The sequence below is a fragment of the Mycolicibacterium sp. XJ1819 genome (assembly GCF_053483675.1).
Genome location: NZ_JBEFST010000013.1, coordinates 1 through 114774, shown reverse-complemented (window position 1 = coordinate 114774; position 114774 = coordinate 1). Strand labels below are relative to the sequence as shown.

Genomic DNA, 114774 nt, shown 5'->3' with positions numbered 1-114774 from the left:
CACGGCACCCGCACCCATCCCGTGTTCCTGCGCCGCTGGCAGGACGACGCCCACTGGTTCAGCCAAATCGGCTTCGGAAGTCGCTGGCGGGAAATGGATCCCGACAGTCATGACGGGGACACACTGTCGATCCTCGTCGCGGGCATCGGATTGAACTACACGGCGCTGTCGGGCTCGATGAACACCCTGATCCTGTTGTCGACGACACCCGTCGACGCGGGTACCAGCGACATGTTCCAGACCGTGTGGCTCGAGAAGCTACCTGGCGACACGCCCGAAGTGCTCAGGTCACGGATGGACGGCGCGACAGCGCAGCTGCCCAACGACATCACGATCTGGAGTCACCAGCGGTTCGAAGATCCGCCCGCACTGGCGACCGTCGAAGGTCAGGCGTTCAGCGACTTCCGCCGCTGGGCGAAGGTCTTCTACCCCGAGGTCGCCGAGGATCAACTGTTGTGAGCAGCCAGACCGTCGATGAGACGGTCGAGCCCGAAACGGAAGGTTGCCGCGGACCGTTCGGTTCGGTGTCGGGACCCGAGCCAGTACATGTCGAGCGCCCCATACGCGCGGGTGGCGTCGCGCCGGTTCAGACCGGCGAGACGCAGTTGCTGCAGCATCCACTGTTGCCGAACGCGCGCGGCCGCACTGCTGTCACCATGGCGTGCGACCACCTGGTCCAGTCCGGGATAGGCGTCGAGCGTACTGGTGAGCGAGAGCACATGAGCTCGAATGCGTTGCCATGGGTCCGGCTCAAAGTCCTCGTCCGGCATCTCGACCCGGTCCATGACCTCGTCGATCATCGATGTCACCAGTTCGGCCTGACCGTCGAAGTGGCGATACAGAGCTCCCGGCGTGACGGTCAGTTCGGTGGCAAGGGAACGCATACTCGGCGGTTCGCCGGCGCTTTTGGTCATGGCCAACGCGACGGCGACGATGCGTCGACGGTTGAGCGGCCGAGCGGGCACGGGGACAGTCACGTGGTCAGTATGAGGTATACACCGTTCACAACGCGTGGTATACAGCGTTTACGTCCCAGCGGGTGAACGCCGTTTACTAAGGAGGAATGCCGATGACGACGGTGGTCGGAACACCGGGCAACGACGCGTTGCTGACTCGTGGCGACGCGGAGTTCGAGTCCTTCTTGATGACGTGGCTGCGCGATGTCCTTGGCGCCGACGCGGTGGCCGTGGAACCGATCGTCGCGGGCACCCGGGCCAGTTGGAGCGTCGATGTCACTCGCGGCGAAGAACTCGTCCCGGTGATCGTGCGCCGAACTCGCGACACGCTCCAGGTCTACGGCGATGCGACCAGAGAGACCCAGATCTACCGGGCACTTGCGCCCACACCGGTGCCTGTTCCGGAGATCTACGCGACCGACACCGAGCGCGGATTGGTCGCAGCACAACGGATTCCCGGCACCGACGACCTGTCTGGCTTGGCCCCCGAGACCAGGGAGTCGGTGAGCGACGAGTTGATGCGGCACGTCGCCGGCTTGCACGCACTCGATCCGGCCACCCTGGATCTGCCCACCATGCCCGTGCCCACCACGGCCCAGGAACACGCCACCCTCGACCTCGACCACTGGTTGACCTTCCATTCAGCGAACGCCCCTGCGGATCCCGTTGTTGCCTATGCGGGGGAGTGGGTGCGGCGCAATGCGCCCACGCAGGTCGACCGCACTGTGCTGGTACAAGGTGACACCGGTCCGGGCAACTTCATCCAGGACGCCGGAAAGATCACCGCCATCGTCGACTGGGAACTGTCTCACTTGGGCGATGCGTATGAGGATCTCGGCTGGGTGGTGGCCCGTTCGCTGTTGTTTCCGTTTGGCGACCTGACCCGCCGCTTCGAGGTGTACGCCGACGCAAGTGGGCGACCGTTCGACCGCTTGCGGATCTGGCATGGCACGGTGAGCGCGATGCTCAAGATCGTCATCGCGAGTGACGTGGTGCGTGCGCGGGGTCACGACGATCCGCAGTATCCGATCCTGGTCAGCGGTCACGCTTTTCACGGCCGGCTCATCATCGAGGCGCTGCTGGGTTTGGCCGGCGTCGAGGCGGACCCGATCTCTCTGACTCCGGCGAGCGCCTCCGGATCCGAGCGGGAAGGCTCTCTGGCGTTCATTCGCACCGCACTGCGCGAGCGCCTACTGCCGTCGTTGTCGGAGCCGTTTCAGATCGCGCAAGCCAAAGCGGTCTTGCGCACCGTCCGCCACCTGCAGCAGGGGGAGCGCTACGACCGCGCCATCGAAGAACAGGAGCGCCGCGAGTTGGCGCAACTCCTCGGCGAGGACGTAGCCGCCGCCGACGAGGCCAGAAACCATTTAGCGCAACGTATTGTCGCGGGCACTGTCGACGATGCGGCGACGCTGGCCTACCTGGCGCGTCATGTGCAGCGCGAAACCGTCCGGATGGCCGAACTGCTCGGTCCCATGGCCACTACCCCACTTCCCACCTTCTAGGAATCGCGTTGACCGCATACACACTGTCCAGCTCCGACGACACCCTGCATCCGCCCCCGGAGGGTGCGGACAGTTGGTGGACGGAGACGTTCTGGTTCACCTTCGCCGTCCCGGAACACAAGCTGTTCGGCAACTTCTATCTCTACTTCCGCCCGTTGCTCAACAGCATCGGCGGGGGTGTGACACTGTTCGACGAAACAGGCACCACGCCATGGGAGACGCCCTATTACTCTCACCAACACCATCTGCCGCTGCCTGGTGACCTCGACATGCGTGACGCCCAACTGCCCGGCGGGTTGTTTCTACGGCAGCGAGAACCCAACAGCGGCTACGACTTCGGGATCGTCAACGACGAGATCGACGCCGACCTGAGCTTCCAGGCCATCGCGCCGCCGCTGATCACCGTGCCCAAGCCGCGGCCACCGTTCACCGATGCCTACCACGTCGACCAACCGGGCCGGGTGACAGGAACCCTGAGGTTGCGTGGAGCGCCGATGACCGTGGACTGCATCCTGATGCGTGACCGGTCCTGGGGCAAGCGGCCCGATCTGCGCGGGGTCAAGGCCGGCTACGACTACGCCTACCGCGACGCCGAGGACGGATTCATGGGTCTGTCGTTGGACCGCGGCGAGGACCGGGTGGTATCGGGATTCATCTGGCGCGACGGTGAACTGAGCAAGGCCGCCGGCGGGTCCCGGCGTGTGCATCGCAAGGGCAACGGCATGCCCGCGGCGATCGACATCGAGGTCGTCGACGAACTCGGCCGGCGGGTCACCGCCCATGGTGAGGTTCTCTCGCAGTTCACCAACCTCGTCTACCCGTCGATGCTGGTGCATCAGAGCCTGGTCGCGTGGGACTATGCAGGCACCACGGTGTTCGCCGAGGACCAGGATGTCTGGGATCCAGTGCAGTGGCGGGCGTTTCGCCGCGAGGGCGTTCTACCCGCAGCCAAGAGGGGAAAATCGTGAAAGTTGGGGTCTACTTCGATCTGCGCAACCCGCCACAGTGGCGGCAGAATCCCTCGCGGCTCTACGGGTTCACGCTGGAAGCGTGCCAGGAGGCCGAACGACTCGGCGCCAGTTCGGCCTGGTTCTCCGAACACCACCTGTTCGAAGACGACTATCTGTCCCAGCCGCTGACGTTCGCGGCGGCGGTGGCGGCACGCACGACGCGCATCCGCCTCGGCACCGCGATCCTGATCGCACCGCTGCATCACCCCGCCGAGATCGCCGAGCAGAGCGCGGTGGTGGACCTGCTGTCCGACGGCCGCCTCGACCTTGGTCTCGGCACGGGGTACCGAGTGCCGGAGTTCGAGCTGTTCGATGCGTCTTTGACCGCCAAGTACCGGCAGACCGACGACACCGCACGCCGGCTTCGCGAGCTGTGGGGGCCAGATGGCGTCAAGCCGGGGACCGTGCAGGAGCGGTTGCCGATCTGGATGGGATACCAGGGTCCGCAGGGGGCCAAGCGCGCCGGCCTGCTCGGCGAGCGGCTGCTGTCGGTGGACGCCACGCTATGGGGCCCGTATTCGGAGGGCCTTGCCGAGGCCGGACACCCGGTCGAAGCCGGGGTGATGTCCGGTGGCATCCAGGGCTGGGTTACCGACGATCCCGAGGGCGACTGGCCGATCGTCTCGAAGCACCTGAGACATCAACTTGATTCGTATCGCCGCCACATGGTCGAAGGCACCGGCCGGCCACCACCGCGGCCCGTGGATCTCGACCGCGTAGTCAACGCGGGTGGTATGGCGCCGTTGAAGTCGTTCACGTACGGCACCCCGGAACACGTCGCAAAGGCGATCAAGGCCGGCACCGCCGGCGCTCCGATCGACACGGTGTTCATGTGGGCGTCTGTCGGCGGTATGAGTGAGGAGCTCACCATGCGCAACATCGAGACCATCTGCACACGGCTGGCGCCACTGTTGGCGCAGGACCAATGACGCGTCGCGAGGCCGCCGACCCGTTCGGCGAGTGGGCAAGCAGCAAAGACGTGTTGATGAGCTACCGCTACCTGGCGTCGGACCCCCGTCCCATCGACCGCACCCACGCCGAGAACGAACTGCGCCTGCGGCGCGATCTGCGCACGCCTGCCGGCGCAATGCTGGCGGCACCGCTGGCGATCGCGATGCTCGACACCGCTGGCGTCAACGTCGACCCGGTGAACATTCTCGCGCTCACCCAGGTCAACATCACCCTGGTCGATGCCGGTATATCTATCGGCGGCGTGCACGTCGCGGGGCGGGTGGCCACGGAGGCGCGTTCCCAGATCTTCACCGAGGCGATGTTTCACGACGAGCGTGACCGAAAGCGGGTGGTGGGCTTCGGTTCTGCCAACTGGTCGGTGATCTGTCCCACGCCGAAGGGCTTCGCCTACCCCGAGTCGGGGGAGGGCGTCGTCGACGCCGCTGATTTTCCGCCGCTGTGGCAGGCGTACACCGGCCGCAGACGTGACGACGGCCTTCTCGAGATTCCCGGATTGCGGCCGGAGATCGGTGCGGAGCGGCTGCACCACGGCCCCATATTGGTCGTCACCGAGGCTGCGGCGCTGCACGTGTGTGCGGCCGAACTGGGCACCGAACAGCTGGCCGTCGAGCAATTGACGACGACGATCATGGCGCCGGGACGCGAAGGCCCGTTCGTCGCTGACCCGCTGTCAGTTGGTGTATTCGGCGACTCAGCGGCTTGCCGGATCGCCCTTCGGGACAGCGGAAAAGATGACCGCCTGGTCGCCACCACTGTGGTGCGCCTGCGGCGACTCGGGGGATGACGGCGACTGCGCCGTCCCGTCACTCGATGAGTTCCGCCACGGCATCGAGCATCGGAAACGCGCACCCGGTCCCTGTATTCCTGAACGGAGACGTCGTTCCGGAAGCCGGTATCCAGAAGCGTGATTCGCAAATCCGATGCGGGCCGCTGAGCGCTCTGCCACGCGACGACAAGCTGTTCTGGCTGTGCCTCGACGTCCTTCAGGGACAGCTGAGTGACGGCAACCAGCACTAACGGAGCACCCGCACCGGCACGTTCTTCCAGCCGACGACGTTCTGCATGCTGACGCGCTCGCAGCGGTCCCAGATCACCTCGTAGCGAGGCATGAAGTCGAGCAACTTGCCCAAGGCGATGGCGCTTTCCATTCGGGCAAGAGCAGCGCCGATGCAGCTGTGGATCCCCAAGCCGAAACCCAGGTTCTGCGCTTCGTTGCGGTCGCGGTCGATGTCGAACACGTCGGGATCAGTGAACGCCTCGGGGTCGCGGTCGGCCGCGCCCACGATGATGAACACGGGTTTGCCCGCAGGAATCGTGCCGCCCGAGAAGTGCATGTCTTTCAACGAGTATCGGACCAGATAGGTCGTTGGCGCCTCGTAGCGCAGCACCTCCTCCACCGCGGCCGCAATCTTCGTGCGATCCGCGAGAAGCTTTTCCCACTGGTCCGGATTGCGGGCGAACAACACCGCGGCGCTACCGATCAGGCGGGTGGTGGTCTCGGATCCGGCGCCACCGAGCACCATCGAAAACCCTGCGATCTCCACATCATCCAGCCGAGACGTCGTACCGTCCTCGCGGTCGATCTCCGCGGCGATGAGCGCGCTGATCATGTCGTCCTGGGGGTTGGCTCGCCGTTCCTGGATGAGGTTGAAATACAACGTTCCCATTTCGGCAAGGGCTGCCCATCCAGCCTCACCCATCGCCATCTCACCAGGTTCGCGGGCGATTATGGTGTCCACGCAATCTCTCACGGTGTGGCACTGTTCCTCGGGGACGCCGAGCATCCGCGCGATGACCTCGATGGGGAAGTGCGCCGAGAAGTCCTGCACCACATCAAACTGGTCAGGGTTGACGGCTGAAAGCCGTCCTTCGATCACCTCTGTGGCCATCTCCTTCAAATTGCCGACCGCTCGCGGTGTGAAGGCCTTGTTGACGAGGCTGCGGAGCCGGCGATGTTCTGGCGGATCCATGGTCAGGATGGACCGCATCTCTGGCGGCAGCCCGTTCTTGATCGTGGCGAGGTCCAAGCCACGAGCAGACGAGAACGACTCGTAATCCTTGATCGCCGCCGACACATCCTCGTGCCGGGTCAGCGCGTAAAAGTCGTACTGCTCGTTGTAGTAGACCGGCGCCTCCTCACGCATCCGTCGGTAGACCCCGTAGGGGTCCTCGAAGAACTCTTTCGAGAACGGATCGAACACCACCTGAGATGCAGTCATGATTGCTCCCTTCGATTCTCACTCGCTTGATCACCCGGCCCAGCCCCGAGTTATGCGCCGCCGATTCAGATCCCCTATACCTTGGTCGCGCCCATGTCCACAGTGAGCTGAGTGCCGGTCACCGTGCGTGACAGATCAGAGGCAAGCCAGACGACGGCATCGGAGATGTCGTTGGGATCGGCCATCGCCCACGGCGGAAGCACGCTGCCGAACGACACCGCATAGTTCGGGTGTTCCGAAAGCATCGTCGCGGTATACGGATCCTCACCCATCGGTGTCGCTACCCCCCACGGATGAATCGAGTTCACCCGGATTCCGTACTCCCCCAATTCAATGGCCGCGCTCTTGGTGAGGCCGACCACACCGTGTTTGGCCGCACTGTAATGCGCCTGACCCGGCAGCGCCTTGATCCCGGCAACCGAACTGATCGCGACGATGGAGCCGCCGTTATCGGCCGAAATCATGTGTGGTACCGCCGTCTTCATGGTGCGCCAGACACCGGATAGGTTGATGTCCACCATCGTCAGCCACTGCTCTTCGGACATCTCCCAGAACCGGCCCCAATTGTTGATGCCGGCGTTGGCGACGACTATGTCGAGGCGATCGCCAAGACCGTGCACTGCATCACCGACGATGTCGTCGAGGGCCGTGAGGTCGCGAACGTCGGCGGTCTTCACGACGAACGGCAATCCGACCTGCTCGAGCAGCCGCGCTGTCTCCTTCAGATCTGCCTCCGTCGCCGGAGCGTAGGTGTTGTGCGCGGCGGCGCTGTCCGCAATGTCGATCGCGATCACCGAGGCGCCTTCACGCGCCAGCCGCACTGCGTGGCTTCGACCTTGGCCGCGCGCTGCGCCGGTGACGAACGCGACCTTCCCGTCAAGCATCCCCATCGGTTCGCCTACCGGTCCGCGACGACGCGGGGACCGCGGGCCGTCCAGGTGGCCATGGAAACCGTCGCCAGATCCATCGTGTCGCTCAACGACATCCTGCCGTCGCCGATGCGGGCGAGGCAGTCTTTGATGACGTCGCTCGGATCACGATCGAGTTCGTAGACGGCGAGGTAGCGATGCGCGGGCGGGGGGAGTTCCGCGTGCAGGCCGTGGTTGTCGGGGACTGTCATCGGGGCGAGCTCGTAGCGCTGCCCGGAGACGATGCCGGGGACGGCAAGCAGATCGGTGACGTGTTGGGAGTCGTACCACTCGTTGTACGCGTCGTCCTGCCCCGCCACCGGGTTGCTGAAGAACAGCATGAGGCGATCAGCCACGGGTGATTCCTTTCTCGTCAGGCCGGTTCAGGCCGGGAAACGGCGGTCGACGCCGACCTTTCGGCGGCGAAGCTGTTCGGTGCGTTCGGACACCTCGATCCGGCGGACGTCGGCGAGTTCATCCGGCAAGTCCTCGAATTTGACGACTTTCGTCTGGGGCGTGGGTGACTCGCGGCTTTCGACCCAGCGATTCGGTATAAACCCGACGGTGTGTCCGGCGGTATCAAGCCAGTTCAGGATGCCGGGGTCGGCGTGGCTGACGACGATCACCACAGAACCGTCTTCTTGATAGTCGGCCTGCTCGCTGTTGATCGACGACAGTCGGTAGCGGTAGTCGACCGAGTTCATCCAGTAGTTGCCCAGCTCGAAGTTCCAGTAGGAGCAGTCCGGTGGCGTCACCCTGATCACCAGGGCCTCATCGGGGGTGATGGTGAAGTAGCAGAAGTGCAGCAGCCGGCCCAAGCTGTTTTCCCCGCCGTCGGTCCAGCCCGGCATGCCGGTGACGAACTGGTTCGGCCGATCGCAGTAGAAGTCGATCCAGTCTGCCCATCTCGTGGAATCCTCGATGAGCCAGTCCATGGTCGCCTTCAGCCCTTTGATCACGGTGTCCGGCGACGGCGGTTGGGGAGCGCCGGTCGCGCCCACCCTCTCGATGCGCAGACGCATGGGTTCTTCGGTGTCCCAGTGCCCGAAGAACTGCCGGATCACCACGGTCTGAGGTCCCGGGGTGGTCTTTATCCAGTTTCCGGTGCGGTGCTCGGGGCTGTACCACACCTCGACGCTGCCGTCCCACTCCACCTGGAGGTCGTCGCCATTGATCGCAGAACCGATCGCCGACTCCGAGCCCGCGGCGAATGACACCCAACGGACGGTCCCCCGGTTTCCGACCACTCGATACGTGTGCGCGCCGTCGATCACAGCGGTCAGATAGTTGCAGTCGGGGTTGTCGCCGAAGCTTTTGTGGATCGGCGTCTGCAGGTGCCACAGCTGTGGGAACATCGGGTCGGCGAATTCCCAATTCTGTTGTATCGCTTTGGTGATGTAGCGCGCGATGTACTGGTAGCCGGCCGCACGGTCCTGCGGCGTGTCCGGCGCGGTCGGCCGGAACACCAGCCGGTCGCCGGCCTGCCGAAGCCGGTCGCAGAAGTCGGCCCACGCAGCCTGGAGTCGTTCGTCGTCGGAAGTGCTCATTCGGTTGCCTTTCACGCCCAAGGGTCGATCAGCACCTTGCACTCGGTGCTCGGACCCCGCAGCGACTCGAATACAGCGGGAAGCTCGTCGAGAGAGACGGTCCTGCTGACCATTGCGCGGGGCTCGGCAGCTCCGCTGTCGAGTGCGGCGATGGTGTGCTGGAACTCACCGGTGGTATAGGTCATCGAAAACTGCAGGCGCACTTGCTTCATCAAGTACAACGCGGGGACGTAGGAATCCGGCACCGTGCACCAACCGAGCACGATCACCGTACCGCGTGGCTGTACCACCTGCATCGCCTGCTCGATGGTGCCTGGCGCGCCCGCCGCCTCGAAAACCAAGCTCGGTGGGCCGTGCAACGCCTCGATCGCTTCGGCGACCGGGTTGTCGCCGGAGACGATGAAGTCGCTGGCGCCGAGTTCCTTGGCATAACGTTCGCGGCGACGTGAAGTCGCCTGCACCACAATCCTGCCCGCACCCATCCGGCGGGCCCAGTACACGGTGCTCAGGGCGATCGGTCCGGCCCCGATCACCAGCACGTCAGTTCCCGGCGGTAGGTGTGCCAGGTGGGTGCCGTGCAAACCCACCGCCAGCGGCTCCACCAGAGCCCCGTCGCTCCACGAAAGGTTCAGTGGGACCTTCACGGCCTGAGGTTCTGCCACGATGGCGTATTCCGAGAAGGCACCCGTGAGTCCGAACAATTTCGGCTCGCCGGTACACCACTGCGGGTCGCCGGCCTGGCAGGTCGCGCACCGCCCGCAGGAGGGTATCGCCAACGCCGTGATGGCGTCTCCGACGGATAGAGTTTCCACCTCGGGGCCGACTTCCACGACTTCTCCGGCGAACTCGTGGCCGAGCATCGCGCCGGGTGGCATCTGCAGAAAGCCCTTCCCATCGGTGAAATGCAGATCCGTCCCGCAGATTCCGCACCGCTTCACCTTGATCAGTACATGTCGGGGGTCCGGTTTGGGGATTGGGCGTTCTTCGACGGCAAGGCCCTTGCCGACACCCTGGAACACCGCTGTCCGCATCGTCACGATGCCTCCTCCCCGAACATCATCGGCCGCATAGCAATATCGACAAGCTCCAGATACCCGCTCTTGGTCTGGTGGATGACGATCGGTGCCGTCGCGTCGGGTTGGTCGGTCCCGACCTTCGCGCACAGCGGCATTCCGCGGCGGCTGAGTTCGGCTGATGCGCTGTTGACGTCGTCGCACCAATATCCGAGGTGGTGCACGTGGCCCGCGCCGGTGACTGTCCACAGAGTGCCCGGCAGCTGGCGGACGAGTTCGAGCCGATGCGGGCCCTCCGAATACGCGAAGCAGAATGAGATGCTGCTCGGGCCGGTCGGGAACCACACGGGCATCTCGACCTCGCCTTCAGCGGACCAGGTGAGGCCTGCCAGTTCGGTGTACTCACGCTTGGCTGCTTCAATGTCTTCGACAACGATGCCGGTGTGAAATAGGTTGTCGAGCTTGATGACCGGTGTGTTCGATGTCTGCGATGTCATAACAGCTCGCGTTCCTTGATGTAGGTGCCGAAATGTTCGTCTATGGTGTCGGGGTCCACACCCAGCGTTTCGGGTTCGTACACATGGGTTCCGTGGCGGTCCTTCGGATGCTCGTCCAGCCAGCGCTGCATTTCGCCGGCTACCTCCACAGGCAGGTCGAGTCCGAAGGCTCGGTAGATCTCGCGCACCACCCCCAGTGGGTCTTTGGTGAAGCGCCGGTAATCCACGTCGTGGAACGACGATTCGCGTCCGCGGCGCGCCTGGTCGGTTCGTCGAATCCCCTCCGCCCATAGCGAGATCTCACGGCGCGCGATCTCGCGTGGATCACGTTCGACACCGATCAGCTTGCTGAGCATGGACAACACGCTCACAACCGAGCCGAGCGCGGCCTGGGGGTCGCGGTGGGTCTGAATGACGCGGGCTCCGGGAAACACGGCGAACAGCTCGTCGATGCACAGTAAATGGCTGGGGTTTTTCAGCAGCCACGTCTTCTCGGGACTTGTCGATCCGAGCAGGCGCAGGAAGTCCGCGTACCGCGCGAGCGATGGCGTCGCATCCTGGGTGAGCATCCACTCGTCATAGGCCGGTATCGACGCCTGCGATCCGAAGTAGTTGCTCACAAAAGATTGGGCCATCGGCACGAGGCACTCATCGGCATCGCCAGGTCCGACGAAGTGCGTGGTTTGCAAGCCCTCGGGCATCGCCTCGGCTTCGGCGACCGCTCGCTGGTAGTCGGGGTCATCACTCCACTGTCGGCGCGGCGGGCGGGGCTTGGGGTAGCTGTGCAACCACTTCTCACCGACCTGAAACCGCGGGTCCACCGATAGCAGCTGGTGTAGAGCGGTCGTTCCCGTGCGCGGTATCCCGACGATGAAGACCGGGGCGCTCAAGCCGATCTGGTCCCAGTGCGCATGCTTTTTCCAGGCTTCCTCGGTACGGAGGCGGGACATCAACGTCCCTGTCACCAGACCACCGGTGAGGGTCTCGAGCTGCTGGTCGTCCAGTCCTGGGATGGCGACGAAAGCCTCGATCAGCCGATTCAGTCCCTCCAGGTAGGAGGTGTCGCCGAAGTCGTCAAGCCCGGTCGCTGCACTCGCTTCGTGATGGAGTTTGTCAATCAGATCGACGCTGTGTCTCACAGTGCCAAGTTGTAGCATTGCGTGTCACTACTTGGCAAGGTGTGCCACTCTCAGCTAGTGTGCGGGCCATGCCAGCAGAACCAGCGCGCGGCGAGGGAGCGCCGGCTTCGATCGGAGTCCGGCGCGCGCGGTTTGCGAAGGAGTTCGTCGCTCGTGAGATCGAGAACACCGCGATCAGCCTCTTTGCTGAGCGAGGCTACGAGAACGTGACGGCGGCCGACATTGCCGAAGCCATGGGGCTCTCGCGCCGCACATTCTTCCGCTATTTCGCGTCAAAGGATCAGGTCTTGCAGGCTCATGCCAAGCGCCTGCACACCCGCGTCATCCGCGCCTTGGAGCGCAGGCCACCCGACGAGAGCGGGACCGAAGCGCTGTGCAACGCGTTTCTCGACACCGCAAACGTCAGTGACGACGAGCGCGAAAGCATGCGGGTTCGCAACCGGGTGCTGCGCGACTACCAGGCGCAGTCCGGGTGGGTGGTGCTTTCACCCGAGGTCGCCGGTCAGCTGACCGAACTCGTCGCGGCGAGAATGGGTCTCGACCCGAACGCGAACGTGCTTCCGCGACTCATCGTCAGCACGATCTGGGCGGCCGTCGACGCCGCTTCCGCTTATTGGGTGGCTTCTGGCGATGACCAACCGCTGACGACCACGCTGCGCTTCGCGTTCGACCAACTGCAGCGCGGACTGCCCTAGGGGCCGGTCAATGCGATATGGAATGCGGGGCAACGGGGGTGCTCCTTGACCACCTTGAGTTCGGCCGCTGCCGGTGTTGTCAAGAAGCCGGTCCGCGCAGTCGGCGGATTTTTCGCGACGGCATTGGACACGTTCGTGTTCATGTTCACGCCGCCGTTCGCATGGTGGGAGTTCGTCACCCAGATCTGGTTCGTTGCCAGGGTGTCGCTGTTACCGGCGCTGTTCTTGTCGATTCCCTACTGCGCGCTTACCGTCTTCATGCTCAACATCCTGCTGACCGATATCGGCGCGGCTGACCTGTCGGGTGTGGGCGCAGCGGTCGCCACTGTCACGCAGATCGGCCCGATCGTCGACGTGCTTGTCGTCGCCGGCGCCGGCGCCACGGCCATGTGTGCCGATCTCGGTGCGCGCACGATTCGCGAGGAACTCGATGCGATGCGTGTGATGGGCATCAACCCGGTGCAGGCATTGATCGTTCCGCGAGTGCTTGCGGGCACTCTCGTCGCGCTGATGCTGTTTGCTTTGGTAACGCTGGTGGGCCTTACCGGCTCATTCTTTTTCGCCGTGTTCGTCCAAAACGTCACGCCCGGTGCGTTTGTCTCCAGTCTGACTCTGCTGGTTGGCATTTCAGATGTGATCGTTGCGATGATCAAGTCGATGCTGTTCGGTTTGGCGGCGAGCCTGATCGCCTGTTATAAGGGCATCACGGCCGGCGGGGGGCCATCCGGTGTCGGCAACGCAGTTAACGAAACCGTCATCTTTGCGTTCATGGCGCTCTTCGCCATCAACGTCGTGGTGACCGCGGTCGGGGTGCAAGTGAGGCCGCGATGAGCCACCCCATGAGCTGGCGCCAAGGTGCGCCGAGCCGGCTGTCGGACCGTGTTCTACGCCCGGGGCGCGCAGTGGCGGCGGGATACACCCGGCTCGGCGAGCAGACGCAGTTCTATGCCAAGACCATCAGATCCATCGGCGACGTCGTCGCGCACTACAAGGTCGAATTGGTCCGCTTGATCGCCCAGATGAGCCTCGGCACAGGGGCGCTGATCATGATCGGCGGAACTGTTGCCGTCGTCGGTTTCTTGACCCTCGCCGCCGGCGCCCTCGTCGGCGAGGAGGGCTACACGACGTTGGAAGGCATTGGCGTTGACGCCCTCTCAGGCTTCGTCGCGGCTTTTGTCAACGTTCGGTTGACCGCGCCGGTGATCGCGGTGGTGGCACTGTCGGCCACACTCGGCGCCGGTGCCACCGCGCAGCTCGGCGCGATGAGGATCAACGAGGAGATCGATGCGCTTGAGGTCATCGGTGTGCGCTCCGTTGCGTACCTGGCATCGAGTCGAGTGGTCGCAGGGGTGATCGTCGTGATCCCGCTCTACTGCGTGGCGCTCGTCATGTCGATGCTGGCGACCCGCGGTGTCGTTGCCGTCTACGGGCAGTCCGCCGGCGTCTACAAACATTATTTCGAGACATTCCTGATTCCGTCGGACATCGCCATATCACTGCTGCTGCTTGTGCTCGCGGCGACCGCGATCATGCTCGTGCACACGTACTACGGCTATACCGCGGCGGGTGGCCCCGCCGGCGTGGGAGAGGCGGTGGGCCGGGCAGTGCGCACCTCGTTGGTGATCAGCGTCATCGTGATTCTTTTCGTCTCTCTCGCCATCTACGGCCCACATGGAAACTTCCATCTCTCGGATTAGAACCGTGGACGCCAAACGAACTGAGAGCCGGCTACATCCGGCGTGGTGGGCGACGATCCTGCTCGTCCTGGTGGTCGGAAGTCTGGCGTTGTGCGTCGCCGCCTTCAACCGTTCGTTCATATCCAGAGTTCCCGTGACACTCACCTCGGATCGGTCCGGCCTGGTGATGGAGCCAGGCGGAAAAGTCAAGATGCGCGGCGTGGAGGTTGGCCGCGTCGGCTCGATCAAGGGCGGTGGGGACGGCGTGAGCCTTCAGCTGGAGATCGATCCCGACCAGATCCGCCACATTCCCGCCAACGTCGACGCGCAGATCAGGGCCACCACCGCGTTCGGCAACAAGTACGTCGACTTGACCTATCCGGAAAAGCCCGACCACAAGCGCTTGTCGCGCGGGCAGGTCCTGCACTCGCGCAATGTGAGTACCGAAGTCAACACCGTTCTGCAGAACCTGCTCAATCTGCTCCACCAGGTCCCACCCGCCAAGCTCAACGCGATCCTGTCGACGTTGGCCGGTGGGCTTCGTGGACAGGGCGAACGGATTGGGGAGGCGATCACTGCCGCCGACGAGGCGCTCAGACAAATCAATCCTCGCAGCGAAACAATTCGCGCTGACTTCCGCGCGTTGGGCGCTTTCAGCGATACCTATGGTCTGGCCGCGCAAGATATCTTGGCCGTTCTGAATTCGATCAGCACGACGAGCATCACCTTGACACACCACGCAGACGAATTGGATTCGTTGTTGCTGAACGTGATTGGCATGGCCAACGCGGGCATCGATCTGATCGGCCCTAATAGGCAGAATCTGAGCGAGGCGGTGAACACGCTGGAACCGACGACCGCCCTGCTGTTGAAATACAGCCCGTCCTACACCTGCCTGCTCCAGGGCGCCAAGTGGATGCTGGACAACGGCGGTTATTACACAGCCGGCGGCCACAACGGATACAGCCTGATCACCGACAGCACTGCGCTGCTGGGGAACGACCCTTATGTGTACCCCGACAACCTGCCGATTGTGGCTGCCAAAGGCGGGCCGGGCGGGAAGCCGGGCTGCGGGTCACTGCCTGACCCGACGAAGAATTGGCCAGTGCGCCAGCTGGTGACCAACACCGGCTGGGGTACCGGCATGGATATCCGAGACAACGTCGGACTGGGCCACCCCTGCTGGGGAAACTGGTTCCCGGTGACCCGCGCCGTACCCGAACCGCCGAGCATTCGTTGCCAGGGGCCGCCCTCACCCGGACTGGTGCTGCCCGCATCTGCGCCCCCGCCGCCTGTGCCACCTCCAGCGCCACCTCCCGCACCCGAGCCTGCGACGGCCCCGCAGCCCGTCGATGCCCCAACCCCGTGATCGCGACGTGACTGAAAGAGCAGCGACGAACCAATGGTGAATCGATGATGAGACGGAACAGAGCCGGCACTTTGTGGCGGGTGGCCGTCTTTCTGGCGGTCTGCTCGCTCGGCATCGTGGCGATCGTCGCGGTGTTCGGACAGGTGAGATTCCAGCCGGAGAAGACGTACAACGCCGTCTTCAGCGACGTGAGCGGGCTGAGGGGCGGCAACTTCGTCCGGATCGCCGGCGTGGAGGTCGGCAAGGTCAAAAAGGTGACGGTGCGTGATGACGCCACCGTGAATGTGGAGTTCACGACCGACGATTCGGTGGTCCTCACCGAGGGCACCAAGGCCACGATCCGGTACCAGAATCTGGTGGGTGATCGGTTCCTCGCGCTCGAGGACGGCGCGGGGGGCGTCAAACCCCTGCAGCCCGGGCAGACTATTCCGCTGGACAGGACCGCACCCGCCCTGGACATCGACGCGCTGATCGGGGGATTCCGGCCGCTGTTTCGTGCCCTTGACCCGGATCAAGTCAACTCCTTGACAGGACAGTTGATCGCTGCCCTTCAGGGACAGGGGCCTGCCATCAACTCAATTCTTACCCAAACTGCTTCGCTGACCAGCACTTTGGCCGATCGCGATCAACTCATCGGAGACGTGATCGACAACCTCAACATTCTCCTCGGATCGCTTGGTGATGAGAGTAGGCAGTTCGACAGCGCATTGGACTCGCTTTCACAGCTGGTCGCGGGGCTGGCCGAGCGCAAGGCGGAGATCAGCGAAGGGGTGGCCAATATCGACGCCGTCTCCGGTTCCGTGGTGAGCCTGCTCTCCCGCGCACGGCCGCCCTTGCAAAACACGGTCCACCAGTTGGATCGCGCGACGAGCATCATCGTCGCCGACCACGAGTATGTCGAGCGGTTGATCGACGAACTGCCCGACAAATACAAGATCCTCAACCGGCAGGGTCTCTACGGCGACTTCTTCAGCTTCTACCTGTGTGACGCGATCCTCAAGCTCAACGGGAAGGGCGGACAACCCGTGTACGTCAAGGTTCTCGGCCAACACACAGGGCGGTGCACGCCCAGATGAAGACGTTCGGCGAACGCAACCCAATTCTCGTCGGTGCAGTTGGCATCGCGGTCACGGCCGCCGTCGTCATGGCGAGCCTGCAGTACAAGAGCCTGTTTGTCGATACGGGCAAGAGCTACAGCGCATACTTCGCCGAGGCAGGGGCGCTGCATCCGGGGGCGAAGGTGCAGGTGTCGGGGGCCGAGGTGGGCGAAGTCTCCGACGTCGAGCTCGAAGGACCGCGAGTCCTCGTCAGGTTCAAGGTATCTGACGACGTACGTCTCGGAGACCGCACCGAAGCGGCGATCAAGACAGACACGCTTTTGGGCACCAAGATCGTAGAAGTATCGCCTCGTGGGGACGGGCAACTGTCCCATCCGATCCCGCTCGAGCGGACACGGTCGCCCTACCAGCTGCCCGATGCCCTCGGCGATCTCGCCTCCACGATCAACGACCTCGACACCGGCCGCCTGTCGGAGTCGCTGGAGATGTTGTCGCAGACATTCCAGGACACGCCGCCGGCTCTCAGGGGTGCCGTCGAGGGCTTGACGCGATTTTCAAAGACCCTGAACAACCGTGACCAACAGCTTCGCACTCTGCTCGTCAACGCCAACAAGGCGACAACGGTGCTGGCCAAACGCACCGATCAGGTGGTCGGCCTGATTCGGGATGCCAACGCCCTGCTCGCACAACTGCTCTCGGAAAGCAGTGCCCTGGACTCGATTTCGGGTCGCCTGTCGGCCCTGAGTAAGCAACTGTCGGGTCTGATCGCCGAGAATCGCCAGCAGCTGCGACCGGCTCTGGACAAGGTGAACGGCGTGCTCACCATTGTGGATGACCGCAAGGAGAAAGTGCAGCAGTCGATCAAGATGCTCAACGACTATCAGTTGTCGCTCGGTGAATCGGTGAGCTCGGGTCCGTTTTTCAACGCCTATGTGGCGAATCTGTTGCCCGGCCAATTCCTCCAGCCTTTCATCGACGCAGCATTCTCCGATCTGGGGCTGGACCCCGCCACGGCACTGCCGTCGGAGTTGACCGATCCGCAAACCGGACAGAAAGCCATACCTGCGCTGCCGCAGCCCTACCCGCGCACCGGGCAGGGCGGGGAGCCGCGCCTGACCATACCCGACGCCATTACGGGAAACCCGGACGATCAGGCGTGCGGGTTGCCCGGCATACCGATGCCCGGGCCCGGCTGTTATCCCTACCGTGAGCCGCCGCCTGCCCCACCGCCAGGAGGACCACCGCCCGGGCCGCCGGCGCCGACGCCCGGAGTCGGATCGACGCCCGAGCCGACACCGCGGCCGATGTACGAACCGGCACCTGGCGAGCCCGGGGCTCCTGTCACACCGCCGCCGGGAAGCCCGGGCGGAGTGGGAGGTATGCCGTGAGTATTAACCGCACCGGCAGGGTTGCCGTCGCCGTGCTGCTCGTCGTCTGTCTGGCGGCCGCTGTGGTCATGGTCGTGCTGAATCACACGCGGACCGGCAGAACAGAGGTGATCGCCTACTTCGACAACAGCAATGGCCTCTACGAGGGCGACGATGTGATGATCCTCGGTGTGCCCGTCGGCTCGGTCGACAAGATCGAACCGCAGCCCCAACGCGCGAAGATCACCTTCCACGTCGACGCCAAGTACAAGGTGCCCGCCGAAGCCAACGCCGTGATCATCAACCCGACACTGGTTTCGGCGCGAGCGATCCAACTCACACCGGCATACACCTCGGGGGCCGTGATGCGCGACGGCACCGTCATTCCGCAGGAGCGCACCGCGGTTCCAGTCGAATTCGACGATCTGCGTGAGCAACTGGAGAAGTTGACGCAGATGCTGCAACCCACACAACCCGGCGGGGTCAGCACGCTGGGCACCTTAGTCAACACCGCCGCGAACAACCTCCGCGGCGAGGGCGCGAACCTCCGCCAGACGCTGATCCAGCTGTCTGGTGCGCTCTCGATCCTAGGCGATCACAGCACCGACGTTTTCGGCGCACTGAAGAACCTGTCGGTACTCGTCTCCGCGCTTCGCACCAGCACCGGTCTGATGCGTCAGCTCAACGTCAATCTCGCCTCGGCCACGGACCTTCTCTCTGACGATTTCAATGAGATCGGGGACGCGGTGAAGGACCTGAACGGCGCCCTCAGCGACGTGCAGACCTTCGTCGCGGAGAATCGGGAGCCCGTCGGCATAGCAGCAGACAAGTTGTCGTCCATCTCCCAAGCACTCGTCGAAAGCCTCGACGACGTCAAGCAGACGCTGCACGTCGCGCCCAACGCCTTCCAGAATTTCCTCAACATCTACGAACCCGCACACGCCTCGTTGACCGGCACCTTCGCGCCCAACAACTTCGCCAACACGGTCCAGTTCATCTGTAGTGCCATACAGGCGGCCTCGCGACTGGGCGCCGAACAGTCCGCGAAGCTATGCGTGCAGTATCTGGCGCCAATCATCAAGAACCGCCAGTACAACTTCCTGCCCATCGGCGAGAACTTCTTCGTTGGCCCGCAAGCGCGACCCAACGAGGTGACCTTCAGTGAGGACTGGCTGCGGCCGCTGACCGAGGCCGGCCGGGTGCGCGATTTCTATGAGGGGCCGCTACCGGCGAACCAGGCCCCGCCACCGCTGCCAAGCGGGGCGACGCCGACCGATCCGGCCGCGGGCCTGACCGGGATGATGGTGCCGCCGGGAGGTGGGTCATGATCGGAATCCCGGTGCGCCGTTGGCGACGCGTTGTCACGGTCGTATTGGTCCTGGCCGCACTGGCCGCCGCGGGTGGGTGCGACTGGCAGGGGCTGAACTCGCTGCCGTTACCCGGAACCGCAGGTCGCGGTCCCGGGTCCTTTACCGTGCATGTTCAGCTGCCCGATGTGTCCAATCTCCAGGAGAACTCGCGGGTTCGGGTCGGGGACGTGACGGTTGGCAACGTCGTCGACATCCAGCGGCAGGGCTGGCATGCGTTGGTCATCGTCCGACTCTCCGGCGATGTGGACCTACCGGAGAACGCCGTCGCCACACTGGGACAGACCAGCCTGTTGGGTTCGATGCACATCGAGCTCGCGGCACCTACGACCGTGGTGCCCAAGGGCAAGCTTCATCAAGGTTCGCTGATCCCGCTGACCTCGACGGGTTCCTATCCCTCGACCGAGGACACGCTCGCGGCCGCGTCGATGCTGCTCAATGGAGGCGGGCTAGGTCAGCTTCAGGACGTCACCAAGGCGTTGAGCACAGCGTTCAGCGGCCGAGAGCAGGACGTCAGGAGCCTGGTCGACCAACTCGAACGGTTTGTGACCTACTTGGACGACCAGAGCGGCGACATCATCTCCGCCACTGAGAAGCTCAACGGTTTGGTGGGACAGTTCAGCGCGGCCGACCCCGTGGTCGATCGGGCGCTGAAGACCCTGCCCGATGCCCTGGCGGTGCTGAAGGACAATCGCGTCAAGCTCGCCGACGCAGTCGACCGATTGGGTGAGTTCAGCGGGCTGACCGCCGACACCGTGGACGGCATCACCGACAGCTTGGTCGCGGAGCTGAATCAGCTTGGGCCGGTGGTGGATTCGCTGGCAAATGCCGGACCCGCACTCACCCGCTCGCTGAGCATGCTGGCAACCTACCCATGGCCCAACGAGACCCTGGAGAACTGGTGCCGCGGAGACTACTGCAATCTGACGTTGGTCATGGATTTGACGCTCAGTCGGCTGGACTCCGGGCTGTTCACCGGTACGCGGTGGGAAGGCGATCTGACCGAGCTGGAGCTGCAGTGGGGGCGCACCATCGGCCAACTGCCAAGTCCCTATACCGCGGGCAACCCGCTGATCATTCCGTACCGCTGGGACCAGGGGCCGTGAGATGTTGACGAGGACGATCAGAATTCAGCTCGCGATCTTCATTGTGGTGGCAGTGGCCGCGATGAGCTATGTCGCGCTGTCGTACATGAAGCTGCCGTCGAACCTGTTCGGGGTCGGCCGCTACACCGTGAGGGTGGAACTGGCTGAGTCTGGGAACCTGTATGCCAACAGCAATGTCACCTATCGCGGCACGACTGTCGGCCGGGTGACCGCTGTGCTGTTGACGGACAAAGGCGTCGAGGCGGACCTTTCGTTGAGGTCGGATATCCCGATTCCCTCGGACGTGGAGGCGGCGGTGCACAGTGCGACGGCTATCGGCGAGCAGTATGTCGCGTTGACACCCAAAGAAGGCGACACCGTTCCGTTGAGGAACGGCGACGTGATCCCGCAGGACCGCACGGAGGTTCCTCCGGACATCAGTACCCTGCTTGACGCCGCCAACCGCGGCGTGGAAGCCATCCCGAACGAGAATCTCAAGACCGTCATCGACGAGGGCTATACCGCACTGGCAGGTCTTAGCCCTGAGTTCTCCCGGCTGGTGCAGGGCGCGACATCAGTGGCGATCGGCGCCGGCGAGAACCGCGCGGCGCTCACCACCCTGATCGATCAGTCCCAACCGGTTCTGGATTCGCAAATCGACACTGCGGACGCAATTCACGCATGGGCGGCGAATCTGGCGACGATCACGGGTCAGCTGCAGACCGAAGACACCGCGTTGGCGGGAGTCCTCGAGAAGGGGCCGCAGGCGGTCGACGAGGTACGGGCGCTCTTCGATCGGGTCAAGCCCACCCTGCCGATCCTGCTGGCCAATCTCGTCAGCGTCGAGAAGGTGGCGATCGTCTACCAACCGGCCATCGAGCAGCTACTGGTGCTGTTGCCGCAAGGCGTGGCCGCCCCGGCTGCGGGTCTGGTGCCGAATCTGCGCACCAAGGGCGACTATCGTGGCTTCTTTCTGGACTTCAACCTGAACATGAACCTGCCCCCGGCGTGCCTGACCGGATTCCTGCCGACACAACAAAAGCGCAGTCCGGTGTTGGAGGACGCGCCGCCCCGCCCGCCGGGTGGCCTGTACTGTCGGACGCCGCAGGATTCGATGTGGAATGTTCGCGGCGCGAAGAACTATCCGTGCCTGGCGGATCCGGGTAAGCGTGCGCCGTTCGTGTGGATGTGTGAGAGCGACCAGCAGTACGTGCCACTCAACGAGGGGAACAACTGGAAGGGTGACCCGAACGCCACGTTGTCTGGACAAGACATTCCACAACTGCCGCCCGGATCCGAGGCTCTCGCTCCGTCGCAGGGAATCCCTCCGCCGGCGCCGGGACAGGGGGCACAGGTGCCGACTGGTGCTGGGGCACCCGCGCTACCCGTCGCCGAGTACGACCCGGCAAGTGGTCGCTATGTCGGACCCGACGGCCGCATCTACACGCAAACCGACCTGGTCCGGGGTGCGGCACAAGGGAATTGGCAGTCCATGCTTGTTCCGCCGACCAATTGAGCGCAGCGGGAGACCTACCCCGAGTTGTCAGGGCGTTCTCGCCCGATCAAACCAGCCCGAGCTGTTCGCGGATCTGTCGCGTGTACTTCAGTCCATCGCCGAACGGGTAAAGGACCCAGTCCTCCAGCTGATTGCGGGCCAGTACGAAGGTGAAGGGTGCACCCTGGGCCTCGGCATGCTGTTTTAGGACAAGTCCATCCGGAGCGAGCACCGATGTGGACCCTTCGTAAACGTAGGTCGGCGGCAGCCCGTCGAGTGAGCCGTACAGTGGGCTCACCATTGGATCGGTGAGGGACAGGTCACCCGCCCACAAGCGACCGACGCGCCTGCCCTCATCGGGGTCAGCCAGCGGGTCGTCGGCAAGCGCGAGGTTCGGATTGCTGAATGTGAGGTCCAGCACTGGGGATGCCAGCACCATGGAAGCCGGTTGGGTGGCGCCTCGACCGGCCAACAGCTGCGCTGCCGCAAGTGCGATCGTTCCCCCGGCCGAATCGCCGAAGACACTGACGTTTTCGGCGCCGTGGTCCTCGACGTGCTGCTCGATCAGGTCGGCGATCGCAGGCACCACGGTGCCTGCCGTGCCGCCGTCCTGCACAAGCGGGTAGATGGGCACGACCACCGTGGCGCCTGTGCTGCGGGCCATCTGTGAGTAGTAGAGCCAGTGCGGGATGCTGGGCTGCAAGCTGAATCCGCCTGCGTGAATCGCCACCACGTACTTGCCCGATGGATCGGACGGTGCGATTTCCCACACCTGCATGCCTTCGAACTCGGATTGCCGGACCCGCTGGCCGAATGTGAAGAAGAACGGCGGGCGGGTGGCGGAGGCAAGCCCGACGACTTCGCGGATCAGCGTTCTGCTGTCGATCCCCACCAACTGCAAGACGTCGTGCACCGCTCGAAGGGCCAAGACTTCGAGGTTGGCGAACAGCGACGGCGGTGCTGCGGTGAACGCGGCATCGTATTCGGCCTGGGTCAGGGGTGTCGCGGTTGACGGACCGGTGGCAGCCGTGGCGGTGACAGCCGCTGTCGCACGGTCGGTTGTGACAACGGAATCGAGACTTTCGGATCCACGGCGGCCTAAAGCCAGCAGTGCCCAGGAGATCGGGCCTCGGGTATCACCCGGCACGTCGGACATCGGAGCAAATGGCGTCAGTATCGAGGTGAGCACGGTGGACACCGTTTTCGCCACCGTGCCCGCAGGCGTGCCGGCCGCTACGGCTAGGCTCGTCGAGCTGGGGGAGGGGGCGGAAGTCTCTGTGACTTTCGGAGTTACCGGGGTGGCGGCGGTGACGGCATCGTCAGTGATCGTGTCTCCCGGGGATCGTCGAGCGACGACTTGGGTGGCGCCGACTCGGGAGGTCGGTTTCGTCGACTTGCCGTGTCCCTCCGCACGTGCCGCGTCATCGGGGTCATGGGTGTCGTCCCCGATACTGAAATGGTCGACCGTGTCTTCGTCTCGGTCCCGTTCTCGGCCAGCGCGTTTCGTGGCATTCCTGCTCGCGTTGGCGCTCGTCGCCTTTTCCGTAGTCGCTGACCCTGTCTCCGAGCTCTTCGCGGAGGACATCGAGTCCGACGACGATGACGAGTCCGCCGATGACGATGACGAAGACGATGACGCGTCCGCGGTGTCCGCCCGCGCTATGCCACCGGCGAATCCGGACAACACGCCGAATCCGACACCCAGGGCCACAGCGAGACCGCCGACCCTTCCGATGAACGACGCCGCGCTTGAGCGGCGCGCGACACCGCTCTGAGTCCCAGAGTTGGGAATCGTGCTCATGATATGGGGCATTATCTGTGTCCTTCCCTGAAGGTGTGGGTTAGTCGATGACGTGCCCGCCGCTCGGTTCCGTGTAACGGGCGTCTTCGACCTGGTGGAAAAGCTCTGCGGCCGAACGTATTGCGCTGGCAAGGGATTCGATGGCCGCGGTTTCCTCCTCCGAGGACGACCAGCGCGTCAGCGGGGTCATCGCGGGGTCCTTCGCTGTTGGCATGCCGTTGGGATCAACAGGTGGTTGGTGGTGCGCCGTTGATATGCGTCGCCTGCGCGCAGCACGTCGGCGTCTGCGAACGGCCGTCCGCTGATGGACATCGAGAGGGGTGTGTTCTCGCTGGAGAGGCCGATCGGCACGGCAAGCGTCGGGTTGCCAAGCGGATTCCAGTAGAACGTGTGCATTGACGCGCTCGTCGGGTTGAGCGCTGTGAGGTTGAGATGGTCCATGATGGTGTCAATCCGGGGTGCACCGAGATGACCGGTCGGCGTCACGACGAGATCGACGTGCGCGAACAGTTCGGCAATCCGCTGCCGCGCAACGCGACGAACACGTTGCGCCTGTACATAATCGGCCCCGGTGACCGCTTCACCCGCCGCCAGCGCGATGCGGGTGCCCCGGCCGTAGTCCTCCCACCGGGACTGCAGCGTCGGGCGGTGGTAGGCATGGGCTTCGGCGAGCATCACGATCATGGTCATGGCGGTCAGCTCGGTGTACAGGGGTAGCTCCACCGGAACGGTCGTGGCGCCTGCGTCCTCGAGTACGCGTACCGCGGCGGCGAATAGTTCGGGCTGTCTGGGGTCGATCCCGCCAGCCGCGTAGCGATCGAGGTTGTCGACACCCACGGTGACACCGGACAGATCGCCCGTGAGCGCTTTGGAGTGGTCAGGCACTGAGGCCGGGGAACTGTAGGGATCGGCTGCGTCGGCGCCGGCGATGATCGTCAGAAGGAGTGCGCAGTCGGCGGCCGATCGGGCCATCGGGCCGACGTGGTCGACGGTGAATCCCAGCGGCACCACGCCCGACTTGGGCACCCGGCCGAACGTCGGCATCAAGCCACTGACGCCGTTGAAGGCGGCGGGAACTCGGATGCTACCGCCGGTGTCGGTGCCGATTGCACCGAGAAACATGCCCGCCGCCACGCCGCTGCCCGAGCCCGAACTCGAACCGCCTGCCCAGCGATCGGTGTCCCACGGGTTGCGGGGAACAGGAAACGGTTTCTCGGGATCCGGGGGGCCGACGGAAAACTCCAATGTGGTGGTCTTTCCGGTCACGATCGCGCCAGCCCTTTCGAGCCGCTGCACCACGGTGCATGTGCCGACCGATCTGGTCCAGGCCTGATCGAGAACCAAGCTCTGCGCCGTGGTGGGGCCGTGGGAGCAGACAAGGATGTCCTTGATGCCCAGCGGAATGCCGTCGAGTGGTTTTAGCGGCAGACCGGCAGCGATCTTCTCGTCGACGTGTGCGGCACGCGCACGCGCGAATTCGATGAAGCGCGAGAGAAATACCCCGATTCGCTCGTCGTCGGCATCGGCTGCCGCGATCGCGTCCTCAATCAGATCGGTGGCTGTCACCGCCCCGCTCCGCAGCGAATGGGCTGCGTCGGTGATCGTCTGACACCGACGAGCTGGGGAGGCTTCGCCGGCGCCGGATTCGAATCGTCGCAGAGACACGAGTGCCAGCATCGCGGGGACGGCGCTGGGTGTCTTGTAGAAATGTTTGCCAGCCGGGCTACGCAGCCGTCGTCGCCGCCGCGCCCATCACCCCTTGCGTGTCTGCTCGTCGGCGGGCCAAGCGATGTCGTCGACCGCAAGCCAGGGCGCCGCCCCCACCGCCGTGGGTGTCACGCCCGCGAACTCCATCACATCTCGGTAGAGGTGGGACTGATCGACGAAACCGCATTCCACCGCGACCATGGCGGGGCTGTGGCCGGCGGCGAGTCGGTGTGCGGCGTAGTCGAAACGGACCAGCCGCGCGGCGCGCTTGGGCGTGAGGCCGATTTGGCTCCGGAACCGGGACCACAGCCGTTCGCGGCTCCACCCGACCTGCGTGGCGAGCGGCCCGACGCGGGCCCGACCCCGGGTCGTCATCACCCGCCGCCAGGCGAAGGCGACTTCTGGATCCACTGCGGGACCGACGTCGCGCCGTCGAGCGAGCGCGGCCGCAGCGATTGCGAAGCGTTCGTCCCATGAGCCGGCAGCCTGCAACTGCTCCTGGGTTCGCGTGGCTTCGCGACCCCAGAGATCTTCGAGTGTGACGACGGTTGCGTTGAATTCTGAGCCGGCGCCCAACACCGAACGCGCGAGCACCGGCGACAGCCGAATCTGCAGACAGCCGACCTGCCTGCCACAAAACTCGGCCCGAACGCCCGCGGACCAGAGCCCGGCGACCACGCTGCCTCGCTGTGCCGCTCCGTCCGGGCCCCCGATCCGCAACTCGTCGTCCAGATCGACGAACACCGTCACCGCGGGGTGCGGGATCATCTGCATCTCGAAGGGAGCGTCGGGCCGGCCGCAGAACCCCGCCATGCTGACCCCGGGCAACCGAATGGCGGGCGAGGCAACCGCGACATGCACCACCCCGGCGGCGACGCGGACCGGCCTGGCGGGCCACGCACCGCGTAATTTGTTCCGTGTCACCCAGCTACCCACCTTATTCCTGTGCCACAGCTCGCATTACAGTGTAAGGTTTAGGGGACACGATAGCGACGGTCTGCCGCCGCTGTGGCAGGCCTACCCGGCCGACGTCGCGACGACGGCCTGCCGCGTCGAGCTTCGTGACGCGGGGAAGGGTGACCGAGTCGTGGCGACCACAGTGCTGAGGGTGCGCCTGTTCAGGTGATCGGTGAGTCGGTGACCGGCGAGGCGTCCACGCTGTCCCAGAATGCGTTCCAGGACGCCGAACGCGGCAGATTCGGCCGGCCCGCGAGTTCCCAGCCCTCGAAACCGACCTGTTGCGGACTTTCCGTAAGATCGGCTGCATACCAATGCTTTTCCTTGCGACGGTGGAATAACCACTCGTCGTCGACCTTGCGGTACTCGTCGTCGTAGCGGATCGCCATCACGACCCAGCGATCGCCGACTTCGTGTTCGGCGCGGCAGTAGACACTGCCCGTCGCGTGGTGCTCGTCGACGATGTCGACGCGGTGGCCGACGATCTGGTGAATCGAGCGGTAGAACTGCCGTAGCAACGGGGTTATCTGCTCGCGCAGCGCATCCCGTCCGACGGCGTCGCCGACCCTGACGTCCGGCACGAACAATCCTACCCAGCCGTCGACGTCACGATCGTCGACGGCCAGTGCGTATCTGATGGGCAGTTGCCCGATGGCCAGCATGTCTTCGACATACCGCAGACGCGCCTCGAGCGACTTATCCTGTTGGGCGGCCATCAGAACAGGTCTCCGCCCGTCGCGGACGCGGTGGTGCCGGTCTTCTCGAACGCCCGCACTACGCCGCGGCCGACCGTCCAGCGATGCACCTCGTCGGGGCCGTCGATGATCCTGTTCATCCGCGCTTCGGACAGCCAGGCAGCAAGCGGCAGGTCATGGGTCAAGCCCAGGGAGCCGTGGATCTGTATGGCCATGTCGATGACATCGATCAGCATGTGGGCGATGTAAGTCTTGGCGATCGAGTTCTCGATGCGCAGATCGAGTCCCTTCTCCATCTTGTACGCGAGGTGCAGCACCATCAGCCGCGAAAGGTAGAGCCTCTCGGCGCAGTCGGCCAGCATCCACTGGATGCCCTGTCGGTCGGCGACGCGCTCTCCGAACGTGACTCGTTCGCATGCCCGCGCAGTTGCCATGTCCACCGCGGCCTGCGCCTTGGCGATGCTCCACATGCCGTGCCGCAATCGGCCGTATCCGAGCCGGTGCTGACCCATCGCGAAGCCCCGACCAAGGCCACCCACGATGTTCTCGTCGGGCACCACGAGGTCGCGGATCCGAACCTCGGCATGCCCCATCGTGACTTCGTCGCCGTACGACGGGCCGTCGTGCTCACCCATCACCGGGATGTTGCGCACGATCTCGAAGCCGTCGTTGGGCAGTTCCACCAGGAAGGTGGAGTACTGCTCGTGTCGGGGCGCGTCCGGGTCGGTCTTCGCCATCACCAGCGCCAGTTGGGAAATCGACGCGCCTGAGGTGAACCACTTCTCACCGTTGAGCACCCACGACGATCCGTCTCGCACAGCGGTCGTCTGCATCCCGGTGGCATCGGCACCGGCGGCGCGCTCGGTCATGGCGAAGCACACTCGAATGTCGCCGTTGACCAACGGCACCAGGTAGCGCTTCTTCTGTTCCTCGGTGCCATGGTCGATGAGGGTCAACATGGTGGCGTCCTGCGGCCCCATGCAGTTCATCGCCCACGCAGCCAGATGCGTGAACGACCGGCCGACCTCGACCTGAACCACCGCGTTCGCCAAGTGCCCCAACCCCATCCCGCCGTACTCGACAGGTACGAACGGGCACCACAGGCCCCGGTCGCGAGCCACCTTCTGCAATTCACCGACGAGGTCGAAGAACGGCCGGGTGCCGATTTCGCGCTCGGCGGGCAGCACCACCTCGTCGATGAATGCGGCGACGCGCAAGCGTACCTCACGCACGTCCTCGGGCAGCTCGAAGTCGATCATGGTGACGTACGCTGTCACTATTGACAGTCACTGTCAACCACGGTTAGCGTCCGGGCATGCACATCGACGTCGAACGGCTCGACGCCTGGATCGGCGATCGACTGCCCGGTGCGGGAAATCCGTTGACTGCCGAACGCATCGGCGCGGCAACCGGAATCGCCAACGCGCTGTACAAGGTGAGCCGTGGGGAGCACGCGTGGGTGCTACGGCGGCCGCCCGCCGTGAAGAACGATCCGAGCGCGTCCAACATCCTGCGCGAGTGGCGGATTCTCACCGCACTGGAAGGCACCCCGGTCCCGCATCCGGAACCGGTTCTGCTCTGCGGGGACACGTCGGTGCTGGGGGCGCCGTTCATGCTCATGGCGGTCGTGGACGGGTTCACGCCGGGCTTCGAGCTGCCGGAACCGTTTGCCGGAATTCCGTCCCACCGCCGCGATCTCGCGATGGCCTATGTCGACGGCCTCGCCGAACTTGCGTCGGTGGACTGGCGGTCCTGCGGTCTGGACGGGCTGGGCAAGCCGGACGGCTTCCTGGAGCGGCAGGTGCCCAGATGGTTGGCGCAGCTGGATCGCTACCGCACAAGAGATCTCCCCGAACTCGAATACCTCTGTGACTGGCTGACGGCCAACACCCCGAGGATGAGCTCGCCCGGGATCATCCACGGCGATTACAGCCCGTTCAACGTGATGGTCGCGCCGGACCCGCCGGCACGCCTGGCCGCGATCGTGGACTGGGACACCGGGACGATCGGCGATCCGCTGCTGGACATCGGGCACCTGCTGGCGCGTTGGACCGAACCCGGGGAGGAGCCCGTGGTGTCGGTGCAGGCCGGCGGCGTCGACGGTTACCCGTCTCGGGCCGAGATGGCGCAGCGCTATGCCGAACGCACCGGACGCGATCTCTCGAGCCTGGCGTACTACGAGGCGCTGGCGCTGTTCAAGCTCGCCATCATCCTGGAGGGCTCACACGCTCGCCAGGTGCAGTCGGGCGTCGATCCCGATCGCACCGACATGGGCGGCTATGTGACCAGGCTGCTGCGTGGTGCGGCCGAGTTCGCCCGAGGGGTCCGCACGTGACCGAACAGCTCACCGAACGCCGCCGCAGGCTACTGCGAGACGACATCAGTCGGATCGCAGTGAACCTGTTCGCCGAGAGGGGATTCGACAACGTCACCGTCGGCGAGATCGCGGCCGCGGCGGGACTTTCGGAACGAACCTTCTTCCGCTACTTCGCCACCAAGGATGAGCTGCTGCTCGAATACGAGAACCATCTGTGGCTTCGGCTAGGCGAGGCGCTGGCGGCACGTCCGCGTCACGAAGGTCCCGTCACCGCGTTGCGCGAGGCTTTCCTGGCCACCTCGCACGTCGAACCACAGGATCGCGACCGGGTCGTCCAACTCGGCCGCATCCTGGCGCAGGCGCCCGATCTGCAGGCCCGTAGCCGCGGCCGGCGGCTCGTCGACGACGACGAGATCGTCGAACTCGTGGCCAAGCGGATCGGCGGCTCCCGGACCAAGAGCCGGGCGACCGCGCGGGTGGTTGTCGCCGCGATGAACGCCGTGGCGGGAACGGAATTCAGCGCGTGGGTGGCCGCGGGCGGTCGCGGCGACCCGGCCACCCGCATCGGTGAGGCGTTGCGGATGCTTGAAACCGGGCTCTCTCAATTTGATGCGAAAACCACAGCGTCATGAACGATCTCTTCGACCTCACCGGTCGCATCGCCCTGGTCACCGGTGCCACCCGCGGCATCGGCAGGTCCATCGCCGAAACCCTCGCCGCGGCAGGGGCGCACGTGTTCGTGGTCAGTCGCACCGCCGATGCATGTGAACAGACCGCGGCTGAGATCGGGGATTCCGGCGGACGCGCGACGGCCATAGCGGCGAACGTGAACCGCTGGGCGGAATGCGATCGCCTGGTCCAGCGTGCCTATGAGGAGGCGGGACGAATCGACATTCTCGTGAACAACGCCGGATCCTCGCCGCGCTATGACAGCGTCGACGCCATCTCCGAGGAACTGTTCGACAAGACCGTCGCGCTCAACCTCAAGGGCCCGTTTCGGCTCACGGCGCTGATCGGTAAGAAGATGGCCGCCGCCGACGGTGGCGCAATCGTCAACGTCAGCACCATTTCCGCCCAGGTGGGCGCCGCTCACGCGATCGTCTACGCGGCGGCGAAGGCCGGCATGAACAACCTCACCAAGTCGTTCGCCCAGGCCTTCGCGCCGAAGGTCCGGGTCAACGCGGTCATGCCAGGGGCCGTCGACACCGACGTGGTGAAGGCGTGGCCACCGCACGAGCGCGAGTTCGCCGCGTCCAGGGCGCTGCTCGGCAGGCTCGGCCAGCCGGACGAGATCGCCGGGGCCGTACAGTATTTGGCGAGCGATGCCGCGAGTTTCACGACTGGTCAGGTGTTCGCTGTCGACGGCGGACTGTCGTGAGCGCGACGATGGATCTGACGGGACGCTGCGCGGTGGTCACCGGAGGCGGTCACGGCATCGGCCGCGCCCTGGCCGAGGAGTTGACGGCGCGCAGCGCCAAGGTGGTGGTCGCCGACCTCAACGCGGCGCGCGCGCAGAAGGTGGCCAAACGGATCGGCGGCCTGGCCGTGGAGTGCGACGTGGGGTCGCCGGAGGCGGTCAACGATTTGGTGTCGCGCGCCGAGAAGGCATTCGGACCGGTGTCGGTGTTCTGTTCTAACGCAGGCTTTTCCGACAGCGGCGACGGACTCACCGCGTCCGCTGACAACCTGCGCCGCATCGTCGAGGTGAATCTGCTCAGCCACGTGTGGGCCGCGCAGGCCGTGCTTCCCGGAATGCTCGAACGCGGCGAGGGCTGGCTGGTGCAGACCATCTCGTCGGCGGCGTTGATCACCGGGCCGTCGTTCATGGGATACACGCTGACCAAACACGGCGCGCTCGGGTTCGCGGAGTGGGTGGCGCTCAACTACGCCCACCGCGGCATCCAGGTCACCTGCCTGTGCCCGAACGCCGTCAACACCGGCATGCTCGGCCGCAACGAAGACGACGAGAACGCCGCCGACCGTCCGGACCTCGGCGCGCTGGGGGAGATCGTCGAACCGGAGCAATGCGCACGCCAGGCGCTCGACGCCGCGGCGGCGGGACGGTTCCTGGTGCTGCCCCATCCGCGCGTCGGGACGTCGTTCCTGCGCAAGGCCACCGATTACGACGCCTGGTTGGCGCATACGAATCAACGACTCCAGCGCATGCGCGGATAGAAAGGACCACCAATGCGACTCGAGGACAAGGTCATCACGATCACCGGATCGGGTTCGGGGCTCGGCCGTACCGCGGCCCGCCTGTTCGCCGAGCAGGGTGCTCGTCTGGTCGTCAGTGATGTGGTGCCCGGGCGGGCGCAGGCCGTCGCCGACCAGATCGCCGAGGACGGCGGAGAGGCGATCGCGATGGATGCGGACGTCCGCGTCGAAGCCGACATGCAGCGACTCGTCGACCGCACGATCGAGCGGTTCGGCCGCATCGACGTGATGTGGGGCAACGCGGGCATCCCCGAACCCGGTTTCGGCATGCAGGGCTTCGTGGACTCGACACTCGACGACTGGAACAACATCTTCGCGGTCAACGTGACCGGGATCTATCTCGCGTGGCGCATCGCGGCAAAGTGGATGATCGCCAACAACCGGGGCGGGACGCTGCTGGCCACCACGTCGGCCGCGTCGTTCACGGCGTATCCCGGCTTCCCGATGTACGCGGCGTCGAAGGCCGCGGGCAACGGCCTGGTGCGCGCCGCCGCGCTCGAACTGGGCAAGTACGGCATCCGGGCCAACGCGTTGTGCCCCACCCACGGCATGTCGGTCAACTTCGCGCTACCACCCGACGCCGAGGTGCTGGGCAAGTCATACGAGGAGATGACGCCGTGGGATCCGGACAACCGTGCGATGCCGCTGCGGTTGGACCGTCCGCCCCAGCTGTTGGACAACGCCTATCTCGCGCTGTTCTTGGCGTCCGACGAATCCGCCTACATGTCCGGGCAGACGATCGCGTCGGGCGACGGCGGGCAATTCGCCAGGACATCGATCATCTTCCCGACCGACCTGGGGCAGTCCGACGACATCACGTCCGGGGCATTGCCCGAGGAGGTGCGCAGCGAACTGAACAGGTGAGCTACTGTGCCTCACATCACGTTACAGTGTAAGGTCAATCGGCAGCCCCGCTAACCGCCCGGAGGATGAGTTCTGATGACGCAAGCGACGAAATTCGACCCTCGACTCGCGCCGATCGCGCAGTACGTCAAGTCGATGGCGAGCCCCCAGGCGTTCTACAGCGAGAAGGCCGGCAAGGTCCGCGCGGAACGAGTCAACGGGGTGGTGACCCTCTACCGGTTCGACGACATCATCAAGATCAACCGGCACCCGGCGATTCTCGGCAACGGTGGCCAGGGCGGCAGTTTCGGCAACGACAACCCGCTGATCCCGCTCGAGATCGACGGTGAGGACCACAAGAAGTGGCGACGGTTGCTCGACCCGATCTTCGGGCCCAAGCAGATTGCCCCGCTGGAGGTCCAGATCCGTGCGCTGGCAGGCGACCTCATCGACAAGTTTCTCTCACGCGGAGAAGCAGAACTGCACGACGAATTCTGCGAGCCGCTGCCGTCGCTGATTTTTCTGCGGCTGGTCGGGGCGCCGATCGAAGACCTCGACTTCTTCCTCGACTTCAAGAACGGGGTCATCCACCCCGAGGGCGACACGCTCGAGGAGATCGAGGCCAACATGGCGGTGGCCGGCGGCAAGCTGCTCGAGTACTTCGTCAAGTTCCTCGCCGAGCGCCGCAAGGAGACCGAAGAGAAGAACGACGTCATCGCGGTGCTGCTGCGCTCCGAGGTCGACGGTAAGCCCATCGAGGAACTCGACCTGCTCAACATCATGTTCCTGTTGATGTTCGCCGGCCTCGACACCGTGACGTCCTCGCTGACGTGCATCATCTCTTGGCTCGCCCAGAACCCCGAGGCGCGGGACCGACTCGTCGCCGATCGGTCGCTGCTGCCGGCCGCGATCGAGGAGATCATGCGCTACGAGTCGCCGGTGCCCGCCGGTCAACGGCACGCGACCGAGGACATCGACCTCGGCGACGGCCTGGTGATCAAGGCCGGCGAGGCGATCCACGCGATCTGGGCGGCGGCCAACGTCGACCCCACCCACTACGACAATCCGCTGGAGGTCGATTTCAACCGCGGCCGCGCCCCGAACATGGTGTTCGCCAGCGGCACCCACCGCTGTCTCGGCTCCCATCTCGCCCGCATGGAGCTGCGGGTCGCACTCGACGAGATCCTCAACCGGATCCCGGACTTCACCGTGCCGAACCCCGAAGACCTTGTCTACGACAACGTCTCGGTACGCGCAGTGCTGAAGCTCCCCGTCACCTTCACGCCGAGGTGATCGATGCGTCAAGTCGATCTGACCATCGACGTCACGACGGCATGTGAGCTCAATCGGCCGCTTGTGATCGCTGCGACGGCGTTCCTGCCATCGCCAGAGCGCCTGGTCCCCGGTCACCCGGTCGTGTTCGCGCTGCCGGGCGGCGGGTACTCCCGCGGCTACTACGACATGCACTTTGACGGGTACGACGGTTACAGCCAAGCCGCCCACCATGTCGAGCAGGGACTGATCCTGGTCGCCATCGACCACCTCGGCGTCGGCGACAGCACCCCGGAGGTCGCCGAGGTGGTGCGCATCGAGGACATCGCGGCGGCCAATGACGCAGCGGTGCGCCAGATTGCGGAAAAACTGCGAGACGGCACCCTGGCTGACGGGTACCCGGCGGTCGACGTCGGGGCCCGGATCGGAATGGGCCAGTCGATGGGTGGCGGTGTCACGGTCATCATGGCGGGCAGGCACCAAACCTACGACGCTGTAGCTGTTCTCGGCTACAGCGGGATCCACACCGTCCTTCCGCAGCGCAGCGCCGAGGACGCGCAGTACGTCGAGAAATTCGACTACAGCCGCGACGACGGCCCTGAGGGGCTCTCGATGGAAGCCTCAGCGGCCGCGATTCCTGACTTCCTCTACCCCTTTCACTACGAGGACGTCCCCGCTGACATCGTCGCCGCCGACACCTCCGGTGGGTACCCGCTCCGTGAGACGTCACCGCCATTCGGCAGCAAGACGGTGCCGCTGTGTGTGGTTGGCATGCTCTCGCCGGGCTACATCAGTACCGAGGCGGCCGCGCTCACGATTCCGGTGTTCATCGGTCTGGGCGAGCGCGACACCGCGCCCGAGCCGCACCGGGAACCGGCAGCCTACAGCGCCTCACCCGATGTGAGCCTGTACATCGTCGAACGCATGGCGCATATGCACAACTTCGCCTCGACCCGGAAGAAGCTGTGGGACAGGCTCGCTGCGTGGTTCGAGGCGGTCAGCGGCGGCGTCGCGACCGCTTCTTCGCGTCAAGCTGAGCCTGCAGGCCGGCGATGATCGTGTCGACGCCGTAGTTGAAGAAGTCGCGTCCGCGAATCCCGGCGAGATGGGGGACCAGGCGCTGCAGCGTGTCCTCCAGCTCGTCGGGATTCACCGTCTGCGGATCAGGCGTTTTCACTTCCACGACCTGGTAGCGGCCGAACAGGTAGGTGTGGATCATCGCGTACGAGAGGAACACCTCGGCACCTTCGAATCCCGCCTCGATCAGGATTTCCATGATCCCGTTCATCAGCCGCCGGTGGGTGTTCTGCATCCGTTCGAGCATGACCGCCGCGATCCCGGGATGATCGTGCAGCCGGGCGTCGATACCGGTGAGGACTTCGCGCAGCCGTTCCTCCCACGTGCCCGAATCAGGCTCGGGGAGTTTGACTTCCGACAGCAACTTGTTCGTCACCAGGTCGAGAAGTTCATTTTTGTCGTTGACGTACCAGTACGGCGCCATCGCGGAGCGCCCGAGCTCACGGGACAATCGGCGCATCGACAACGCGTCGAGGCCTTCGGCGCGGATGATCTTCAGCGCGGCGTCGATGATCTGCGCTTCGGTCAGCGTCGGTGGCTTGCCGCGCCTGGCGGTGCCCGACGCCGAGCCCGCCGTCTCCTTCGCCATGATGGCCCGCTCCGTTCGGTCGTCTACTTTGCCGCATTGATGTTAGATCACCGACGCTCGGCTACGTGGGATGAAATACCCAGGCAGTACCTCTTGGCCGCATCAACGTTACAGTGTAAGGTCAATGCCAGCCGCCGTGATGCGCAATGCGAAGGAGCCTTCAACCATGACCCAGGTTGCCGAACGTTCACGCGAGACCGCCGAACGCGAAAAGATCTGGGCGCACTCGGGTGATTCCCACGTGCTGGAACCCGACGATCTCTGGACGACGCGGTTGCCGAAGCGGTTGGCCGATCGTGCACCGCGCACCGAGCGCGGGGAGAAGTACGAGACGATCTACGTCGACGGCCAACAGCGCAACCGGATGCTCAACGACTTTCTGGACTCGTTCCGTCCGCCCGGCGCATCCGATATCGCCGTACGGCTTCGTGACCTCGACCAAGAGGGGGTGCAATGCCAGTTGGCGTTCCCCTCCACCGGATTCTGGTCAGTGGATGTCGAGGATCCCGAGCTGGCCCGAGCGGTCGCCCGCGCGTGGAACGAGTGGGCGCGCGACGACGTGATGTCCTGGCAGAAGCGGATTTTCACACCGGCGATCGTGCCGTTGACGGATGTCGCCGACTCGGTCGCGGAACTGGAATGGGCGGCAGAGCAAGGCTTCCAGGCCATTTTCCTGCCGTGCAAAATGCCCGAGGAAAAGGAGTGGGGATTCGATCTGTGGGAGCCGCTGTGGGCTGCCGCGGAGGCCAACAACATCGTGCTCGCGTACCACATCGGGACGGGCGGCGAGAACGTCGTCTATCGCGGTCCCGGTGGTGCGGTGGTCAACTACATGGAGACCACCTACCCGGGCATGCGGGTGGTGTCGCATCTGGTCGCCGGTGGTGCGCTCGACCGCCATCCCGAGTTGAAGGTGCTGATCGCCGAGGGAGGCGCGGGCTGGGTTCCGGCCATCGCCGACCGGATGGACGAGGCCTACCGCCAACACGGGATGATGGTGCGCCCCAAACTATCCCGGCTGCCAAGTGAGATCATCCGCCAACAGGTTTATGCGTCGTTCCAGCACGATGTCAGCGCCGTGCAGATCCTCGAAAGCACCGGATACCGCAACGTGATGTGGGGGGACGACTACCCGCATCTGGAGGGCACCTACGGGCACACCCAGGAGACGTTGCACGGGTTGTTCGACGGAATCGATCCGGAGATCAAGGACCGGGTTCTGCGGGGAACCTTCGAGGAACTGTTCACCGTGCCCGATCTGGACGGCGCCGCCACGCGGTGACCGATACCGCTGCGGCGCGCCGCCCGACGCCCGATCCGCAGAGTGATTGGGCCGCCACCCGTGGCGTGCTGATGAGTTACGCCTACCTCGGGTCGCGGCCGCGGGTCGTCGATTCGACGAGCGCCGAGAACGTGCTCGAACTACGGTCGGACCTGCGCACGGCCGCGGGTGCCGTGCTGGCGTCGCCGCTGGCGATCGCGATGCTCGACACCGCCACCGCCAACGTGGAGTCCATGCGTGTGCAGGCGGTCACGCAGGTCGACGTCGACATCGTCGATTGCGCCATGGACACGCGTCGGGCCCGTCTGGCGGGCCGGGTCACCACCGAGATGCAGTCGCAGCTCTTCACCGAGGCCCGGATTTGTGACGCCGACGACCCCGGCCGGCACATCGGCTTCGGCACCGCGAACTGGGCGGTGCTCGGCCACGCCCCGCACCGGTTCTGCTTCCCGCGGCCCGCGCCGACCGAGCCTGATTGGGTTGGTCTGCCGCCGTTGTGGCATGCCTACTCCGGACGCCGCCGGGATGGCCACACGGTGGAGATTCCCCGGCTGCCCCTCGAGGTCGGGGTGGAGTGGTTGCACCACAGCCCGATGCTGGTGGTGACCGAAGCCGTCGCGCTGCACTGTGCGGCCGAGGAGCTGGGCACCTCCGATCTGGTCGTCGAGCATCTCGCGATGACGGTGGTCGCTCCTGGCCGGGTGGGCCCGTTCCTCGCGGTCCCGGTGTTCACCGCGATCGAAGGCGACTCAATGGGCTGCCGGGTCGAACTGCGCGATGCCGGTCGCGGCGACCGCCTGATCGCCGCGACATACGTGCGCATGCGGATGTATGGCTGACGCCCCTTGTGACGTACATAACTTTATGCTGTAAAATTGGTGTTCGTTACTCGACGGCAAGGAGGCCTTGGTGGCGGCGATCTGCACCGGACTGAACGTGCTCGAAATCGGCTCGGGAAGCGCAGCGGCCTCGATGGCCGGCATGGTGCTCGCGGATGCCGGCGCCAGAGTCGTCAAAGTCGAGCCCCCACAAGGTGACCGGCTGCGCAGCGACAATCCCAACGGTTTCCTGGTGTGGAACCGGGGCAAGGAGAGTCTGGTTGCCGACCTGCGTACCGCGGAAGGGCAACAGACATTCCGAGACCTCGCGCTGAACGCCGACGTCGTCATCGAGGGGTTCGCGCCGGGGCGGACGGCACAGTGGGGGTTAGGCCGAGACGACCTGTGTGCGGCGAATCCCGGGCTGATTCACTGCTCGATAACGGGTTTCGGTCACACCGGCCCGTACGCCGGATTGAAGGCCTATGACTCGCTGGTCGCGGCCAAGGCCGGTCTGTGGGCTCGCGGCAGTTGGGCCCACCGCGAAGGTCCGATCATGTTCCCGGTGCCGTGGGGCAGTTTCGGTGCGGCGATGCAGTCGGTCGCGGGCGTTCTGGGCGCGCTGTTGGTGCGCGATGAGACCGGGCGTGGACAGGCACTGGATTCGACGTTGGTGGCGGGTCTGGATCCGATCGACTACTTCGTGTCGACGGTCGTGCAGGTGATGGCCAAACGTGGCGAGAAGCCCAGCTCCGATGCGCGGGCGGCGATGTCGGCGAGCAGGTTCGGCGTGCTGCTGGCCACCAGGGACGGCCGGTTCGTGCAGACCTCGACGATGTTGCCGCATCAGGGCAAGGCGTTGTGCGAGGTCGCCGGGATCGGGCACGTGCTGGAGGATCCTCGCTTCGCGGGCTTGCCGACATTCGCGAATGCCGAAGACGCCCAGGAATGGGAGGACCTGCTGCTGGAGGCGTTCCGGGAAAAGGATCTCGACCATTGGCTGCCGCTGCTGGAGGCCAGCCCCGATGTCGCGTTCGAGGTGGCGGTCACCAGTGAGGAGGGGCTGGCCCACCCGCAGGTCGTGCACAACGGTGACGTGGTGACCGTCGACGACCCGGTCAAGGGCGCGATTCGTCAGGTCGGGCCCGTAGGCCACTTCGCGAAGACCCCGATCGGCCCGACAAAGTCAGCGCCTGAACTCGGTGCCAACGAGGGACCCCTGGTGGCCCACGACGTCCCGGCGGGTGGGGCGCCGGCGCCCAAGCATCCCTTCGAGGGCATCACGGTCGTCGAATTCGGCTGCTTCTACGCCATGCCCTACGGCACCGCGATGCTGGCCGCCCTCGGCGCCCGCGTCATCAAGATCGAGGACGCCGGCGGGGACCCGCACCGAAACTCGTTCGGACCCGAGGTGGCGAGCACCAAGACCACCGCGGGCAAGGAGAGCTTGTCGGTCGACCTGCGCACCGCCGAAGGCCGCGCAGTGGCGCAGCAGGTGGTGGCGAAGGCCGACGCGTTCGTCAACGGGTTCCGCACCGGGGTGGCCGAGAAGTGGGGTTTGGGCTACGAGGAACTCGCCGAGATCAATCCGCGCCTGCTCTACGTGCACGCCGCCGGCTACGGCACCGACGGCCCGTACGCGCACCGCGCGCTGTATGCGCAGGCTGCCCAGACCGTCGCGGGAAGCTTCGGGCGCCAGGTCGGCTACTGGATCGATCCCGCACAAAGCGAAGGCTTCTCGGTGATGGAGTTGCAGGCGGTGGTGCTACCCCGGCTGAACATGCTCGTCGACGGGGACAGCAACGCGGCGCTGGCACTGCTGGCGGCGCTGTCGCTGGGGCTGTACCACCAGCGCAGAACCGGTGTCGGGCAGTTCATGAGGACATCGATGATCGGCGGCAACGCCTGGGCCTATTCCGACGATTTCTGCACCTACGACGGCAAACCGCCGATCGCGCTGTGCGACGACGAGTACTACGGGACGGGCGCGCTTGATCGACTGTACGCGGCCAGCGGCGACGGCTGGGTATGCCTGGCGGCCCGGTCCGACAAGGAATTTGCCGCGCTGGTCGCCGCGCTCGGAGCGCCCCAACTGGCCACCGACGAACGGTTCGCCTCCGCGCAGAGCCGCGCGGCCAACGACAACGAACTTCAGGGATTGCTCGCCGCCCGGTTCACCGAAAAGACCGCGGCCGAATGGGAATCGGAGCTGTCGGCTGCCGGTGTCGGCTGCGTGGAGGTGAATCTGCTGGGCCAGCCCATCTTCACCGTGTATGACCCGGTGCTGCGCGAGACGGGGCTGACCATCGTCGCCGAGCATCCGGTGTTCGGCGAGATGGTCCGTGCCGCACCGCCGGTCGCGTTCTCGGAGACCCCCGGCCGAGTGGCGCCGCCGTGCCTGCGCGGCCAGCACAACCGGGCGATACTCACCGAACTGGGCTACAGCGAGGCCGATATCACCAAGCTCGAAGAGCTCAACGCCATCATTCCTCCCGCCTGATGCTGGCACGCGAACTGCGGTCCGTGCAGGAGGCGTGCGACGTCGTCGCCGTCAACCACCTCGCGGCCGCATACGCCGAGGCGGTTTCGCGCGGTGAGATCGCCGAGGCCTGTATGACCTATGCCGAGGACGGCGAACTACATTCGCCGACAACCCCACCGGCGATCGGCCGGGCGGCGGTCACCGAGACCATCACGAAGACCTGCGCGGATCTGGAGTTCGTGTTCCAGACTGTGCATCTGGGCCTGGTGACCGTCGACGGCGACACGGCACGTGCTCGATTTCCGATCACCGAGTGGGCGCGGCGTCGTTCGGACGGGCGACCGATCCAGTTCCTCGGGGTCTACGACGACGTGTGCGTGCGCACTTCGGACGGTTGGCGGTTTGCGCGGAGGACGTTGCTGCCCAAGACGATCGGCAAGCCGGAGGGCCTCACGGGTCGAGCGATACCGCTGGATCCACCGACGCTCGGTCCTTAAGCGCCGAACGTTGATTACCGCTCGAGAAATCAAAAGATTCTCGAGCGGTAATCAACGTTCGGCGCGAGGCTAGGTGTCGGACAGGGTATGACGGCGCATAGGTTGGACGTTATTGGGCGTTTCCCAGCACCTGCGTCAGCGCCGAGGCGCCGCCCCGGGCGCCGATGACACGAGAGACCGTCGGCAGAAGCACGGTCGCAGCGTGGAAGGTGTCTACGTATTCGCGCACCGCGACGATGACTTGCCGGTCGACGTCGACATCGGTGATGAAGGTATACACATTGTTGTATGCGGTGTCGGCGTCCACGCTGCCATGGCTTTCGACCATGAGGGCCACGCGATGCTCCTCCACGATCGCGTCGACCAGTTCGAACGTCATCGGTACGACGGACAAGATCTCGGCTAGCAATTGCTTCATCAGCGCCATCGGCCGCTCGACCCGGCCGGCCATTTCCCACCATGTCCCGCCGTCATCTAGCACCGCCAAACCATCCTCGACGCGACCAGCGCCAATCAACTCCCACGGGCGCCATGCGAGTGCGACAACAGCGCGTCGATGGTCCGACTTGTCGACGGCCATTCCATGGCCGTCGGGATTCTCCGCCAGGTCGTCCATCGCCACCATCGTAGTCGGTTAGGCTCGGAAAGACGTGCGAATTCAATAGGCCGACAACAATTCTGGACAAGTCACGTCCACGGACACCGCCGCATTGGAAATGAAGGCCGTGCCGCGGCCAGTCTGCGAAACGGGAGCGATGGTCTGCGGGCGTAGGCGCGTCACCGGCCTCACGGCCGAACGTTGATTACCGCTCGAGAAATCAAAAGATTCTCGAGCGGTAATCAACGTTCGGCGCGAGGCTAGGCCTCGGACAGGATGAGGTCCGCGGCGTGCCACGCCATCGCCATCGCGGGGCCGTTCAGGTTGCCCGACACCATCGTCGGCATCACCGAGCAGTCCATGATCCGCAGACCGTCGACACCTCGAACCCGCAGGGTTGGGTCGACGACGTCGTCGTCGGACGGGCCCATCGCGCAGGTGCCGACCGCGTGGTATCCGCAGTAGCCGTGATCCAGTGCGGCGTCGACGATGTCCTGCTCGGACTGCACGGCGGGCCCCGGCCGGGTCTCCTCGACGATGAGGTCGGCGATCGGGGACTGCTCGAACAGGGCGCGCATGGTCCGGAACAGCGCCGAAACGACCTTGCGGTCATGGTCGGTGGTGAGGAAGTTCGGGTCGATGTCCAGCGGTGCGTTCGGATCGGCAGACGTGATCGCGACGTGTCCCTCGCTGTCGGGGCGAAGCACGTATCCGATCGCCTGCATGCCCGGTTCGCGTTCCAGACCGAGTTCCCCGCCGGCCTCGAACGGTGCAGCGGAGAACGGGGCCATCAGCAGTTGTGCGTCCGGGCGGTCGAGTTCCGGTGAGGTCTTGAAGAAGCCGACGACGTCATAGGCGCCGGTGGCCAGCGGTCCCTTGCGGGTGGCCAGGTACTGCACCCCGGTCAGGGCCTGCTGCGCGGCCGTCGCCAACCGCTTGTTGTAGCCGAGGTTGCGGTTGAGCCGGTACTGTAGCGCCACGCAGCGGTGCTCGCGCATCCGGCGGCCGACGTTGGGGCTGTCCACCCGCACGTCGATGCCCAGCCTGCGCAGCTCGCTGCTGTCGCCGATTCCCGAGAGCTGCAACAACTTCGGGGTCGCGATGCTGCCCATCGACAGGATGGTCTCGCGTGCCGCGGTGTAGGTCACCGGACCCTTGGCCGTCTTGGCCTGTACGCCGACGGCCTTGTCACCCTCGAAATCGATGCGCTCGACGGTGGTGTCGATCGCGATGGTCAGATTCGGGCGGTTGCGCACGGGCCGCAGGAAAGCGTGTGCGGCGCTGACCCGCCGGCCGTTCTTGATGGTGCGCACGGCGGGGCCGATGCGCTCGTCGTCGCTGGCGTTCAGGTCGTCGGTTACCGACCACCCCTGATTCCGTGCCGCATCGACGAACTCGCGGCATACCTCCGGTAGCGGACCGACGGACACATCGAGTGGCCCACCGGCGCCGCGGGTCGCGTCGGCACCCAGTTCGTGGTTCTCGATGGTCCGGAAGATCGGCAGGATGGTGTCCCAGCCCCAACCGGGGTTGCCGAGGGCCTCCATGGCGTCGTAGTCCGCGCGACTGCCGCGGTTGTAGACCATGCCGTTGACCGCGCTGGAACCGCCCAGCGTGCGGCCCCGCACCCAGGCCTCGACATTGTTCGACGGGCCGATCGGCCGCACCGGGAAGTGCCAGGTGAGCTTTTCGTCTCCGAGGATCTTTCCGAAGCCCTTGGGAATCCGGATCATCGGGTTGCGGTCCTTGCCCCCGGACTCGATCAGCAACACCGAGATCCGCGGGTCGGCGGACAGCCGATTGGCCAGCACGCAACCCGCGGAACCCGCGCCCACGATGATGTAGTCGAAATCGGCCATGGTGGTCAAAATCGTCAAACCCCTTCTACCAGCTCGCCGTTCAGTGCGGCCCGTTCGGCATCGGTCCACGGTCGCGAACCCGATTCGTCGTCACGCAACACCACTTGCACGCTGCGCACCGTCGCGCAGCGGCCCCGCGACGTGCTCATCTCGCTCACAGTGGTCAGCGACGTGGTGCCGACCGTCTCGACGTAGGACGAGACCTCCACGACGTCGTCGCCCAGCACCGGGTCGTGATAGTCGACGGAGTTGTGCACCACGACCACCAGGTTCCACGCTTCGGGTACGACGGCTGCGAGAAAGCGCGATCGCGCTTCCTCGGCGTACACCAGGAACACGCTGTTGGTGACGTGCCCTCGCGGATCCAGATCCGTCCATCGCGGATCGACCCGATAGACCACTCCGGGCCTCGAGACGCGCGTCTGCCCGTTTGGTTCGCTCACGCGTCTGCGTCAGGCCTTCGTCGGGCTGGCAATGGACTTGATCCGAAGGTACTCGCGGAATCCGGCGACACCGTGCTCGACGCCGACACCACTGATGCCCCAGCCACCGAACGGCGCGTCGGGGGACAGATAGAACGAGTTGTTGATGTTCACCGTGCCCGCCCGCAGCTTGTGCGCGACCCGCCACGCCCGTTCCTCGTCACGCGACTGCACATACGCCGACAGGCCGTACCGGGTGTTGTTGGCCACCCGCACCGCCTCGTCGTCGTCGCCGTCGTAGCGGACCACGGTGAGTACCGGACCGAACACTTCGGTCTGGGCGATCTCGGCGTTCTCGTCGACGTCGGCGACAACCGTGGGCTCATACCAGAATCCCTTGTCGCGGTCGCCGCGCTTTCCGCCGCACAGCACGCGCGCTCCCGCGGCGCGGGCGCGGTCGACCAGGCCCTCGATGCGTTCGAGCTGCTCGAGGCGAATGATCGGTCCGACGAGGTTTCCCGGATCGGTGGGATCGCCCCACGGCAGGTTGCCGACGATGGCTTCGAGCCGCTGCAGCACCTCGTCGTAGATGTCGGCGTGCACGATCATCCGGGTGGCGAGCGCGCAGCCCTGACCGCTGCTCGACATGCACATGGCGACCCCGAGGCCGGGTGCCATGTCGAGGTCGGCGTCCGGCAGCAGTAGGTTGGCCGACTTGCCGCCGAGTTCCAGCACGATGTGCCGGATGCCGTTGGCGGCCCGCTCGGCGATGCGCTGGCCCACGCCGGGCGAACCGGTGAAGTGGTACAGGTCGATGCGCTGGTCGGCGGTCATCGCGTCACCGGCGACGGCCTTGTCCTCGGAGCTGATGGTGTTGATGACGCCGGCTGGGATGTCGGTGGCGTTCGCCGCGATCTGGGCCAGCCGAGCGCCGGTCAGCGGGGTGTCCGGCGCGCTTTTGAGCACGAGGGCGTTGCCGGTGGCGAGTCCGTGGTGCACCTTCCAGATCGCGGTCATGAACGGTGCGTTCCACGGGGTGATCGCGCCGACCACACCATAGGGCTCGTACCGGATGCGGCGGTTGCTCGTGAAGCCGAGGATCTCGTAGGGCGGCAGGTCTTCTTCCCACGGAAACGACGTGGTGAGGTCGTTGAAGAAGTCCATCCCGTCGATCATCACGTCGACGTGGCTGTTGATCACCGAGGTGCAGACGCCAGCCTCGGCGGTCACCAGGGCGCGGACCTCTTCGATCTCCTTGCGCAGTCCGTCCTGCAGCTGTTCGAGGCAGCGTCGGCGGAACTCGTGATTGGTGCTCCAGTCGGTCTCGTCGGCCGCTCGGCGTGCAGCGGAGATCGCGTCGTCGACGTCCTCGGCCGAAGCATCCGCCGCGGTGGCGACCACCGATTCGTCGGCGGGGTTGATGACGTCGTAGCGGCGACCGGAACGCGCTTCACGGAACTCGCCGTCGATGAAGAGTCGACCCTCGTGCTCGGCCATGTGGTCCACCTTTCTCGCCGCTGCCGAACGGCAACCTTACGCTGTAACGTGATCGGCCACACAGTAACACTCGAAAGTGAGCGTGAGCAATGAATCGAGATGCGGACGGCATGCTCGTCGGCAGGGTCGCGTTCGTCACCGGCGCGGCACGCGGGCAGGGGCGCAGCCATGCCGTGCGGTTGGCGCGCCAGGGTGCGGCGATCATCGCGATCGACGTCGCGGCCCCGGCCGCTTCGGCCAACACGTACCCGCCCGCCACGGCGGACGACCTCGCCGAAACCATCCGGCTGGTGGAAGCCGAGGGCGCGTCCGTCTTCGCCCGCGTCGCCGACGTCCGCGACCCCGACGCGCTCACCGACGCGGTGGCCACCGGGGTCGCGGACCTGGGCGGGCGGCTCGACGTGGTGGTGGCCAACGCGGGGATCTGCAACTGGGCACGGTTCTGGGAGATGCCCGACGACCAGTGGCTCACGCTGATCGACATCAACCTGACCGGAGTGTGGCGGACTATGAAAGCCGCTGTGCCACACATGATCGCGGCCGGCAACGGCGGATCGATCATCACCGTGAGCTCGGTGGCGGGCATCAAGTCGCTCCCCGGCCAGGCGCACTACAGCGCCGCCAAGCACGGCGTGGTCGGCCTGACCAAGAGTGCCGCGATCGAACTCGGCGAGTACGGCATCCGGGTCAACTCGATCCACCCCTGGGGCGTCGCGACGCCGATGGCCGAGGACCCGATGACGGCCACCATGCTCAGCGAGCACCCGTCCTATCTGGCGTCGTTCGGCAGCATGCTGCCCGATCTGGTGCTCGCCGAACCCGGCGACATCTCTGACGCGGTGGTGTGGCTGGCCTCCGATCTGTCGCGCACCGTCACCGGAACGCAGTTGACACTGGATATGGGCGCCACAAAAGTGTGATTTCGGCGTGTACGGTCGCGCTGGGCGCAACTCGTCACGCCGAAATCGCTTATTTGTTGCGCGCTTTGGCGACGGCATCGCGGTGCTGGGGTGAGGCCATGCTCTCCAACTCACCGGTCAGCGCCAGTTCGAAGGCCCCGTCCAACTGCGGTTCGAGATAGGCGTTCAGCGCCGACTTCGTCCGCTGCAGCGCGGCGGGGGACACCGTGGCCAGCCGGTGTGCCAACGCCATCGCCTCGTCCATCAACTCTCCGGCGGCCACCACCCGGCTGGCCAAGCCGAGTTCGACCGCTTTGTCGGCCGGGATCCGCGACCCGAGGAACAGATACTCCTTGGCGCGCGACAACCCGATGAGCGCCGGCCACACCATGCCGCCGTCGCCGGGCACCAGTCCCATCCGCAGATGCGGGTCGGCGAGGAAGCTGTCGTCGGCCATCAGCACGAGATCGCACAGCAAGGCGACGCTGCAGCCCAGCCCCACCGCCGGCCCGTTCACCGCGGCGATGACCGGCAGCGGACACTTCACCATGCCGCGGATCATCGCGCGCCCCTCGGCGATGGTCTCGGCGCGCATGGCCTCGTCATCGATGTTCTCCTGCATGTAGTCGAAGTCGCCGCCCGCGCTGAACACCGAACCGGCGCCGGTGACCACCACCACCCGAGCCTCCGGGTCGGCCTCGAGGTGACTCCACACCCGGCCCAGCGCCTGGTGCATCGGGCGGTTGGCGCCGTTGAGTTCGTCGGGGCGGTTCAACAGCACCACCCGCACCGGGCCGTCGGCCGTGACGCGTAGTTCGTCACCGAACCCGTAGAGCGCCTCGGGTGGGGTGGAAACGTCGTTGTTCATGTGCGCCTTTCAGTCCGGATGCGAAGCTACGGGTAGTTGAGAATGGTCTCTGTTGCCAGCACCACCCCGGTCCTCGGCGAGAGCCAGTCCGAGGTGTCGGCCCTGCCTCGATGCAGTTCCGCGGTGATCGCGGCGGCCTGCTCCGGCGATGCGCACCAGAGTTCGTGGACGCCGTCGAATCCGTAACCCGGTGGTGCGGGCGCGATCAGATGGTTGAGCACCTGACGGCCGAGGACGCCGTCGAGTGATTGGGCGAGTCGACGTGCGTACTCCCGCCACGCGTCGGCGAAGGCGCTCGGTCCGATGTCGGGGGAGCGACGCACGAAGTGCAGCACCGCATGAGTCGAGGGCTCAGCGTCGGTGACGATTTCTTCATCGCAGTAGATCGTGAAGTCCTTGACATAGGTGGAGAACGTTCGCAGTTCGTCGGCGAGGCTGACCTCCGTGCCGATCAGCGCCTTGTGCATCGTCGGGATCGAGTTCAGGCCCGGTAACTGCAGCAACCCGACGCCGTCGTACTCGTCGCTGGCGTGTTCGACGCCGGATTGGACCAGACAGTAACGGGCCGTGCGGATCTCGGTCAGTGCGCCGGGCGCCCCCGCGCCGACGTGCGCCGAGTGCTTCAGCCAGCGCTTGGCGAACTGCTCGTGGCTGAGTGTCGGATTGCGCCGGGCCAGGTAAACGAGCTTTCCGGTCATCGTCGTCGATCCTTGCAGTGGAGGAGCCTCAATTGTACAGTGTATAGCTAATAGTTCCGGTGGCGTAGTGACGGGTGAGCGACACTGGCCGCACATCGCATCACACTTGATGGAGTCGTCGAATGGGCCCGTGGGACACCATCGAAACGTCCGCGGAGTTGCGCGATCACTACCGCGCACAAGGATGGTGGGACGATCGGACGCTGCCCACCCTGCTGGCCGACGCGCTGGCGAGGTCGGCGGCGACCACCTTCCGCGTGCACTCGCAGCACCGGCCGTTCGACGGCACCCTCGCTGACGTGACCGATCTCGCCCGCCGCCTGGCGACCGGTCTGGCGCGGCGCGGCGTCGCCGCCGGTGATCCCGTGGCCTACAGCCTGCCCAACAGCGTCGAGGCGGCGGCGGTGTTCTACGGACTGGCGCTGTCGGGCGCGACGCTGGTGCCGATCGGGCACACCGCCGGCCCCAGCGAGGTCAACCACGCGCTGCGCGAGTCGCGCGCCCGTGCACTGATCGTGTGGAACGAGCCCGACAGACCGTTCGCCTTCGACGCGCTCGTGCCGTCGTGTGTCGAATTGATCGTCGCGGTCGGTGACGCGCCCGCACCTGCGGCGGTGGTGAGCTTCGCCGAACTCACCTCCGGGACACTGCTTGCCGACCCGGCGGCAGTGGACCCGGCGCAGCCCGCGGTGATCGGCTGGACTTCCGGCACCACCGGTTCGCCGAAGGGCGTCATGTCCAGCCACCGGGGCATGTGCGCCGAGACGCGCATGCACATGGCGCCGATGATGGCGGCGCGGACCCGTCCGCTGGTCAGCACCTCGCCCATCGCCCATGTCACCGGGATGCTCGTCTCGGTCCTCGTTCCGCCGTTGCTGGGCCAGGAGATCCACCTGCTCGACTACTGGGACGCCGGCGACGTTCTCGACCTCATGGCCGCCCAGGGCCTCTCGGCGGGCACCGGGGCCCCGCTGTTTCTCACCAGCCTGCTCGACCACCCCGACTGCACACCCCGTCACCACGAACTCATCGAGATGAGCTCCCTCGGTGGCGCCGCGGTACCGCCCCAGTTGGTGCTGCGGGCACAGCAGGCGGGCATCGTGGCCATGCACGGCTACGGGTGCACCGAGCAGCCGACGATCGCGTTGGGGATTCCGACAGACCCCGTCGACAAGCGCGCCCACACCGACGGCAGGCTGTGCGCCGGGGTGGAGGTCCGCATCCTCGACGACGAGGGCAGGCCGCTGCCGACCGGTTTTAGCGGTGAGATCTGCAGTCGCGGGCCCGACTTGTTCTGCGGCTACACCGATCAGGGCTTGAACGCCGACGCGTTCGAGGACGGCTGGTACCGCACCGGCGACGTCGGTTTCCTCGACGACGACGGCTACCTCACCGTCGTCGACCGCAAGAAGGACATCGTGATCCGCGCGGGCATGAACATCAGCCCCGCTGAGGTCGAGGCGGCGATGGTGTCCATGCGCGAGGTGGCCGACGTCGCCGTCATCGCCATACCCGACCCGAGGACCGGCGAGCGCGCGTGCGCGTTCATCCGGCCCGCGCCGGACGCCTCAGTGCCGACGCTGGAACAGGTGCAGCGACACCTGGCCGCCGCCGGGCTGGCGAAATACAAGTGGCCCGAGGAGATCTGTTGGCAGCGAGAAGACTTCCCGCGCACACCCGCGGGCAAGGTACGCAAGACGGAACTGCGCGAGCAGTGGACCGCGCGCCGACATACAGGGGAGCGACAGTGACTCAGGGCGTCAAACCGGACCAGCGACGACTGGACCTGCTGATCGACCGATGCCGGCTCGAGGTGGACAACGGCACCCTGCCGTCGGCGCAGTTCGCCCTGCAGGTCAACGGCGAGGAGTACGTCAACGAGACGCTCGGCGATGCGACGCCGTCGACCCGCTACGTGCTGCAGTCCACCGGTCGCAGCGTGGTGGCCGGTGTGCTGTGGAAGCTGATCTCCGACGGATTGCTCGACATCTCGCGAACCGTCGCCTCCTACATTCCCGAGTTCGGCACCAACGGAAAGGAATCCGTCACCGTCGAACAGGTCGTCACCCACGTCGGCGGGTTCCCGCTCGCACCGTTGAAGTATCCCGACATGCTGCACCGCGAGGAGCGCCTCAAGGCGTTCGCCAAGTGGCGGCTCACCTATGCACCCGGCACCGAACTGCAGTTCCACCTGACCTCGGCGGCCTGGATCATCGCCGAGTTGTGCGAGCGGCTCACCGGAGCGCCGATCGGCGAATACCTGCAGAACACGTTGACCACGCCACTGGGGCTGGACTCCATCGAGATCGGCCCCCCGCTGGACCGCCAGCACGACGTCGCGAAGTTCGTACGCACCGACGGCGGAAGCGACGACGACGTCTATGCCTGGGGGCCTTGGTATCTCGCCGAACCGGAGATTCTGGCCGCCGGCGAGCCGAGTCATTCCATGGTCGCCACGGCCGGTGACCTCGCCGGCTGGTATCAGGCGCTGCTGTCGTCGGACCTGTGGCGCCGTGAGGTGGTCGAGGATGCGACGCGCATTCGGGTGACGCTGCCGGTGACCGGCGAACGCGGCGGCACGCCCAGCGTTCCGGGCAACATCGGCCTGTTCATCATGATGGTGGGCGACGACGGGATCTCGCGCGGCTTCCTGCCGACGGCAACGAGTCCGCGCACCTTCGGCCACGGCGGCGCGGCGTGCCAGATCGGCTTCGCCGACCCCGACACCGGGCTGTCGTTCGCGTTTCTCACCAACGGGTACCCCAGCACCGGCTACGAACAGTCGCGAATCGGTCTGAACCGGATCATCAACATCGGAAACCTCGCCGCGGACGTGTTCAGCTGATGAAACTCGACACCGGTGACCCCACCGCACTGGTCTGCGACTTCGACGCGGCGCTGACCGACGCCGAGGTTGACCTGGCCCACCTGCGCGACACCGGCGGCGATCTCGTCGCTCAGATCGCCCGCTCCGCGGAGTTGATGCGCTGGCTCTACGACGGCGACTGGATCCGCATCGGCTGGCCCGAAGCGGTCGGCGGAGTCGGCGGACCGTCCTCGCTGCGTTGCCTGATTCTCGAGCGACTTGCCCTGCGCGGCTACGAGATTCCCAGCCACCTGTATGTCCTCGAGGTGGTCGGCCCGGCGGTCGTCAACCACGCGCCCGCGCTGGCCGCCGAACTGCTGCCGGCCGCGTTGCGCGGTGACGAGCTGTGGTGTCAGGGCTTCTCCGAACCCGAGGCGGGCAGCGACCTGGCCGCGCTGCGCACCCGGGCGCGGCGTCGCGACGACGGTGCCTTCGTGCTCAACGGGCAGAAGACGTGGACGTCCTACGGCGCCCGCGCCGACCGCATGGTCATGCTGGCCCGCACCGGTGCCCTCGAGGACCGCCACCGCGGCCTGACGATGCTGCTCGTCGACCTCGACGCCGAGGGCATCGAGCGCAGGCCGATCGCGTTGGCCAGCGGCAAGGAGGAACTCGCCGAGGCGTTCTTCTCCGATGTCGTGGTCGACGCGAGCCGGGTGATCGGTGAGGTGGACGGCGGCTGGGCGGTCGCCATGGACCTGCTGCAGTACGAGCGCGGCACCTACGCGTGGATGCGGATGGCGGCGGCCACCGCCCGGCTCGAGGACCTGATCGGGGCGCTGGACACCGCGGGTACGCCGCCGGGCGGCGAGGCAGTGATCGGCCGGGCGTATCTGCGGCTGGCCGCGCTGCGGGCCAGGACGTCGTCGACGCTGCGGGCGCTGGCCGCCAACGAGGTGGTCGGTGCCCAGACGAGCGTCGACAAGCTACTGCTGTCGGCGGCCGAACAGGAGGTCTACGACGCGGCAGCGCGCCTGCGCCCCACCGAGTTCCTCATCGGTGACGCCGACGCACGGTGGCGCGAGGAGTGGTGGTACTCGCGGGCCGCGTCGATCTACGGCGGCGCCCGCGAAATCCAGCACAGCATCATCGCCGACCGCATCCTGAACCTGCCCAAGGAGGGCGCCCGTGGACGCTGACACCCGCGACCTGCTGCGCGACTCGCTTCGCGCCATGTTCGCCGACGACACCGCCGACCTGCTCACCGAGCTCACCGAGATGGGTTGGGACGACGTGGTTTCCGACGACGAAGCCGCCGCCGTCGATCTGCTGTTCACCGAGCAGGGGCGAGCCGGCGCGGCGTCGGCGGCCCTCGACGACGTGATACTCGCCGCTGCGGGCGGGGTAGCCGACGCGCCTGTCGTCGTGCACCCGCTCGGGCACGCGCGCAGCACAGTCACCGCGGGCCGGCTCGTCGTCGACGGCGTGGTGCTGCACACGCCACCGGACCGGCCGGCCCTGGTACCCGACAGCGGCGATTCGGCGTTCGTGGTGGCGACCTGGTCGGCGGACCCGATCGGCGGTTTCTCACCGCGGTCCAGACTGCGCCGGATCCGGCTCGACCTCCCGCTCGACGACGTGCAGACATGCGCGATCGACAACCCGGCCGCGGTCGCCGCGGCCCACCGCGCCCTGTGTGCCGAACTGGTCGGCAATGCCGGCGCGATGCTCGATCTCGCCGTCGAACACGTCAGCCAGCGCACCCAGTTCGGTCGTCCCCTCGGGACGTACCAGACGCCACGTCATCGCCTGGCCGACGCCTACGCCCAGGTGTCGGCCGCGCGCGAGCTTCTCGATGTCGCTTGGAACAGCCGGTCGGCGTGGGATGCGCAGGTGGCCAAGGCTTACGCGGGCGCCGCGGCCGACACCACCGCGGCCGCATGCATGCAGGTGTGCGGGGCGATCGGACTGACACAGGAGCACGCGCTCGGTGCCTACGTGGCGCGCTCACGTGTGCTCGACGCGCTCTACGGCGGCTGGCAGGACGCGATCCCCGCCATCGGTCAGCAACTCCTGACCGAGGCCGGCCGATGACCGGCGCACCGCACACCCGCTTCGAGATCACCGAACCGGGGGTCGCGCGACTCACCATCGACCGGCCCGACCGGTTGGGCGCCTACACACCGCAGATGTGCGCCGAGATCCTCGACGCGGTGCGCACGGTGCGCCTCGACGACTCCATCCGCGTACTGGTGCTGACCGGCACCGGCCGCGGCTTCTGCACGGGCGGCGACGTGTCGTCTGACGCGGGTTTCGACCAGCACACCGAGCACCAGATCGGCCGCGCCCGCGAACTGCGCGAAGACTCCCACGCCGTGGTCACCGCTCTGCACAAGCTGGACAAGCCGGTGATCTGCGCGGTCAACGGCATCGCGGTCAACGGCGGACTGACGTTCGCGCTGTGCTGCGACATCCGGATCGCCGCCGCCAGCGCCAGGCTTGGCGACACCAGCGCGCGCGCCGGATTGCTGCCCGACGAGGGCGGCGCCTGGCTTTTCCCCCGAATCATGGGCTACGACAAGGCGTATCGCATGGTGGCGCTGTCGGAGATCTACGACGCACACACCGCCCAACAGTTGGGCCTGGTCTCCGAGGTGGTCGCCGACGACGAACTCGACGACCGCGTCATGGAGTTGGCCCGAGCGCTGGCCGCAGGAGCGCCCCTGGCCTTGCGGGCGGTCAAGATGATGATGCGCCGCGGCATGGAGTCCACCCTTGACTCGTCGCTCGGTGATGCGCAGCAGGCGGTGCTCTGGGTGGGACCCAGCGCCGACGCCGGCGAAGGTAAGGCTGCCTTCCTGGAGAAACGCCCACCGAAGTTCACCGGGTTCTAGGGCGGTTCCGGCGTTTAACTTTACCCTGTATAGTCGGGTCAGCGACCGAGGAAGGATGCTGCTGATGGCCCTGATCGAGAACACCGTCGGTGAACTCCCGTACCAGCTGACCGACTTCGACCAGCACTCGTACGAGACCGAGGACTGCTTCACCCGGCACATGCCGAAAGCCAAGCTGGACACCGCGGTTCGCCCGATCGTCGCACCGTCGGGCCGCAAGCTTCTGCTGGCCAACGAGCGGATCGTCACCGCACTGGAGAACGACCTCGATCAGGCGTATGTGCCGGGGTCGCTGGCCGAGATGTTGCGGCAGCGGTCGTCGGGTGAGGCCGCCGACGCCGAACGGTTCTTCGAGCCGATGCAGCCGGAGTATCTGGACCGCGCGGCCCGCCTGTGTCAACTCGACGAACAGCAGGTGGAGCGCGCGATCATGTACCCTGGCGGCTGGGCGTTGATGGCCGAGGAGTACCTCGACGGCATCGATCCGCTCTACGACAACATCGAAGCGTTCAACAGGTGGATCGACGAGGACTGGGGCTTCAACTACCAGGACCGCATCTACGCCCCCGCGATGCTGTCGATGCGCGATCTGGACCGGGCGTGCGCAGAACTCGACCGGGTGCTCGACGCCGGCGCGCGGTTCATCGTGGTGCCCGCGGGTCCGGCCTACGGGCGCAGCCCGGGGGATCCCTACTTCGACCCGTTCTGGGCCCGCATCAACGAGGCGCGCGCGGTGGTGTGTTATCACATCGCCGAATTCCACTATCAGGCCAACGTCGCGTCCCAGTGGGGATGGGGGTTGCGGCCGCCGTTCCAGTTCTCGGCGTGGCAGTGGCAGAACACCTACGGCGAGCGGCCGATCACCGACACCCTGTCCGCACTGATCTTCGACAACCTGTTCGGCCGGTTCCCCAACATCAAGGTGCTGGTCAGCGAATTCGGCGCCGAGTGGGTGCCGCACTTCATCCGCCACATGGACAAGAGTCGCGGCATGGGCCGCCTCGGGCCGTGGCTTGGCGGTCAGTTGACCGAGCGACCGAGTGCGATCTTCAAGCGGCACGTCCGGGTGGTCCCGTACCCGGAGGACGACGTCACCGAGCTGATCGAGAAGCTCGAGACCTCCGAGACCCTGTTGATGGGATCGGACTGGCCCCATGCCGAGGGCCTGCGCGAACCCGCCGAGTTCTATCACCGGCTCGACGGGCTCGACGAGGTCACCCGCCGCAACTTCCTGCGCGACAACGGTATGAAACTGTCCAGCGGGATCTCGTGACGACTGCGAAGGTCTCCGACGAGGAACTCGTCCAACGGTTTCCGGGTGAGCCGATCACCCACGACAATGCCGCCCACTACCGCGGGCGGTTGCGTCGCGAGTTGCTGGTGAATCGGTGTGAGGACTGCGGTCGCTGGCATGCACCGGCCAAACCGGTCTGCCCCGACTGCTGGTCGTGGCGGATCACAGCGACACCGGTCAGCGGCGACGGCGTGATCTTCATGGCGATTTTCCTGCACCGGGGCCCGGCCGCCGAGGGTGTCGACTACGCGACGCCCTACCCCGTGGTCACCGTGGAACTCGCCGAGCAGGAGGGGCTGCGGTTCACCTCGACCGTCGTCGACGCCGACAACGCCGACATCACGATCGGCGCGCCGGTGAGCCTGACCTGGATCGAACGCGGCGGTGCCCCCCTGCCGGTCTTCGAGCTGAGGAGATCGTGATGAAGGACAAGGTCGCCATCGCGGGGGCGTCCACGACCGGTTTCGTCGCCAGGAACAGCGGCCGAAGCCAGGCCTCGCTGGCCGCCGAAGCGAGCATTGACGTCATCACCAAGTGCGGGATCACCCGCGACGACGTCGACGGGCTCTGCGGCAGTTGGCCGTCGGCGGCGGTGTTGCAGTCCACGCTCGGAATTCCCGAACTCACCTGGTTCGGCAACCCCGTCATTCCCCTGGTGGACCACGTCGCGACCGCCGCGGCGGCCGTCCACGCCGGACTGTGTGAGGTGGGGCTGGTCTATCACGCCGCCTACCGTGCGCCGTGGAACAGCGGATCGGCGCTCAAGGACCCGTTCCGCAGGATCGCCACCCCGGGCCTGACCGATCCGCAGCCTGGTCCCGAGACCATGGCCGCGTCCGTCGGCTACACCGGTTGGGCGTCGCGCTACATCCACGAATTCGGCCTGACCCGAGAGGATTTCGGTCGGGTGGCGGTCAACGCGCGGTCCAACGCGCGCCGCAATCCCGCCGCCGCGATGCAAGAACCGCTGTCGATGGCGGACTATCTGGATGCACCGATGATCCGGGAGCCGTTGTGCCTCTACGACATGGACCCGGCCGTCGACGGCGCCGACGCGTTCATCGTCACGACGACCGAACGGGCCAAGGACATGGCGCTGCCACCGGTACTCATCAACGCCGCCGTGCTCGGGCAGGTGCCGCACAACGAAGAGGACCAGACCGTGAGCCTGCGCCATCACGGGCAGCACGTCGTGATCGAGACGCTGAAAGCCAAAAGCGACTTCTGGATCGACGACATCGACGTGTATTTCCCGTATGACGGGTTCACGCCGATCACGCTGAACTGGATCGACAACGCGGGATGGTGCAAGCCGGGGGAGGCGGGCCAGTTCCTGCAACAACACTGGGACGACGACGCGGGACGGGTGCTGATCGACGGCCGGATTCCGGTCAATCCGCACGGCGGGTCGCTGTCCGAGGGCGCCACCCAGGCGTCGGGCCACATCCGTGAGGCCGTGCACCAACTGCAGGGCCTCGCGGGTGAGCGTCAGGTACCCGACGCGCGTCGCGCGCTGATCACCGCCGGCGGATTCTTCTTCAACGCCCAGGGCTTGACGCTGCACACCGCATGACCACCATCCTGGCCGACTTCGGATCGGCCGCCCGATCTCGACCAGACCACCCGTTTCTGGCCTACTTCGACTCCACCCTGAGTTACCGCGAGGTCGGCGCCATTTCGGATGCGTTCGCGGTTGCGCTGGCCGACAATGGGTTTCGTCGCGGCAACCGAATCGCGCTGTACCTGCAGAACGTGCCGCAGTACGTGCTGGCGCTGTTCGCGACGTGGAAACTCGGCGGCATCGCAGTCGCGGTCAACCCGATGCTGACCCCTCGGGAAGTGGCCAAGCTGCTCGCCGACTCGACTCCGACGGTGCTGGTCACTCTCGACGAACTACACACCCCCGAACTTGCCGAGATGCTCGAGCAGTCCCCGGTCCGGCGGGTGATCACCACCAGCGCCCTGGACTTCCAGACTTCCGGCGACGCTCGAGTTCTACCCTCCCTCCGCTGTGCGACACCGCCCGGCGCGCAGGACTTCTGCGAACTCGTCGAGACGCGCCGCGGCAAGACGCCAGATCCGGTCACCGTCGACGCCGACGACGTCGCGGTCATCACCTACACCTCGGGCACCACCGGCGCGCCCAAGGGCGCGATGAACACCCACCGCAACGTGGCGACCGGCGGGCACGCCTACCGCGAATGGTTCGCCCTCGACGGCGACGATGTGGTGCTCGGTGTGGCACCGCTGTTTCACGTGACCGGACTCAGCGGCCACATCGCCTGTGCTGTCGCGGCCGGAGCGACGCTGGTGCTGTGCTACCGGTTTCACGTCGAGGTGATGCTCGACATGATCCGCAGGCACCGGCCCACATTCACGGTCGGCGCGATCACGGTGTTCATCGCACTCGGTGAGTCGCCCGAGGTCTCCGTCGACGACCTGTCCTCCCTGACCAAGATCGCCTCCGGAGGTGCGCCGGTGGCCGCCGCCACGGCGGAGCGGTTCCAGCGGCGGTTCGGCACCTACATCCACAACGTCTACGGGATGACCGAGACCACCTCACCGGTGCTCGCGGTGCCCATGGGTGCGACGGCCCCCGTCGAAGAGGAAACCCAAGCCCTGTCGGTGGGAGTGCCGATGCTCAGCGCCCGCGTTGCCGTGCTCGGTGACGATGAAAAGCCCGTTGCCGCAGGCACACTGGGCGAGCTCGCGGTCGCCGGACCGCAGATCGTGCCCGGCTATTGGCGAAACGAGACGGCGACCAAGTCGGCCATGCGCGACGGGTGGCTGCTCACCGGCGACGTCGGATACGTCGACGCCGACGGATGGTTCTATCTCGTCGACCGCAAGAAGGACATGATCGTGGCCAGCGGCTACAAGGTCTGGCCCCGCGAGGTCGAAGACGTGCTCTACACCCACGAGGCCGTGCTCGAAGCGGGCGTGGTCGGCGTTCCCGACGAGTACCGTGGCGAGACGGTCAAGGCCTACGTGTCACTGCGCAACGGACATTCGGTCGCGCCCGACGAACTGATCGCCTACTGCCGAGAACGCCTGGCGGCCTACAAGTATCCACGTCAGATCGAGATCGTCGACGCCATCCCGAAGACCGCGACCGGCAAGATTCTGCGCAGGCAGTTGCGCGACGCCGACTCGGGCTGACTCGTCACCGCCGCTGTTGCCGCAGGCGGTCAGCGAGGTTGGTCAGCGCGGCGATGGCCGTAGCGATCGCCTCGTCGGCTTCGTTTGCCACCGAGATATGTTCGGTCACCGACGATCTGGGTGCTGCCAGCGCCGGGATGATGAAATTGCGCACGCGCCTGCGCACCGCGGCGTCGGAGCGGTCGAGATCCTCCGCGGCGATGTACAGCTGTTCCAGCAGGAAGTCGACGATCTCGTCGGTCGGCACGTCATCTCGCAGTTCGCCACTGCGCCAACCCTCGTCCAGAAACGGGCCCAACGCTTCGACGGTCATCCGGTGCACGCGGGGATTGCGGACGGATTTCGCCCGCTGCGGGATGAGCGCCGAAAAGGACGGATCGGTCGGCAGCTCCCGCGTCGAATAGAGCAGAAGCGCCTCGAGTTTGGCAAACGCCCCGGTCTTCTCGGCCATCAACGCATGCACCGCTTCGACATGCCGGCGCGCCCGCAGCAGTCCGACGTGCATCAGCATGTCGCTGACGCTGCCGAGCTGGCGGAACGCGGTCGCGCGGGACACCCCGGCCCGCAGCGCCACGGCCTCCATCTGTACGGCGCTGGTGCCGCGTTCGGCGATCTCGGCATCGGCGGCCCGGATCAATCGGTCCCGGACAGTGCCGTCATCGGCCACGGACTCCGCCGCGGTCAACGGTCGGCTTCCTGGAACGTCACCGCATGACCTCCTGCGACCCGTCACCGCGCGGCGCACCTCCGCGCACCGTGGGATCGAAAGTAGCACCGAAGACCGGTCGCGCACGACCCTCCAACTTTTGACAGTTTTGTCAAAACTGCTCTAGGGTGGAGTCCGACATGACACGCGGCGAAAGGCGGTTTGATGCCCCAGGCAGTGACATCCGTATCGGCGTCCGCACCGACGCTGCCCAGCCCGGTGCCCACGGGCTGGTTCCAGGTGGCGTGGAGCGCCGACATCGGCGAGCGTGCGGTGGTCCCACTGCGCTACTTCGGCCGTGACCTGGTGGCGTTCCGGCGGTCCGACGGCCAGGTCAGCGTTCTGGACGCGCAGTGCCAGCACCTCGGCGCCAGCCTTGCCCACGGCGGCTGCGTGGTGGACGACGGAATCCAGTGTCCGTTCCACGGTTGGGTTTGGGACGGTGCGGGCCGAAACGTCCGGATCCCCTACGAGAAGAGACCGAACAGAGGCCGTCGGATCCGGCACTATCCGGTCGCCGAGAAGAACGACTCGATCTACATCTGGCACGACGTCGACGGCAACGAGCCGGCCTGGGAGGCGCCCGACGCCTTTGCCGTGCTCGGCGACCATGTGGCGTCGAGGAGCTATTTCCCGTTCGACGAGCAGTGCCGGACCCGCTTCGAGCGGGTCAAGGTACACCCGCAGATCATCGCCGAGAACGCCGTCGACCCACACCATTTCAGGTTCGTGCACAAGACCCCGATCAGCCCGACGGTGCTGCGTGAATCGCAGGGCCATCCGACGTGGTCGACGAAGGTCGGGTTCGGCAACCGGTGGGCCGACGGTGCCGATCGGCCGGGCGACACCCTCAACACGATCGAGATCTATTGGTCGGGGCTGGGTGTCAGCTTCAACGGTGAGCACACTCGTGACGGGATCCGGGTCGTCTCGATCTGCGCGACACCGGTGGACGAAACCACCTCGGACATCTTCGCCGGCTACTGGATCAGCGACGACACCGACGGTTTCGCCGAACGCCTCGACGCCGCGAAGGCGGCGCTGCCCGACGACATCCGGATCTGGGAGCACCAGGTGTACATGGATCTACCCGCGCTGGCCCCGTCGGAGGCGGCGGGCTTCGCGGCGCTGCGGACGTGGGCACGCGGCTTCTACCCGGAATCTGCGTGGCGTGGCGCCTGACGAACCGTCACGCAAGTCAGACCGGACACGGCTGGCGATTCTGGACGCCGCCCGAGTAGCGTTCGCACGCAAGGGGTTCTCCGGTGTCACGATCCGGGACATCACGGATCTGGCGCATGTGACACGGGCGAACTTCTACTACTACTTCCGCGACAAGACCGAGTTGTTCGTCGAACTCGGCACGGCCACCTACCGCGAGGCGATGGACGTGATCGAGACGCTCGGCGACGTCGACGATCCGCTGTCCCGGCAGTCCATCGGCAACTGGGTGCACCGGTACTTCGACTATCTGGACCGCAACGGTGCATTCGTCATCCGCTCGGAGCACGACATGCCGGGCGACTCGACGTTTCGTGCGGCGGTCGTGCGATCGCACCGCCGGGCCGCGACCGCGCTCGGTCAGCGCCTCGGCAAGATCGCCGCCACAGCGCCTGATGCCGACACGGCAGCCACCGGCCTCGCCGTGATGGCCCTACTCGAACGGTCGTGGTCGATGGTGCAGCACGACGCGCCGTCGGCGGTGCCACGCATCGAGATCCTGGCCGCGGTCTCCGAGGTGGTCTGGCGACTGGTCGCCTGACTTCGACCGGCGAGCAACGGTGTCGAAGCGCTAAACGTTTTCCTCGGAGGGGCACACAAGCGTGCGACACTTTCACCGAGTTGGATATCGAATTAGCTATATAGATAGATCATTAACGGATACTAGTGCGTCACCCGAAATCGCTGTTACTCCCGGGTACCGGGCGCGGTAAAGACGCCGCTCGTCGCGATTTCATCGGTCACGGTTGTGTTATCGACGGCCGCTATTTGGCCGCGGCGACGACGGTCCGGCGGGGGTGGCCGACCGCCGGGTTTGCCGCTCACGAGCGCTTGCACCGCTGATGAGACCCGTCTCACCACAGAGTAAGCGCGGTGCGCCGTCGGACCGCACCCCGACGTTGTCTCCGCCAATTCGGCACTGCGTCGAATTCACCATATATCTGCTGTGCAATTTATTTAGTCCGGTTCAATTCCCATAATAGCGCCGAAAGAATAAGCGTAAATAAGTGCGGGATGCATTTTCGTTCGGGGATGACACCATTCCTCCAGCCCCGCAAAGTGCATTTAATGGCGAGGCGCCGAATTCAACTTGCCCAGCAAATTCGAGGTAAGTCAGAAGCGCGCGACGGCGGTCGGGTCGGTGGCCTCGGGCATCGTCGAGAACGATCCGCCGAGACGTGGCTGGCTTTACGCCTTAAATGAGGCCTCAACTGTGCTGATAGCCCATCGCGGGGGCGGGGGGAGGCGCGGTTTCACGCCACTCCGGGGCGTCGCTCTCACTTGCGTTCGGATGAGACGGTTCGGCCGTTACTGTCGCACACCAGATGAGCAAACCGACCAGTAAAAACTTCTACACCCGCTGAGGTGCGCGTTTAAAACGCCGAAGTTGTTGCTCCGGCCGAAAAGCGTGGTGTACGGTTTGTCCGCAGTCGCGGGTCTGTAGATTCACAACTCGCACGACCGCCAAAGCGTTGATTGCAGGAGGATTTGCGGCCCATGACAGGTGCCAGCGCCGATGCTGTCGACAGGGTGCTCACGAGGCCGGGAGTGAGGTGCTAGTGGCCACCAAACAGTGGGACGTCGCAAAACCGCTTCGCCACCTCGGTGACTTCTTCGCGTTGTCGATGGACACCGTGGTGCAGATGTTCAAACCGCCGTTCGCGTTCCGCGAGTTCGTGGAGCAGACCTGGTTCGTCGCCAGGGTGGCGGTGGTGCCGACCATCATGATGGCGATTCCGTTCCTGTGCCTGACGGTGTTCATCATCAACCTGCTGATCCTCGAGCTGGGTGCGGCCGACGCCTCCGGCGCGGGCGCCGCTCTCGGGGCTGTCCTCTATATCGGACCGATCGTCACGGTGCTGGTCATTTCGGGGGCCGGCGCCACCGCGATGTGCGCGGACCTGGGTTCACGCACTATTCGCGAGGAGATCGACGCGATGCGGGTGCTCGGCCTGGACCCCGTGCATCGGCTCGTGGTGCCGCGGGTGCTGGCCGCCACGGTGGTGGCGACCATGCTGACCTCGCTGGTGGTCGTGGTCGGCTTGTTCTTCGGCTTTCTGTTCTCGGTCTTCCTACAGGGAGTCAACCCCGGCGCGTTCGTGTCCAGCCTGTCGCTGCTGGTCGGGATACCCGAGTTGGTCATCGCGGGAGCCAAGGCCGTGATGTTCGGCTTCCTCGCCGGCCTGATCGCCTGCTACAAGGGCCTTTCGGTGGGGGGTGGCCCGCAGGGCGTCGGCACCGCGGTCAATGAGACCGTCGTCTTCACCTTTATTGTGCTGTTCCTGGTCAGCACCATCATCACGGTCGTCGGCGTGAAGGCGACGCTGTGAGCGCTCCGGCACGACACTTCCTGCCACGGCTGCAGCACAGCACCAGACCGCTGGTCGGTTTCTGGAACCAGCTCGGTGAGCAGATGCAATTCTTCGGCAGGACGCTGGTGGGCACCAAGGACGTCTGGGTCCACTACAAGGTCGAGATGCTGCGCCAGATCGCCCAGATGAGCCTCGGCATCGGCGCGATGGCGCTGATCGGCGGCACGATCATCGTGGTGGCGTTTCTGAGCACCCAGGTCGGCTCGCTGGTGGCGATCCAGGTGTTCGGCACGCTGGCCAACATCGGCATCGAAGCGATGACCGGGTTCGCCTCCGCCTACATCAACACCCGGTTGGCGGGTCCTGCAATCGTCGGAATCGCGCTGTCGGCGACGATCGGCGCCGGCGCCACCGCACAGTTGGGCGCGATGCGTATCAACGAGGAGATCGACGCCCTAGAGGTGATCAGTATCCGCACCATCCCCTTTCTGTGCTCCACCCGCCTGGTCGCCGGCGTCGCGTTGTCGATCCCGTTGTGCTGCTTCGGGTTGATCGCCGCGTGGACGGCGACACGCCTGGGCACCGTGGTGTCCTACGGGCAGTCCTCCGGCGTCTACGACCATTACTTCTCGACGTTCCTCAACCCCATGGACGTCTTCGTGACACTGCTGCAGACCTTGTTGATGGCCACCATCGTGATGTTGATCCACACCTACTACGGCTACACCGCCACGGGCGGTCCGGCGGGTGTCGGCGAAGCAGTCGGAAGGGCGGTGAGGGCCTCGCTCGTCGCGGTCATCCTCGTCGTGTTGTACGTCGCAATGGGCATCTACACGCAGGCCGGCGGCCTGAACATTTCGGGATAACAACATGGCGAAACGACAGATACGCGCCGGTGACACCCGCCTCCGCCCCGGCTGGTGGGCCCTTTTTGCGGTGCTTGTTGCGGTGGTTGCCCTGGTGGTGCAGGCCGTGCTGTTCACGGGCGCCTACAAGACCGGCATACCGGTCACGATCAAGTCGGAGCGGTCCGGTCTGATCATGGACCCGGGCAACGACGTCAAGCTGCGCGGCCTGGTGGTCGGGGAGGTCGAGGGCGTCGACCCGGACAACCCGGCAGCAAGCTTGCGGCTGAAAATTTACTCCGATCAGGTCAAGTACATCCCCGCCAACGTCGAAGCCGAGATCAAGGCGACCACCGCGTTCGGGGCGAAGTTCGTCGACCTCATCGTTCCGGACGACCCCAGCCCCGCACATCTGGCCAAGGGAGCGGTGCTGACCGCCCGCAACACCGCGACCGAGATCAACACGATCTTCGAGAATCTGACCGAGATCCTCGCCCAGATCGACACGGCCAAGCTCAACGCGGTGCTGTCGGCGTTCGCCGACGGTTTCCGCGGCCAGGGTGAGGCGTTCGGCGAGGCGATCACCGCGGGCAACGAGGTGCTGCTGGAACTGAATCCGCGCGCCGAGACCATCCGCGAGGACTGGCAGGCCTTGGGTCGCTTCAGCGAAACCTACAGCGCGGCCGCCGGCGACATCATCGAGGTGCTCGACGCACTCAGCACCACCAGCGAAACGATCACCGAGCACGAGAAGCAACTCGACGCGGTACTGCTGAACGTCGCCGGGATGGCCCGCAGCGGTATCGATCTGCTGGCTCCGTCCAAGGACAACTTCATTCGCACCATCAACGCGCTGGAATCCACCACCAGCCTGTTGATGAAGTACAACCCCACCTTGACGTGCACGTTCGTCGGAGGCAAGAACGTCATCGACTTCGGGTTCGCCGACATCGCAGGCGGCAAGACCGGCAAGTCGGTGCTTCTCGACGTGGCGCTGCTGTTCGGCGACGACCAGTACAAGTACCCCGACCATCTGCCGATCATCGGGGCCAGGGGCGGGCCCGGCGGTAAGCCGAGTTGCGGCTCGCTTCCCGATGTCGCGCAGAACTACCCGATGCGTTACCTGGTCACCAACACCGGGTGGGGCACCGGCCTGGATGTGCGTCCCAACCCGGGCATCGGGTTCCCGGGGTACGAGAACTTCTTCCCGTACACGCGGGCGAACGGTCAACCGCCGACGGTGAACCGCATCGGGCCGCCGGCGCCGGGGCCCATCCCGTATCCGGGCGCACCGCCCTACGGTGGGCAGCAGTACGCGCCCGACGGAACACCGCTGTATCCGGGTCTCCCGCCGGCGCCGCCACCTGGCGCGCCGAAAGAGGGCGGGCCCCGGCCGGGCACCGAGCCGTTCGTGCCGCCACATCCCGCGCAGATGCAGCCGGTGCCGCCCCCGCCCATCCCGCCCGGCCCCGTCACCCCGTCCCCGTGACCGTTCCGCAGATGAGAAGGCTGACAATGAAGGACCGCCACCATGGGTAGCCTGCGAGGCAATCTGGTGCGCATCGGCATTTTCGTGTCGGTGTGCCTGCTGGGTTGGGCCTTGATGGTCGCCGAATTCGGTGAGATCCGATTCGGCGGACAGTCGACGTATCGGGCGCAGTTCTCCAACGTCACGGGGCTGGAGTCGGGCGACTTCGTGCGCATCGCCGGGGTGGAGGTCGGCAAGGTCAACAGCACCGAGGTCCAGGACGACGGGTCGGTGCTGGTGGGTTTTGCCGTGGACGACTCAGTGGTGCTGACCCAGGGCAGTCGGGCGGTCATCCGCTACGAAAACCTGCTCGGCGACCGGTTTCTGGCGCTCGACGAGGGCACCGGCGGCACCGAGAGGCTGCAGGCGGGCTCGACCATGGGGTTGACCCACACTCAACCCGCCTTCGACCTCGATGCGCTGATCGGCGGGTTCCGCCCCCTGTTCAACGCGCTGGATCCCGACGATGTCAACGTGCTCACCGGCCAGCTGATGGCGGCTCTTCAGGGACAGGCGGGGACCATCGGTTCGTTCCTGAATCAGACTGCCGCGCTGACCAATACCTTGGCCGACCGGGACCAGTTGATCGGTCAGGTGATCGTCAACCTCAACACCGTGCTGGGTTCGCTGGGAGACCAGCAGGATCAGTTCGGCAAGGCGGTCGACTCGTTGTCGGAACTGGTTTCGGCACTGCGGGAACGCAAGGAGGACATCGCCAACGGCGTGGCCTACGCCAGCGAGGTCGCCGGGTCGGTCGCCGATCTGATGCAGCAGACCCGGCCGTCGATTCAGAAGGTCGTCACCGAAGCTGATCGGGTCGCGGGCACCATCGTCGCTGACGCCGATTACGTCAACAACCTGCTCGATACGCTGCCCGAGTCCTACCGGATCCTGAACCGGCAGGGTCTCTACGGCGACTTCTTCAGCTTCTACCTGTGCGACATCGTGCTCAAGCTGAACGGAAAGGGCGGGCAACCGGTGTATGTGAAGGTGGCCGGCCAGAGCTCGGGGAGGTGCACGCCGAGGTGAAGTCCTTCCAGGAACGAAATCCCTTGATTATCGGCCTCATTGGAGTGGCGCTGTTCATCGGTACCGCGCTGGCGGCAGTGAACTACGACAAGCTGCCGTTCTTCTCACGAGGTAACACGTACTCGGCGTACCTCGCCGAGGCCAGTGGTCTGCGCCAGGGTGCCGACGTCCGCGTCAGTGGTGTGAAAGCCGGCAAGGTGGAAAGCCTCAAGCTCGACGGCAATCAGGTGCTGGTGGAGTTCAAGGTCCTCGACAGCATCCGAGTCGGCGACCGCAGTGAGGCGGCGGTGAAGACCGACAGCGTCCTGGGCGCCAAGATCCTCGACATCACGCCGCGTGGTGAGGGCCGCCAATCGGGACCGATACCGCTGGCGAGGACGACGCCTGCTTACCAACTGCCCGACGCGCTCGGCGATCTCACCGCCGCGATCAGCGGATTGGACACCGATCAACTGTCGGATTCGCTGGCGGTACTGGCGGAAACATTCGCCGATACCCCGCCCGATGTGCGGGCTGCGGTGGAGGGAGTCGGCCGGTTCTCCAAGACCCTGGCCGATCGCGATGCCGAGTTGCGTGGCCTACTTTCCAACGCGGACAAGGCCACAACGGTGCTCGCCGAGCGCAGCGACAACATCGTGCAACTCGTCCACGACACCAACCAACTGCTCACCGCTCTGCAGAACCAAAGTGCCGCACTGGATCAGTTCTTCGAGAACATCTCGGCGGTGAGCCGGCAGCTGGACGGATTCATCGCCGAGAACCGCGCCGAGCTCAAGCCCGCGCTGGAGAAGCTCAACGGGGTGCTCGCGATCGTCGACAACCACCGGGCGGAGGTGCGCCAGGCAGTCCTGGGCCTCAATCGGTATGCGTTGGGGTTGGGCGAATCGGTCGGCTCCGGTCCGTTCTTCAAGGCCTACGTGGTCAACTTGCTGCCCGGCCAGTTCGTTCAGCCGTTCATCGACGCGGCGTTCTCCGACCTCGGACTGGATCCCAACGTGCTGGCGCCCACCGAGCGCGCCGACCCTCAGGTCGGCCAGCCGGGCACGCCTGCGCTGCCGGTGCCGTTCCCGCGCACCGGTCAGGGCGGGGAACCGCGGATGACGATCCCGGACGCGATCACCGGGAATCCCGGCGATCAGCACTGCGGGCCGCCCGGCATCGCGTTGCCCGGACCCGGGTGCTATCCGTACCGCGAACCGCTACCCGCCCCACCGGCCGGTGGTCCGCCGCCGGGTCCGCCGGCTGTCGCGCCGCCGGGCCGGGAAGACACACCTGTTCCGCCGACGCGAGTGCTGATGCCCGCGCCCGGTGAGCCGCAGTCGAATGTCCACGGCTCCGGCTCCGGCTCCGGCTCCGGCTCCGGCGCTGGCGAAGCCACCGCAGGGGGAGACCGATGAACATGAGATCTCGTCCAGCACGCATCGGCCTGGCCGCGGTGCTGGTGGCGCTGTTGGTAGGCGCCGTGGCAGTGGTCAACTTCGGCCCAGCCGCGCAGCGCTACACGCTGGTCGGCTACTTCGCGAACAGCAACGGCATCTACGAGGGCGACGACGTCGTCATCCTCGGGGTGCCCGTCGGCACGGTGCAGAAAATCGAGCCGCAACCGCTGAGCACCAAGATCACCTTCACGGTCGACAAGAACTACAAGGTGCCCGCCGATGCCAAGGCGGTGATCTTGTCACCGGCGCTGGTGACGGCGCGCTCCATCCAGTTGGTGCCGGCCTACACCAACGGCCCCGCGCTGGAGGACGGCGCGGTCATCCCGCAGGAGCGCACCGCGGTGCCGGTCGAATGGGACCAGTTCCGAGCGCAATTGGAGCGATTGACCGACACGCTGCAGCCGACCGAACCCGGTGGTGTGAGCACGTTGGGTGCTTTCATCGACACCGCCGCGGACAATCTGCGCGGCCAGGGCGCCAACATCCGGGAAACGCTGATCGAGTTGTCGGCGGCGTTCTCCGCGCTGGGCGACAACAGCGAGAGCCTGTTCGGCACCGTGCGTAACCTCGCGATCCTGGTCTCGGCGCTGGAGTCCAGCGACGACGTGCTGCGCCAACTCAACCGCAACCTGGCTTCGACGACCCGGTTGGTCGTCAACGACCGCAACGAGATCGGCACCGCGGTCCACGACCTGGCCGCCGTCGCCAACGACGTGCGCACCTTCGTCGCGGAGAACCGCGACACCCTGGGCACCACGTCGGAGAAGCTGGCCGGGGTGTCGGAGATCTTGACCGAGAACCTCGAGGACATCAAACAGTTGCTGCACGTGGCGCCCAACGCGTTCCAGAACTTCATCAACATCTACCAGCCCGCGCAGGGCACTTTGACGGGCGCGTTGGCCTTCAACAACCTCGCCAATCCCATCCAGTTCCTCTGCGGCGCAGTGCAGGCGGCCTCTCGACTCGGCGCCGAGCAGTCGGCGAAGCTGTGCGTGCAATACCTCGCGCCGATCGTCAAGAACCGTCAGCTCAACTTCTTCCCGCTGGGTCTCAACCCGTTCGTGGGTGCCACCGCCCGGCCCAACGAGCTCACCTACAGCGAGGACTGGCTGCGGCCGGACTACATCCCGCCGTCGGGTTCGGATTCGACGTTGCCGGCCGAGGCCGGGACGCAAGCCGAGCACGGCACCGGTGCTGGGGGGCCGCTACCCCCGCCGGGCAATGTCTTCACGAGATTCGGTGAGCCGGCCAACCCGTTTCACGGTCAACCGCCGTTCGTGCCCCCTCGGCCTCCGGACCGGGTGCCGCTGAACCCGGGTGACGCTCCGGCAGTGCCCGCAGCCACAGATCCGGCCGCCGGGCTGGAAGGATTGATGGTGCCGCAGGGAGGTGGGCAATGACCCGAATCCGCTGCAGGGGCGGGGTTCTCGTACTCGCCTTGGCTGCGCTGCTGACGCTGTCCGGCTGCGGGTGGCAGGGGCTCAACGCGCTGCCGATGCCGGGCACCGAAGGCCGCGGATCCGACGCGTACACGATCCAGGCGCAACTGCCGGAGGTGGTCAACCTCAAGGCGAATGCGCGCGTGCGGGTCGGCGACGTCACGGTCGGCAACATCACCAAGATCGAGCGTCAGGGCTGGCACGCGCTGGTGTCGATGAAACTGAATGGCGACGTGGAGTTGCCGGCCAACTCGACCGCCAAGCTGGGCCTGACCAGCTTGCTGGGGTCGCTGCACGTCGAACTGGCCCCGCCGGTGGACGAGCCGCCACAGGGCAGGCTGCACGACGGATCGTTGATTCCGCTGTCGCATGCGGGCTACTACCCGACCACCGAGGAGACCCTGAGCGCGCTGTCGATGGCGATCAACAACGGCGGTGTCGGGCGGATCGGCGAGATCACCATGGAGCTGAGCAAGGCGCTCGACGGCCGGGCCGACGATCTGCGAAGCCTCATCGAGCAACTCGACCTGTTCGTGGCCTATGTCGACGACCAGAAGGACGACATCATCTCGGCCGCCGACAGCCTGAACAACCTGGTCGGTCAGATCGCCGATCAGAAGCCGGTCGTCGACCGGGCGCTGAAGACCGTTCCCGACGCGTTGTCGGTGCTGCGCGACGAGCGCGAGGTTCTGGTCGACGCGGTCGACCAGATCGGCAAATTCAGTGCACTGGCGGCCGATTCGGTCAACCAGACCAAGGAGAACCTGGTCAAGGAGCTCAGGGATCTGGGTCCGGTGCTCGAATCACTGGCCAACGCGGGCCAGGACCTCACCCGCTCCCTGGACTTCTACGCCACCTTCCCGTTCCCCAAGCCCACACTGAGCAAGTGGCTGCGGGGCGACTACGCCAACTTGACGGCCGTCGTCGACCTGACGCTGAGTCGTCTGGACGCGTCGTTCTTCACCGGCACCTTCCTGGAAGGCGAGCTGACCGAGCTCGAACTGCAGTGGGGCAGAACGATCGGCCAGATGCCCAGCCCGTACACGGCCCGCAACCCACTGGTCGTTCCATATCATTTCCACGAGGAACCCTGACATGCACCTGACAAGGCGGATTCGGATCCAGTTGCTCGTGGTGGCGGTGGTTGCCCTGACAGGTATCGCGATCATGATGTTCGGATACCTCAAGGTCCCGTCGCTCTGGTTCGGTGTCGGCAAGTACACGATCACCGCACAGCTGCCTGAGACCGGAGGTCTCAACCCGCGCGGAAACGTCACCTACCGCGGTTACAAGGTCGGCCAGGTGAAGTCGGTGCGGTTGTCCGACAACGGTATCGAGGCCGAGTTGTCGTTGAACTCCGATGTCAAGATTCCCGCCGACGTCACCGCCGAGGTGCACAGTGTCTCGGCGATCGGCGAGCAGTACATCGATCTGATTCCCCGCAGCGAGGACGGTCCCGCCCTGCGCAACGGTGACATCCTGGCGTTGGGGCAGACCACTGTGCCGCCGAACATCAGCACGCTGTTGGATGCCACCAACAAGGGACTGCAAGCGATTCCGCAGGACACCCTCAAGACCGCGATCGACGAGGCGTACACGGCCTTCGGCGGGTTGGGTCCGGAGATCAGCCGCTTCCTCAAGGGCGCCAGCGCGCTGGCGGTCGATGCGCGGGCCAACATCGACGAACTGACCACCCTCATCGACAAGTCCAAGCCGCTCCTGGACTCGCAGAGCGACACCTCGGGCGCCGTTGCGGCGTGGGCGGCCAACCTCGCGACGGCCACCGGCCAGCTGCGCGACCACGATGCCGAGGTGGCCACGTTGCTCAACGAGGGCGCACCGGCCGCCGACGAGGTGCGGGCGTTGTTCGACGAGTTGCAGCCGACATTGCCGGTGGCGTTGGCCAACCTGGTCTCGGTGGCCGAGGTGGCCACCGTGTACCGGCCAAACCTCGAACAGCTGCTCGTGTTGCTACCGCAGGGCGCAGCGATCGTCCAGGCCGTCGGCGTGCCCAACCGCAACACCAAGCAGGACTACCCGGGTGCGTTCCTGAGCTTCAACCTGAACCTCAACCTGCCGCCCGCGTGCACCACCGGCTTCCTGCCCATCCAGCAGCAGCGGGCCGCCGCCCACGAGGACTATCCGCCGGTGCCCGACGGCGACATGTACTGCCGGGTGCCCCAGGATTCTCCGTTCAACGTCCGCGGTGCACGCAACACACCGTGTGTGGACAAGCCGGGCAAGCGTGCGCCGACCGCCAAACTCTGTGAGAGCGACGAGAATTACGTGCCGCTCAACGACGGCTACAACTGGAAGGGCGACCCGAACGCGACGCTGTCCGGGCAGAGCGTTCCGGCACCGCGTGACCCGGCCGCGCCCGGTGCCGGCCTGCCGGATCCGGCGCCCACACCGCCGATCGCGGTCGCCGAGTACGACCCGGCGAGCGGACAGTACGTCGCCCCGGACGGGCGCACCTATACCCAGAGCAACCTGGCGGCCAACGCCGGCGAGCGCAACTGGCAGGACTTGCTGATACCGCCGAACGGCAACTGACGTGGGCTCCCGGTGGCTCTGATGGGCCACCGGGAGATGGCGGATGTCGACGTCTAAAGGCCCTAAAAGGTGGCCTGGACGGGTCCGAGGTTTGTGCAGCGCGATGTGAACGAGCCCAGGATGTGTTGGGAGCACACCTTGCCGGTGGCGGTGAACACTCCGTCGGCCGGTGTCGGGGGAACGATGACTTGCACGGTGTTCCACCCCGGCTTGCTGTCGCACATGTTGTAACCGGTCGCCGTCGTCAGACACACCACGACATCGGTCGGCTGTGCAGGTGTCACGCAACTGGTCGTGGTCACTCTCGCTCGGACAGCATTACCGCCGCCGGGCAGCACCACCAGTTCGGGTCCGGACAGGGCTCCCACGCATTCGATCGGTTGCGCGGTCTCCTCGACCGGTGTGGCCGACGCTGACGCCGTGCCACCGACGATCGCGCCTGCTATCGCTGCGGTGAGCAACGTCGACAGATACAGCGAACTGCGTAAGCTCATCATCGAATTCTAGCCTCTGCTCGGTTGGGGGACAGCCGCTTTGAACTCGGCGATCAGGCCGTCGACGGTGGTCAGGCGGCCGAGTACGGCGATCGTGTGATCCAGTACCTGATCCCCGTATTCCGCCGGGGTTCCGCCGACCGCGTCCCGGGCGACGGTCAGAGCGAAACCCGCCTGGGTGAGGTGCCCGGCGGTGAAGGGCAGCGCGAGGTTCAGCGAAACCCCGGCGAGAATCACGGTGCGGACACCGAGGCCGCGCAAGACCGGCAGGAGTTCGGAGTCCAGGGTCGGAAACAGCCCGTGATGACGCGGCAATACCAGATCGGTGTCTTCGAGAAGTTCAGGGATGACCTGGGTTTCGGGCGTACCGGGGGCCCAGTTCACGGTCGCGGGTCCCAGCACCCGCCAGAGCCGCGCCGTGCCCGGGTGCTCGCCACCGAGCGAGCCCTCGTAGGTGGCGTGAACCACCCGCACCCCGGATGCCCTTGCGGCGTCGAGCAGGCGACGCAGGTTGTCGATCAACCCTGCGCTGTCGCCGGCGAGCACGGGTAGCACCGAGTCCGGTCCCAGCACGCCGTTCTGGCATTCGACGCACAGGACGGCGGTTGTGGTGTTCATAGCGCGTTCGCTCATTGGTCAGTAGCGCAGAGGTAGCCGGTCGAGGGCGAAGGTGTTGGCGGGGAAGACGATCTCGGGTTCGTAACCGGGCGCGAGTTCGAACTCGGGTACCCGCTTGAGCCACTCACCGATCACCAGCGTGAGTTCCATGCGGGCCAGATGGGATCCGAGGCACCGGTGTGGTCCGCCGCCGAATCCCCAGTGTGCGTGCACCTTGCCGTCCATCACCACGTCGTTGGTGGAGATGGCGTCGCTGTCGTCGCGGTTGATCGCCGCCAGGCACAGCCGCACTTTGGTGTTGGCGGGTAGTTCGACGCCGCCGATGGTCAGGTCCTCGGTGACGACCCTGGGCACGATCGGCGCCGGGGGCTCCAGCCGGACGATTTCCTCGACGAATACCTTGAGCTCATCGGGGTTTTCGCGCAGGGCGCGCCGAAGTTCCGGGTTTCGGGCCAGCTCGAGCAGTGCGAACCCCATCGAGGAAGTGACGGTGTCCAACCCGGCGAGAACGAAAAGAAAGCTCAGCCCGATGGCCTCGGCATCGTCGAGCGGGTCATCGCCGGTGAGCACGTTCGACAGCAGATCGTTGCGCGGATCCTGCCTGCGTTCGTTGATCGCCTCCGAGACGTAGGCGACCAGTTCCAGCGCGGGGGTGAGGTCGGCGCCTTCCATCGAGGGCAGTTCGGACAGCGCGATGACGTTGTCCTTCCAGGCGATCAGGCGGTCGCGGTCCTGCAGTGACAGCCCGAACAGGGTCAGAAACACCTGTGACGGGTAGGGAATCGCGATGTCGGCCATCGCCTCGCATTCGCCCTTGGCGGCCGCGGCATCCACGATCTCGATGGCTTGGCGCTGCAGCGACGGGAGCATCTCGTTGAGCGTGTGCGGGCTGAAGAACGGTTGCAGGATCTTGCGGTACCGGGTGTGTTCGGGCGGGTCGAACGAGATCGGGACGAGCGGCAGCGGGCTGCCCAGTTCCTCGAACGCCTTCTTCGAAGAGAACAGTTGCGGGTTGCGCAGGGCGGTCAGGACGTCGTCGCGGCGGGTGATGTAGTACCACCCGTCCATGAACACCACGGGCCCGGCATCACGCAGCTTCTTCCACCCGACGCCTCGGTCGCCGGCCATCGGCAACGTGGCCCACTCCAGCACAGGGATCTCGGCGTTGACGGCTTGAACTTCCTGGTGAGTGCCCATCGGTCTCCCTCAGTCCTCTAGAACGCCGAGCGGTGCAGGCCACCGTCGACTTCGATCCATGCCCCGGTGATGTAACCGGCGGCCTCCGAGCACAAGTAGGTGATCAGCGACGCGATCTCGTGCGGTTTACCCATCCGCGCCGCCGGGACGCGGGCCTGTTCGAGCATGAACTCGCGGCGCTGCTTCTCGGTGCTCGCGCCGAAATGGCTCTGTAGGTACGCGATAGAGTTGTCGGTCTCGATCCACCCGGGCGCCACCGTGTTCACCGTGACGCCGTCGCGGGCGTACTCGTCGGCAACGGTCTTCAGCATGCCGATGGTGGACGGCCGACTGGTATTGGCCACCGCATGGTGGATGTTTCCGGCTGGCTCTTTGGCGGTTCCCGAACCGATGTGGACGAACCGGCCCCAGCCCGCCTCCCGCATACCGGGCAGCACCGCCCGCAGCAGATAGATCTGGCTCATCGTGTGCGCTTCGAAGGACTCCCGGTACACGTCGAGGTCCTCGATGTCGGCGAAATCGCCCGGCCGCTGATACTTGGCCTGCCCGACGGTGATCAGCGGTGGTCCGAACTCTTCGCCGACCTGCCGGACCCCGTCCTCGATCTCGTCGCGCCGGGTGACGTCGGCGCAGATCCCCAGCGCGGTGCCGCCGGCTTCGGTGATCGAGGACACCGCGGTGTCCACATCGGTCTTGGTTCGCGCCAGCACCGCGACTCGGCACCCCTCGGCGGCAAGCATTGTGGCGACCTGGAAGCCGATGCCCTTGCTGCCGCCGACGACCAGCGCGGTCTTGCCCTCGATCCGATAGTCCACCGGTTTGCCCTCAGCGCCTGATGTCCATACCGGCGTCGACCTTGAGCAGGCTCCCGGTAAACGACCGGCCGGCGTCGGAGATGAGGAACAGGATCGCGTTGCTGACGTCCCTCGGTTCGATCATCGGCAGATCCGGCAGCGCGGTCTGCATCGCGTTGACCAGGTGTGGCATCTCCTCGATCACCTTGAAGAGCGCGGGGTTGTCGGTGACCATCGGGGTCGCGCAGTTGGTCGGCGCCACGGCGTTGACCCGGATGCGTTCGGGCGCCAGCCAGTTGGCGTACGCCCGGACCAGTCCGGTGATGGCCAGTTTCGCCATTCCGTAGGCGTCTGTACCGCCGCGACCGTCGGTCAGGTCCAGCAGCGCCGCCATCGAACTGGTGGCGACGAGGTTGCCGCCCTGGCCGCGTTCCCGCAGGTGCGGGATGGCGACCTGGAAGGTGTTCCACACGCCGATCTGCATGATGTCGATGCCCAACCGCAGCGCTTCGGAGGCGTCGCGCTCATCGGCGTTGGTGAGGATGACCCCGGCGTTGGCGATCACCGTGTCGATGTGGCCGAACTTCTGCACGCCGGCGTCGAAGGCCGCCTGCAGGGCTGCCTTGTCGCGGACATCGGCCTTCTCGAAATGCATGCCCTGACCGGTCTTCTCGACCAATCGGGCGGTCTCCTCGAGATCCTCCAGGGTGCCCATCTTGTACGGCACCACGTCGAGGTCTTCGCAGATGTCGACGCCGACGATGTTCGCGCCTTCTTCGGCGCACAGCTCCGCGTGCGAACGCCCCTGCCCGCGCGCGGCCCCGGTGATGAATACGACCCGGCCGTCGAGAACGCCCACCGACTACTCCCTTGTTCAACCCAATGGTGTGCGCGCGGCATCGCGTGCGATACCGCGCGCGTCGCCATGGTAAGCCGATGCCTTTGAATCATACAACTATTTGGCTAATTTGGTGGCATGACGATGTCGAACAGCGGCGGCGCGCGTCCGCCCGAGGGTGACTGGCTGGGCACCCCGTACCTGAAGTTCACCCGTGACGGCGCGATCGCGACCTGCACACTTGACCGTCCGCAGGCGCGCAACGCGATGACCCCGGCGATGTACTTCGGTATCCGCTACGCGATCAGCCGCACCAATGCCGACCCCGACCTCGCGGGGTTGATCATCACCGGCACCGGCGACGTCTTCGCGCCGGGCGGCGACCTCGGCCAGGGCGGTGACGACAATTGGATCGACTTCGCGACCGTCTTCGGCATGGACGTCACGCCGTTCGACGCCCTGCGTCAGTCGACGAAGCCGGTGGTGGCCGCCGTCAACGGCCTGTGCCAGGGCGGCGGTCTGCAGATCGCGCTGTGCAGTGACATGGCCGTGGTCAGCGAACACGCACAGTTTCGGGTGCCGGAGTTGTTCCGCGGCATCGCCGACACCTACTACAGCCAGATGCTGGCCCGCCTGATCGGCCCGGTGCGCGCCAGGGATCTGTTGTTCACCGGTCGCACGCTGACGGCGGACGAGGCGCTGGAGTGGGGCATGGTGAGCCGCGTCGCGGCGCATGACCGCTTGCTCACCGACGCCCGTGAGGTGCTGGCTCAATGCTGTCGAACCGCCCCGGCGGCGCGGGCGACCGTCAAGGCCAGCCTGGACAACTATCTCGGTCTGTTCGACCGCATCGGCATGAACACCAGCATGTTCGGGCCGGAGGCCCGGGAGGGCTTCGTCGCGTTCAAACAGCGGCGGTCGCCGTCCTGGGTGCATCCCGACCTGCGGGTGGACGGCCGGCTGTGAGCCGACCGTCCACGCCGTGAAGTCGGTTACCGCGGGCCGAACCGCTGCGCCCCGTCGAGGCGCATCACCTCGCCGTTGACGTAGCCGTTGCGCAGCAGGAACGCCGCCGCGTCGGCGAATTCGGCCGGCGTGCCGAGCCGCTTCGGGAACGGCACGTTGGCGGCGAACTTCGCGATCGCCTCCTCGCCGACCGATTCCATGATCGGGGTCTTCATGGTGCCCGGCGCGATGGTGTTGACCCGGATGCCCACCGAACTGAGGTCGCGTGCCGCGGCGATCGTCATACCGATCACCCCCGCCTTGGCGGCTGCGTACGCCGACTGGCCGATCTGGCCCTCGTATCCGGCGATCGACGCCGTGAGCACCAGCGCACCGCGCTCACCGCCGTCGTCGGGTTCGGCGGTGGCCACCGAGGCCGCCGCCAACCGGGCCAGGTTGTAGGTGCCGTTCAGATACAGGTCGATGATCTTCTTGAAGCCGTCCATGTCCGCGGGGCTGCCATCGCGACCGACCATGCGTTGCGCGACACCGAATCCACCGTGCGCGATCACCGCGTAGCGCAGCCGCCCGAGCGTGTTGGCCTGCTCGATCGCCGCGTTGACCGAATCGTCGTCGGTGACGTCGGTGCTGGCGAAGATCGCCTTGTCGCCCAATTCGTCGGCCAGCGCCTTGCCCTTGTCCTCGGCGAGGTCGGCGATCACCACCGCCAGGCCCTCGGCGTGCAGCCTTCGCACCGTCGCCTCCCCGAGGCCGCCCGCGCCGCCGGAGACGATGGCCGATGCACCCTCGAACTTGTCTGTTGCCATGAGTTCCCTTCCAGATCAGTACATTTCGTTGTCAGGTCAAGACACGTTGCCGACCACCAGATCCCACGGTTCGTCGGCGGCCAGCGCCATCCGGCCGAGGCGGCGGGCGTGCCCGACGGTGGTGCCGAATTCGGTGGCCCACGCCTGCGCGCGAGTCGTCACCGGCCACAGCGCGTGTTCGGCCGTGACGCCGATGGCGCCGTGCAACTGGTGGGCGATCGTCGTCACCGGGATGACCGCGCGGCCCACGGCCACCCGCGCCACGGTGACCGCGTATTCGGTCTGGGGTGCCGAGAACCCGTGGTCGGCGGCTGCGGCAACCGCGAGAGTGGCTGCCGCGCGGGCACGTTCGATGTCGCCGGCCATCGCCGCCAACGCGTGTTGGACCGCCTGGAACTTGCTCAGCGGGCGCCCGAACTGCTCCCGCTGCCGGGTATGGTCCACCGTCATGGCCGCCGCGGCGTCGAGCGCGCCGATCATCTGCACGCACCGGCACCACGACCCGCGCAACGTCAGTTCGGTGCCGACTGCCGGGTCGACGGTCCGCAGATCGGCGGCGCTGACGTCGAAGGTGACGCGGTCACGTGGTTCGCCTGCCAGATTGTGGCCGTCCTCGATGCCGGCGCTGTCGAGGTCGAGGAGGCCGACCCGCCAGGTGTCGCCGACATGCGCGGCGAGCAGCACCGCCGCCGCGGTGCGGGTCCACGGCACGTCGGTCGCCACGCCGGTGACGCGGCCGCCAGGATCGTCGGCGTCGGCGATCGCTACGGTCAGCGGTCCGTCCGGCAGTTCGATGCCGGCGGTGTTGGCCAACCACGCTGCCAGCGCGTCGGTTTCGGCAATCGGCACCGCGCCGGCGTGCCGGGCCAGACCGCGCAGCACGACGGCCAGTTCGACCGGGCCAGCGTCGGCATCGGGCTCGCTGGTCAGCCGGGTCAGCCCGGTGTCGGAGAGGTTGCGCCACAGGTCGGTGTCGAACTGATCGGGCATCCGCCGACGGCCGAGCCGGGCGTCGAAGGAGCGTCGGCCGATGTCGTCGACCAGCCGCCGCAGCTCGGTGTAGTCGTCGTCGGCGGTGGCGGCGTCGAACACGCCGCCCGAAAGTGCGCTCACCGCAACCCCATTCCCCGCGCCACCACCCCGCGCAGCACTTCGTTGGTTCCGCCGCGCAGCGTAAACACCGGCTTGTGCAACCGCGCCGTGGTCAACAGCTCGGCGAGTTCTGCCGTCATCGGCACCCGGTCGACCACGTCGGCGATGGTCTCGACGGTGTCCTGTTCGAAGCGGGTGCCCAGATCCTTGACCAGTGCCGCCTGGTTGGCGGCGTCCTGCTCGGCGGTCAGTGTCCGCGCCACCCACACCGACAGCTGCCGCAACGAGATCAACCGCGCCAGCAGGTCGCCGAGATCCTCTGCCGTGCGGTCATCCGGTGTCGGGCCCGCGCGCAGCACCCGGATCGCGGCGGTGATCAGCGGCGCGGTCGACAGCAGGCGTTCGGGTCCGCTGCGCTCGAAGGACAACTCGGAGGTGACCTGCCGCCACCCGTTGCCGACCTCACCGAGCACATCGGCGTCGGGCACCAGCACGTCGTCGAAGACGACCTCGTTGAAGTGGGGCTCGCCGTCGAGCAACTCGATCGGGTCGATCCGCACCCCGTCGGCGTCCAACGGCACGATGAACTGGCTGAAGCCGGCGTGGCGCTTCTCGGGATCGGCCGGACTGGTCCTGGCCAGCACGACGACCTGATGGGCCAGATGGGCCCCGCTGGTCCACACCTTGGTGCCCGACAGCCGCCACCCACCGTCGACCCGGGTGGCCTTGCTCTGCACGGCGGCCAGGTCGGATCCCGCGGCGTGCTCGCTCATCCCGATCGCCGAGAAGAGCGTGCCCGCCGCGATCCGCGGCAGCAGGCGCTTGCGCTGCTCCTCGTTGCCGTAGGTGAGCAGTCCCGGCGCGACCTGGCGGTCGGCGACCCAGTGCGCGGCCACCGGCGCGCCCTGGGCCAGCAGTTCCTCGGTCACCACGTAGCGGTGCAGGTGACTGAGGCCTTGGCCGCCGTACTCCCGCGGAATGATCATGCCGACGAAACCGGCGGCGCCGAGCCGGGCGCTGAAGTCCTGGTCCCAGCGGCCCAGCCAGGAGTCGACGGCGGGCCGCCAGCCGAATTCGGCGCGGTCGGCCGTCACGAAGTCCCGCACGGAGGCGCGCAGCTTGGCCAGTTCGGGTTCGTTCGCGCCGAGCGCGGCGAAGGAGTCCACGTGTCAACCCTTACACCGAGGGCAGCGGCGCGGAAGCCAGGTAGAAGTTCGGGCTGAGATCCTCTTCGCGGGCGGCGAGGCGGTATCCGGAGAAGTCTCCGACGCCTTCGCCGCGCAGCACGTCCTCGTCGGTGTAGAAGTTTCCGGTGCATTCCGCCGCCGGGCGGGTGACCAGCGCCGCGATCGCGTCGGAGATGATGCGCGGATCGCGTGCCTGAGCGCGGATCGTGTCCTCGCCCATCGCGACGATCATTCCGGTGCTGGCCACCGTGGTGGCCGGCCACAGCGAGTTCACCGCGATCGGAATCGACGCGAACTCGGCCGACCAGCCAAGGGTGAGAAGGCTTTCCGCGTACTTGCCGACGGTGTGCCCGACGTGTGCGCCGACCCACTCGGGCGCCAAGTTCAGCGGCGGGGACACGTTGACGATGTGGGCGTTGGCGGACCGGGTCAGGTGCGGCAGCGCGGCCTGCACGACGGCGAACGGCCCCTCGACGTTGACCTCGAGCAACCGGCGCAGATTCCTGGGCGGAAGTTTCGGTGTGCGCCGCAGGTCGAGCGCGCCGGCGTTGTTGACCACGACATCGATGCCGCCGAAGCGCTCGGCGATCGCGGTGACGGCCTGCTCGACGGCGGCGGCGTCGCGCACATCGCAGGCCACCGGCAGCGCCCGGCCACCCGCGGCAGACACACGCTCGGCGGTCTCGGCGATCGTGCCGGAGATCTTGGGATTCGGGGTCTCGGTCTTGGCCAGCAGTCCCACCGACGCACCGTCGGCGGCCGCGCGTACGGCGATTTCGCGTCCGATGCCCCGGCTGGCGCCGGTGACCAGCACCACCCGATCTTTCAAGCTGCGTGGACCCGCATCAACCACCGTGCCGCCTCCATTGGATCGCCGGACCGCCAAATGCTATAACTATATAGCTTATTAACGGAGGATGTTCCGGCCCACCCGCGGCCGGGCCGAAGCGAGGCCACATGACCGAAGTCGTATCGATCGGCACCTATCTGCCGCCGTGGAGCGAGCGGGTGGGCAAGAAGGACCGGCGGGTGAAGGGGCCCGACGAGGACGCGCTCACCATGGCGGTGGCCGCCGGGCGCGCCGCCGACCCCGACGCCACCGCGCAGCGCGTCGTGTTCGTCTCGCGCAACTTCCCGCTCGTGGAGGGTGGCAACGGCGCCGTGCTGCTGGCCGCGCTCGGGCTGGCGGGCGACACCCCGGTCGCCGAGGTGCTCGGCGGGGCGCCGGCCGTACTGGACCAACTCGCCGACGCCGCACCCGGCACGCTGGTGATCGGTTCCGACGACACCGATCTCGCCGTGGGGGCGGCGGCGGCGCTGACCGGAACCGGCGGTGTCGACGTCTCCGCGGTGGCCCGGCAGAACCGCAGCCTGCCGCTGACCGCGCGTCGCGACGACGGTTCCCGCCACATCTATCCCGACCCTCGGCTGCAGCGCGAGGTCGGGGTGCGCGCCACGCTGGCCTCATTGGGCCTGCCGGACGGCTCCTCGGTGGCCGCCGTGGTGGGTGCACCCGCGGGGCAACTCGGCGGCTTGGACACGACCGGCGCCACCGAAGAGCCGTCGTCCACGGCCGCCGGGGCGATCCGGGTGCTCGCCGGCGCGCTCGAGAGCGGGGCGGCGGGGCTGCTGGTCGCGGTCGAGCAGGCCACGGTCAGCGTCGCCACGATCGCCAGCGGCGCGGTGCGCGTCGCGCGTGACGAGGTGGCGCCGCTCGAATTACCGCGATACCAGACCGCCGAGGGCATCGGCATCCCGATCTCGATGCCTGCCTACTCTCGCGCGTTCGAACCGAAGATCCGTTGGGAAGCAGCTGTTTTCGAGGAGCGCCCCGGTATTGACACCGCGCCGCAGTTCCCTCCGCGCGTGCGGGTCGACGACGCCGGCGTGCTGGCCGACGAGTATCGGCTCGAACCGTTGCCACGTACGGGCACCGTCTACACCCACACTACGATCCGTATTCCGGTGCCCGACCTGCCCAGCCCGTACTCGCTGGCGCTGGTCCAACTGGACGACAGCCCGGTACGTGTACTGATGAAGGTGACGGGCGTGCCCGCCGGCGAGGCAGCCATCGGCCAGCCCGGTGAGGTGGTGCTGCGCAAGATCGCCACCCGCACAGGCATACCCGACTACGGCTACGCCTTCTGGCCGGGCCGTACGCAGGAGGGAGTTCCGGCATGAGGAACGTCGCGATCGTCGGTGCGGGGATGACCCCGTTCGCCGAGCACTTCGAACTGGGCGTCAAGGACCTGGTGCCGATGGCGTATGCCGAGGCGGTCGGAAACGTCGACAAGGGCATCGCCAAATCCGAGATCCAGGCGGCGTGGTTCGGTGAACTGTCCACCACCGACGGCTTCCCGTCGGGCATCCTCGCCGACACGCTCGACCTCACCGAGATCCCGGTCACCAGGGTCGAGAACGCCTGCGCCACCGGTAATGACGCGATCCGCAACGGGGTGATGGCGATCGCCTCGGGGCTCTACGACGTCGTGCTGGTGGTCGGCGCGGACAAGGTGCGCGAAACCGCGTCGAACACCACGTTCTGGGACTGGGCGGCGATGACGCGCGACAACGCCTGGGACTACCCGCTCGGGCTGGTCGCACCGGCCAACTTCGCCCTGCACGTCACCCGATACCTGCACGAATCGCCGGCGACCAAGGAACACATGGCCATGGTCGCGGTGAAGAACCATTTCCACGCGCTGAACAATCCCAAGGCGCAGTTGCGCTACGAGATCACCGTCGAGCAGGCGCTGGCCGCGCCGATCGTGGTCGAACCGTTCGGCCTCTACGACTGCACGCCGCAGAGCGACGGTGCGGCCGCGGTGATCCTGGCCGCCGAAGAGGTGGCCGACCGCTACACCGACCGACCGGTGTGGGTGCGCGGCGTCGGGATCGGCATGGACCGCGTCATGCACCAGCACAAGCAGGACATGACCACCTTCCCACCCACGGTGCGAGCGGCCAAGGCCGCCATGGGGATGGCGGGCATCACCCCCCGCGACATCGACGTGGCCGAGGTGCACGACTGCTTCACCGGGGTGGAGTTGATCAGCTACGAGGATCTGGGCTTCGCCGACCGTTTCGAGGCCTACAAGCTGGTCGAGGGTCGCGAGAACTACGTCGGCGGCGCGATACCCGTCAATCCCAGCGGCGGCCTGAAGGCCAAGGGGCATCCGCCGGGCGCGACCGGCGTCGCGCAGTGCTATGAATTGTTCAACCAACTTCGCGGCCAAGCCGAGAACCAAGTCGACGGCGCACGATACGCGTTGGCGCACAACATCGGTGGACCGACAGCCGTCTCCGCCGTGACCATTCTCTCCACTGACAAGGACTGACATGACGACTTCGGAAATCGCCACCCTGCCCGGCTACGAGGAGTTCGCGCCGTGGCTGCTGGTCGAGAAGACCGGCAACGTGCATGTGGTGCGCATCAACCGGCCCGAGGCGTTCAACGCCGTCAACGAGGAGTTGCACCACGCGTTCGCCACCATCTGGCGGGCGCTGGCGGCCGACGACGACGTGCGCGCCGTGGTCACCACCGGTGCGGGCAAGGCGTTCTCGTCGGGCGGGGACATGGTGATGTTCGGTCGGCTGATCGAGGATCCGGTGGCCCGTCAGTTCCAGATCACCGAGGCGCGAACGGTTTTCCTCGAAGTGATCAATTTCGCGAAGCCGCTGGTGTCTGCGGTCAACGGCCCGGCCGTCGGGCTGGGCTGTTCGATCGCCCTGCTCAGCGACTTCCTGGTGATGGGCGAGAGCAGCTATCTCGCCGATCCGCATGTGGCGGTCGGCCTGGTCGCGGGCGACGGCGGTGCGGCCATGCTGCCGCTGCTGATCGGTCTGATGAAGGCCAAAGAGTATGTGCTGCTGGGTGATCGCATCACCCCGGAGATCGCCGAAAAGCTCAACCTGGTCACCCAGGTGGCCACCGACGACGCCGTGCTCGACGACGCGCTGGCGATCGGCGAGCGCCTCGCCGAGCTGCCCTCTCAGGCGCTGCGCGCGACGAAGGTCGCGATGAACATGCACCTGTCGCGCGCAGCGCTCGGTGTGCTGGAGTACGCCCTCGCCGAGGAATACACGTCGTTTACCACGCCGGAGTTCCACGAGCGGGTGGCCGCCTTCCGCGCCCGCTCCAAAAAGTAGCGATTTCGGCGGGCTGAGTCGCGCGTAGCGCGACCAGCCACGCCGAAATCGCTAGCGGTAGGCCGTCAACCGGGCGATCAGCGCGGGCCGGCCGTCGTCGGCGACGGCCTGCGCGTCGGCGACCGCGGTGTTGCGGCCGATCCGCGTGGCCGACGCCTCGTAGCGCGAATTTTCACCGGCGAGGTACGGCCGAAGGAAGTTCACCCGCAGCGACGCCGTACGCATCGGCGGCCCGGACTGGTTCACCACCGCAGACGCGGCCAGCTCCAGGCCGGACGAGGCGATACCGCCGTTGACGACGCCGACGGCGTTGTTGAGGAACACATCCCGCTTCTGGCGCAGGACGCAACGGTTCTCCTCGGTCGCCGTGATCTCCACGGCCATCAACTCGGCCAGCGGGGTCTGCGCGGTGATCGTCAATGTCTCGGGCGGCTCGTCGAGCGCGACCGTGTCCGGGGTGACGAAGTAGGACCGCACCGTGCCGCCGCCGATCACGGTGTCGCCGCAGGACAGCGTGTAGAACGACAGCGACGTACCGCCTCGGGGCCCGAGCAGACGTCCGGCGGCGATCACCGGCGCGGCCCCCTGCGCCGTGGCGAGTTCGGCACCGCCGGGACTGAGTTCCACGGTCAGCTCGGTGGTGACCGTCCACTCACCGGAGTGGTGTCGGAAGTGGTTCAACGTGCCGCTGACCGCGTCGGCGAGCAGACCCAGCGGGGCCACCGTAGGGTGGCCGGTGAACGGATTGCGCATGCCCGCCAACGGCATCGACATCGTCACGGTCTCGGCCTCGACGCTGGCTTCGAGCACCTCGATACCGAATCGGCCGAGCAGATGGATGGGGGTTTCGATATCGCCCCGGAAGGCCTCGGGCAGTCCTGTCATTCGAGAAGGTCGACGACGGTGGACATCTCGGCGCCCGAAAGCACGAATTCCTCCGCCTTCTGCAGGTGGCGCCGCCACAGCTCGCCGGCCTTTTCGGCGTCACCGGACTTGATCAAGTCCAGCACCATCTTGTGGGTCTTGGCCGAGCGGCGGACCGCGCCTTCGGCGCGGTCGCCCTTGGTGGGCTGCAGCGACCGGTTGGCCTTCTCGATGATGTGGTGCAGCATCGCGCTGATGATCTGCATGGTCTTGTTGCCGGACAGGCGGGCGATCGCGGCGTGAAAGTCGGTCAGTTGATCCACGGCTTCCTCGCTGCCGGGCTTCACCTGTGCCTCGTGCTCGACGATGCGCTCCAGTTCGGCGATCACCGCGGGGTCTTGTTCCTTGGCCAGGGCGACGATCATCGGCATCTCCAACGCGACCCGGGCCTCGAAGACGTCCTTGAGCGTGACGCCCTCGTACTCGAGGATCAAACCGGCGTACCGGGCGAGAGTCTCACGCCGAGGACGGGTGACCCGGGCGCCGCCGCGCACACCGCGTTGCACCTCGATCAGCGACTCGGACTCGAGCACCCGGAACGCCTCGCGAAGCGTGGGCCGCGACACCCCGAACCTCTCCATCAACTCCGACTCGGGCGGCAGCATGGTGCCCTCGGGTATTTCACCTCGGATGAACATCTTGCGCAGCACGGTGGCCACCCGATCGGCCATCTTCGGCTCCCGAAGGCTGGTGACCTCCACTTCGACCTCCACCGGTGTCTAATCCACTAACTATTTGCCAGGTTAACTGATTGCGCGCTCCGAAACCGGTTTCCGCGCCAGGACAGTGACCAAACTCATCGTCAATACCCCATGGCCCGACCCATCAGGTCCTTCATGATCTCCGTGGTGCCTGCGTAAAGCCGCTGTACCCGGGAGTCGCGCCACAGCCTGGCGACCTCGTATTCGTTGATGTAACCGTAGCCGCCGTGCAGCTGGAGGCAGCGATCGATGATCTCCCACTGCACTTCGGAGGTCCACCACTTCAACCCGGCCGCATCCGCGTCCGAAAGCGTTCCGTCGTTGACCGACAACACGCACTGGTCCAGGTAGGTCTGCGCGGCGTCGAGCTTGACCTGCATCTCGGCAATGAAATGCCGGTTGACCTGAAACTTCCCGATCGGCTGGCCGAATGCCGTGCGCTCCAACGCATACGCCTTGGTCAATTCGAGCGCGCGCCTGGCCGCGGGCAGCGCGTAGCACGCGACACCGACCCGCTCACTGGGCAGGTTGGACACCAAATGGTAGAAGCCCCTGTTCAATTCACCGACGAGGTTCTCCTTGGGCACCCGCACGTTGTCGAAGAACAACTCGGCGGTGTCGGCGGAGTACTGCCCGATCTTGTCCAGTTTGCGGCCGCGGGTGAAACCCTCCATACCGTCCTCGATCATCAACAGGCTGATGCCCTTGTGACCTGCCGAGGGGTCGGTCTTCACCGCGGCGAGCACCAGTTTGGACAGCAGGCCGTTGCTGATGAATGTCTTCTGTCCATTGACCACCCAGTGGTCGCCCTCGTCGCGCGCGGTGGTCTTGATGCCGGCCAGATCCGATCCCGCCGCGGGTTCGGACATCGCGATCGAACCGATGTACTCGCCGCTGATGAACTTCGGAAGCCAGCGCTGCTTCTGCTCTTCGGTGGTCAGCGTCTTCAGGTAGGGCATCAGGATGTCGTTCTGAACCCCAAGACCGATCCCGACCGATCCGGTCATGAACAACTCTTCGGAGATGATCTGGTTGAACCGGAAATCCTTGATGCCCAGCCCGCCGTACTTCTCGTCGAACTCCCACCCGATCAAGCCGTGCTCACCGGCGGCCAGCCACGCCTCACGGCTGACCTTGCCCTCACGTTCCCATTTCTCCACGTGCGGAACGCATTCGCGTTCGAAGAACGCACGCGCGGTGGCGCGGAATTCGTCGTGAACCGGTTCAAAGATATTGCGGCGCATTTTGTTCCTTGATCATCAATTGGAGTTGGCTATGGCGGGTAGTGCGCGACCGGGCATGTAGATGTCGAACAGCCGGTCGGCGAGCAGGGCTTCCAGTTGCAGATGTGATCCGCACAGCGCGTCGATCTGAAATCCTCGCGCCACGTAGCGGTGTAGATCGTGCTCAGCGGTCAGGCCGATCGCCCCGCAGACCTGAAGTGCGACGTCGCAGACCGCCCGATGTGCGCGGCCCGCAGCGACTTTGGCGCTCTGCGCCGACAGCACCCCACCGTAGCGCCATGACTCGGTGAGCAGAGCACGCGCGCCCTCGAGTTCGGCGGCTGCGTCGGCCAGGGAGTGCCGAACCGACTGCAACGACCCGATCGGCGAGCCGAACTGCACGCGAACGCTGGTGTGTTCGACCGCAATCCGCAATGCCTCGTCGGCCAGTGCGACGAGTTCGGTGGCCAGCGCACGGTGCGCGGCGGACAGCGCGCGGCCCCACTCGGTCGAGGCGTCGATCAGTTCGCCGGTTCTCGAGCCCTCAACGCGGGTCCAGAACACCGACGGGTCGAAGGTGTCAAGTCGCTGGCCGGCCAACTGCTCGGCGTCGACGACGGTGATCGACACCGTCCCCAGCGCGCGTGACACCGGCACCACGACCCGACCGCGCAGGGGGCCCACCAGGATGCCTTTGACCTGGTCCTCATTGGAGCTCGGCGACCAACCGTGGCTGAGTGCGGGCAGCACGATCCCGTCGGCCGGTTCGTCGAGCAACGCGGTGAGTTCGGCCAGCACCACCCGGTCCAGCGCGTCGGTCAGCGCCAGCGAGCGGCCCTGCGCGCGGAACAACAACGCGCACGCGTCGACCGGATACTCGGCTTCGATCTCGTCCCAGCCGAGTTCAGCCAGTCGCGGCCCCAGCGCGATGTGCTCGCCCTTGGCGGCGAGTTCGTCGAAGAGCCGGAACACCGCCTCCTCGACCATCGGCCACGATTCGTCGTGCCGATCTGCCTGTGCATGCATGGTCACTGGCCCCGCCTTTCCTTCGGCAGCCCGAGGAGATGGTCGGCGACGATGCCGCGCTGGACCTCGGCGGTGCCGCCCATGATCGTCGCGGCGCGCGAGTACCACCACTCGGCGCGGCCGGTGTCGAGTTCGGCGTCGTCGGCCACGCCACGGCCCGCCATCATGTGCTCGCGCGCGACGTCGAGGATCAGGTCATTGACCTGCTTTTCGGCGCGGCCGAACAGGAGTTTGTCGATGCTGCTGTCCGGGCCGACGCTCTGGCCCGCGGCCAGCTTGCGCACGGTCGCGCCGGTGCGGGCCTGCGCGGCGATCACGTCGACGTAGGTGCGCGCGAAGCGTTCGCGCTGCGACGCGCTCGACCCGCAGGTCACCATGTACTCGCGCAGCCGCCCCAACTCGGTGAGCACCTTGTTGAGCACCGCGTAGCCGTACATGCCGCGTTCGTACTGCATGAGGAACATCGTCACGCCCCAGCCGCCGTCGACCTCGCCGACCAGCCGCTCGCGGGGCACCCGCACGTCGTCGAAGTACATCTCGGCCAGTTCGCGCCTACCGCTGGCCAGCGCGATCGGCCGGATGGTCAGGCCGGGGGAGTCGGTGTCGATCAACAGCATCGACAGTCCGCGGTGCCTGCTCTCCGGCGCCCCGGTGCGTACCAGCACCAGAACCCTCTTGGCCGTGGCGCCCTGGCTGGTCCAGATCTTCTGGCCGTTGACAACAAAGCCGCCGGAGCCGTCGGCGGTGGCGCGGGTCCGCAGCGATGCCAGGTCGCTGCCCGACTCCGGTTCGGAGAAGCCCTGGCCCCACCATTCGGCACCCGACAGATAGTTCGGCAACAACTCGGCGGCCAAGGCGGGGGAGAACTTCAGCATGGCCGGGCCCATCACCTCCAGCGTCCACTGCTGGGCGGGGATGGGCAGCATGGCGTAGCCGAGCTCCTCGTAGTAGACGGCGCGCAGCATCTCGTCGCCGCCGAGCCCGCCGGCCTCCTCGGGCCAGCCGTACCGGTTCCAGCCGTCGGCGTGCAGGCGTGCCATCACGGTGGCGTCGTGGGCGAGCCCCTCCTCGGCGGTCCGGAAGGCCGCAGAACGCCAGTCCTCCGCACAATCGAGGGTGCGAAGATAGTCTCGGAAATCGGTCCGGAACTGGGCGACCTGCGAATTAGGGGCTGGCACCGAGTACCCCCTTCGAATCAGCTAAACAGTTATCTATAACAGGTACACTAGCGGACGCCCACAGTCCAGCGAGAGGAAGCACCATGACGGCTTCATCGGTTGCCGCCACAACCGTCCAGTTCAACCCGGAGGGCCGGCTCTACATCGACGGTCAACTGCGGGACTCGTCGACCGGCAAGACCGTCGACAACCTCAACCCCGCGACCGAGGAAGTGCTGGGCGTGGCCACCGATGCCGGGGCCGACGACATGGAGGAAGCCATCGCCGCGGCGCGGCGCGCCTTCGACACCACCGACTGGGCCACCAACCACGAGTTCCGTCAGCACTGCCTGATGCAGTTGCACAACGCGCTGCAGGAGGAGAAGGAGGACATCCGCGCCGAACTGATCGCCGAGGTCGGCGCGACCGTGGGCATGACGTTCATCGCCCAGCTGGAATGGCCGTTGGCCGACGCGGTGAGGTGGCCCGCGGAATTCATCTCGAAGTTCCCGTGGGAGCGGATGCTCGATCAGGACGCCAAGATGGGCGAGCCCTACAACCGGGTCGTGGTCAAGGAACCGATGGGTGTGGTCGGCGCGATCACTCCGTGGAACTTCCCGTTCGAGATCATCAGCAACAAGCTGGGCCAGGTCCTGGCCACCGGCAACACGGTGGTGCTCAAGCCGGCGATGGAGACGCCGTGGAGCGCGCTGCGCTGGGGTCGCATCATCGCCGAGAAGACCGACATCCCCGCCGGTGTGGTCAACATCGTTCCGGCGTCGGACAACAACATCGCGCAGGTGCTCGCCACCGACCCACGCGTCGACATGGTGTCGTTCACCGGGTCGACGGCTGTGGGCAAGCTGATTCAGAACCTGTCCGGGGACACGATGAAGCGCAACATGCTCGAGCTCGGCGGCAAGTCGGCCTATCTGTTGCTCGACGACGCCGACCTGAACACCGCGCTGCCGGGCTGCATCGGCGCGCTGATGCACTCCGGGCAGGGGTGTGCGCTGGCCACCCGAATGTTGGTGCCGCGCAAGTTCTACGACCAGGCTGTCGAGGTGGCCACCGCGACCTTCGGCGCGCTGGCCGTCGGTGATCCGGCAGACCCGAATACGTTCTGCGGGCCGCTGGTCTCGGCCAAGCAGCGAGACCGGGTACTCAACTACATCGAGATCGCCAAGCGCGACGGCGGCCGCGTCACGGTAGGCGGTGGCGCGCCCGAGGGCCTCGAGCGCGGCTACTTCGTGGCCCCGACGGTCGTCGCGGACGTCGAACCGGATCACACGATCTTCCAGGAGGAGGTCTTCGGACCGGTGCTGTCGATCACGCCCTACGACGGCGGCGACGACGCCGCCGTGGAGCTGGCGAACAACTCCACCTACGGCCTTGCCGGTGCGGTGATGGGGTCCACCGAACGAGCGATGGCCGTCGCCAGGCGCATCCGTACCGGTTCGGTGATGATCAACAGCGCCATGTACTACGGGGCCGACGCGCCGTTCGGCGGCTACAAGATGAGCGGTATCGGCAGGCAGAACGGGCTCGAGGGCTTCGAGCAGTACCTGCAGACCAAGACGATCGCCTACCCGCTGGAGTCCGCGCAGTGACCGACATTCTCAACGGAGTTCGCGTCGTCGAACTCGCATCGTGGACCTTCGTACCCGCGGCCGGTGCCGTACTGGCCGACTGGGGCGCCGACGTCATCAAGATCGAACACCCCGAAACCGGTGACCCGCAACGCGGCCTGATCAGTTCGGGCATCGTCGCGGGCGCGGGCGGGGTCAACCATTTCATCGAACAGCCCAACCGCGGCAAACGCAGCTTCGGCTTGGACACCTCCAGTCCCGACGGGCTGGAGATCCTGATGAAGCTCATCGAGACCGCCGACGTGTTCCTCACCAACCTGTTACCCGATTCGCGACAGCGGATGGGCATCGACGTCGAGCAGGTGCGCGCGCGCAACCCGAAGATCATCTATGCCCGCGGCCACGGTTACGGAACCAAGGGCGATCTCGCCGCGCAGGGCGGCTACGACCTGGCCGCCTACTGGGCGCGCGGTGGCGTCGGCGAGGCCTACGCCGCAGGTGACGGCTCCTATCCGCCGCTGCAGCGGCCGGCGTTCGGCGACGTCTACGGTGGGCTGTCGATAGCCACCGGTATCGCCGGGGCGCTGTTCAAACGCGAACGCACGGGTGAGCCGTCGGTGGTGGACGTCTCGCTGCTCGGCGCGGCGATCTGGCAGCTCGGTCCGGACATCGTCGGGGCGGGCATCACCGGTGAAGACATCCCGCGGTTCGCGTTGTCGGAGATGCCCAACCCCGTGGCGAGCATGTACAAGACCCGCGACGGCCGCCACATCGCGTTCGTGCTGCTGCAGGCCGACCGGTTCTGGGCCGACTTCTGCACGCGATTGGGCAGGCCCGACCTCATCGACGACGAGCGGTTCGCCAACGCGATGGTGCGCTTCGAGAACCGCGCGGAATGCGTCGCGGAGTTACGCAAGACGCTGGGCTCCCAAGACCTTGCCCACTGGGAGAAGGCGTTCGAGGGTTTCGACGGGGTGTGGGACGTGATGCGCACCGCGCGGGAGGTGCACGACGACCCCCAGGCCATTGCCAACGGTTATCTGCCGCGCACCACCGACGCCAACGGCAACGAGTTCGCGCTGGCGGCCAGCCCAGTGCAGTTCGACGAGACGCCGCTGTCGCTGAAGTGCGCTCCCGGCCACGGTGAGCACACCGACGCGCTGCTGTCCGAGCTGGGGTTCGGCGAGGAGGAGATCATCGATCTCAAAGTGAAATCGGTGGTGTTGTAGTGGCATCCGAAGATCTCGCGCGGCGGTTTCTGCACGTCAACCTCAACTGCGAGTCGCTGGACGCGACCGATCGGCTGTACTCCGGCGTGCTCGGGTTGTCGGCGCGGATGCGCACCGACCCGGACGTCGCCACCAACGGCGCCATCCTCGGCATCGACGACGAAACCTACTGCTCCACGGTGTTCTTCTACGACTCGCGGGGCAGCCGGGCCAGTTGCGCGCTGGAGGCGATCCAGTACCGCAAACCGCCGCTGTTGCGTGACACACGAGTCGACGCGACCCGGCCGGGGATCAGGTCGGCCCTGATGCGGGTGGCCGACCTCGATGCGGCGGCCGCGGCGCTGCGCAACGTCGGCGTGACGGTCAGCGAACCGGTCGACGGGCTGATCTCCGGAGCGAAGGCGGTGCTCGCACTCGACGCCGACGGAGCGGTCGTCGAATTGGCGGAAGCGCCACCGGATGTCGATGCCTCGAACGGCGCGTTGTTCTCCGGCATCCGGATCGCGGCGATAAATGCGGTGGCCACCGCGGAGTTCCTGACCGCGATCGGCTTCGTCGAGGTGTCCGCACCCGCGCTGGTGCCGGTCTCCGGTGAGCAGCTGGCGCCGGGCGGTGCGGGCGAACCGGCCGAGTGCGTGGTCGCCCGCTTCGTGCTGCCCGAGGACGGGCACCAGTTCACCGTGTCGGTGGTGCAGCATCCCGACACCGTCGGCGACGAACCGGTGCCGTGGGGCGGTAACCGCCAAGGCCTATACCGGTGCGCGCTGCGTGTGGAGAGCGTCGAGAAAGCCCTTGCTGCCGTACCGGATTGGGTCGAGCAGCGCGGTGAGCCGGTGTGGTGTCCGCTGCCCGGCACCAAGATCGACGGGCTGTACATCGCGTTCCTGCGATCGCCGGACGGGGTGGTGTTCGAGTTCGTCGAGCGTCCGCTGAAGTTCTTCTCCTAATTTTCTTCCCGCGAGCAGACGCAAAATCCGCCGAATTGCCACTTTTCAGCGGATTTTGCGTCTGCTCGCGGAGGAAGATCAGGGGCGGTGGGTGGCGAAGAAATCGTCGACGATGCGGATGCAGTCCTCACGGTCGATGGTGCGCACGCCGGTCATCACCCCGAAGATCAGCGGTCCCAGCAGTTGGGCCAGGGCCAGCGTCAGATCGAAGTCGCCGAGTTGTTCGCGCGCCTCGGGGCTGTGGAGCAGTCGGTCGAAGGGCCGCCGGTACTGTTCGATCACCTGGGCGCGCAGCGAACTTCGCGAGCCGTCGTCAGTCGGGCCCATCGACACCCACGCCAACAACGTGAGGTGCAACGGCGCCTCGTGAAGCAGCTCAGCCTGTCGGCTGAGCAGTTCGATCAGCTGTTCTCGTAGGCTCCCCGTCGGAGGAGGCGGGGTGACCTGCGGCAGGATTCGCTCGAAGGTTGCGGCGAGAAGATCTGTGGCGCTGCCGAAATGGCGGTATAGCGTGGTCTTGGCGACCTTGGATGCCCGCGTCACGGCGTCCACGGTGACGGCTTCGACACCGCCGGTGGTCAGGAGGCGCGCCGCCGCATCGAGCAACCGCGCACGTGACCGCAACCGCCGAGGATCGACGTCTCCGCCGGCATCGGCTACCGGTGTGTCGGTGGAAATCTTGGCTCCGTCCCGCAACTTATGCTACTCATAGTAGCGCAGCGCTACCGATAGTAGCTGAAATTGGCGGGAGTGTCATATGGAATCGTCCACGCTATCCGGGCATCAGAAGTGGACCCTGGCGGTTTCGTGTCTCACGGTCGCGTTGGTCCTCGGGTCCATGGCCGCGCTCTACACCTCGCTCGCCGACATCGCCGCGGCGACGGGGGCCAGCCAGGCGCAACTGACCTGGATCGTCGACGGCTACACGCTGGTGCTGGCCTGTCTGCTGCTGCCCGCCGGTGCGCTCGGCGACCGCTACGGTCGCCGGGCCGTCCTCGTCGCCGGGCTGGCGGTGTTCTCGGCGGCCTCGGTCCTCCCGTTGTTCTTCGCCGACCCCGTTTGGCTGATCGTCGCACGCGCGCTGGCCGGGGTGGGCGCGGCCTTGATGATGCCCTCGACGCTGTCGATCATGACCGCGACATTCCCTGCGGCGCAACGTGGTCGAGCGGTCAGCGTGTGGGCTGGGGTGGCCGGTTCCGGAGCCATCCTCGGCCTGCTGTGTTCTGGACTGCTGCTCGAATGGTGGTCGTGGGAGTCGATCTTCGTCGGGTTCGCCGCGGGCGGTGTGGCCCTGTTGATCGCCGCGTTGACGTTGCCGGAATCCCGCCAAACCGTTCGTCACCGATTCGATTTCGTCGGATCGGTGTTTGTGGTGGCCGCGATTGGGCTGATCGTGATCGCGCTCATCGAGGCGCCGGCACGAGGGTGGACCGATCCGACGGTGCTCGGGATGTTCGCGGGCGGGGCGGTCGCGACCGTGGTGTTCGTGGTCGCCGAACTGCGGACCGCTCACCCGGTACTGCAGTTGCGGCTGGTCGCCGACCGCCATTTCGGCGGCGGTGCGCTGTCGGTGGCCCTGCAGTTCATGGTCATGTTCGGGCTGGCCTTCCTGATCGTGCAGTACCTGCAACTGATCGTCGGTTACGGACCCCTGCAATCGGCTGTGGCGATCGCACCGTTCGGTATTCCGCTGTTGGCGGTGTCGACGGTGGCGCCGTGGTTGGATGCCCGCATCGGTCTGCGACTGCTGACGGTGCCCGGGTTCCTGCTGATCGGAGCCGGCTTGTATCTGCTGAGCCGGCTCACGGTCGACATCGAGTACGTCGACATCCTCTGGCCGCTGCTGGTGATCGGGGTGGGGCTGGGGTTGTGCATGGCGCCCGCGACGACGGCGATCATGACGTCGGTCTCCGAACAGGATCAGGGGGTCGGTGCGGCGGTCAACGACGCCGCCCGTGAAGTCGGCGCGGCCTTCGGTATCGCGATCGCGGGAAGCGTTCTCGCGGCGGGCTATTCCAACCAGGTCCGGCCCGTGCTGGCCCATGTTCCACCTCCCGCGAGGGAGCCGGTGTCCGACTCCCTTGTCGCCGCCCTGCAGGTGCTTCCGGATGGGGGCCCGTCGGCCGAACTCGTCGCCATGGCGAAAGCCGCCTTCGTCGACGGCCACAGCCAGGCCGCGCTGATTCTGGCCCTCGCCACCTTCGCGAGCGCTCTGATTCTCGCGCTGTGGATGCCCGAACGTGAACCGCCGCCGTATGGACGGCACGCCAAACGCGACGACCTACCTGTCGAGGAACCGTTGACGGTCTAAGGCTCGGTCGTCGTCTGCCCGCCCAACCGGCGAATGTCGCCGAGATGATGGTGGCATTCATGCCAGGCGCTCCTGGCCACCAGCGCCACGGTGATCGGTTGCCCACCCAACGTGATGACGCGCCGTTCGGCGTCGGGCGGTAGTGCGCCGAGTTGGGCGTTGAGGCGCTGGATACGGCGCTCGAACTGGGCGATCAGGTCCTCGAGGTCGGCGTCGCGGTAGCCCGCACCGGCCACCGATTCGTCCGGATCCACCATCGGCACCGTGGGATCGTCCTCTGCGAGGGCCTTTTCGATCAGCCACCGATGGAACGCCATCGACTCACGCAAGTGCCCGAGATACTCGATCGGCGCCCACACCTCGGGTCGCGGCCGCCGGCGCAACACATCCGAAGCGATCGACCGCATGCTCTCGCAAATCTGCGGCGCCACCTGCTCAAGTGCGACGGCCACCTTGGCCGGCGGCGTCGCTGACTGGTCGAACGCGCACTCGTCGCAGCGGTCTTGCATTGCGGCTCCCTTTACCGACGACACTTGAGCCTAGAACCTACGGTGTCGCGCCCGGCAGGGTGGAAACGATGTAGAAACGATGAGGTGGGCTCGTCCATCACACCCCTGGCCGGAGATCTCGCCTTTCCGGAAGCACCGCGGTGGCGACACGACAGGTTGTGGTTCTCCGACATGATCGGCAAGCGCGTGTGTACGACGAGTCTCGACGGCTCGCTGGAGACCATGGCCGTCTTCGACGAGATGCCCGGCGGCCTCGGGTTTTTGCCCGACGGGACACCGTTGGTCGTCGGTATGGACTCGACCTGTCTGTACGCCATTCGCGACGGCCGCCCGCAGCTGTATGCGGACCTGCGGGCCGCGGCGTCCGGTCACCTCGACGACATGGCGGTAACCGCTGAGGGTGTCGCCTATGTCGGCGTGGTCGGCACCATGGCCCCGGATGCCAAGGGTGCACCGCCGGGTGGAGGAGTCGTACGGGTCTCGGTCGACGGCACCGCGACCCTCGACGCCGACGGCATGGCCTTCCCCAACGGCGCGGTGGTGACGGTGGACGGCCATCGTCTGCTGGTCAACGAAACCTTCGCCGAGCGAATCACCGCCTTCAACATCGGTCCGGACGGACGCCTGTCGAATCGACGGGTATGGGCTGACCTTCCCGGTATGCATCCCGACGGCCTCGCACTCGACGAGGAGGGCGCGGTGTGGGTCGGCTGTTATGCGGAGGAAAAGTTCGTCCGCGTCCTCGACGGCGGTGAAATCACCGACACCATCGCGACTTCGGGACGGTGGGCCACCGCCGTCGAACTCGGCGGGCCGGACGGCCGCACTCTGTTTCTGCTCACCGCCGAGACCGACGTCAACCGCTTCTTTCGCGGAGACTCTCACGGCCGAATCGACACGGTGCGCGTCGAGGTTCCCGCCCCACAAGGAGTGGCATGACGCAAAGTGCCGAGCTACCACCAGAAATCCTCTCGTGGATCAAGGATCTCACCGGAGCCGACCATGCTCGTGCGCAACGCCGACCGGGTGGCGGCAGGCGCGAGGCTTGGTTGATCGATGTCGACGGGCCACGGAAAGGACGCATGCCGCTGTTTCTGCGGTATGACCGCTCCGACCCGGCCGAGACCGGAGATCCGTTCACCCTCGACCGTGAGTCACGGTTTTATGCCGCACTGCAGGACTTCGAGGTGCCGGTGCCCCGACTGGTCGGGTCGCACCCGAAACTGCAGGCGGTACTGTGCGAGCGCGTTCCCGGCGAGACGTGGTTCTCCCGGCTCACCGACGAGCAGCACCGCTTGACGATCGCGCGCGAGTTCATGACGACGCTGGCCGCCCTGCACAGAGTCGACCCGGCCAACGTCGACCTCGACGAACCGCGGGAATCGGTGCACGCCTGCGTGGAAGCCGACATCACCCGTTGGGAATCCCTCTACCGGTTCGGTGGTCCTCCAAAGGATCCCACCATCGAGTTCGGCCTCGCGTGGCTGAAGGCCAACATTCCCACGCCCGACATCGACCCCGTGATCGTCCAGGGGGACACCGGCCCCGGAAACTTCCTCTACCGGGACGGTCACATCACCGCCGTTCTGGACTGGGAACTGGCTCACTTCGGCGACCCGATGGACGACCTCGGCTGGCTGGCGCTGCGGGCAGTGCAGGAGCCGTTCACCGACTTCGTCGACCGGCTCGCCGACTACCAGCGCGCCTCCGGGACCACGGTGGATCTCGACCGCCTGCGTTACTACCGCCTGTTCGCCGAGCTGAAGGTGGTGATTTTGGGCTTTCGGCGCTCGGTGGAGTATGACCCTCTCGCCGAGATCGGCAATCTGTTGATCTACGAGACTCTGCACAACAGGCTGTTCGCCGACGCGCTCGCCGAGCAATACCAGCTGACAGATGACGTCTCGGTTCACCTCGACGCCGAAATCACCGAGCACCAATGGGTATACGACGTGATGCTGGCCCAGTTGCGCGACATCATCGTCCCCGGTACCGCCGATCCTTTTGTCGCGCTGCGGGGCAAGGGGCTGGCGCGCATGACCAAGTATCTGCGCGAGGTCGATCGCCGAGGCCGCGCCGCCGAACAGGTGGAACTCGATCGGCTGCAGGCACTGCTCGGCACCCGGCCGGCGTCGGTGCCCGAAGGTCGCGCAGAGCTGGCGACCGGCATCACCGAGAAGTCGCTGAACGACCTCGAACTCGTCGGCTATCTGTGCGAACGCGCGTACCTGCAACTCGAACTGATGCGGCCGGCGATGGGTGTACTGGCCGACCGCCGGTTCGACCCGCTACCCGCGACACGCACGCTGCACAACGAGTCATCATGACCATCGAGAATGTCTTCGGCCCGCAGGACGACGCTCTGCACCCGCCGGGCGACTCCCATTACGAGAACGAGACGTTCTGGTTCTCCTACTTCGTTCCCGCGCGCCGCATCGGTGGCTGGATCTACGCGTCGGTTCGGCAGAACGCGGGCGTGACGGCCGGGGGCATGTGGCTGTGGGACGACAGCAGCCCGCATCCCATGGACGCACCGTTCTACGAGTACTTCGCCCATCTGAAGCCGCCGACCCAAACCGGTTCGGGGCGAATCGATTTTCCCACCGGCATGAGTGTACGGGTGCGCGAGCCACTGATGGCCTACGACGTCAGCTACGACGACCGGGACCGGATGCGCGCCGAGTTGCGGTTCGACGCGCTGGAACCGCCGGTGCCGCTGCGCACAGGCGAGCCGCCCTATCCCAAGGCACACCACTTCGATCAGACCGGCCGGGTCACCGGAACCATCCGCCTGGACGGCGAGTCGATTCCCGTCGACTGCTTCGCCATGCGGGACCGGTCGTGGGGGCCGCGGCCCGAGCGCGGCTACCGCAGGGTCGGCTACACGTGGGCGGCCGGTCCGGAGCTGAGCCTGTTGACCTTCACCGCGCCGTCGGCCGAGGATTCCGTCGAGCAGATCTACTCTGGCTACCTACGCCGTGGAGACCGGCTCGACCGGCTCGTCGCCGGAACCCGCCGCGTCGAGCGTGACCCTGTCGAAGGCTGGGTGGTCGGTATCGACGTCGAGGCGGAAACCGAAGGCGGCGAACGTATCAGCGGGTATGCGCGCGGAGAGAGCCGGTTGCTGCTCTCGACCGCCAACCACATCTGCGCGTGCACACTGTTGTCCTGGGAGGTCGACGGCACCCGGCTGGCGGGGGAGGACCAGGACGTGTGGCCGATGCACGAGTGGCGGGCCTTGCGCGCGGCGGGCAGGGCGACCGCGTCGCGCACCTCCTATGGTTAGATCATTGCACTTATGGCTGCTCCGAGGATCGTCGTCCGTACCCCACGCGGTGCCACCCGCGGCAGCACCGAACGCCTACGGAATTGGGCTTCCGAGGTGGAAGCCACCCGGATCCACGGCGTGTTCTCCGGCGACCACGTCAGTTTTCACGACGGGACGGGCTACGACGGTCTGCTCGAGGCCACCGCGGTGGCGGTGGCGGCTCCGCGACTGAGCGTGTGGACCGCGGTGTACCTGTTGGCACTGCGGCATCCGGTGACCGTCGCGCGTCAGGTCGCGACGCTGTCCGAAATCGCTTCGGGCCGTTTTGTCTTCGGTATCGGGCTGGGCGGCGAGGACCCGCACGAACTGCAGATCTGCGGGGTGGACCCCCGACGACGCGGCCGTCGCCTCGACGCCCACCTCGACGTGGTACGCGCACTGCTGGCCGGCGAGGAGGTCACCGTCGACGATGAGTTCCTCGACATTCCCGGCGCGATCATCCGCCCCGTCCCCGACCCCGCGGTGCCGATCCTCGTCGGCGGCCGTTCCGAGGCCGCGCTGCGACGGACCGGTCGGGCCGGCGACGGCTGGATCGCGCTGTGGATCACCCCGGACCGCGCCGCCGGCGCGCTGGAGGTCATCGCCGCGCACGCGCGGGGCCGCGCGACGCCGCCGACCCGACACGCGTTGATGATGTGGTGCGGACTCGGGTCGTCCGTCGAGCAGGCCAGATCGCTGGTGGCACCGGTGATGGAGGACTTGTACAAAATCCCGTTCGCCAAGTTCGAGCGCTACACGCCGTGCGGAACACCTGCCGACATCGCCGCCGCCGCAGCGCCGTTCGTCGAACTCGGCTTCAACGACATCCTGCTCAACGGTGTCGCCGAGGACGATGACGCGCTGATCACTCTCAGCGACGAGGTGGCCGGCCTGCTCGGCGGGTAAGTTCCCCCGAATCGTCTAACCAATCTCGGCTCGAGAGGGGTTGAACACCCACGCCGTGCGTCCGGTTCGGTGGCTATATATTACAATCGTCTAACTCAATGCAAAGGGAGCGCGATGGAGTTTGGTCTGTCGGAAGAGCACGCCGCTCTGCAACAGGTGGCGCACGACTTCGTCGATCGGCACTGCCCGCCCCGGCTGGCCAAGGAGTGGGACGAAGCCGGCACCTATCCCGCCGAGTTGTTCACCGCGATGGCCGACATGGGCTGGATCGGACTGCCCTTTCCGGAAGAGGCCGGCGGTGGGGACGGCAGCGCGATGGAACTCACTCTCATCGCCGAGCAACTCGGTCGCGCGAGCCTCGACATCGCGATGTGCTACATCGGCTCGCTGATTCCCGCGCTGACCGTGTACAAGTGGGGCACCGACACGCAGCGCGAAGCGATCAAGACCTCGATGATCCCGGGCCGTTCGCGGTTCGCGGTGGCCATCAGCGAACCCGACACGGGTTCGGACGCAGCGGCACTGCGGTGTTCGGCGGTCGACGCCGGCGACCATTTCGTCGTCAACGGGCAGAAGATGTGGTGCACAGGTGCCGGACTGCCCGGCACGGACATCATGATGTACGTGCGGACCGCCAAGGGCGAGCGCAAGCACGACGGGATCAGCATCCTCATCGTCAACGCCGAAACCCCCGGGGTCAGCCTGCGCAAGGCGCCCACGCTGGCCCGTCACATCCTGGGCACCTACGAGGTCTTCCTCGAAGACGTGGTGGTGCCGAAGGAGAATCTCGTCGGCGAACAGGACGACGGCTGGTCGGTGATGCTGTCGAACCTGGAGCTGGAGCGCGTGTTGATGAGCGGCGGTTACGTCGGGGTGGCGCAGGCCACGCTGGACGAGGCGCTCGAATACTCCAAGGAGCGGACGGCGTTCGGCCGGCCCATCGGCAACTTTCAGTCGCTGGCCCACGCGATGGCCGACATGCAGGTCGAGATCGACTCCGCGCGGTTGCTCGCGTACCGGGCGGCATGGCTGCTCTCACAGGGCAAGGCCTGCTCGCGGGAGGGTGCGATGGCCAAACTGAAGGGCTCGGAAACCTACGTCGCCGCCGCCCGGCTGGGCATGCAGATCTGCGCAGGACACGGTTTCTCCACCGAGAGCGTGATGAGCTTCCGCTGGCGCGAGTCGATCGTCGCGCCGATCTCCGGCGGTACCAGCCAGATTCAGCGCAACGGCATCGCCCGCTCGATGGGGCTGCGCACCTACTGATTCGGTCGCGGCTCGCGCGGTAGTCCCAGTGCCGACTCGGCGAGGATGTTGCGCTGGATCTCCGAGGTGCCCGCGTAGATGGTGCCTGCAATCGCCGTCAGCCAGGTGTGCGACCACGAGGCGGTCGAATTCGGGGCGTCGGCGTCGTCGGTCCGGAAGTGCCGCAACGGCATCCGACCCTGCGGCACCATCGCCGCGGGGCCCAGGAGGGTCATCGCGAGGTCGGTGACGTCGCGGTGATGCTCGCTCCAGTACAGCTTGGACACCGACGCCTCTGCGCCGGGCGGGTCACCGCGTAGCCAGCCGGTCAGGATTCGCTTACCGAGATAGCCCATGATCTGCGCCTTGGTGTAGGCCCGGGCCAGTTGGTCGCGCACCAGTTCGTCGTCGGCCAGACCGCGTTCGCGCGCCAGCGCGATGAGCCGATCGACCTCGGCGCGAAACAGCACCGGGTTGGTGGCCGCTTCGTCGCCGCGCTCCAGCCCGAGCAGCGCCATCGCGGCCTCCCAGCCGCGGTCGACGCCGAGGACGACGTTGTCGACCGAGGTGCGCGCGCCGGTGAAGAACACCTCGTTGAACGCCTGGCTGCCGGACGGCATGGTGATGGGACGCACCTCGATACCGACCTGATCCATCGGCACGAGCAGCATCGAGATGCCGCGGTGGCGCGCGGCGTCGGGGTTCGTCCGCGCCAGCATGAAGATCCAGTTCGCCTGTGCGGCCTCGGAAGTCCAGATCTTCTGGCCGTCGATCACCCACTCGTCGCCGTCGCGGCGGGCGCTGGTCCTGATACCCGCGAGGTCGGACCCGGCCGCGGGTTCGGAGAACCCCTGACACCAGCGGTCGGCGCCGCTGACGATGCGGGGCAGGAATCGCTGCTTCTGTTCGTCGGTGCCGAACCGCAGCAGCAGGTTGCCGATCATCTTGATACTGAAATTGTCGTTGGCGCCGTTGGCCGGTACGCCGGCGCGGACGAACTCCTCGACCAACACCACCTGCTGCAGCTTGGTCAGCCCGGCACCGCCGTACTCGGTGGGCCAGGCCGGAGTCAGGTAGCCGTGTTCGGCGAGCAGCCCTCGCCACCTCTCGGTGAACGCTCGGGCCTCCTCCGCGTCGAGGTGTCCCAGGCCCTGCCAATCGGTCGGCAGATGCTGTGCAAGAAACGACCGCACCTCGGCGCGAAAGCCTTCGACTTCGGCGGGATAGCGTGCGTCCACTCAGCCTCCACCGAATCTGGGGGCGCGGCGTTCGGTGAACGCGGCGAAACCCTCCCGGCCGTCGGGGGAGGCGAACAGGTCGGCGACCGTCGCCCGTTCCCGCTCGATGCCCTCCTCGATCGGCATCGTCGAGGTCGTCTGCAGCAGGCGTTTGGCCGCCGACGGTACCTGGGCGGCCCCGTCGGCCAATTCGCGCGCCAGGCCCGCCGCGACCTCGAGCAGGTCTTCGTCCTCGGCGAGACGATTGACCAGACCGAGTTCGTAGGCCCGCCGGCCGTCGACCGGGGTTCCCAACATGAGCATCTCGTTGGCCACCCCGGGGGGAACCAGTCGCGGCAGTCGCTGTGTGCCACCGGCGCCGGGCAGCAGGCCCAGCTTCGCTTCGGGCAGACCGAGTTTGGCGGTGGGGGTCGACACCCGGAGATCACATGCCAGTGCAAGCTCCAGGCCGCCGCCGAGTGCGGAGCCGTGGATCGCGGCGATGACCGGCAGGGTGCTCGACGCCAGCACCTCGAGCGCATCGGTGAAACCACGGATGAACTCGGCGAACTCGTCGCGGCCGGTGAAGCCCCGCATCTCGGCGATGTCGGCGCCGGCGCAGAACGCGCGTCCGCTGCCATGGATGATCACGGCCCGCGCCGAGTCCCCCTCGACATCGCGGATCGCTGCCGCCAGCTCACCGTAGGTCTGGGAGCCGATCGCGTTGAGGCGGTCGGGTCCGTCGAGTTGGAGCCAGCCGATGCGGTCCTGCGCCCGGGTTCGGACTCGGGTCGTCACGTCAGCTCACTGGGCGGGGAGGTCGAGGAAGTTGGGCTGGCGTTTTTCCCGGTGGGCGGCAAGCCCTTCGCGGACCTCGGGCCCGCCGAAGCCGATGAACTCCAGGCCCAGCGACGCCTCGAACGTCGGACCGAACACCCGGTACCACTGGTTGAGGCTGTGTTTGGTCCATCGGATCGCCGTCTGTGCCCCTGCCGCAAGGGATTCGGCGATGCGCTCGGCCTCGGTGACAACGTCGTCGTCGTCGACGACCTTGGACACCATGCCGATGCGCTCGGCTTCCTCCCCGGTCAGCGTCTCGCAGGTCAGCAGGTAATACTTGGCTTTGGGCATGCCGGCGAACAACGGCCAGCAGATCGCCGCGTGGTCACCCGCGGCGACCCCAAGCCGGGTGTGGCCGTCGATGATCCGGGCGGTGCGGGCGGCCACCGAGATGTCGGCCAGCAGCGCCACCACCAAGCCCGCTCCGACCGCGGGCCCGCGGATGGCCGAGATCACCGGCTTCGAGAAGCCGACCATGTTCATCACCAGGTCGCGTGCCTCGCGCATGATCTTGATCCGCGTGTCGTAGGCGTCGATCATGGCGTCGAGCAGGTCGAAGTTGCCGCCCGCGGAGAACGCCTTGCCCTCGCCGCGGACCAGTACCGCGCGCACGTCGTCGTCGCGGTCGATGACCGGCCACATGTCGGCAAGGTCGCGATGCATCTGCGGGGTCACCGAATTCAGCCCGGGGGAGTCCAGCACGATGTGCAGCACCCCGTTGTCGGCGACGTCGAAGCGAAGACTGGGGAACTCGGAATAGTCGTGCGGCATGTATGCCCCTTTCGGCGGCCGGGGAAAGCAAGTATATAGTTAGATGATTGTACCGTAGCTCGAGCCCGGAGGGCTGATGCCAGAAATTCCGCAGGTCGTTGTCGTCGAAGCTGTGCGGACTGCCGTCGGTAAGCGTAAGGGAGCCCTTGCCCACAAACTCGCACCCGATCTGCTCAGCGACGCGCTCGCCGCGCTGATGTCGCGGGCCGGCGTCGATTCGGCCGTCGTCGGCCAGGTCACCGGCGGATGCGTCAGCCAGGTCGGGCAGCAGTCCGGCAACGTCGTGCGCAACGCGTGGCTTGCCGCCGGGCTCGACCAGCGTGCCGCCGCCTCGACGATCCAGTCGCAATGCGGGTCGTCGCAGCAGGCCTTCACCCTGGCCTACGGTCTGCTCGCCGGCGGTGTCGTCGACGTCGCGGTGGCCTGCGGCGTGGAGTCGATGGACCAGGTCCCGATGACCTCGAGTGTCATGCCCGAGCTCGGACCGTCGAAAACGCCGCGTTATCAACAGCATTACGAGATCACCACGCAGTTCGAGGCCGCCGACCGGATCGCCGAGGCGTGGAACCTGAGCCGCGACGACCTCGAGGAGTTCGCAGTGATGTCGCAGTCGCGAGCGGCCGATGCGCTGGCTGCGGGCCGGTTCGACGGGCAGATCGTGCCGGTGGACGCACCGGTCGTCGACGAGCACGGAAAGATCGCCGGCACAAGGACGGTCAGCGCGGACGAGGGGCCGCGCCCGACCACCCGGGAGGGGCTGGCCGGCCTGCGGGTCAACCTCAAGGACCGGCCGGGCGCGCTGCACACCGCCGGTACGTCGTCGCAGATCTCCGACGGCGCCTCGGCGCTGCTGTTGATGACCGAGGACAAGGCCGCCGAACTCGGGGCGTCACCGAGGGCGCGGGTGGTGGATTCGCTGATGATCGGCAGCGATCCGGTGCTGATGCTGACCGGCCCGATCCCGGCCACCGAGCGCATCCTGGCCCGCAACGGCCTGTCGTTGGCCGACATCGACGTCGTCGAGATCAACGAGGCCTTCTCGTCGGTGGTGTTGGCGTGGGCGAACGAGATGAAATCCGACCTCGGCAACGTCAACGTCAACGGCGGGGCGATTGCGCTGGGCCATCCGCTCGGGGCGACCGGAGGCGTCCTGCTGACCAAGGCGCTGCACGAACTCGAACGCGTCGACGGGCGCTACGCACTGGTGACGATGTGCGTCGGTGGCGGGATGGGCACCGCCACGCTGATCGAACGCAGCTGAGCCGACGCCATGGACTTGCAACTGGATGCCGCGCTGCAGGGCTTTCGCGACGAGATCCGCGACTGGTTCGCCGAACATCTCGTCGGACGGTTCGCCGATCACCGCGGTGTCGGTTTCTCCTGGGACGACTCGGCGTGGGACGTGCGGGTGGCCTGGGACCGCGAACTGGCCGCGGGCAACTGGTTGTGCCTGGGATGGCCGCGTCGATACGGGGGCCATGACGCCAGTGTGGACGAGCAGTTGGTTTTTCAGCTGGAGTACGCGGCGGCCGACGCGCCCTACCGGGCCGGTGTGCAGGGCCAAGACCTGCTGGGCCCGATCCTGCTGACGTTCGGCACCGACGCTCAGAAGGACCGGTTCCTGCCGAAAATCTCGGCCGCCGAGGAGTTCTGGGGGCAAGGGTTCAGTGAGCCGGGCTCCGGCTCCGACCTGGCCAGCCTGCGCACGAAGGCGGTGCGTGACGGCGACGAGTGGGTGCTTGACGGGCAGAAGATCTGGATGTCGGCCGGTGCGCGCGCCGACTGGATGTACGTGCTGTGCCGGACCGACCCTGACGCGCCCGCTCATCGCGGTATCTCGCTGCTGCTCGTACCGGTCGACCAGCCCGGCGTCGAAGTGCGCCAGATCCGAAACATGCTCGGTGGCGCAGACTTCTGCGAGGTGTTCTTCACCGGGGCGCGCACCGATGCCGACTTGCTGGTCGGCGGCGAGAACCAGGGCTGGAAGGTGGCGATGGGTGCGCTCGGGACCGAACGCGGCACCACTTTGCTCGCCGAGCATCTGCGCATCCAGCGCGAGGTCGACCAGATGATCGCCGCCGCGGCGGCCTCGGGGCAGCGGGGACTGGCCGCGGTGCGGCGGGATCTGGCCACGGCATGGATGGAGGCGAGGATCATCGAGTGGAACGGCCTTCGGCTGATGAGCGCGCTCAAGGACGAGCGCGGCGGCCAACCCGCGACACAGGCGTCGGTCAGCAAGGTGTTCGCCAGCGACGCGCACCGCCGGATGGGTGAAACCGCGGTACGCGCGATCGGGCCTGCCGCCGAAATCGTCGGGGAGGACTATGAATTGGACAGGCTACAGCAGGTCATGTTGTCCAGCCGGGCCGAGTCGATCTACGGCGGCACCACGCAGATCCAGCTGAACCTGCTCGCCGAACGCGTGCTGGGATTGCCGAGGGAACCGCGATGACCGCACCCGCCGAGCGTTTGCTGCAGCGCCTCGATCTGACCCCAGCAGGCGACGATCGCTTCATGAGCCGGGCCCCGGGCGCCCCGGTGCGGATGTACGGGGGCGAACTCGCCTCCCATGCGCTGGCCGCGGCCAACCGCACCGTCGAGGGTGATCGACTGCCGCACCACCTGCACTGTGTCTACCTGTCCGGCGGCGACCCGGACCACCCGCTCGAACACTCCGTCACTCGGGTCCGCGACGGGCGGTCGTTCTCGATGCGCAGGGTCGACGTCCGCAACGACGGGCGGGCCGCGCTGACGGCCACAGTCGGCTACCACGTGCCCGACGCCGGCTTCGCCCACGGCAGGCCGATGCCGAGCGTACCTGTGCCCGACGACCTTCCAGGCATCGCCGATTCCGACGACACCGCGTGGATTCCGTGGGCCGCTCGCCATCCCGAACTGGAGATGCGCGTGGTGCGGCCGGATTGGGACGATCCTCTGGGCCGTCGACGCTTCTGGTGCCGGATATGCCATGACGAGGCACCGGTCGACGAACTGACGCAGGCTGAATTGGCTACCTACCTCAGCGATTTCACGATGATCGCCTCGATCCGCCTGCCACACGAGACACCGCGGGTGAAGAGTTATCTGCTGACCACGCTGACACAGAGCCTCTACTTCCACACTCCGTTTCGGGCGTCGGACTGGCATCTGGTCGACCACTGGTCGCCGGTGGCGGCGAGATCACGCGGCCTGGCGATGTCCCACGTGTACACCCCGGACGGTGAGCTGGTGATGTCGGGTGTGCAGGAGGCGCTGGCGCGTCGCTTGCCTCCCGACTATCAAACGTGACCTGCCGTGCTGCCCAACTCGCGACGCAGCAACTTGCCGTTCGGGTTGCGCGGTAACGCGTCGACGTACCGCCATTGCACGGGGATCTTGAAGCCGGCCAGGCGTTCCCGGCAGAACGCGCGCAATTCCTCTGAGTCCGGCGGATTCCCGGGGTCGGCAGGCACGACCACTGCCGCGACGGTCTCGCCGAGGCGGCGGTCCGGTATGCCCACCACTCCGGCGTCGAGGACGCCCGGATGGGTGGCCAGCACCTGCTCCACCTCGAGCGGGTAGATGTTCTCACCGCCGCGGATGATCTTGTCCCCGCGCCGGCCGACCAGGTAGAGATAGCCCTCGTCGTCGAGGCGTCCGATGTCGCCGGTGTGCTGCCAACCCTCGGCGTCCACGACGAACGAGTGCGCACAACGCGCCCAGATCTCCCCGACGCCGTCGGGGCCCGCGTCGTGAATCTTCAGTTCCACGCCGGGTGCCGCACGCCCTACCGACTTGAGCAGTTCGGGGCGGCCCGCCACCGCGGCGCGGTGGTCCTCGGGGCTCAGCACGGTCAGTGGACTGCCCTCCGTCTGCCCGAAAAGGTTGACGAAGTCCACATCCGGATTGAGTAGCTGGATACGTCGCAGTGTGTCGGGATGGATGGGGGAGGCGCCGTATCCGATGACGCGCAGGCTCGGCAGCACGAGGGCCCCGGCGTCCAACAGCGTCTCGATCGTCGACACCACCAGAACCGCGTGTGTCGGCGCCACCGCTTCCAGGCTGCGCCAGGCCGCCACGCTGAAGGCCGGGAACATCACCACGGTGGCACCGTTGGCCAGGGCGACAGCGATGTTGCCGATCGCGGCGATGTGATGGAAAAGCGCGGTCATCACGAACCGTGCGCCGGGTTCCAGTCCCAGCAACCGGCCGTTGACGGTGGCGCGCTGTGCCAGTGCCGCCTCGGTGACCAGCACCTGCTTGGGCAGCCCGGTGGTGCCGGAGGTGTGCATCACCAGCGCGATCGCATCGGGGTCGCGTGCCTCAGGCAGCGCACGGTCGACGAGTACAGGTTCGCTGACGACGAGTACCCGACGGCCGGTGGCAGCGGCCAGATCGCTTGCCATGTCGAGCCATTCGGGTTCGGTGAGAATCACGTTGCCTGCGATGTTCTCGATGCACGCCAGCAGTTCACGGCGCGTCAACCGGTGCCCCAAAGGGGCCAATGGACGGTTGGTGAGCGCGCACGCCAGCAGCATCGCGATCGACCACGGGCGAGTCGACAGCAGCCCGACCACCTGCTCGCCCTCGGCGACGCCGCCGTCGTCGAGGAACGCGCATGCCCCTGCGGTCATCGCCGAGAACTCGGAGCGCGAATACTCCTGCGTGCCTTCGGGTGTCACCGACACCACCGCCGGCAGGTGCGTGTCGTGGCGCAGCTGCCCGAGGACCCGCTGGGACCAGGTGGGGTCAGACGCCATCTCGGGCACCCTCCTGGCTCATGGAATCTAGAACGAGGTTTATTATATAACTGAATATGTCGCGCGACGGGACAGGCAGGTCACGGTGGATTTCGCATTGGACGCCGAGCAAGCGATGCTGCAGCAGGTGGTGCGTGACTTCCTGGACGCGAAATCTCCGGAGAACGCGGTGCGCACGCAGATGAGCGACCCCGCCGGCTATGACCGCGCGCTGTGGCGACAGATGGCCGATCAGCTGGGTCTGCAGTCCCTGGCGATTCCCGAGGAGTACGGCGGCGGCGGGTTCAGCTTCGTCGAAGTCGGCATCGCCCTGGAGGAGTTGGGGCGGGCGTTGGCGGTCACGCCGTTCCTGGCGTCCTGTGTGATGGCGCCCCAACTGCTGCTCGCGGTGGGCGACGACGTCGCCAACCGGCGGTACCTGCCCGCGCTGGCGAGCGGCGAACTCATCGGCACGGTCGCGCTGGCCGAGGACCGCGGGTCGTGGCGGCCCGCCGACGTCACGACGACCGCGACACAGCGCGGCGACGGCTGGGTACTCGACGGGCACAAGAACTTCGTGCTCGACGGCGCGGTCGCCGATCTGATCCTGGTGGTCGCCCGAGCGGGTGAGCACATCGGGATCTTCGCCGTCGACGCGCCCGCTGCCGGCTTGACCAGAGCCGCCCTCGAGACCATGGACCAGACGCGCAAGCAGGCCCGGCTGGAGTTCGCCGACTGCCCCGCGACGCTGGTGGGCGCGCTGGAGGCGGGCCCAGCGGCCGTCGACGCGATGCTCGACCGCACGCTGGTGGCGGTGGCCGCCGAATCGCTTGGCGGGACCGCGCGGGTGCTCGAGATGGCGGTGGACTACGCCAAGGTGCGCGAGCAGTTCGGCAGGCCGATCGGCTCGTTCCAGGCCATCAAACACAAATGCGCGTCGATGCTGGTCGACCTGGAGTCGTCGCGGTCGGCGGTGTATTACGCGCTGTGGGCCGCCAGCGTCGACAGCGGGGAGGTCTCGGAGGTGGCCAGCCTGGCGAAGGCGTTCTGCACCGACGTGTACCTCTCGGCGTGCGGGGAGAACATCCAGATCCACGGCGGTATCGGGTTCACCTGGGAGCACCCCGCTCACCTGTACCTCAAGCGCGCCAAGAACTCTCAACTGTTCCTCGGCAGCTCGGACTTTCACCGCCAGCGCCTCGCGGACCTGATCGGCATCTGACGATCAGGCCATGGTGAGGCCGCCGCTGACCGACAACGTCTGGCCGGTGATGTAGGCCGCGCCGTCGCCGGCGAAGAACACGACTGCGGGAGCGACATCGTCGGGCGTGCCGATTCGCTTCATCGGCACGGCCTTTCCGAGCGCGTCGTACATGCCCTGGCTCTTCTCGGCGATCTGGTCGAGCAGCGCGGTGTCGGTCGGCCCCGGGCACACGGTGTTCACCGTGACGCCCTTGGTCGCGGTCTCACGGGCCAGCGCCTTGGCGAACGCGATCACCGCGCCCTTGGTGCCCGAGTACACCACCTCGCCCGACGAGCCGACCCGGCCCGCATCGGACCCGATGTTGACGATGCGGCCGTACCGGCGCTCCAGCATGCCGTCGAGTACGGCCCGGGTGACGATCACGGTGCCGAGGTAGTTCACCGACACCACCTGGCGCCACGTGTCTTCCGTCGACTCGACGAACCGCTCGATCTTGTCGATGCCTGCGTTGTTCACCAGGATGTCGACGGGACCGACCGAGGACTCGACGGCGGCCACCGCCGCGCCCACCGACGCGCTGTCGGAAACGTCCATGGCGAAGCCCGCGCACTCGCCGGGCAGGCGGGCGGCCAGGTCCCGGGCCGCGTCGCCGACGAGGTCGCAGGCCGCGACCCGGGCGCCGGCGTCGGCCAGGTGCCGACAGATGGCGCTGCCGATGCCGCCGGCGGCGCCGGTCACCAGCGCGATGCGTCCTTGCAGGGTCATCAGGCCTCCTCGGTGGGCAGTGGTGCGGGCTCGGACGTGGTGTCGGGGTCCCACGGCGCGAAGACGGGCGCGCGCTTCTGCAGGAAACTGTCGACGCCCTCGCGGAAGTCGCCGTGGTCACGCACCACGTCATACCAGTAGCGGAACGCCAGCAGGCGGGCCTGTTCGTGGGCGTCCTTCTCGGCGGCGTACACCTGGCGCTTCATCACCCCCATCGCCAGCGGCGAGGAGTTGGCGGCCAGCCCCTTGGCGTAGGCCACGGACTCGGCCAACAGCTTGTCGGGTTCGTACACGCGGTCCACCAGTCCCAATCCCAGGGCCTCCGGCCCGGAGACGACTCGGCCGGAGAACAGCAGATCAAGCGCGGTCGACAGGCCGACGAGCTGCGGAAGCGACCACGCCAGGCCGTGTTCGGCCATGATGCCGCGCTGCGCGAACGCGGTCGTGAGCTTGGCGTCGGCCGCGGCGAAGCGCAGATCGCAGTTCACCGCGGCGACCAATCCGATGCCGGCGCATCCGCCGTTGATCGCGGCGATGATCGGTTTGGGAATGGTGCGCGGCAGCGTGATCGGTGGCCGCAGATGCGGCTGGGTCGAGGCGCCGCCGTGCGCGACGTCGGACAGCGCAGTGGCGTCCATCCCCGGACAGAAGTGCCTGCCCGCGCCGGTGACCACGATGACGCGGACGTCCCGGTCGTCGGCGCACGTCCGCAGATGGCGGTAGTAGTCGGCCTCCATCGACACCGACCACGCGTTCTTGCGCTCGGGATTGTCGAAGGTCAGCACGGCGACCCCGTCGGACACCTCTCGCCGTACCAAGCCGGCGGTCTCCGCGGTCGTCATGGGCAGTCTCCTTCCTGGAGCGTAATCGTGTCAGCGTCGAAACCCCAGTCCCGCAAAACATCCCGAGTGTCGGCACCACGCGGGGGAGGGGCGGCGGGTAGGTCGGCCGGGGTACGGCTGAATCGGGGCGCCGGCGCGGGCTGCACGGTGCCCCCGATTTCGACGAACGCCGACCTAGCGACCGCGTGGGGGTGCTCAGGCGCCTCGTCAAGGCTCAGTACCGGGGTCACGCAGGCGTCGGTGCCGTCGAACAGCGCCGCCCAGTGCGCGCGGTCGCGGGTGCGAAAGACTTGAGTCAGCACCTCTTTGCAGCGGGTCCACTGGTCGGGATCCTCGCGCGGCGGCATGGAGCCGTCAGGCAGGTCGAGCAACTCCATAAACCGTGCCCAGAACTTGTCCTCGAGCGCACCGACCGCGACGAACTTGCCGTCGGCGCATTCGTAGACCTCGTATTGAGGGGCGCCGGTGTCGGACAGATTGTGCCCCGGCGGGTTGGCGAACCGACCCTGAGCGCGCATCCCGTACGTCGTGGCCAGTTGCAGCGCAGCGCCGTCGACCATCGCGGCGTCGACGACCTGTCCCTCGCCCGTGCGGGCGACGTGCACCAGCGCGGCCGCGATGCCGAACGCCATCAGCATTCCGCCGCCGCCCATGTCGGCCACCAAATTAAGTGGGGGCACAGGCCGTTCGCCGGCGCGCCGGAAGTTGTCCAGAGCGCCCGCCACCGCGATGTAGTTGATGTCGTGGCCGGCGGTGTGGGCCAACGGACCGGTCTGGCCCCACCCGGTCATGCGCGCGTACACCAGACGCGGATTGCGGGCCAGGCATTCGTCGGGCCCGACCCCGAGCCGTTCGGCGACGCCGGGCCGGTAGGCCTCGACCAGCACGTCGGCCCGGTCCACCAAGCCGAGCAGGGTCTGGCGCCCGCTGTCGGACTTGAGGTCCAGTTCGATGGAGCGACGTCCGCGGTGCGGGACGTACTTCTCGGCGTCGACACCCGACCGCCCGGCGTCGGAGTCAGCGGGCACGTCGCGTTCCACCCGGACTACCTCGGCGCCGAGATCTGCCAGCAGCATGCAACCGAACGGGGCAGCGCCGATACCGGCGAGCTCGAGAACGCGAATTCCGTTCAGCGGACCCATCACTGACGTGTTTCGTCGAAGTCGGCACCGCGGATGAGTCGGACCGGGGTGAACACCAGGACCTCGTCGTCGCGCTGGTTGCGGACGCTGACGTGCGCGGTGACGACACCGCGCCCCGGTTTGCTCGAGGCGCGCGATTCGGTGGTGGTGACCACGGCGTGCAGGGTGTCGCCGACGTACACCGGGCGTTTGACCGTCAGTTCCATGTGCATGAATGCCAGTCCGGTGCCGTTGAGCACGTTGGTCTGCAGGATCAGTCCCTCGGCGATGCAGTAGATCATCGCGCCGGGCACCAGGCGCCCGGTGTAGCCGCCGGCCGCGGCGTGTGAGGCGTCGTAGAACAGCGGTTCGTTGAAGCCGCCCCAGGTGATGAACGAGATGAGATCGGCCTCGGTGACGGTGCGTGTGGCGGTGCGGAACTGCGAGCCCGCCTTCATCTCCTCCCAGGTGCGGCCTCGCACCAAGGGGGCGACGTCGGCACTGGGAGTGGGCGTGTCGGTGGTCACGGTTGTCACCTTTCGTCGTGGGAGGTGTGGTGTGGATGTGCATTGCGGATGTCGTCGATCGCGGGTTCCCACATCACCGGGTCGTGGGGATAGGGCGCGTAGAAGGTGAACCGGTCGACCAGGCCCGCATAGCGCTGTGCGACAGCAGTGCCGACGTCGTCGGGTTCGGCCACGACGGCGAACGCGGTCAGCATCTCGTCGTCGATCAGATCGCCCATCCGCGTCCACCGGTCGGGAAAGTCGCTGCGCGACAACTCGTTCAGATCTGTCCCGAGATCGCTCCACCCGTGCAGCTCCAGTACCGAGTGGTAGGCGGGAGTACTGGCGTAGAACGCGATCTGTTCGCGGACTCGCCGAACCGCCTCGGCCATCTGCTCTTCGGTCCGCCCGGATGCCACCAGCCCCTGGAAGCTGATCGAGAAGTTCTGCAGACTTCGACCGGACGCGTCGAGTCCGCGCTGCAGCGCGGGCAGCGTGCGTTCGCGCCAGTACCGCAGGGTGGTGAACGGATGCGGCATCAGGCCGTCGCAGACCCGGCCCGCGACCTCGGTCATCGCCTCGCCGACGGCGGCCAGGTACACCGGCGGGGCACCGAACGGGCTGGTGCCGGGGGAGAAGAACGGCGTCATCAGGGTGTGGCTGTAGAAGTCGCCGCGGAAGTCGAGCCTCTCCTCGTTCTGCCATGCCGACCAGATCGCCTGCATCGCCTCGACGAACTCGCTCATCCGGGCCGCCGGGCGACTCCACGGCATGCTGAACCGGCGCTCGATGTGCGCCTTGACCTGGCTGCCCAACCCCAGCATGAACCGGCCGCCGCTGAGCACGTGCAGATCGAGGGCGGTCTGCGCCAGCGACATGGGGTTTCGCGCGAATGCCACCGCGATCGACGTACCGATCTGCAGGTGCTCGGTGGTCTGTGCCACCGCGCCCAACGGAAGGAACGGATCGTGTGCGGATTCCGCGCTCCACAGCCCGGCGTAGCCGGCGCGCTCGGCCTCGCGACCGCGATCGGTGAAATGCGCAAACGTCGGCGGCGACGACCAGGTGAGCTTCGCATCAACCAGCACGGCTTAATAGTATAATTAGATAGATATATTTTGGCGACCGGGCCGTAGATGTGCGCCACGGGTCGAACCCCATGATCTGGCATAATCATCTACCTCAAACTTCGGCGGCGCGGGAGATGACATGACGGCTGACTCGGCTGATCAGGCGCAGCCCTTCCGGGTTCCCAAGATGGCCGAGATGATCGCCAACCGTCTGCGGCGCCAGATCGTGCGCGGTGAGTTGGTCGAAGGTGAGGCACTGCCTTCAGAGCAGGAGCTGCAAAAGAAATTCGACGTGTCCCGCCCGACGCTGCGGGAGGCCTTCCGCATCCTGGAGTCCGAGTCGTTGATCACGGTGCGACGAGGCGCCCACGGCGGGGCCCGGGTACGGGTGCCCGACTTGGAGGTCGCCGCGCGGTCCGCCGCGGTGATCCTGGAATACCGCGAAACTCCGCTCAGCGATCTGTACGAGGCGCGCATCGTCATCGAACCCGCGGCGGTCGGACTGTTGGCCGCCAAGCGGACCGACGACGATGTCGCGCGGTTGCGGGCGGCGCTGGCCGAACACGACGCCACAGCAGACGATCCGAATCGTTCGATTCGCACTCACACCGCTTTTCACGCGATGCTGATCGAATTGACCGGCAACCACACACTGCAGTTGCTGACCGGGATGATCGACCACATCATCAGCCTCGCCAACTGGAAGCACATCGAACGCGACGCCGGCTCCCCCGAACACGCCGTCGCCGCGTCGCGCGGCCTCAAGGCACATCACCGCATCGTGGACCTCATCGAGGCGGGGGGTGTGGCTGGCGCGACCGAACTGTGGCGCAAACACCTCACCGAGGCCCGCGACTACCTGCTGCGCGCCGACGAGAAGACCGTCCTCGATCTATTGGGCTGACAGGACAACTCGCGCCTTATCGGGGTGCGCCCTTGTGCTGGGCATCGGCCAGCAGTTCGCGCGCGACGATGATCTGTTGGATCTCGGCGACGCCCTGGGCGACGTCGAAGAAGACCGCTTCGCGGTACAGCCGTTCGACCACCATCTCGCGGGTCAGACCGTATGCCCCGCAGACGTGCAGTGCGGCCGTGGCGGCCTCGCGGGCCGCGCGTGCGGAGGTGAGTCGCGCCGAGGCCGCCGCCGCCGTGACCGATGCCCCCTCGTCCAACCGATCGGCACACGCCAGCACGAGAGCGTCGGCGGCCAGCGTCTGGGCGGCTGCGCTGCCGAGCACGGCCTGAATCGTCGTGAACCGTTGGGCAATTGCCTTGCCTCGATGCTGTCGGGCGAGGCCGTAGGCGCTGGCTTCATCCAGTGCGCGGCGGGCGATGCCGACGCAGATCGCGGACGCCCGAACCTTGCCGAATGCCTCACCGGTGAGCATGATGTCGAATCCGGCGTCGGGCGATCCGACGGCCATCGAGTCGGGTACCCGCACCTCGTCGAGAAAGACGGGCCGGGCTTCGGTGCCGCCCATCGACAGCACCTCGCTGCGCGGGCCGACAGACCAGCCGGGGGCGGACGTGGAGACGACGAACGCGCCGATGGTGGTGTCAGAGGTGCGGGCGAAGACCAGCGCGGCCTCGGCCTGGTCGGCATAGGAGATGAATTGCTTGGTGCCGGAAAGCACCCAGTCTGCGCCGTCACGCACGGCGCGCGTGGTGATCTGGCGCGGGTCCGAGCCGGTCGCCGGTTCGGTGAAGGCCCACGCCGCGATCGCTTCGCCGGATACCAACCGGGGCACGAGCGTCGCCACCGCGTCTGCGGTGCCGTGCTCGATGAGCGTGGCCGCCACCTGAATGGTCGTTCCGGGATACAGCGCCGCGACGGCGCAGTGACGGGCGACTTCGGCCGAGGCGACGGCATAGGCGCGGACCGTGCCCCCGTCTCCGCCGTACGTCTCGGCGAAGGGCAGGCGTGTCAGGCCGAGCTCGCGTACGGCAGACCACAGCTCCGGTGAGAAGGCCTGATCGCGGTCCACCTGCGCAGCCAGCGGGCGCACCGTC

The 114774-nt window shown here is 66.5% G+C and carries 112 protein-coding genes (1 of these 112 only partly in view); 64 read left to right on the top strand and 48 right to left on the bottom strand.

Annotation, left to right across the window (positions count from 1 at the left end):
• Window positions 1-459, top strand: the end of a protein-coding gene (locus ABQE89_RS16010) for a Rieske 2Fe-2S domain-containing protein (RefSeq protein ID WP_448418249.1). Its footprint begins 576 nt before the window's first position; the window shows 459 of its 1035 coding nt (coding positions 577-1035); its start codon lies beyond the left edge, outside the window; the stop codon is at window positions 457-459.
• Here ABQE89_RS16010 and ABQE89_RS16005 read toward each other — a convergent pair.
• Window positions 447-920, bottom strand: a complete 474-nt coding sequence (locus ABQE89_RS16005; RefSeq protein ID WP_448418247.1) for a TetR/AcrR family transcriptional regulator — start codon at window positions 918-920, stop codon at window positions 447-449. The two genes, ABQE89_RS16010 and ABQE89_RS16005, sit on opposite strands and share 13 nt — an antisense overlap.
• A 149-nt stretch (window positions 921-1069) precedes the next feature.
• On the opposite strand from ABQE89_RS16005, the gene ABQE89_RS16000 reads away from it, so the two are divergent.
• From ABQE89_RS16000 to ABQE89_RS15980, 5 genes are read left to right on the top strand one after another with little or no spacing between them, the layout of a single operon-like run.
• A complete protein-coding gene (locus ABQE89_RS16000; RefSeq protein ID WP_448418245.1) occupies window positions 1070-2461 on the top strand; it encodes a phosphotransferase family protein in 1392 nt (463 codons plus the stop codon).
• An 8-nt stretch (window positions 2462-2469) separates the two neighbouring features.
• A complete protein-coding gene (locus ABQE89_RS15995) occupies window positions 2470-3429 on the top strand; it encodes a DUF7064 domain-containing protein (RefSeq protein WP_448418243.1) in 960 nt (319 codons plus the stop codon).
• The gene (locus tag ABQE89_RS15990) at window positions 3426-4400 is read left to right on the top strand and encodes an LLM class flavin-dependent oxidoreductase (RefSeq protein ID WP_448418241.1); all 975 of its coding nucleotides are present in this window, start codon (window positions 3426-3428) and stop codon (window positions 4398-4400) included. Before ABQE89_RS15995 ends, ABQE89_RS15990 begins: the two co-directional genes overlap by 4 nt.
• Entirely contained in the window at window positions 4397-5227 is an 831-nt protein-coding gene (locus tag ABQE89_RS15985) for a hypothetical protein (protein ID WP_448418239.1), read from the top strand. The genes ABQE89_RS15990 and ABQE89_RS15985 overlap by 4 nt, the downstream gene beginning before the upstream one ends.
• Before the next feature lie 26 nt (window positions 5228-5253).
• Window positions 5254-5460, top strand: coding sequence for a hypothetical protein (locus ABQE89_RS15980; protein ID WP_448418237.1), 207 nt, complete (start codon window positions 5254-5256; stop codon window positions 5458-5460).
• On the opposite strand, the gene ABQE89_RS15975 is transcribed toward ABQE89_RS15980, so the two are convergent.
• The 7 genes from ABQE89_RS15975 to ABQE89_RS15945 form a co-directional block, all read right to left on the bottom strand.
• Window positions 5457-6662, bottom strand: a complete 1206-nt coding sequence (locus ABQE89_RS15975) for a cytochrome P450 (protein ID WP_448418235.1) — start codon at window positions 6660-6662, stop codon at window positions 5457-5459. The two genes, ABQE89_RS15980 and ABQE89_RS15975, sit on opposite strands and share 4 nt — an antisense overlap.
• 74 nt (window positions 6663-6736) lie before the next feature.
• On the bottom strand, window positions 6737-7552 hold the full coding sequence (locus ABQE89_RS15970; RefSeq protein WP_448418233.1) for a mycofactocin-coupled SDR family oxidoreductase: 816 nt from the start codon (window positions 7550-7552) through the stop codon (window positions 6737-6739).
• Window positions 7553-7560: 8 nt separating this feature from the next.
• Window positions 7561-7926 carry a hypothetical protein gene (locus ABQE89_RS15965; protein WP_448418231.1) on the bottom strand — a complete coding sequence of 122 codons (366 nt, stop codon included), beginning with the start codon at window positions 7924-7926 and terminating at the stop codon, window positions 7561-7563.
• A gap of 27 nt (window positions 7927-7953) precedes the next feature.
• The gene (locus ABQE89_RS15960) at window positions 7954-9117 is read right to left on the bottom strand and encodes a DUF1214 domain-containing protein (RefSeq protein ID WP_448418229.1); all 1164 of its coding nucleotides are present in this window, start codon (window positions 9115-9117) and stop codon (window positions 7954-7956) included.
• 11 nt (window positions 9118-9128) lie between these two features.
• Window positions 9129-10148, bottom strand: coding sequence for an alcohol dehydrogenase catalytic domain-containing protein (locus ABQE89_RS15955; RefSeq protein ID WP_448418399.1), 1020 nt, complete (start codon window positions 10146-10148; stop codon window positions 9129-9131).
• Between the two features lie 2 nt (window positions 10149-10150).
• Window positions 10151-10627 carry a VOC family protein gene (locus ABQE89_RS15950; RefSeq protein WP_448418227.1) on the bottom strand — a complete coding sequence of 159 codons (477 nt, stop codon included), beginning with the start codon at window positions 10625-10627 and terminating at the stop codon, window positions 10151-10153.
• Window positions 10624-11766 (bottom strand): sulfotransferase family protein, encoded by a 1143-nt coding sequence (locus ABQE89_RS15945; protein WP_448418225.1) that lies wholly within the window; start codon window positions 11764-11766, stop codon window positions 10624-10626. Before ABQE89_RS15945 ends, ABQE89_RS15950 begins: the two co-directional genes overlap by 4 nt.
• Window positions 11767-11834: 68 nt before the next feature.
• Between ABQE89_RS15945 and ABQE89_RS15940 the strand changes: the two genes are divergently transcribed.
• Genes ABQE89_RS15940 through ABQE89_RS15900 form a run of 9 tightly spaced genes read left to right on the top strand, consistent with a single transcriptional unit; the run spans window position 11835 to window position 21899 of the window.
• Window positions 11835-12461, top strand: a complete 627-nt coding sequence (locus tag ABQE89_RS15940) for a TetR family transcriptional regulator (protein WP_448418223.1) — start codon at window positions 11835-11837, stop codon at window positions 12459-12461.
• 45 nt (window positions 12462-12506) lie between these two features.
• Window positions 12507-13292 (top strand): MlaE family ABC transporter permease, encoded by a 786-nt coding sequence (locus ABQE89_RS15935; RefSeq protein WP_448418221.1) that lies wholly within the window; start codon window positions 12507-12509, stop codon window positions 13290-13292.
• A gap of 8 nt (window positions 13293-13300) precedes the next feature.
• Complete coding sequence (locus ABQE89_RS15930) at window positions 13301-14158, top strand: ABC transporter permease (protein WP_448418219.1); 858 nt, start codon at window positions 13301-13303, stop codon at window positions 14156-14158.
• Window positions 14159-14162: 4 nt separating this feature from the next.
• Window positions 14163-15506: an MCE family protein gene (locus tag ABQE89_RS15925; protein WP_448418217.1), complete on the top strand. Its 1344-nt coding sequence runs from the start codon at window positions 14163-14165 to the stop codon at window positions 15504-15506.
• A 47-nt stretch (window positions 15507-15553) separates the two neighbouring features.
• Window positions 15554-16582 (top strand): virulence factor Mce family protein, encoded by a 1029-nt coding sequence (locus tag ABQE89_RS15920; RefSeq protein ID WP_448418215.1) that lies wholly within the window; start codon window positions 15554-15556, stop codon window positions 16580-16582.
• Window positions 16579-17952: a virulence factor Mce family protein gene (locus ABQE89_RS15915; protein WP_448418213.1), complete on the top strand. Its 1374-nt coding sequence runs from the start codon at window positions 16579-16581 to the stop codon at window positions 17950-17952. The genes ABQE89_RS15920 and ABQE89_RS15915 overlap by 4 nt, the downstream gene beginning before the upstream one ends.
• Window positions 17949-19259, top strand: a complete 1311-nt coding sequence (locus ABQE89_RS15910; protein WP_448418211.1) for an MCE family protein — start codon at window positions 17949-17951, stop codon at window positions 19257-19259. Before ABQE89_RS15915 ends, ABQE89_RS15910 begins: the two co-directional genes overlap by 4 nt.
• A complete protein-coding gene (locus tag ABQE89_RS15905) occupies window positions 19256-20404 on the top strand; it encodes an MCE family protein (RefSeq protein ID WP_448418209.1) in 1149 nt (382 codons plus the stop codon). The genes ABQE89_RS15910 and ABQE89_RS15905 overlap by 4 nt, the downstream gene beginning before the upstream one ends.
• A gap of 1 nt (window position 20405) precedes the next feature.
• Complete coding sequence (locus ABQE89_RS15900) at window positions 20406-21899, top strand: MCE family protein (RefSeq protein ID WP_448418207.1); 1494 nt, start codon at window positions 20406-20408, stop codon at window positions 21897-21899.
• 46 nt (window positions 21900-21945) lie between these two features.
• Here the strand turns inward: ABQE89_RS15900 and ABQE89_RS15895 are convergent, their stop codons facing one another.
• From ABQE89_RS15895 to ABQE89_RS15870, 6 genes are all read right to left on the bottom strand, one after another.
• Entirely contained in the window at window positions 21946-23076 is a 1131-nt protein-coding gene (locus ABQE89_RS15895; protein ID WP_448418205.1) for an alpha/beta hydrolase fold domain-containing protein, read from the bottom strand.
• Window positions 23077-23719: 643 nt separating this feature from the next.
• On the bottom strand, window positions 23720-23869 hold the full coding sequence (locus ABQE89_RS15890) for a hypothetical protein (protein WP_448418203.1): 150 nt from the start codon (window positions 23867-23869) through the stop codon (window positions 23720-23722).
• The gene (locus ABQE89_RS15885; RefSeq protein ID WP_448418201.1) at window positions 23866-25245 is read right to left on the bottom strand and encodes an amidase; all 1380 of its coding nucleotides are present in this window, start codon (window positions 25243-25245) and stop codon (window positions 23866-23868) included. The genes ABQE89_RS15890 and ABQE89_RS15885 overlap by 4 nt, the downstream gene beginning before the upstream one ends.
• Before the next feature lie 186 nt (window positions 25246-25431).
• The gene (locus ABQE89_RS15880) at window positions 25432-26310 is read right to left on the bottom strand and encodes a helix-turn-helix domain-containing protein (RefSeq protein ID WP_448418199.1); all 879 of its coding nucleotides are present in this window, start codon (window positions 26308-26310) and stop codon (window positions 25432-25434) included.
• A 194-nt stretch (window positions 26311-26504) separates the two neighbouring features.
• Window positions 26505-27059, bottom strand: coding sequence for a nuclear transport factor 2 family protein (locus ABQE89_RS15875; RefSeq protein WP_448418197.1), 555 nt, complete (start codon window positions 27057-27059; stop codon window positions 26505-26507).
• Complete coding sequence (locus ABQE89_RS15870) at window positions 27059-28297, bottom strand: acyl-CoA dehydrogenase family protein (protein WP_448418195.1); 1239 nt, start codon at window positions 28295-28297, stop codon at window positions 27059-27061. Before ABQE89_RS15870 ends, ABQE89_RS15875 begins: the two co-directional genes overlap by 1 nt.
• Before the next feature lie 56 nt (window positions 28298-28353).
• Between ABQE89_RS15870 and ABQE89_RS15865 the strand changes: the two genes are divergently transcribed.
• The 7 genes from ABQE89_RS15865 (at window position 28354) to ABQE89_RS15835 (ending at window position 34740) form a co-directional block, all read left to right on the top strand.
• Complete coding sequence (locus ABQE89_RS15865) at window positions 28354-29373, top strand: phosphotransferase family protein (protein ID WP_448418193.1); 1020 nt, start codon at window positions 28354-28356, stop codon at window positions 29371-29373.
• Window positions 29370-29987, top strand: coding sequence for a TetR family transcriptional regulator (locus ABQE89_RS15860; protein WP_448418191.1), 618 nt, complete (start codon window positions 29370-29372; stop codon window positions 29985-29987). The genes ABQE89_RS15865 and ABQE89_RS15860 overlap by 4 nt, the downstream gene beginning before the upstream one ends.
• A complete protein-coding gene (locus tag ABQE89_RS15855) occupies window positions 29984-30733 on the top strand; it encodes an SDR family NAD(P)-dependent oxidoreductase (RefSeq protein ID WP_448418189.1) in 750 nt (249 codons plus the stop codon). The genes ABQE89_RS15860 and ABQE89_RS15855 overlap by 4 nt, the downstream gene beginning before the upstream one ends.
• A complete protein-coding gene (locus ABQE89_RS15850; RefSeq protein ID WP_448418187.1) occupies window positions 30730-31530 on the top strand; it encodes an SDR family oxidoreductase in 801 nt (266 codons plus the stop codon). The genes ABQE89_RS15855 and ABQE89_RS15850 overlap by 4 nt, the downstream gene beginning before the upstream one ends.
• Window positions 31531-31542: 12 nt before the next feature.
• Window positions 31543-32433: an SDR family NAD(P)-dependent oxidoreductase gene (locus ABQE89_RS15845; protein WP_448418185.1), complete on the top strand. Its 891-nt coding sequence runs from the start codon at window positions 31543-31545 to the stop codon at window positions 32431-32433.
• Window positions 32434-32508: 75 nt separating this feature from the next.
• Window positions 32509-33705 (top strand): cytochrome P450, encoded by a 1197-nt coding sequence (locus ABQE89_RS15840; RefSeq protein WP_448418183.1) that lies wholly within the window; start codon window positions 32509-32511, stop codon window positions 33703-33705.
• Window positions 33706-33708: 3 nt separating this feature from the next.
• The gene (locus ABQE89_RS15835) at window positions 33709-34740 is read left to right on the top strand and encodes an alpha/beta hydrolase (RefSeq protein WP_448418181.1); all 1032 of its coding nucleotides are present in this window, start codon (window positions 33709-33711) and stop codon (window positions 34738-34740) included.
• Here the strand turns inward: ABQE89_RS15835 and ABQE89_RS15830 are convergent.
• Window positions 34682-35350 (bottom strand): TetR/AcrR family transcriptional regulator C-terminal domain-containing protein, encoded by a 669-nt coding sequence (locus ABQE89_RS15830; RefSeq protein WP_448418179.1) that lies wholly within the window; start codon window positions 35348-35350, stop codon window positions 34682-34684. The two genes, ABQE89_RS15835 and ABQE89_RS15830, sit on opposite strands and share 59 nt — an antisense overlap.
• Window positions 35351-35516: 166 nt before the next feature.
• Between ABQE89_RS15830 and ABQE89_RS15825 the strand changes: the two genes are divergently transcribed.
• The 4 genes from ABQE89_RS15825 to ABQE89_RS15810 all read left to right on the top strand — a co-directional run bounded on the left by ABQE89_RS15825 (window position 35517) and on the right by ABQE89_RS15810 (window position 40429).
• On the top strand, window positions 35517-36632 hold the full coding sequence (locus tag ABQE89_RS15825) for an amidohydrolase family protein (protein WP_448418177.1): 1116 nt from the start codon (window positions 35517-35519) through the stop codon (window positions 36630-36632).
• Window positions 36629-37471 carry a hypothetical protein gene (locus tag ABQE89_RS15820; RefSeq protein ID WP_448418175.1) on the top strand — a complete coding sequence of 281 codons (843 nt, stop codon included), beginning with the start codon at window positions 36629-36631 and terminating at the stop codon, window positions 37469-37471. The genes ABQE89_RS15825 and ABQE89_RS15820 overlap by 4 nt, the downstream gene beginning before the upstream one ends.
• Before the next feature lie 70 nt (window positions 37472-37541).
• Complete coding sequence (locus ABQE89_RS15815) at window positions 37542-39950, top strand: CaiB/BaiF CoA transferase family protein (RefSeq protein ID WP_448418173.1); 2409 nt, start codon at window positions 37542-37544, stop codon at window positions 39948-39950.
• A complete protein-coding gene (locus tag ABQE89_RS15810; RefSeq protein ID WP_448418171.1) occupies window positions 39950-40429 on the top strand; it encodes a nuclear transport factor 2 family protein in 480 nt (159 codons plus the stop codon). Before ABQE89_RS15815 ends, ABQE89_RS15810 begins: the two co-directional genes overlap by 1 nt.
• Window positions 40430-40538: 109 nt before the next feature.
• Here the strand turns inward: ABQE89_RS15810 and ABQE89_RS15805 are convergent, their stop codons facing one another.
• From ABQE89_RS15805 to ABQE89_RS15790, 4 genes are all read right to left on the bottom strand, one after another.
• Window positions 40539-41045: a nuclear transport factor 2-like protein gene (locus ABQE89_RS15805; RefSeq protein WP_448418169.1), complete on the bottom strand. Its 507-nt coding sequence runs from the start codon at window positions 41043-41045 to the stop codon at window positions 40539-40541.
• Window positions 41046-41287: 242 nt separating this feature from the next.
• On the bottom strand, window positions 41288-42886 hold the full coding sequence (locus ABQE89_RS15800; protein ID WP_448418168.1) for a GMC family oxidoreductase: 1599 nt from the start codon (window positions 42884-42886) through the stop codon (window positions 41288-41290).
• 14 nt (window positions 42887-42900) lie between these two features.
• Complete coding sequence (locus tag ABQE89_RS15795) at window positions 42901-43329, bottom strand: acyl-CoA thioesterase (protein ID WP_448418166.1); 429 nt, start codon at window positions 43327-43329, stop codon at window positions 42901-42903.
• A 9-nt stretch (window positions 43330-43338) separates the two neighbouring features.
• On the bottom strand, window positions 43339-44805 hold the full coding sequence (locus ABQE89_RS15790; RefSeq protein WP_448418164.1) for an aldehyde dehydrogenase family protein: 1467 nt from the start codon (window positions 44803-44805) through the stop codon (window positions 43339-43341).
• Between the two features lie 89 nt (window positions 44806-44894).
• Here ABQE89_RS15790 and ABQE89_RS15785 point away from each other — a divergent pair, with 89 nt between their 5' ends.
• Complete coding sequence (locus ABQE89_RS15785) at window positions 44895-45725, top strand: mycofactocin-coupled SDR family oxidoreductase (RefSeq protein WP_448418162.1); 831 nt, start codon at window positions 44895-44897, stop codon at window positions 45723-45725.
• Window positions 45726-45774: 49 nt separating this feature from the next.
• Here the strand turns inward: ABQE89_RS15785 and ABQE89_RS15780 are convergent, their stop codons facing one another.
• Together ABQE89_RS15780 and ABQE89_RS15775 are read right to left on the bottom strand one after the other, a co-directional pair.
• Window positions 45775-46572, bottom strand: coding sequence for an enoyl-CoA hydratase/isomerase family protein (locus ABQE89_RS15780; protein ID WP_448418160.1), 798 nt, complete (start codon window positions 46570-46572; stop codon window positions 45775-45777).
• A 26-nt stretch (window positions 46573-46598) separates the two neighbouring features.
• The gene (locus tag ABQE89_RS15775; RefSeq protein ID WP_448418158.1) at window positions 46599-47270 is read right to left on the bottom strand and encodes a hypothetical protein; all 672 of its coding nucleotides are present in this window, start codon (window positions 47268-47270) and stop codon (window positions 46599-46601) included.
• A gap of 122 nt (window positions 47271-47392) precedes the next feature.
• Between ABQE89_RS15775 and ABQE89_RS15770 the strand changes: the two genes are divergently transcribed.
• The 9 genes from ABQE89_RS15770 to ABQE89_RS15730 all read left to right on the top strand — a co-directional run bounded on the left by ABQE89_RS15770 (window position 47393) and on the right by ABQE89_RS15730 (window position 57423).
• Entirely contained in the window at window positions 47393-49021 is a 1629-nt protein-coding gene (locus ABQE89_RS15770) for an AMP-binding protein (protein WP_448418156.1), read from the top strand.
• On the top strand, window positions 49018-50115 hold the full coding sequence (locus tag ABQE89_RS15765) for a serine hydrolase domain-containing protein (protein WP_448418154.1): 1098 nt from the start codon (window positions 49018-49020) through the stop codon (window positions 50113-50115). The genes ABQE89_RS15770 and ABQE89_RS15765 overlap by 4 nt, the downstream gene beginning before the upstream one ends.
• Window positions 50115-51275 (top strand): acyl-CoA dehydrogenase family protein, encoded by a 1161-nt coding sequence (locus ABQE89_RS15760; protein WP_448418152.1) that lies wholly within the window; start codon window positions 50115-50117, stop codon window positions 51273-51275. The genes ABQE89_RS15765 and ABQE89_RS15760 overlap by 1 nt, the downstream gene beginning before the upstream one ends.
• On the top strand, window positions 51265-52170 hold the full coding sequence (locus tag ABQE89_RS15755; protein ID WP_448418150.1) for an acyl-CoA dehydrogenase family protein: 906 nt from the start codon (window positions 51265-51267) through the stop codon (window positions 52168-52170). The genes ABQE89_RS15760 and ABQE89_RS15755 overlap by 11 nt, the downstream gene beginning before the upstream one ends.
• Entirely contained in the window at window positions 52167-52970 is an 804-nt protein-coding gene (locus tag ABQE89_RS15750; RefSeq protein WP_448418148.1) for an enoyl-CoA hydratase/isomerase family protein, read from the top strand. The genes ABQE89_RS15755 and ABQE89_RS15750 overlap by 4 nt, the downstream gene beginning before the upstream one ends.
• 64 nt (window positions 52971-53034) lie before the next feature.
• Window positions 53035-54243 (top strand): amidohydrolase family protein, encoded by a 1209-nt coding sequence (locus tag ABQE89_RS15745; RefSeq protein WP_448418146.1) that lies wholly within the window; start codon window positions 53035-53037, stop codon window positions 54241-54243.
• Entirely contained in the window at window positions 54240-54686 is a 447-nt protein-coding gene (locus tag ABQE89_RS15740) for a Zn-ribbon domain-containing OB-fold protein (RefSeq protein WP_448418144.1), read from the top strand. The genes ABQE89_RS15745 and ABQE89_RS15740 overlap by 4 nt, the downstream gene beginning before the upstream one ends.
• Complete coding sequence (locus tag ABQE89_RS15735) at window positions 54686-55837, top strand: thiolase C-terminal domain-containing protein (protein WP_448418142.1); 1152 nt, start codon at window positions 54686-54688, stop codon at window positions 55835-55837. The genes ABQE89_RS15740 and ABQE89_RS15735 overlap by 1 nt, the downstream gene beginning before the upstream one ends.
• A complete protein-coding gene (locus ABQE89_RS15730) occupies window positions 55834-57423 on the top strand; it encodes an AMP-binding protein (RefSeq protein WP_448418140.1) in 1590 nt (529 codons plus the stop codon). The genes ABQE89_RS15735 and ABQE89_RS15730 overlap by 4 nt, the downstream gene beginning before the upstream one ends.
• A gap of 4 nt (window positions 57424-57427) precedes the next feature.
• Here the strand turns inward: ABQE89_RS15730 and ABQE89_RS15725 are convergent, their stop codons facing one another.
• Window positions 57428-58108, bottom strand: coding sequence for a TetR/AcrR family transcriptional regulator (locus ABQE89_RS15725; protein ID WP_448418138.1), 681 nt, complete (start codon window positions 58106-58108; stop codon window positions 57428-57430).
• Window positions 58109-58294: 186 nt separating this feature from the next.
• Here ABQE89_RS15725 and ABQE89_RS15720 point away from each other — a divergent pair, with 186 nt between their 5' ends.
• From ABQE89_RS15720 to ABQE89_RS15675, 10 genes are all read left to right on the top strand, one after another.
• Window positions 58295-59311, top strand: coding sequence for a Rieske 2Fe-2S domain-containing protein (locus ABQE89_RS15720; RefSeq protein WP_448418136.1), 1017 nt, complete (start codon window positions 58295-58297; stop codon window positions 59309-59311).
• A complete protein-coding gene (locus ABQE89_RS15715; protein WP_448418134.1) occupies window positions 59301-59891 on the top strand; it encodes a TetR/AcrR family transcriptional regulator in 591 nt (196 codons plus the stop codon). The genes ABQE89_RS15720 and ABQE89_RS15715 overlap by 11 nt, the downstream gene beginning before the upstream one ends.
• Before the next feature lie 1084 nt (window positions 59892-60975).
• On the top strand, window positions 60976-61680 hold the full coding sequence (locus ABQE89_RS15710; protein WP_448418397.1) for an MlaE family ABC transporter permease: 705 nt from the start codon (window positions 60976-60978) through the stop codon (window positions 61678-61680).
• Entirely contained in the window at window positions 61677-62528 is an 852-nt protein-coding gene (locus tag ABQE89_RS15705) for an ABC transporter permease (protein ID WP_448418132.1), read from the top strand. The genes ABQE89_RS15710 and ABQE89_RS15705 overlap by 4 nt, the downstream gene beginning before the upstream one ends.
• Window positions 62529-62532: 4 nt before the next feature.
• Window positions 62533-63996: an MCE family protein gene (locus ABQE89_RS15700; RefSeq protein ID WP_448418130.1), complete on the top strand. Its 1464-nt coding sequence runs from the start codon at window positions 62533-62535 to the stop codon at window positions 63994-63996.
• Between the two features lie 42 nt (window positions 63997-64038).
• Window positions 64039-65064, top strand: coding sequence for an MCE family protein (locus tag ABQE89_RS15695; RefSeq protein ID WP_448418128.1), 1026 nt, complete (start codon window positions 64039-64041; stop codon window positions 65062-65064).
• Window positions 65061-66461, top strand: a complete 1401-nt coding sequence (locus tag ABQE89_RS15690) for an MCE family protein (protein ID WP_448418126.1) — start codon at window positions 65061-65063, stop codon at window positions 66459-66461. Before ABQE89_RS15695 ends, ABQE89_RS15690 begins: the two co-directional genes overlap by 4 nt.
• 2 nt (window positions 66462-66463) lie before the next feature.
• Window positions 66464-67903, top strand: a complete 1440-nt coding sequence (locus tag ABQE89_RS15685) for an MCE family protein (RefSeq protein ID WP_448418124.1) — start codon at window positions 66464-66466, stop codon at window positions 67901-67903.
• Entirely contained in the window at window positions 67900-69036 is a 1137-nt protein-coding gene (locus ABQE89_RS15680) for an MCE family protein (RefSeq protein WP_448418122.1), read from the top strand. Before ABQE89_RS15685 ends, ABQE89_RS15680 begins: the two co-directional genes overlap by 4 nt.
• Window position 69037: 1 nt before the next feature.
• On the top strand, window positions 69038-70495 hold the full coding sequence (locus ABQE89_RS15675; protein ID WP_448418120.1) for an MCE family protein: 1458 nt from the start codon (window positions 69038-69040) through the stop codon (window positions 70493-70495).
• Between the two features lie 62 nt (window positions 70496-70557).
• On the opposite strand, the gene ABQE89_RS15670 is transcribed toward ABQE89_RS15675, so the two are convergent.
• The 5 genes from ABQE89_RS15670 to ABQE89_RS15650 are packed head-to-tail and all read right to left on the bottom strand — an operon-like array spanning window position 70558 to window position 74457.
• Window positions 70558-70989, bottom strand: a complete 432-nt coding sequence (locus tag ABQE89_RS15670; protein ID WP_448418118.1) for a hypothetical protein — start codon at window positions 70987-70989, stop codon at window positions 70558-70560.
• 9 nt (window positions 70990-70998) lie between these two features.
• Window positions 70999-71607 (bottom strand): cysteine hydrolase family protein, encoded by a 609-nt coding sequence (locus ABQE89_RS15665; RefSeq protein ID WP_448418116.1) that lies wholly within the window; start codon window positions 71605-71607, stop codon window positions 70999-71001.
• 18 nt (window positions 71608-71625) lie between these two features.
• Complete coding sequence (locus ABQE89_RS15660; RefSeq protein ID WP_448418114.1) at window positions 71626-72804, bottom strand: cytochrome P450; 1179 nt, start codon at window positions 72802-72804, stop codon at window positions 71626-71628.
• Between the two features lie 17 nt (window positions 72805-72821).
• A complete protein-coding gene (locus ABQE89_RS15655) occupies window positions 72822-73619 on the bottom strand; it encodes an SDR family oxidoreductase (RefSeq protein ID WP_448418112.1) in 798 nt (265 codons plus the stop codon).
• 10 nt (window positions 73620-73629) lie between these two features.
• A complete protein-coding gene (locus ABQE89_RS15650; RefSeq protein ID WP_448418110.1) occupies window positions 73630-74457 on the bottom strand; it encodes a mycofactocin-coupled SDR family oxidoreductase in 828 nt (275 codons plus the stop codon).
• 117 nt (window positions 74458-74574) lie between these two features.
• Here ABQE89_RS15650 and ABQE89_RS15645 point away from each other — a divergent pair, with 117 nt between their 5' ends.
• Window positions 74575-75402 (top strand): enoyl-CoA hydratase/isomerase family protein, encoded by an 828-nt coding sequence (locus ABQE89_RS15645; protein ID WP_448418108.1) that lies wholly within the window; start codon window positions 74575-74577, stop codon window positions 75400-75402.
• Between the two features lie 26 nt (window positions 75403-75428).
• Here the strand turns inward: ABQE89_RS15645 and ABQE89_RS15640 are convergent, their stop codons facing one another.
• Genes ABQE89_RS15640 through ABQE89_RS15625 form a run of 4 tightly spaced genes read right to left on the bottom strand, consistent with a single transcriptional unit; the run spans window position 75429 to window position 79316 of the window.
• Window positions 75429-76208, bottom strand: coding sequence for an SDR family oxidoreductase (locus ABQE89_RS15640; RefSeq protein ID WP_448418106.1), 780 nt, complete (start codon window positions 76206-76208; stop codon window positions 75429-75431).
• Window positions 76209-76244: 36 nt separating this feature from the next.
• Window positions 76245-77321 carry an acyl-CoA dehydrogenase family protein gene (locus tag ABQE89_RS15635; RefSeq protein WP_448418104.1) on the bottom strand — a complete coding sequence of 359 codons (1077 nt, stop codon included), beginning with the start codon at window positions 77319-77321 and terminating at the stop codon, window positions 76245-76247.
• Window positions 77318-78466 (bottom strand): acyl-CoA dehydrogenase family protein, encoded by a 1149-nt coding sequence (locus ABQE89_RS15630; protein ID WP_448418102.1) that lies wholly within the window; start codon window positions 78464-78466, stop codon window positions 77318-77320. The genes ABQE89_RS15635 and ABQE89_RS15630 overlap by 4 nt, the downstream gene beginning before the upstream one ends.
• Before the next feature lie 10 nt (window positions 78467-78476).
• Complete coding sequence (locus ABQE89_RS15625) at window positions 78477-79316, bottom strand: SDR family oxidoreductase (RefSeq protein WP_448418100.1); 840 nt, start codon at window positions 79314-79316, stop codon at window positions 78477-78479.
• 128 nt (window positions 79317-79444) lie between these two features.
• Between ABQE89_RS15625 and ABQE89_RS15620 the strand changes: the two genes are divergently transcribed.
• Genes ABQE89_RS15620 through ABQE89_RS15610 form a run of 3 tightly spaced genes read left to right on the top strand, consistent with a single transcriptional unit; the run spans window position 79445 to window position 82636 of the window.
• The gene (locus ABQE89_RS15620; protein ID WP_448418098.1) at window positions 79445-80668 is read left to right on the top strand and encodes a Zn-ribbon domain-containing OB-fold protein; all 1224 of its coding nucleotides are present in this window, start codon (window positions 79445-79447) and stop codon (window positions 80666-80668) included.
• Window positions 80665-81825, top strand: a complete 1161-nt coding sequence (locus ABQE89_RS15615; protein WP_448418097.1) for a thiolase C-terminal domain-containing protein — start codon at window positions 80665-80667, stop codon at window positions 81823-81825. The genes ABQE89_RS15620 and ABQE89_RS15615 overlap by 4 nt, the downstream gene beginning before the upstream one ends.
• 1 nt (window position 81826) lies before the next feature.
• Entirely contained in the window at window positions 81827-82636 is an 810-nt protein-coding gene (locus ABQE89_RS15610; RefSeq protein WP_448418095.1) for an enoyl-CoA hydratase/isomerase family protein, read from the top strand.
• Window positions 82637-82687: 51 nt separating this feature from the next.
• Here ABQE89_RS15610 and ABQE89_RS15605 read toward each other — a convergent pair whose 3' ends face one another.
• The 5 genes from ABQE89_RS15605 to ABQE89_RS15585 all read right to left on the bottom strand — a co-directional run bounded on the left by ABQE89_RS15605 (window position 82688) and on the right by ABQE89_RS15585 (window position 87688).
• Complete coding sequence (locus ABQE89_RS15605; RefSeq protein ID WP_448418093.1) at window positions 82688-83521, bottom strand: PaaI family thioesterase; 834 nt, start codon at window positions 83519-83521, stop codon at window positions 82688-82690.
• Complete coding sequence (locus tag ABQE89_RS15600; RefSeq protein ID WP_448418395.1) at window positions 83518-84261, bottom strand: FadR/GntR family transcriptional regulator; 744 nt, start codon at window positions 84259-84261, stop codon at window positions 83518-83520. The genes ABQE89_RS15605 and ABQE89_RS15600 overlap by 4 nt, the downstream gene beginning before the upstream one ends.
• 101 nt (window positions 84262-84362) lie before the next feature.
• Window positions 84363-85505 (bottom strand): acyl-CoA dehydrogenase family protein, encoded by a 1143-nt coding sequence (locus ABQE89_RS15595; protein ID WP_448418091.1) that lies wholly within the window; start codon window positions 85503-85505, stop codon window positions 84363-84365.
• A gap of 15 nt (window positions 85506-85520) precedes the next feature.
• The gene (locus tag ABQE89_RS15590) at window positions 85521-86510 is read right to left on the bottom strand and encodes an acyl-CoA dehydrogenase family protein (protein ID WP_448418393.1); all 990 of its coding nucleotides are present in this window, start codon (window positions 86508-86510) and stop codon (window positions 85521-85523) included.
• 2 nt (window positions 86511-86512) lie between these two features.
• The gene (locus tag ABQE89_RS15585) at window positions 86513-87688 is read right to left on the bottom strand and encodes an acyl-CoA dehydrogenase family protein (protein WP_448418089.1); all 1176 of its coding nucleotides are present in this window, start codon (window positions 87686-87688) and stop codon (window positions 86513-86515) included.
• 83 nt (window positions 87689-87771) lie between these two features.
• Between ABQE89_RS15585 and ABQE89_RS15580 the strand changes: the two genes are divergently transcribed.
• Genes ABQE89_RS15580 through ABQE89_RS15570 form a run of 3 tightly spaced genes read left to right on the top strand, consistent with a single transcriptional unit; the run spans window position 87772 to window position 91432 of the window.
• A complete protein-coding gene (locus tag ABQE89_RS15580) occupies window positions 87772-89277 on the top strand; it encodes an aldehyde dehydrogenase family protein (protein WP_448418087.1) in 1506 nt (501 codons plus the stop codon).
• Entirely contained in the window at window positions 89274-90485 is a 1212-nt protein-coding gene (locus tag ABQE89_RS15575) for a CaiB/BaiF CoA transferase family protein (protein ID WP_448418085.1), read from the top strand. The genes ABQE89_RS15580 and ABQE89_RS15575 overlap by 4 nt, the downstream gene beginning before the upstream one ends.
• Window positions 90485-91432, top strand: coding sequence for a VOC family protein (locus tag ABQE89_RS15570; protein WP_448418083.1), 948 nt, complete (start codon window positions 90485-90487; stop codon window positions 91430-91432). Before ABQE89_RS15575 ends, ABQE89_RS15570 begins: the two co-directional genes overlap by 1 nt.
• 78 nt (window positions 91433-91510) lie before the next feature.
• On the opposite strand, the gene ABQE89_RS15565 is transcribed toward ABQE89_RS15570, so the two are convergent.
• Window positions 91511-92110, bottom strand: coding sequence for a TetR/AcrR family transcriptional regulator (locus ABQE89_RS15565; RefSeq protein ID WP_448418391.1), 600 nt, complete (start codon window positions 92108-92110; stop codon window positions 91511-91513).
• Window positions 92111-92189: 79 nt separating this feature from the next.
• Between ABQE89_RS15565 and ABQE89_RS15560 the strand changes: the two genes are divergently transcribed.
• The gene (locus ABQE89_RS15560; protein WP_448418081.1) at window positions 92190-93743 is read left to right on the top strand and encodes an MFS transporter; all 1554 of its coding nucleotides are present in this window, start codon (window positions 92190-92192) and stop codon (window positions 93741-93743) included.
• On the opposite strand, the gene ABQE89_RS15555 is transcribed toward ABQE89_RS15560, so the two are convergent.
• Window positions 93740-94252, bottom strand: coding sequence for a DinB family protein (locus ABQE89_RS15555; RefSeq protein WP_448418078.1), 513 nt, complete (start codon window positions 94250-94252; stop codon window positions 93740-93742). The two genes, ABQE89_RS15560 and ABQE89_RS15555, sit on opposite strands and share 4 nt — an antisense overlap.
• Window positions 94253-94336: 84 nt before the next feature.
• Between ABQE89_RS15555 and ABQE89_RS15550 the strand changes: the two genes are divergently transcribed.
• The 5 genes from ABQE89_RS15550 to ABQE89_RS15530 all read left to right on the top strand — a co-directional run bounded on the left by ABQE89_RS15550 (window position 94337) and on the right by ABQE89_RS15530 (window position 99731).
• A complete protein-coding gene (locus tag ABQE89_RS15550; protein ID WP_448418076.1) occupies window positions 94337-95191 on the top strand; it encodes an SMP-30/gluconolactonase/LRE family protein in 855 nt (284 codons plus the stop codon).
• The gene (locus tag ABQE89_RS15545; RefSeq protein WP_448418074.1) at window positions 95188-96579 is read left to right on the top strand and encodes a phosphotransferase family protein; all 1392 of its coding nucleotides are present in this window, start codon (window positions 95188-95190) and stop codon (window positions 96577-96579) included. Before ABQE89_RS15550 ends, ABQE89_RS15545 begins: the two co-directional genes overlap by 4 nt.
• Entirely contained in the window at window positions 96576-97538 is a 963-nt protein-coding gene (locus ABQE89_RS15540) for a DUF7064 domain-containing protein (RefSeq protein WP_448418072.1), read from the top strand. The genes ABQE89_RS15545 and ABQE89_RS15540 overlap by 4 nt, the downstream gene beginning before the upstream one ends.
• 12 nt (window positions 97539-97550) lie before the next feature.
• Entirely contained in the window at window positions 97551-98465 is a 915-nt protein-coding gene (locus ABQE89_RS15535) for an LLM class flavin-dependent oxidoreductase (RefSeq protein WP_448418070.1), read from the top strand.
• A gap of 114 nt (window positions 98466-98579) precedes the next feature.
• Entirely contained in the window at window positions 98580-99731 is a 1152-nt protein-coding gene (locus ABQE89_RS15530) for an acyl-CoA dehydrogenase family protein (protein WP_448418068.1), read from the top strand.
• Here ABQE89_RS15530 and ABQE89_RS15525 read toward each other — a convergent pair.
• Genes ABQE89_RS15525 through ABQE89_RS15515 form a run of 3 tightly spaced genes read right to left on the bottom strand, consistent with a single transcriptional unit; the run spans window position 99725 to window position 102538 of the window.
• On the bottom strand, window positions 99725-100948 hold the full coding sequence (locus ABQE89_RS15525) for an acyl-CoA dehydrogenase family protein (RefSeq protein ID WP_448418066.1): 1224 nt from the start codon (window positions 100946-100948) through the stop codon (window positions 99725-99727). The two genes, ABQE89_RS15530 and ABQE89_RS15525, sit on opposite strands and share 7 nt — an antisense overlap.
• Window positions 100949-101725 carry an enoyl-CoA hydratase/isomerase family protein gene (locus tag ABQE89_RS15520; RefSeq protein ID WP_448418064.1) on the bottom strand — a complete coding sequence of 259 codons (777 nt, stop codon included), beginning with the start codon at window positions 101723-101725 and terminating at the stop codon, window positions 100949-100951. It abuts the gene before it with no gap.
• A gap of 6 nt (window positions 101726-101731) precedes the next feature.
• Window positions 101732-102538 carry an enoyl-CoA hydratase/isomerase family protein gene (locus ABQE89_RS15515; protein WP_448418062.1) on the bottom strand — a complete coding sequence of 269 codons (807 nt, stop codon included), beginning with the start codon at window positions 102536-102538 and terminating at the stop codon, window positions 101732-101734.
• 76 nt (window positions 102539-102614) lie between these two features.
• Between ABQE89_RS15515 and ABQE89_RS15510 the strand changes: the two genes are divergently transcribed.
• From ABQE89_RS15510 to ABQE89_RS15500, 3 genes are read left to right on the top strand one after another with little or no spacing between them, the layout of a single operon-like run.
• Window positions 102615-103799: an acetyl-CoA C-acyltransferase gene (locus tag ABQE89_RS15510; RefSeq protein ID WP_448418060.1), complete on the top strand. Its 1185-nt coding sequence runs from the start codon at window positions 102615-102617 to the stop codon at window positions 103797-103799.
• A gap of 9 nt (window positions 103800-103808) precedes the next feature.
• A complete protein-coding gene (locus ABQE89_RS15505) occupies window positions 103809-104990 on the top strand; it encodes an acyl-CoA dehydrogenase family protein (protein WP_448418058.1) in 1182 nt (393 codons plus the stop codon).
• A complete protein-coding gene (locus ABQE89_RS15500) occupies window positions 104987-105826 on the top strand; it encodes an acyl-CoA thioesterase (protein WP_448418056.1) in 840 nt (279 codons plus the stop codon). Before ABQE89_RS15505 ends, ABQE89_RS15500 begins: the two co-directional genes overlap by 4 nt.
• On the opposite strand, the gene ABQE89_RS15495 is transcribed toward ABQE89_RS15500, so the two are convergent.
• Complete coding sequence (locus tag ABQE89_RS15495) at window positions 105817-107277, bottom strand: class I adenylate-forming enzyme family protein (protein ID WP_448418054.1); 1461 nt, start codon at window positions 107275-107277, stop codon at window positions 105817-105819. The two genes, ABQE89_RS15500 and ABQE89_RS15495, sit on opposite strands and share 10 nt — an antisense overlap.
• Before the next feature lie 85 nt (window positions 107278-107362).
• Between ABQE89_RS15495 and ABQE89_RS15490 the strand changes: the two genes are divergently transcribed.
• Window positions 107363-108478, top strand: coding sequence for an acyl-CoA dehydrogenase family protein (locus ABQE89_RS15490; RefSeq protein ID WP_448418052.1), 1116 nt, complete (start codon window positions 107363-107365; stop codon window positions 108476-108478).
• A gap of 3 nt (window positions 108479-108481) precedes the next feature.
• Here ABQE89_RS15490 and ABQE89_RS15485 read toward each other — a convergent pair whose 3' ends face one another.
• Genes ABQE89_RS15485 through ABQE89_RS15465 form a run of 5 tightly spaced genes read right to left on the bottom strand, consistent with a single transcriptional unit; the run spans window position 108482 to window position 112782 of the window.
• Window positions 108482-109219 carry an SDR family NAD(P)-dependent oxidoreductase gene (locus ABQE89_RS15485; protein WP_448418389.1) on the bottom strand — a complete coding sequence of 246 codons (738 nt, stop codon included), beginning with the start codon at window positions 109217-109219 and terminating at the stop codon, window positions 108482-108484.
• A 5-nt stretch (window positions 109220-109224) separates the two neighbouring features.
• Entirely contained in the window at window positions 109225-110067 is an 843-nt protein-coding gene (locus ABQE89_RS15480; RefSeq protein WP_448418050.1) for an enoyl-CoA hydratase-related protein, read from the bottom strand.
• Window positions 110064-111209 (bottom strand): CaiB/BaiF CoA transferase family protein, encoded by a 1146-nt coding sequence (locus tag ABQE89_RS15475; RefSeq protein ID WP_448418048.1) that lies wholly within the window; start codon window positions 111207-111209, stop codon window positions 110064-110066. The genes ABQE89_RS15480 and ABQE89_RS15475 overlap by 4 nt, the downstream gene beginning before the upstream one ends.
• Window positions 111209-111715, bottom strand: coding sequence for an FAS1-like dehydratase domain-containing protein (locus ABQE89_RS15470; RefSeq protein WP_448418046.1), 507 nt, complete (start codon window positions 111713-111715; stop codon window positions 111209-111211). The genes ABQE89_RS15475 and ABQE89_RS15470 overlap by 1 nt, the downstream gene beginning before the upstream one ends.
• 5 nt (window positions 111716-111720) lie before the next feature.
• The gene (locus ABQE89_RS15465; protein WP_448418044.1) at window positions 111721-112782 is read right to left on the bottom strand and encodes a TIGR03617 family F420-dependent LLM class oxidoreductase; all 1062 of its coding nucleotides are present in this window, start codon (window positions 112780-112782) and stop codon (window positions 111721-111723) included.
• A 121-nt stretch (window positions 112783-112903) separates the two neighbouring features.
• Here ABQE89_RS15465 and ABQE89_RS15460 point away from each other — a divergent pair, with 121 nt between their 5' ends.
• Window positions 112904-113668 carry a FadR/GntR family transcriptional regulator gene (locus tag ABQE89_RS15460; protein WP_448418042.1) on the top strand — a complete coding sequence of 255 codons (765 nt, stop codon included), beginning with the start codon at window positions 112904-112906 and terminating at the stop codon, window positions 113666-113668.
• Window positions 113669-113684: 16 nt separating this feature from the next.
• Here ABQE89_RS15460 and ABQE89_RS15455 read toward each other — a convergent pair.
• A partial coding sequence (locus tag ABQE89_RS15455; RefSeq protein WP_448418040.1) for an acyl-CoA dehydrogenase family protein occupies window positions 113685-114774 on the bottom strand: 1090 nt, incomplete at its 5' end.

Coding starts and splice junctions, on each gene's coding strand:
- ABQE89_RS15670 (WP_448418118.1), bottom strand. CDS start 70,989: ATGAGCTTACGCAGTTCGCTGTATCTGTCGACGTTGCTCACCGCAGCG.
- ABQE89_RS15845 (WP_448418185.1), top strand. CDS start 31,543: ATGCGACTCGAGGACAAGGTCATCACGATCACCGGATCGGGTTCGGGG.
- ABQE89_RS15475 (WP_448418048.1), bottom strand. CDS start 111,209: ATGGGTCCGCTGAACGGAATTCGCGTTCTCGAGCTCGCCGGTATCGGC.
- ABQE89_RS15660 (WP_448418114.1), bottom strand. CDS start 72,804: ATGGGCACTCACCAGGAAGTTCAAGCCGTCAACGCCGAGATCCCTGTG.
- ABQE89_RS15810 (WP_448418171.1), top strand. CDS start 39,950: ATGCTGGCACGCGAACTGCGGTCCGTGCAGGAGGCGTGCGACGTCGTC.
- ABQE89_RS15530 (WP_448418068.1), top strand. CDS start 98,580: ATGGAGTTTGGTCTGTCGGAAGAGCACGCCGCTCTGCAACAGGTGGCG.
- ABQE89_RS15535 (WP_448418070.1), top strand. CDS start 97,551: ATGGCTGCTCCGAGGATCGTCGTCCGTACCCCACGCGGTGCCACCCGC.
- ABQE89_RS15505 (WP_448418058.1), top strand. CDS start 103,809: ATGGACTTGCAACTGGATGCCGCGCTGCAGGGCTTTCGCGACGAGATC.
- ABQE89_RS15805 (WP_448418169.1), bottom strand. CDS start 41,045: ATGGACGACCTGGCGGAGAATCCCGACGGCCATGGAATGGCCGTCGAC.
- ABQE89_RS15640 (WP_448418106.1), bottom strand. CDS start 76,208: ATGGCAACAGACAAGTTCGAGGGTGCATCGGCCATCGTCTCCGGCGGC.
- ABQE89_RS15495 (WP_448418054.1), bottom strand. CDS start 107,277: ATGGCGTCTGACCCCACCTGGTCCCAGCGGGTCCTCGGGCAGCTGCGC.
- ABQE89_RS15555 (WP_448418078.1), bottom strand. CDS start 94,252: ATGCAAGACCGCTGCGACGAGTGCGCGTTCGACCAGTCAGCGACGCCG.
- ABQE89_RS15905 (WP_448418209.1), top strand. CDS start 19,256: ATGATCGGAATCCCGGTGCGCCGTTGGCGACGCGTTGTCACGGTCGTA.
- ABQE89_RS15955 (WP_448418399.1), bottom strand. CDS start 10,148: ATGCGGACAGCGGTGTTCCAGGGTGTCGGCAAGGGCCTTGCCGTCGAA.
- ABQE89_RS15920 (WP_448418215.1), top strand. CDS start 15,554: ATGAGACGGAACAGAGCCGGCACTTTGTGGCGGGTGGCCGTCTTTCTG.
- ABQE89_RS15900 (WP_448418207.1), top strand. CDS start 20,406: ATGTTGACGAGGACGATCAGAATTCAGCTCGCGATCTTCATTGTGGTG.
- ABQE89_RS15615 (WP_448418097.1), top strand. CDS start 80,665: ATGAGGAACGTCGCGATCGTCGGTGCGGGGATGACCCCGTTCGCCGAG.
- ABQE89_RS16000 (WP_448418245.1), top strand. CDS start 1,070: ATGACGACGGTGGTCGGAACACCGGGCAACGACGCGTTGCTGACTCGT.
- ABQE89_RS15825 (WP_448418177.1), top strand. CDS start 35,517: ATGACCCAGGTTGCCGAACGTTCACGCGAGACCGCCGAACGCGAAAAG.
- ABQE89_RS15915 (WP_448418213.1), top strand. CDS start 16,579: ATGAAGACGTTCGGCGAACGCAACCCAATTCTCGTCGGTGCAGTTGGC.
- ABQE89_RS15840 (WP_448418183.1), top strand. CDS start 32,509: ATGACGCAAGCGACGAAATTCGACCCTCGACTCGCGCCGATCGCGCAG.
- ABQE89_RS15510 (WP_448418060.1), top strand. CDS start 102,615: ATGCCAGAAATTCCGCAGGTCGTTGTCGTCGAAGCTGTGCGGACTGCC.
- ABQE89_RS15970 (WP_448418233.1), bottom strand. CDS start 7,552: ATGGGGATGCTTGACGGGAAGGTCGCGTTCGTCACCGGCGCAGCGCGC.
- ABQE89_RS15610 (WP_448418095.1), top strand. CDS start 81,827: ATGACGACTTCGGAAATCGCCACCCTGCCCGGCTACGAGGAGTTCGCG.
- ABQE89_RS15940 (WP_448418223.1), top strand. CDS start 11,835: ATGCCAGCAGAACCAGCGCGCGGCGAGGGAGCGCCGGCTTCGATCGGA.
- ABQE89_RS15545 (WP_448418074.1), top strand. CDS start 95,188: ATGACGCAAAGTGCCGAGCTACCACCAGAAATCCTCTCGTGGATCAAG.
- ABQE89_RS15590 (WP_448418393.1), bottom strand. CDS start 86,510: ATGCATGCACAGGCAGATCGGCACGACGAATCGTGGCCGATGGTCGAG.
- ABQE89_RS15605 (WP_448418093.1), bottom strand. CDS start 83,521: ATGACAGGACTGCCCGAGGCCTTCCGGGGCGATATCGAAACCCCCATC.
- ABQE89_RS15985 (WP_448418239.1), top strand. CDS start 4,397: ATGACGCGTCGCGAGGCCGCCGACCCGTTCGGCGAGTGGGCAAGCAGC.
- ABQE89_RS15645 (WP_448418108.1), top strand. CDS start 74,575: ATGACGATGTCGAACAGCGGCGGCGCGCGTCCGCCCGAGGGTGACTGG.
- ABQE89_RS15760 (WP_448418152.1), top strand. CDS start 50,115: ATGAAACTCGACACCGGTGACCCCACCGCACTGGTCTGCGACTTCGAC.
- ABQE89_RS15675 (WP_448418120.1), top strand. CDS start 69,038: ATGCACCTGACAAGGCGGATTCGGATCCAGTTGCTCGTGGTGGCGGTG.
- ABQE89_RS15835 (WP_448418181.1), top strand. CDS start 33,709: ATGCGTCAAGTCGATCTGACCATCGACGTCACGACGGCATGTGAGCTC.
- ABQE89_RS15515 (WP_448418062.1), bottom strand. CDS start 102,538: ATGCCGCACGACTATTCCGAGTTCCCCAGTCTTCGCTTCGACGTCGCC.
- ABQE89_RS15695 (WP_448418128.1), top strand. CDS start 64,039: ATGGGTAGCCTGCGAGGCAATCTGGTGCGCATCGGCATTTTCGTGTCG.
- ABQE89_RS15620 (WP_448418098.1), top strand. CDS start 79,445: ATGACCGAAGTCGTATCGATCGGCACCTATCTGCCGCCGTGGAGCGAG.
- ABQE89_RS15870 (WP_448418195.1), bottom strand. CDS start 28,297: ATGATCGACTTCGAGCTGCCCGAGGACGTGCGTGAGGTACGCTTGCGC.
- ABQE89_RS15785 (WP_448418162.1), top strand. CDS start 44,895: ATGAATCGAGATGCGGACGGCATGCTCGTCGGCAGGGTCGCGTTCGTC.
- ABQE89_RS15735 (WP_448418142.1), top strand. CDS start 54,686: ATGAAGGACAAGGTCGCCATCGCGGGGGCGTCCACGACCGGTTTCGTC.
- ABQE89_RS15790 (WP_448418164.1), bottom strand. CDS start 44,805: ATGGCCGAGCACGAGGGTCGACTCTTCATCGACGGCGAGTTCCGTGAA.
- ABQE89_RS15865 (WP_448418193.1), top strand. CDS start 28,354: ATGCACATCGACGTCGAACGGCTCGACGCCTGGATCGGCGATCGACTG.
- ABQE89_RS15720 (WP_448418136.1), top strand. CDS start 58,295: ATGCCCCAGGCAGTGACATCCGTATCGGCGTCCGCACCGACGCTGCCC.
- ABQE89_RS15930 (WP_448418219.1), top strand. CDS start 13,301: ATGAGCTGGCGCCAAGGTGCGCCGAGCCGGCTGTCGGACCGTGTTCTA.
- ABQE89_RS15665 (WP_448418116.1), bottom strand. CDS start 71,607: ATGAACACCACAACCGCCGTCCTGTGCGTCGAATGCCAGAACGGCGTG.
- ABQE89_RS15950 (WP_448418227.1), bottom strand. CDS start 10,627: ATGACATCGCAGACATCGAACACACCGGTCATCAAGCTCGACAACCTA.
- ABQE89_RS15960 (WP_448418229.1), bottom strand. CDS start 9,117: ATGAGCACTTCCGACGACGAACGACTCCAGGCTGCGTGGGCCGACTTC.
- ABQE89_RS15980 (WP_448418237.1), top strand. CDS start 5,254: ATGAGTTCCGCCACGGCATCGAGCATCGGAAACGCGCACCCGGTCCCT.
- ABQE89_RS15890 (WP_448418203.1), bottom strand. CDS start 23,869: ATGACCCCGCTGACGCGCTGGTCGTCCTCGGAGGAGGAAACCGCGGCC.
- ABQE89_RS15540 (WP_448418072.1), top strand. CDS start 96,576: ATGACCATCGAGAATGTCTTCGGCCCGCAGGACGACGCTCTGCACCCG.
- ABQE89_RS15680 (WP_448418122.1), top strand. CDS start 67,900: ATGACCCGAATCCGCTGCAGGGGCGGGGTTCTCGTACTCGCCTTGGCT.
- ABQE89_RS15770 (WP_448418156.1), top strand. CDS start 47,393: ATGGGCCCGTGGGACACCATCGAAACGTCCGCGGAGTTGCGCGATCAC.
- ABQE89_RS15700 (WP_448418130.1), top strand. CDS start 62,533: ATGGCGAAACGACAGATACGCGCCGGTGACACCCGCCTCCGCCCCGGC.
- ABQE89_RS15560 (WP_448418081.1), top strand. CDS start 92,190: ATGGAATCGTCCACGCTATCCGGGCATCAGAAGTGGACCCTGGCGGTT.
- ABQE89_RS15855 (WP_448418189.1), top strand. CDS start 29,984: ATGAACGATCTCTTCGACCTCACCGGTCGCATCGCCCTGGTCACCGGT.
- ABQE89_RS15830 (WP_448418179.1), bottom strand. CDS start 35,350: ATGGCGAAGGAGACGGCGGGCTCGGCGTCGGGCACCGCCAGGCGCGGC.
- ABQE89_RS15595 (WP_448418091.1), bottom strand. CDS start 85,505: ATGCGCCGCAATATCTTTGAACCGGTTCACGACGAATTCCGCGCCACC.
- ABQE89_RS15480 (WP_448418050.1), bottom strand. CDS start 110,067: ATGACGACCGCGGAGACCGCCGGCTTGGTACGGCGAGAGGTGTCCGAC.
- ABQE89_RS15750 (WP_448418148.1), top strand. CDS start 52,167: ATGACCGGCGCACCGCACACCCGCTTCGAGATCACCGAACCGGGGGTC.
- ABQE89_RS15580 (WP_448418087.1), top strand. CDS start 87,772: ATGACGGCTTCATCGGTTGCCGCCACAACCGTCCAGTTCAACCCGGAG.
- ABQE89_RS15460 (WP_448418042.1), top strand. CDS start 112,904: ATGACGGCTGACTCGGCTGATCAGGCGCAGCCCTTCCGGGTTCCCAAG.
- ABQE89_RS15500 (WP_448418056.1), top strand. CDS start 104,987: ATGACCGCACCCGCCGAGCGTTTGCTGCAGCGCCTCGATCTGACCCCA.
- ABQE89_RS15775 (WP_448418158.1), bottom strand. CDS start 47,270: ATGACCGGAAAGCTCGTTTACCTGGCCCGGCGCAATCCGACACTCAGC.
- ABQE89_RS15800 (WP_448418168.1), bottom strand. CDS start 42,886: ATGGCCGATTTCGACTACATCATCGTGGGCGCGGGTTCCGCGGGTTGC.
- ABQE89_RS15780 (WP_448418160.1), bottom strand. CDS start 46,572: ATGAACAACGACGTTTCCACCCCACCCGAGGCGCTCTACGGGTTCGGT.
- ABQE89_RS15975 (WP_448418235.1), bottom strand. CDS start 6,662: ATGACTGCATCTCAGGTGGTGTTCGATCCGTTCTCGAAAGAGTTCTTC.
- ABQE89_RS15685 (WP_448418124.1), top strand. CDS start 66,464: ATGAGATCTCGTCCAGCACGCATCGGCCTGGCCGCGGTGCTGGTGGCG.
- ABQE89_RS15875 (WP_448418197.1), bottom strand. CDS start 27,059: ATGGCCGCCCAACAGGATAAGTCGCTCGAGGCGCGTCTGCGGTATGTC.
- ABQE89_RS15710 (WP_448418397.1), top strand. CDS start 60,976: ATGGACACCGTGGTGCAGATGTTCAAACCGCCGTTCGCGTTCCGCGAG.
- ABQE89_RS15745 (WP_448418146.1), top strand. CDS start 53,035: ATGGCCCTGATCGAGAACACCGTCGGTGAACTCCCGTACCAGCTGACC.
- ABQE89_RS15730 (WP_448418140.1), top strand. CDS start 55,834: ATGACCACCATCCTGGCCGACTTCGGATCGGCCGCCCGATCTCGACCA.